A 112714-nucleotide genomic window follows, 5' to 3' on the forward strand; every position below is an offset into this window, starting at 1 on the left:
CGGGCCGAACGGGTTGGCGGCACCGAGGAACAGGCCGTAGGGCGAGGAGACGATGGTGCGCATGCCGATGTTGTAGGGGTTGCCCATGCCATCGTTGGTCACCGGCACCCAGTTCTCGCCGTCATGGCTGCGGTACAGGTCGAAGCCCGACTGGCGATTGAAGATGAATTCCTCGCCGACGCTGTTGACGATATTGAGGAACGGCGCCGGCCAGCTGTCGCGCCGCGCGTAGCCGAGCAGGCCACTCCAGTCGAAGGTCGACAGGTACAGCCAGCCCTCGTGCTCGGCCATGCGCCAGAAGTAACCGTTGAAGAAGTTGTCGAAGCCGGGCATGTAGCCGGACAGCGGTTCCTTCCAGCCGTCGCTGGTCATCCGCGCGTCGCCGACCAGCAGGTCCCAGCTGTTGTCCGGGTGGATGCGGATCAGCTCCGGGGCGGCCGGGCCGACGCCGTTCTGCCGGTCGATGCCGCCGCCCTGGATGGCGCTACCGACATACAGCGCGCCCTTGAACGCGTACATGCTCAGCACCGACTGGTTCAGCGGGCCGCGGTCGGCGCCGTCGGCTATCACTCGTTCCCAGTGGTAGGGCTTGCTCTCGCAGGTGCTGCGCCAGACCTGGAAGCCCTTGAGGTTGAAGGTTCCGACGTACAGGTGATCATTGAACGCGCACATCTCGAAGATGGTCTTGTTGCCATCGTCGCCGAAGCCGAAGTCGCTCACCGCCTGCCACTGGCCATCCTCCGGCGCCTCGCTCTCGTAGACGATGGAGTGCGAGGAGACGTTGGGGTTGCCGCCGCGCGAGCCGGCCGGCGTGGTGTACATACGGCCCTTGAAGACCACCATGGTACGGATGGTGGTCACCGGCAGGCCCATCAGGCCGGGCTCGCAGGTCGGCGTGAAGTTCAGCCCGTCTTCCGTGCGCAGCAGCAGCGGGCCGGGGCCCTTGGCCGGCGACCAGGTGCTGACGAACAGGCCAGGCGGCCGGCCCTTGCTGCCCGGATACACGCACATGCCGCGAAAGCCCAGCTCGCGGGGAATCTTCGAGCCGTCGCTGCCGATGATGGTCGGCGCCTTGAACACCCGTCGCCACTCGTCCTTGCGCGGGTCGTAGCGCCAGATCTCGGCATGCAGGTCGAGGTCGAAGGGGTTGGCCGGGCACTCCACCGGCCAGGGGTCCATGCTGATCGGCAGACGCGCCTTCATCAGCGGGAAGTTGCCGCGGGTGGTGCCGATATACAGGTAGTCGTTGAACCAAGCCATGGCATGGGCGTAGGCGTTCACCCCGTCGCCGAAGCCGTTGCGGGCGATCAGCTGAAAATCGTCCTGGCTCAGGCCGGCCGGTACACGAACTTTGCTGGTACTGCTGAACATGCTGGGTTACCGGGCCCGCGCTTTACGCGCGACCATCTGCGAGATGAAGGAGTCGAGATGGGCCAGGGCTTCCTCGAACTGGGCGAAGGGCCCCTCCTGCGTGCCCTCGCGGGTGGTGAAGAACCACTGGTCATCCTGGCTGTAGAGGCGGTCGCTGCGAAAGAACGGCTGCTGCAGTTCATCGCACGAGCGCTGCCGGCGTGCATTCGCCTGGCTGGCATTGCGTAGGAAGAACTCGAAGGAGCGGATCAGCTTCTGCGGCCGCGAAGCCGGGAAGAAATGCCCGGCGCCGCGCACCAGGCGAAAGTCCGCTGCCGGCCACACGCTGAGCAGCAGCTCGCCGGTGGTCACCGCCTGCGAACGCTCGCCGTAGATGGCCAGCACCGGGAAATTCAGCTGACGCAGACGCTCTACCGCCAGGCCGTCGTCGCCCATCAACTCATGCTGGGCGGTGGTGCTTTCCAGCAGTTTCACCCACTGGTCGGCGGTGCGTTTGCCGGAGCTGCCCATCAACGGGTTGATCAGCTCGCGCAGGGCTTCGGGCAATTCCTGCCGGTTCAGTTGCAGGGCTGCCGCCTCCTTGAGCAGGCGGTAGCCGAAATAGGGCTCACGGGTATTCAGATCGATGCCGTGATCGTCGAGGATGCGCTGGATATGCTCGGCATAGCGCCAGTCGCTGCCCACATTGCGGATCGCCGCGATGTGGGTATCGGCGATGGTCAGGCTGGCAATACGCTGCGGATGGGCACAGGCCAGGCTCAGCGCAATCACCCCGCCGAAGCTGTGGGCGATGAAGTGCGCCCGTTCGATGCCCAGATATTCCAGCAGCAGGCGCAGGTCCTCGGCCTGTTCGGCTGGGGTGTAGCCCGCTGCGCTCATGCTGGAACGACCGTGGCCGCGCAGGTCATACATGGTCACCCGATAGTTGCGGGCCAGCGCATGGCCGACCTGCATGTACCAGAATGCCAAATTGGCGGCGAGGCCGTGGATCAGCACCACATCCTCGACCTCGTCGCCTTCGCGCTCGCATGCCAGCTGCTGGTAGTGCAGCTTGATGCCATTGACCTCGGCCATCGCCATAGCGTTATTCCATGTACCCGAGCATCTGCAACTGGGCCATGATCTTTTCCTTCTCGTCGTCGGCCATGTCTTCGGCGTTTTCGTCCTTGTTCACCCCGCGGGTCGACTCGCCGATACGGATCGGGTTCTGGTTCAGCCAGGGCTTGATGAACATGTCGGCCGGCACCTTGCCCTCGAAGTCGCCGGGCACTTCCAGTCCCTGGCTGTAGAGCAGGGTCGCGCCGACGTCGCAGATGTGCCGACGGTCGATCTTCACGCCCTTGCGGATGCCTGGACCGCAGGCGATGAAGATGCCATCCGGGTGGTGAGTACCGGCCGGCTCTTCACGCGGCTCGACGATCGGCAGCTTGTTCTTGATCGAGACGAAGCCGAAGTCGCGCAGCACCAGCAGCAGGTCCGGCGCATCCATCATCGCCGGGCCGGCGAAGACTTCTTCGCGCAGATGGATTTCACTGACGATGCTCTCACCTGTGACCGGGTCCTTGAGCGCCTTGATATCGAGGATCAGCTGTTCACGGAACGCCTCGTAGTCTTCCGGCTTGATCCCGGTCTCGCCCGGATTGCGTGCCACGCGGATATTGATGCCGTTGCTCGACGGCGTGCGGCAGTAGGCAGTGGTCTTGCTCCAGTCGAGGTTGGCAAACATGCTGTCCTCGCGGCGCTTGGCAGCCTCGGAGTCCGGATCGAGCACTTCCTTCCAGTGCAGGTAGCCCTTCTCGAACAGCCAGGCGTTGATCCGCACCACTTCGGTGGTGGCGGTAAAGCCGTGGTCGGAGGCCATGAACACCTGCACATCCGGGCCGGCCATGGTCACCAGCTCTTCGATGAAACCATCGAGCTGGCGGAAGTAGTCCAGGCACAGGGCGCGCATGCGCTTGTGGTAATCGCTGACACCCTCGTGCTGCAGGGCCGGGTCGAGGAACAGCCAGGCCTGGTGCTGCAGCTTGTCGACGCCGTCGAACATCACGGCCATCAGCTCCGGGGCTTCTTCCTTGAGCAGGAACTTGGCGATCTCGAACCACTGCTTTTCGCGCGGCAGGTGGTAGCGCACCCAGTTCTCGCGGTCTTCGTCGGTCAGGTGGTCGACCGCCTGCTTCTCCTGCTCGAAGTCCCAGGCCAGCTCCTTGGGATTGAAGTCCGGCAGCTCTTCCTTGAGGCGATCATAGAAGTTGGCCGGCACGGTGTTGCGGCGCAGGTGCCGCCAAGGGATGAAGCCCGGCACCATGAAACCGTTGAGGTCCTTGGGTGGCGGCGCGGTGAACGGCAGGTTGAGCACGGCAACGCGGCGCTCCTGGCGGCTGGCGATCGACCAGATGGTCTCGGCGCGGTTGTCACGCGAGTCGTAGAGGGTGAAGAACACGTCTTCGCCGCGCTCCTCGGCGCGGATGAAATCCAGCAGGCCGTGGTTGCCCGGGCTGCGCCCGGTCATCAGCGAAACCCAGGCCGGCGGGGTCAGCGGATTGGGCGTGGAACGCAGCTCGCTGCGCGTGCCGCGGGCCATCAGGCCGCCGAGAAACGGCATGACCGCAGGACGACCGTCCTTCTCTACCGTGAGGTCGTCGAGGATGGTGAAGGTGCAACCATCCATCCCGATGAACAATGTACGTGTGGTCATGCCGGCACTCCTGTGAGTCTTGCGTGAACGAAGTCGATCACCTGGCCAATGGAGAGATCATCGACGTAACTGCCGTCGTTCATCAGCAGGTCCTGGAAGCCCATTTTCGGGCGGTTGTAGTGCTCTTCGATGGCCACCATCAGCTGAATGATGTCGACCGAGGCGAACTCCATGTCGGCGACCAGCAGGGTCTGGCTGCTGACGGCGTCATCCAGCTCGATGCCCCAGTCCTGGGTCAGGTCCTCGACGATGTGGATCAGGGTCTGCTCGATACTGCTTTTATCCAGCCCCACTGCGACAGCTTCAGCCATTGGTCACTCCATATTCCTGATAGTCCAACTCGGCCCCGGCCAGGGCGATCAGCAGATCGCCTTGCACTTCCAGGGCCACACTTATTTGAGCGGGCGCCTGCTCGGCAGACCCCGCGACATTCACCGTGGCGAACGTCCAGTCTTCGCCAAACAGCACCTCGAAACGCTCCGGCGCGCCCTGCAGGCCACAACCGAGGTACTTGGCGGCGGCTTCCTTGGCGCACCAGGTACGCAGGATCAGCTCGCCGCGCTGCTCGCCCGGCACGCCGTCCAGGGCCTGCTGCTCGTAGGCGCTGAAGGAGCCGGCCACCAGCTCCGGCCGTTGCAGGCGATCCAGCCGTTCGGCATCCACACCGACGCGCCCGCCCGGCACCAGCGCTGCCAGGCAGCCGTGGCGATCATGGGTCAGCGACACGCTCGGTGCGTCCAGCCACTGACCGTTCCACCAGCCGTCGACATAGGGCGCGCCGAGTTCGTCGTGCCACACCGAGATATCCGCCGGGCAGAGCAGCTCGCCGCTCTGCTGGTAGAGGTAGTAGCGCACCGCTTCCTTCAGGCACAGGCGGCCGTGCAGCCACTCGCGGGCCTTGCGTGTATGGCGCACGGTTTCCCACTCGGGACGCTCGTCCTCGGCGAGGATGGCGTGGGCGAGGATGCGCAGGAAGATCGCCGCCGACTGCTTGCAGAAGTCATCCGCCAGGTAGTTGAGCTGCCACAGCAGCACCTCTTCGGCACTGACCAGGGTTGCCGCGCCACTCGCCAGCGGCGCGCCGAGCCAGCCATTCATGGGCTCGCGGCGCAGCTGGTAGAAGGCGTTGGGCACCGGGAAGAAGATGTTGGAGAAACCGCTGGCCCGCAGCAGCAGACGACCTTCGTGCAGGCAGTCGAAATCCCACACCCGCGGCGCGCCCAGGCCCTGCTCGGCGCCGCCCTGCGGCTGCTGGCGGCCGCGCAACTGGGCACCGGCAATGTCCGCCGGCACCGCTGCATGCAGTTCGATGCGGGCGATGTGCGAGGGGAAGCTGTTGAAGTCGGTGCCAACCTGCTGCGCCAGCCAGAAGGCGGCCAGCTGGCCGAGGGCATCCAGCAGCACCGGGTTGAGCACCAGGTCGCAGGGCTCGCCGTCCTGGATGAAGCCTTCCAGGCTGCAGGAGGCCAGCGCCGCGTCGATACCTTCGGCCGACCAGCCCTGGATACCGGCGATGCTCTGGAACAGCGGGCCATGGAACATGCCGGTGGTGTACAGCTCGGCATCCGCCCAGCGGTAGGCCTCGGCCGCCGTCAGGGACGCCAGCGGCGTGCCGGTGAGCAGCGCGTCGATACGGAACTCGGCGCTCATCACCTTGCTGCCGGCATTGAACAGGCTGGCGCCGTACAGGCGCGCCTGGGCGTCCAGACACTCGGCCTCGACCTGCAAGCACAGCTCGCCGCAATCCAGGGCGACCCAGTCGAAGGCGCGGACATTCTCGATCAGGTTGATCGCCCGGCTGCCGGCCAGCACGGCGCAGGCCTCGGCCATGATCTCCAGGCTGGCCATCATCGCCACGCAGGCCAGGCCTTGCAGCTCGGGCTGATGGTAGGACGCCGGGCCGGACAATACATGGTCGGCGAGGAAACGATCGGTCGACCACAGCGGGCATTGCGCGCTGAGTTTGTGTGCGCCCAGCTGCTGGATCTCGCCGAGCAGCGGCGTGGCGATCGGTGCCCCCGCCATGGCTACCGGCGCCGCAGCGGGCTGAGCGGCTGCAGGTGCCATGATTTCGCGCAGCACCTGGGCGATCTCGGCATCCACATGGACGAAAGGCATGGTGTTCTTGATCAGCAGGCCACGCTTGGGCTCGATTAGCGGCTGCTCGAGGTCGAGCACCCGGCAGTTGCTGCCGCGGAACAGCTTGCCCAGATCAACCGTCTTGCCGTTGACGAACAGCGCGCCGAGCACGCTGAACAACTGCTCGATGCCGCTGCGCTTGCGCGCGTTGGAGGCCAGCGCGACGTACTCTTCGCCGCCGAGGATGTCGTTGACGAAGCCGGTGAGGTTGCCCGACGGGCCGACCTCGATGAAGTAACGCACGCCATCGCGGTGCATATTGGCGATGGTTTCGCGAAAACGCACGGTACTCGACCACTGTGCCGCCGCCAGCTCGCAGACCTGCTCGGCGGCGGCCGGGAACAGCTCGGCGCTGGCGCAGGAATACAGCGGGGTCTTCGGCGTCTGCAGGCCGACCGCCTGGTAGTACTGGAGGAAAGCCGTGCTGACCGGGGCGAACAGCGGTGTGTGGTAGGCGCGGTCGAATGGCAACAGGGCGCAGATACCGCCCTCCTCGCTCAGGGTCTTGAGCAGGCCGGCAATCGCCGCCTGGCTGCCGAACAGCACCAGCTGGTTCTGGCAATTGTCCATCGCCACCACCACCGCCTCGCCGCTGGCGGCGATGTGCTGCTCGACCTGATCGCGGCTCATGGCACCGACGGTGAGCAGCGCGCCGGTAGCGATATCGCCGGCATCCAGCACGCCACGGTAGACCTTATTCAGCTCGCGGATAAAGTCGGCCAGCTGCTGGCGGTCACTGAAGGCCATGGTGCCGGAGGCGGCCAGCGCCGAGGACTCGCCGGTGCTGTGGCCGAGCATCACGTCCGGTTCCACGGCCAGGGCGCGCAGCAGGCTGAACATGGCCTGGCTGGCGACGAAGATGGCTTCCGAACCAACGTCCATATCGAACAGCCGTGCCTCCAGCTGGCCGCGCTGCGCATCGTTCAGCTCGCTCTGCGGCGGGAACAGGATGTCGCTGCGTCCCGAGCCGGCCGGCTCGTCGTAGAGGCCCTGCCAGAAGTCGAACCACTCGCGCACTTCGCCGAACTGCTGGGCCAGGTCGCTAAACATGTTCAGGTACTGCGAGCCCTCGCCGGGGAAGATGAAGGCCAGCTTGCCGTCCAGCGGCTGGCTGCAGAAGGACAGGCCGGTACGGGTCATCCAGCGTGGCGACTTGCCTTCGGCGACTTTCTTCGCCGCCTGCTGCAGCTTCTTGTCCAGCTCGGCCAGGTCGGCGACCAGCACGGCCAGGCGCACCGACTTGCCAGTGCAGTCGCGGGCGGCCAGGGTGGCGGCCAGGTCAGCCAGGCGCAGGCTCGGGTTGGCGGCGATATAACCCAGCACCAGCTGGATATCCTGCAGCAGCGCCGCCGTGGAATCGGCGGCGAACACGCACAGTTCGCAGTCGCGCTGACCCAGGCTCGGCGGGCGCAGGGCGCCGCTCGGCGCCTCTTCGAGAATGGCGTGGGTATTGATTCCACCGAAGCCGAAGGAGTTGATGCCGGCGCGCCGCGGCGCATCCGGTTTGGCGATCCAGGGCTTGCTGGCGGTGTTGACGTAGAGCGGGGTCTGCTCGATCTGCAGCTCGGGGTTGACCGTACCACACAGGGTCGGCGGCAGGATCTTGTGGTGCAGGGCCAGGCTGGTCTTGATCAGCCCGGCGATGCCGGCGGCCGGGATGCAGTGGCTGATCATCGACTTGACCGAACCGATCGCCACGCTGCCGAGCAGACCCTGGCGCGCGCCGAGCACGCTGCGCAGGGCGGCGATCTCGGTCTTGTCGCCCAGCGGAATGCCAGTGCCGTGGGCTTCGATCAGCGAGATGCTGGCCGGCTCCACACCACTGCCCTCGTAGGCGCGGCGGATCGACAGGGCTTCGCCCTCTTCGCTCGGCGCCAGCAGGCCGGTGCCGCGGCCATCGCTGGCCTGGCCGATGCCACGGATCACCGAGTAGATGCGGTCGCCATCGGCCAGGGCGTCGTCGAGGCGCTTCATCACCACCATGCCCAGGCCTTCGCCGAGCAGGGTGCCATCGCTGCCCTGCTCGAACGGGCGGACTTTCTTGCGCCCGCTGAGGGCGCCGAGCTGGGTGAAGATCACCGAGACTTCGGCCGGCAGCGAGGCATTCACCCCACCGGCGATCATCAGCTTGCTGCGGCCGTTGCGCAGTTCGTCCATAGCCGCGTTGACCGCCAGCAGCGAGGAGGAACAGGCGGCGTCGACGATGTAGTTCGGCCCCTTGAGGTTGAGGCGGTTGGCGATGCGCCCGGTCATCACGTTGGGCACCAGGCCCGGGGCGATATCGGTGTTGGACGGCGGCAGCTTCTTCTGCAGCGCCGCACGCAGGCACGCCAAGTCGTCTTCGCTGAGACTCGGCTGGGCCGCCTTGAGCAGTTCCAGGGTCTGGTCGAGGACGATGTGATTCTGGATATGGCTGACCTGACCACGGTGCAGGTAGGTGCTGTGGCCGAGGATGATGCCGGTGTCGCGGTGATCGTGCTCGTCGCTCAGGTAGCCGGCATCGAGCAACGCGTCGCGGGCCACCTTGAGGGCGAGGAACTGGTCCGGCTCACCGCCGTCCACCGAGTTGGGCATGATGCCGAACTCGCGCGGATCGAAACGGTAGAGGTCATTGAGGAAGCCGCCGAACTGGGTTTCGATGCGCCCGGAGTCCAGGTAGCGCGAGGCCTCCCACTCGGCCAGCGGCTCGCCCACGGCATCGGTGGCGGCGAGAATATTGCGCCAGAAGCTGGCGATATCCGGGGCCTGCGGGAAGATGCAGGCCATGCCGATGATGGCGATCGGCTGGTTGGCTGGCTGGCTCATGCGGCTCACTCGGTTTCCTTGCGCAGGTGGGTGCCGCCAAGGCGATTGAGGCGAGCATCGACGATGCACTCCAGCTCCTCGATCAACAGCAGCAACTTGCCGTCGTCATCGGTGAAGAACACGTTGGCGCGCACCTGCTGGGCCTCGCCGGGCAGGCACTGAAAGTCCATGTGGAAGCGTTCCGGCAACTGCTCGACGTAACGGATCACCCGGCCGAACTGCGCCGGCAGCGCCGAGCCATCGTGGAAGGTGCGCGCCCACAGCAGGGCCATCTGCGGCGCCGCATCGAGCACCGCCGGGTCGACGATCCACTGCTGCTGCACCGGCGCGCCGCTCAGCCACTGCTGCGGCGAGCTGGGACACATCAGCGCCGCTGCGCCCTGGCTGGACAGACCGTTGATCGCACGGATCACCTGGAAGCGCGGGCCGTGGAACAGCCACTCCTGGTAGGCCTTGACCACCGGCAGCTGACGCTCGCGGTATTCGCCGGGACGATGCAGTGGCGCTTCCGGCAGTTGCGGGGCCATCTTCACCGCGGCGCGGTAGTGGATGCGCTGGGTCTTGCCGCTGCCCGAGCGGATGGTCAGGCTGGCGTCGAAGCCTTCGCTGCTGGCGTAGGTCGGCGGGTTGATCACCACGGCCAGGGTCTGGGTCGGCTCGTTCAGTTGCACTCCCTTGAGCAGGCGGAACTCGGCCACCTCGGCGACCACCCAGCCCGGCCACATGACACTGGCGGCCTCGGCGACAATCTCCAGGGCCACGGCCGCCGGCAGCACCGGGATGCCGTCGATGCAGTGTTCCTGCAGGTAGCCGTGGGCGGTATCGATGGTGAAGGTCAGCACCTCGGTGCCCTTGTCGCCATGTTCGATACGGCCGTGGGTCAGCAGCGGCTGGTTGATGCCACCCTGCGCCGCGCCAGCTTCGGCCTCGAACAGGCGGCCGATGTCGGCTTCGTGCTGCTCCCAGGGACCGCCGCCGGCAATCACTTCCACCGCATGTGCGCCGCGCAGGCGCAGGGCCTCGCTGAACAGCTGGCGGCCCTGGGCGGCAGTGACCAGGGCCACGCCCTTGTCGGCAAATTTCTTCTCGGTGTCGGCGGTGACCATGCCGGCACCGAACTTGGTCGCGCCCCAGGGGCCCCAGTTCAGCGACACCACGTTGACCTGTTCGCCCCACTGGCGCTGCAGCTGGCAGCACAGGCGGTTCATCAGTTCGTTGGCGGTGGCGTAGTCCAGCTGGCCGCTGTTGCCATAACGGCCGGCCACCGAGCTGAACACGGCGAAGAATTCCAGCTCGGCCACGTCCACATACTTCTGCAGCAGCAGCATGCCGTTGACCTTGGTGCCGACCACGCGCATCCAGCTTTCCGCGCTCTTGTCTTCCAGCAGCTTGTCTTCGATCACCCCGGCGCCATGCACCACCCCGCTGACCTTGCCATAGCGCTCGCGCAGGCCGATCAACAGGGCCTGCACGGCCGGCTCATGGGTGACGTCGACGGCGATGTACTCGACCGTGGCGCCGGCCTGGCGCAGGTCGGCGATATTGCTGTGCATCTCGCGCAGGGCGACGATGGCCGCCACCTTGCGCTGCACCTCCGCCGGGCTGAGCTGCAGGCGCCCGGCGCGCACCTCGCCGATGAAGTACTGGCGCAGGGCGTTGGGGCTGTCGAGGCCGGCGGTGGCCGGATCTTCCTCGTGCAGCTCGCTGCGGCCGGTAAGGATCAGCACATTGCCCGGCCGGGCCAGGTCGCGCAGCACCTCGGCGGTGATACCGCGGGCGCCGCCGGTGGCCAGGACCACGGCGTTGCTCAGTGGCGGCAGCAGGTCGCTGGTGGCTATTGTATGGGCCTGGGTGCGGAACAGCGTGCGCTGCCCGCCCGGATAACCGACTTCCTGGCGACCGCCGACCAGCTGCAGCTCGGCGCTGATGATGGCCAGCTGCTCGGCAGCCGCCAGCGCCGGATCGAGGTCGATGGCGCGGGTACGCAGAGTCGGGCGTTCTTCACGCACGGACTTGATCAGGCCGCTGCTGCCCCCCTGCAAGCTGAGGCTGGCCTCTGCCGGCCCATCACCGCGGCCGAACAGGCCTCCCAGACCACTGACCGCCATCACATGGGCATCACTGCGCAGCTGCGCGGCCAGGGCATGCAGGATGAGGAACAGCGACTTCTCGTTGACCAGTAGCTCACGCTGCCAGCTGCCCAGCTGCGCATCGCGCGGCAAGGCATGGGCGCCCAGCGCCGCCAGGTGGATTACCCCGGCGACCACCTTGTCCGGATTGGCGGCGGTCTCGCGGCACCAGGTCAGCAGCGCCGCTTCATCGGCCAGCAGGCTCGGCGCCAGCAACGACACGGTGCAGCCGCGCTGCTCCAGCCACTCCTGCAGGCGCAGGGCCAGGCCGTGGTTGTCCGCGGTAATCACGAAGTAACCGGGCTCGAACTGGCGCAGCGCGTTGGCCGGGATTTCTTCTGCTTCGGCAATCACGACATGCCGGGGCGAATGGCTGACCACAGGGGTGGCAGCTATCGGGTTCGCCCCGGCCAAATCAAAAGGGACTGCCGCCTCGCCGACCTCCAGGCCTTGCAGCAGCTTGAGCATATCGGCCAGCGTCGCTCGCGTGTTCAGCTCGCTACGCGCCTCGCCCAGGGCACTGCCGTAGGCCGGCGGCAGGGTCTGCAGCAGGGCACCGACGATTTCCACGCGCTTGATCGAGTCGATGCCGAGGTCGGCTTCGAGGTTCTGCTCCAGGCCGACCATATCGCTCGGGTAGCCGGTGCGTTCCTCGACGATGGACAACAGGATGTCCTTCATCTTGGTGCCCGCCACCTGCACCGGCGCGGCGGCTGGCGCCGCTGCAACGGGAGCCGGAGTCGGTGCAACCACAGCCGGTGCTACGGCTACCGGGGCAGGCGCAGCAGCCACGGGAGCAGCAACCGGCATCGCCACCGGAGCCGGGGCAGCCGCGACACGCGCTGGTGCCGCAGCAGGTGCCGGGCGACGCGCCGGAGCCGCCGCTGCCGGCATGGCACGCGGCTGGCTGGCCGCAGCGCCACCGGCCATGAAGGTGTTGAGCACCCGCTCCTGGGTTTCCAGGAACTGGCGCATGGTGGCGAAATACTCCGCCATCACCGATGACATTTCGTCACCGTTGGGAGCCGTTGTTTCAGACATGACCAGCCTCTCCTTGACTCGGGGTGCAGCCTGCGCTGCGCGTTGGGGGACGGGAATTGAAAGGGGTTGGGCGACCGGCGCGACCAGGGTGCGCGACTCGCTAGGTGCTGCAGGCATTACTTCGCCCTGGCGTACGCCGATCTGCCGCTGCGCGGCGCTGGCGCGACGGGCGCCGCTGCCGTTGAGCAGCCAGGCCTGCTTGGGTAGGCTGGCGTCCTGCCACAGGCCGTCGAGCCGGCCATTGCTGCTGCGCAGGCAATCGCGACGGGCGAACAACGCCGTCGGTTTGAAGCTGACACCCAGGCAGAACAGCCGCGCCAGGGCGGTCAACAGGCTGGTGATGCCCGCGCCACGCTCATCCAGGGCGATGGCCTGGTGCGCGCGGCCGTCGAGAATGCGCCCGACCAGCCGGCTGAGCACGGCCTTGGGCCCGACCTCGATGAATACACGAGCGCCGGCGGCATACATGGCTTCGACCTGGGCGACGAACTCGACCGGCTTGACCAGGTGTTCGGCCATGCTCGCCTTGAGCTGCTCCGTCTCGCGGCTATGCAGCGCCGCCGTGGTGTTGGAATACACCGGCATGCTGCCCGGTTGCCAGTTGGCCGCCTCGATGGCCGCGGCCAGCAACGACTGCGCCGGGGCGACGAAAGGCGAATGGAAGGCCGCTGCCACCGGAATGGCGCTGGCATTCAGCCCGGCCGCCTGGAAGGCCTGCAGGGCGCTGGCAATACCGGCCTGGGAGCCGGAAATGATGCTCTGCTCCGGCGCGTTGTGGTTGGCCACCAGCACGTCCGGCAGATGGCCGATGCTGGCCTCGACCAGCGCCCGCGGCGCCTGCACCATGGCCATGCTGCCCAGCTCGCTGCCAGCACTGGCGGCGGCCTCGACGATAAAGCGACCGCGCGCCTCGGACAGGCTGATCAGGGTGGAGAAATCGATGTGCCCGGCGGCGAACAGCGCGACGAACTCGCCATAACTGTGCCCGGCGGTCATGTCGGCGCTGACGCCCAGTTCCTGCAGCAGGCGCCACAGACCGGCTTCGACCACGCCGAGGGCCGGCTGGGCGATATCGGTGCTGGTCAGCGCGGCACTGGCGGCCTGGCGCGCAGCCTCGTCATAGCAGCCGCGCGGGTAGATGAACTGGCTCAGCGGCTTGTCGGCAAAGCGCTCAGTGGAGTCCTGCAATTGCTGGTCGGCGGCGGCCAGGGTCTCGGCCACGGCCGGGAACAGCACGGCGATTTCGCGCAGCATGTGGATGTTCTGCGAACCCTGCCCGGGGAACAGCACGGCGACCTGACCGGCCTCGACCAGGCTGTCGCCCAGCTGAATGCTCGGATCGATCAACGCCTCACCGGCCAGGCGCCGCTGCGCCTTGTCCAGTTTGTCGGCCAACTGTTCCAGGCTACCGACCACCAGGGCCAGGCTGTGCGTACCATTGCCAAGGTTGGCCGCCAGGTGGCAGGCGATATCGGCCAACACCACCTTGCCCGGCGCCGCCAGTTGCTGCTGCAGCGCGCTGACCTGTGTCTGCAACTGTTCGCGGCTGGCGGCGCGCCACAGCAGCAGCTCGGCCGCCCAGGCATCGCTGACGCTGGGCTGCAGCCAGGGGCGGTATTCGCCCGCGTACTCTTCCAGCACCGCGTGGAAGTTGGTGCCGCCGAAACCGAAGGCGCTGACCGCGGCGCGGCGCGGCTGCTCGCCGTTGACCAGCCAGGGCTGCGCCTCGTCCAGCACGCAGAGCGGGCTGTCGGCCGCCTTCAATACCGCGTTCGGCGATTGCACGCCAAGGTGCGGCGGCAGGGTCTTGTGATGCAGGGCCAGGGCCGCCTTGATCATCCCGGCCACGCCGGCGGTGGCCTTGGTGTGACCGATCATGGTCTTCACCGAGCCGACCACGGCTTGCGCCGGACGACTGCCGGCTTCACGCAACAGCGCGGTGGTGCTGTCCAGTTCGGCGGTGTCGCCGGCCACGGTGCCGGTGCCGTGGGCCTCGAACAGGCCAACGCTTTCCGGGCCGAAACCGGCCTGCTGATAGGCACGGCGCATGGCGCGCAACTGCCCGGCGGGCAACGGTGCGGTGAGGCCCTTGGCCTTGCCGTCACTGCTGCCGGCCATGCCCTTGATCACCGCATAGACGCGGTCGCCGTCGCGCTCGGCATCGCTCAGGCGCTTGAGCGCGAGCATGGCGATGCCTTCCGAGATCACGATGCCGTCGGCCGATTCGTCGAAGGTGCGGCAACGGCCGCGCGGCGACAGGGCCTGGGTCTTGCTGAAGCACAGGTAGCCGAACGGGCCCTGCACGGTGTCCACGCCGCCGGCGATGACCAGATCGCTACGGCCGGAGAGCAGTTCGTTGATGCCCTGATAGATCGCTGCCAGGGACGAGGCGCAGGCGGCGTCGGTGGCGAAGTTGACCCCGCCGAAGTCCAGGCGGTTGGCGATGCGCCCGGCCATCACGTTGATCAGGATGCCGGCGAAGGTGTCTTCGGTCCATTCCGGCAGGCGCTCGGCGATCGCGCTCGGCAGCTCGCCGGAAAAACGCGGCAGCTCGGAGCGCAGGCCGTACTGCATGCCGACATCACCGGCACCGCCACTGGCGCCGATGATCACCGAGGCCTTCTCGCGGTTGAAGCCACGCTGTTCATAGCCGGCGTCGCTAAGGGTCTGGCGCGCGATGTCCAGGGCCATCAGCTGCATCGGGTCGACCGACTCGATGGACTTGGGCGGCATGCCGTAACGGGTCGGATCGAAGACCATGTCGTCGAGGAAGCCGCCCCAGCGCGAGTAGATCTTGTCCGGAGTGCTGCGGTTCTCGTCGAAGTACAGGCGCCAGTCCCAGCGATGGGCCGGGATTTCGGTGATCGCGTCGACCTTGTTGAGGATGTTCTGCCAGTACTCGCGCGGGGTCTTCGAGCCCGGCAGCACCGAGCCCATGCCGATGATGGCGATATCCGCCGGATCGCCACTGAGCGGCGCCAGCTCGTCCTGGGCCTGCACATGCGCTTCGAGCAGGGCCATTGCCTCGTCAGTGACGCTGTGGTGCAGGCTGGCGATATCGGTGACGGCGGCGCGCAGGGTGGCGACCTGGCCGATCATGTACATGCCGTCCGCGACCTGCTCGTCCTCGCTGAAGACCTTGAGCTTGGCCTCTTCGCCAATGCGCATGCTGCCCTTGGAAGCCAGGCGCAGGCGACCGAGGATCAGGTCGTCGAGTTGCTCGCGCGCCTCATCGGCAGGCACGGCCTGCTGCTTGAGCTCGTTGCGGCGGGCGAAGAACGCGGCGGCGAACGGGGTGTAGGCGCAGCGGCTGGCATGCCCGGTGCCGGACTCCAGGTTGACCGTGCGCGCACAATCGATGGCCTGCTGCTGGAAGGTCTCGACTATGGCGCCGGAACCGACGATTTCACGGGTGAACAGGTAGGCGCTGCCCATCAGCATGCCGACCTTGACGCCCAGCGCCAGCAAGGGCGCTGCCATGGCCTGAACCATGGCCGAGGAACGCGCATCGTGGATGCCGCCGGCGAACAGCACCTGGATCTCGGCCGCCGGTACGCCGCCTTTGATCTCGTCGAGCAAGCGGTCGATCATGCTGCTCCACAGCACGAAACTGCTCAGCGGGCCGACATGCCCGCCGCATTCGCGGCCCTCGAAGATGAAGCGCCGCGCGCCTTCCTTGAGGAACATCGGGATCAGGTTGGCCGAAGGCACATGCAGGAAGGATGGGATGCCCGACTGCTCCAGGCGCACCGCCTGGTCCGGGCGACCGCCGGCGATGATGGCGTAGCTCGGCTGGTAGGGCTTGGCGGCGGCAATCTGCTCGTCGAGCAGGCTTTGCGGGGCGAAGCCGAGCAGGCCGATGCCCCAGGGCCGGCCGGCGAGCAGCTGGTGGGTCTTGTTCAGCAACTCATCCAGCGGCTTGCCCTTGAGCAGGGCCAGGGCCAGCATCGGCAGCGCCCCGCCACTGGCGACGGCTTCGGCGAATTCGGCCTTGTCCGAGACCCGGCTCATCGGCCCCTGCACCAGCGGCAACGGCAGGCCCAGGGCTTGGGCGAGTGGCGCATCGGCCTGGATCGCCCGCGCTTTCAGGGCTGCCTGCGGGTTGTTCTGCACCGCGTTGTCGATGGCCTGGAGCAGTTGCGCCAAGCTGCCGTACTGCTTCTGCCAGACAGCTGCGAACGCCACATCCTGGCCCAGCGGCAGCAGCCCGGCGGCTGGATTGCGCCAGTTGATCTCGGCCAGCAGCCGCGCGCGCAACTCGGCGGGCGTGAGGCTTTCCGCCCCGGCGACAAAGGCCTTGGCTGTGGCGAAACCGGGACGCAGCAGCACCCGGCAGTAACAGCCGAACTCGCCGTTGCCGGCGGCGACCGTTTCGCTGCCGGACAGACTGCGCAGATGGGGGAACAGCTCACTGGCGAGCGGCGACTCCTGCAGCAGCAGGACCTGACTGTCCAGCACCACGCCGGCACAGCCGGCGACGGCGGCAGCAGCAGCGGTATGCGGGGTGATACCGCCACGCAGGTAGAGCGGCAGGTCGCTGTGTTGACGCCAGTGCTGGGCGAGGATGAAGCAGCTGCTTTCGCCAACGAAACCGGCGGCTTCGTGGCCCTTGAGGATCAGGCCGTCGATGGCGGCGAGCAGGCTTGGCTCGAGCGACTCGCTGCTCGACAGCTCCAGCAGCACCCGCACACCTGCAGCTCGCAAGACCTGCAGGCTGCAAGCCCAAGGGGTGAAGTATTCGCCCGCCAGCACCACCAGGCTCAGGCCATGACTGACCTGTGCCGCCAAGGCTGCCCCCAAGACCGCATCGCAATCGCCCAGGCGCACCGCAAAGCCACTACGCCCCGCCTGCCGGGCCAGCAAGTCCAGCTGCTCGATACCCCGCAGAGGACTAGCCTCGAACTCCAAGTCCAGCACCCCCAGCCCGCCGGCGCGCGAAGCGGCAATGGCCAGGGCCGGGTGTGCCAGCCCGCTGGGCGAAAACACGAGTGTCTGGAAGCCTGCCGCGTTACGAGAGCCTTGCATGGTTTTACAGCCTCATTCCTTGGGCCAAAAAACCCCGTGCGGCGGTTATCCGCGCTCACTCGGGGGCCGATACCTAGCAGCGGCTATCTGATGAGCAGCAAATGCAAGAAGTGGGCGCAAAACCTGGAGCAGAACAAAACTCGCGCATCCCTGGCAGCCATCAAGTACCGCAATATCCTTTCCATCCCTCGCGCCAGAGCCGATTCAATAAACCGGCACACATAGAATCAAGCAGCAAGTGATGACAAAAACATGGCGCAAGCCATGCGTTACAGATTTATTTTCCTGGCAAAAATCATGAAACTGAACCGTAACAGTGCGAAACGCACCACGCTGATGCAGTATTTTTGTGGTGGCTTTTTACCAGCAACCACTCAATAATGTCAAAATTACAGCGAAAAACAAAAATAACTGACGCAAAAGTCAAAATTACAGCACTCAGTAAAATGATCAGGTAGAGCCTCTAGCACCGAAGGCAGCAGCCCGTCCGGATGGTCACAGGCACTTCGACGAGAGGAACGGGCAGCATCCACGCCGGCGCCCCGCAAGAAGGCGGCATGCTTGATGCAAACCTTCGCCTCAGCGGTGCCAGGTACTTTCACTGAATGTGCACATTTGCCTGCCAGCATGCCCAAAGCAGCAAACAGGCGATCAGGGAGCAGCAGAACGGCCATGGACAGAGCTTCGATGCCACGCATCACCCGCCGACAGCAGCACCAGCCAGAGCCGTGCGCCAGCACTGCCCGGGAGCCTTGCGCGCCCCCTTCCCCAGCATTCAACCGCGCAACCCTGCCGTACGGCGCGGCGGCGTGACGCAACGCCCATTCCTGCCCCCAGCCAGCCCAGAGAGGACACCCCCATGAGCGCACCCATCAACCACATCGTGTTCATCATCATGGACAGCTGCCGCTACGACTCCTGCGTGGCGGCCAGGACGCCGAACATCGAGCGGGTGGGCCAGGTCGAGAAGCGCTACAGCTATGCCTCCTGGACGGCGCCGTCGCACTACGCCTTCACCATGGGCATGCTGCCGCACAACACCCCGCGCGAGGTCTATGCCTCGGAGGTATACAAGGAAGAGTTCGTGCAGTGGGTGACCCGCACCGGGATCACCGATGTGTCGTTCCGCAACTTCATCCCGGAACTGTCGCTGCCCAAGGTGCTCGGCCAGCTCGGCTACCGCACGGTGGCACGCGTATCGATGCCGGTGCTCAACCAGCAGACCGCGATCAATCAGCACTTCGATGACTACAAGTTGATGAGCAACCACAACGACTTCGCCGGCATGGTCGAGGAGATGACCTTCCCCGAGGACGAACCGCACTACTACTTCCTCAACCTGGGCGAGACCCATTACCCGTACATGCTCAAGGATGAGAACCTGCCGCGCATTTCCGGGGTGCACGGGGTGTTCAAGACCCTCGGCGGCGAGGCCCAGCACAACGCGGCGGACAGCGAAGCGTTCTTCGATCAGGAGCAGATGGAGATGCTCCGCCAGCAGCAGATCCGCTGCGTGGAATACGTCGACGGGCTGATCGGCAAGCTGATGGAGAAGGCACCGGAGAACACCTGGTTCATCATCACCGCCGACCATGGCGAACTGTTCGGCGAGGACGGCTACTTCGGCCACGGCCCGATCATGCACGAGAAGTGCTTCGAAGTGCCGTTCGTCGAAGGCTTCGCGGGCAAGGCCTGATGACCCAGCCGCTGTTCATCCTGGCCTTGCCGCGATCCTATACCTCGCTGATCGCCGGCATGCTGGGCCAGCACCCGCAGACATTCGGCTTCCCGGAGCTGAACCTGTTCACCGTCGATCGCCTGATGGAAATGTGGCAGGACGGCAAGCACGACGCCGGCTTCAACAAGTTCCAGCGCCACGGCATCCTGCGGGCGGTGGCCGAAATCTATGCCGGCGAACAGAGCAGCAATACGGTGGAGATGGCCAACCACTGGCTGGCCGCACGGCAGAACCGCAGCGGCTTCGAGGTTTTCCGCGAACTCAGCGAAGCCCTCGACCCGCTGATGGCGATCGACAAGAGCCCGGCCCACGTGATCAGTTCGGTCTACCTGGAGCGCATCTACTCGGCCTATCCCGATGCGTTCTACCTGCACCTGACCCGGCATCCGACCAACCAGGGCAACTCGGTGATGAAGGTGCAGGACGGCGGCTATGCCCTGTCGGTGAACTCCATCGACTACACCGACAACGAGGCGATCATCGATCCGCAGATCGCCTGGCATGACATCAACCTGAACATCATGGAGCTGCTGCAGAAGGTTCCGCCGCGGCAGAAGATGCATGTGCGCGGCGAGGATGTGATGGCCGATCCGCTTGGCAGCCTGGGCCGCATCTGTCGCTGGCTGGGTCTGCGTGACGACATCGAGGCCCTGGAAGACATGCTGCATCCCGAGCAGTCGCCCTTTGCCTGCGTCGGGCCGATCAACGCCCTGTTCGGCAATGACCCCAACTTTCTGCGCGATCCTGTATTTCAGCCGCACCTACCCAAGCAGCCGCCCCTGCGCGCACCCCTGCCCTGGCGCATGGATGGCGCCTGCCTGAAGGCTGAAGTGCAGAAGATGGCGCTGGAATTCGGCTACCACCACTGACGAGAAGCACAGCATGCCCACACGCCCGCGCATCGGCGACATCGCCAGCCCCAGCTCGCTCGACGAGTTGCCGCCACTGCCGCCGCACCTGCAGGTGCTGCGCGACGACCTGCAGCAGCGTGTGCAGGCGCGCCGCGTACGCAGCCACCTGGAGCGGGAGCTGTCGCACCTCAACGGCAGCCGCGAGATCGCCGGCAGCGTGCGCCTGCTGTTCGATGGCCAGGGCCGCCCTTCGGAGAACCTCAACCTCAAGGAAATCGTCAAATACCGGCAGAAGATCGAGACCGACATCCAATGGCTGGAGGCCATCCTCATCGAACTGCGCGGCGATCTCACCGTCGTCCGCGAACTGGAGGACGCGGCCCTGGATGTGGCCAGCGTGCAACAGGCCGAAGAAGACTACTGAACGGACACTTGCGAGGAACCGAGCATGCGCATCACGTCACTCAAGCCCCTGCTGTCGAGCCTGCTGCTCGTGCTGCTGGCCCCGCAGGTGGTGCAGGCCGCCAAGCCGGAAGGCCAGCTGTTCGAGATCGCCGTGGCCGGCAGCACCCGTAGCTACAAGCTGTTCGTTCCCGCCAGCGCCGGGCAGGGCGAACTGCCGCTGATGATCGTCATGCATGGTGGCCTCGGCAACGCCGACGAGACCGAGCGCACCACCGGCATGAACCGGGTCGCCGCCAGCAACCAGTTCATGGTCGCCTATCCCAACGGCACCGGCTCCCGCCTGCTGAAGAATCGGCGCACCTGGAATGCCGGCAAGTGCTGCGGCCCGGCCGTCGAGCAGAATGTCGACGACGTGCAATTCATCCACGGCATGCTCGCGGACATCGCCCGCCAGCACCCGCTCGACCGCTCGCGGGTCTATGCCACCGGCATTTCCAATGGCGCAATGATGGCTTACCGCCTGGCCTGCGAAGCCCCCCAGGACATTGCCGCGATCATCCCGGTATCCGGCACCCTGGCCCTGAACAGCTGCGCCGGGGCGAAAGGCGTGCCGATCCTGCATATCCATGGTTCCAAAGACAGCAACGTGCCCTATGCGGGCGGCATGGGCGAGAACGCGATCGCCGGGGTGGCCCATCGCTCGGTGCCGGAAACCCTGCAAATCATGGCCAAGGCCCATGGTTGCGGCGGCTCCAGCGAACAGGCACTGCCCGACGGTTCGCAGCTGACCAGCTGGAGCTGCCCGAGCCAGGCGCCCGTAGAGCTGCGCCTGATCCCCAACGGCGAACATGTCTGGCCGGGAGGTGACAGCCGCCGCAACCGCAAGCTGTACGCCGGCAACTTCTCCGCCAGCCAGGCCGCCTGGGACTTCGCCAAGCAGTTCCGCAAGGGCCGCTGAAGACCGCCAGGCGCACCCGACCGATCAATCCGAGCAGTCCCCAGCCATGCACGCAGAGAGCGCCGCCATGTCGCAACTGACCCATCTCGAACGTCTGGAAGCGGAGAGCATCGACATCTTCCGCGAAGCGGTTTCCGAAGCGGAAAACCCGGTGATGCTCTACTCCATCGGCAAGGACAGCGCGGTCATGCTGCACCTGGCGCGCAAGGCCTTCTACCCCTCGCCGCCACCCTTCCCGCTGCTGCATGTGGATACCACCTGGAAGTTCCAGGCCATGTACGCGATGCGCGAGCGCATGGCCAGGGAGTCGGGCATGCAGCTGCTGGTCCACCACAACCCGGAGGCCCACGAACAGGGGATCAACCCGTTCAGCCACGGCTCGGCGCTGCATACCGACATGTGGAAGACCGAAGGCCTGAAACAGGCCCTGAACGCGCACAAGTTCGACCTGGCCTTCGGCGGCGCCCGGCGTGACGAAGAGAAATCACGCGCCAAGGAGCGCGTATTTTCCTTCCGCTCCGCCCAGCACCGCTGGGACCCCAAGGCCCAGCGCCCGGAACTGTGGCGCCTGTACAACGCCCGCAAGCAGCCGGGTGAAAGCATCCGCGCCTTCCCCCTCTCCAACTGGACCGAGCTGGACATCTGGCAGTACATCTACCTGGAAGGCATCCCGATCGTGCCGCTGTATTTCGCCGCCAAACGCCCGGTGGTCGAGCGCGACGGCGTGCTGATCATGGTCGACGACGAGCGCATGCCGCTGCGCGCAGGCGAAATACCGCAACTGAAGAGCGTGCGCTTCCGCACCCTGGGCTGCTACCCGCTGACTGGTGCGGTAGAGTCGCAGGCGGATACCCTGCCTGCCATCATCCAGGAAATGCTGCTGGCCACCACCAGCGAGCGCCAGGGACGGATCATCGACCACGACAGCAGCGGTTCGATGGAGAAGAAGAAAGTCGAGGGCTACTTCTGATGAACGCACAGACCCACCTCATCGAAGAGGACATCGAGCAGTATCTCAAGGCGCACCAGCACAAGAGCCTGCTGCGCTTCATCACCTGCGGCAGCGTCGACGACGGCAAGAGCACGCTGATCGGCCGCCTGCTGTATGACGCCAAGGCGCTGCTGGACGATCAGATGAGCGCCCTGGAAAGCGACTCGAAGCGAGTCGGCACCCAGGGTGGCGAACTGGACTTCGCCCTGCTGGTCGATGGCCTGTCCGCCGAGCGCGAACAGGGCATCACCATCGATGTGGCCTACCGCTTCTTCGCCACCGACAAGCGCAAGTTCATCGTCGCCGACACCCCCGGCCACGAGCAGTACACCCGCAACATGGTCACCGGCGCCTCGACCGCCGACCTCGCGGTAATCCTGATCGATGCGCGCAAAGGTGTGCTGACCCAGACCCTCCGCCACAGCTACCTGGTCTCCCTGCTGGGGATCAAGCGCGTGGTGCTGGCGATCAACAAGCTGGACATGGTCGGCTACTCGCAGGAAGTCTTCGAGCAGATCGACGCCGATTACCGTGCCTTCGCCAGCAAGCTCGGCCTCGAGCATATCCAGAGCATTCCGCTGTCGGCCCTGCGCGGCGACAACATGACCGGCCCCAGCGGCAACACGCCCTGGTACAGCGGTCCGAGCCTGATGCAGCATCTGGAGAACGTGCCCATCGATGGCACCCAGGACGATGCACCGCTGCGCATGCCGGTGCAGTGGGTGAACCGGCCCAACCTGGATTTCCGCGGTTTCTCAGGGCGCATCCTCGGCGGCAGCGTGCGCCCCGGCGATGCCATCCGTGTGCTGCCCTCGGGCAAGCTCAGCACGGTGGCGCGCATCGTCAGCCTGGGCGGCGACCTGGTGCAAGCCAGTAGCGGCCAGTCGGTGACCCTGACCTTGTGCGATGAAATCGACATCAGCCGTGGCGACGTGATCGCCAGCGCCGACGCGCCGCCGGCCGTGGCCGATCAGTTCGAGGCCACCGTGGTGTGGATGTCCGAGCAGCCGCTGCTGCCGGGGCGCACCTATCTGGTGAAGCTGGGCGCCAGCACCCTGGGCGCCACCCTGAGCCCGCCCAAGTACCAGATCGAGGTCAACAGCCTCGACCATCTGCCGGCCAAGAGCCTGGCGCTGAACGAGATCGGCGTCTGCACCCTGAGCCTGGACCGCGCCACGGCCTTCGACCCCTACGCGGAAAATCGCGACATGGGCAGCTTCATCGTCATCGACCGCTACAGCAACCAGACGGTCGGTGCCGGCATGCTGCACTTCGCCCTGCGTCGCTCGCAGAACATCCACTGGCAGGCGCTGGAAGTCGACAAGCAGGCCCGTGGCCGCCTCAACGGTCACCAACCCTGCGTGCTCTGGCTGACCGGCCTGTCCGGGGCTGGCAAGTCGACCATCGCCAACCTGCTGGAACGACGCCTGCACGCGCTGGGCGCGCATACCTACCTGCTCGATGGCGACAATGTCCGTCACGGGCTGAACAAGGACCTGGGCTTCACCGCCGCGGACCGGGTCGAGAATATCCGCCGCATCGGCGAAGTCTCGAAGTTGATGGTGGATGCCGGCCTGATCGTGATCAGTGCCTTTATCTCGCCCTTTCGTTCCGAACGCGAACTGGCGCGCAACTTGGTAGAAGTAGGCGAGTTCATCGAGGTATTTGTCGATACGCCATTGGCCGAAGTGGAAAGACGCGACCCCAAGGGTTTGTACAAGAAAGCCCGGCGCGGCGAACTGAAGAACTTCACCGGAATCGACTCTCCCTATGAAGCGCCGCAAGCAGCGGAGATTCATATTGAAACCAGCCGCTACAGCGCCGAACAGGCCGCCGACTATATAGTTGAACAATTACGAGAACGTGGCCTGCTGCTCTGAGAAACGCCGCAGCCTTGGCGCAGGGGCGGTGCCGGTACCGCCCCTGCATGCGGCAGCGAATGGCTTGCGGGCATGTTTTATCTGCCGGGCCGGTCAGTTTTTATTGGAACCGATCGGGATTCCGGCGTTCCCAGATAAACACGTGACAAAATACCGCCCGGTAATATCTGGCAAATATGAAGTGGAAAGTTATAATCGGCTCGCGCATTGCAGCAACAATACTTTGCTGCAATGGCCTCGGCTCAAGCAGAGCCCTTCTCGCCGGTTAAAAACCCTTCTATTGGTGGCTGCATAAGCCCATAGACGGCGAGCCCAGCCAATTTGGCGATCAGCAACATTCTGGATAATCACGTGACGAAAGATGAACTGCGCGCGGAACTAGAGCGCCAGGCACAACGTTACAAGGATGTATACGGCGGAGAAGTCATTACCTACGCCGCTCAACCGGACCCCGAGCGCAAACCCTGGCGCAAGAAACCCAGCCTGCTCGACCAGGCATTCCAGCAAGAACTGCACAAGATCGAACAGGCCCGCGAAAGCGAGTGAGCCTCGTCACCGAGCCGAATGCCCGGCATCCGCGCCCCGTGCACCCGGCAGAATAAAGGCGCCACCAGGCGCCTTTATTCTCGGGCGAAGCCACTCAGCGCCGTTTGCCGCCCAGCAGCGAGCCCATCAGGCCACGCACCAGTTGCCGACCGATCTGATTGGCGGCCTGGCGCACCGCGGTTTTCATCACCTGGCTGGCGAGGCTGCCGAGCAGTTCGCCGGCCATGCCGCCCAGACCGGCGGTGTCGCCCGACTTGTCGGCGGCCCTGGGCTGCTCGCCAGGAGCCTCGACCGACTGCTGCTGGGCTCGCGCCATGAGCATTTCATAGGCCGACTCGCGATCCACCGCCTTGTCATAGCGCCCGGCCTGCGGCGAGGCGCGCAACAGTGCGGCCCGCTCGCCTTCGCTCAGCGGGCCGATGCGCGATTGCGGCGGGGCAATCGCCACCCGCTGCACCATGGCCGGCGTGCCTTTTTCTTCGAGGGTGCCAACCAGGGCCTCGCCGATGCCCAGTTCGGTGAGCACGGTGAGGCAGTCGAACTCGGGATTGGGGCGGAAGCCGTCGGCCACCGCACGCAGGGACTTCTGCTCCTTGGTGGTGAAGGCGCGCAAGCCGTGCTGGATACGCAGGCCCAGCTGGGCCAGCACGTCATCGGGCAGGTCGCCGGGGGACTGGGTGACGAAGTAGACCCCGACGCCCTTGGAGCGGATCAGCCGCACCACCTGTTCCAGGCGCTCCTGCAGGGCCTTGGGGGTATCGGCGAACAGCAGGTGCGCCTCGTCGAAGAACAGCGCCAGCACCGGTTTCTCCGCATCGCCACGCTCGGGCAGCTGTTCGAACAGTTCGGCCAGCAGCCAGAGCAGAAAAGTCGCATAGACCTTGGGCGCCTCGTGCACCAGCTGGCTGGCATCGAGCAGGTGGATACGGCCGCGGCCATCGCTGTCCGGGCGCAGGATGTCCTCGAGCTGCAGCGCCGGCTCGCCGAACAGCGCCTCGGCGCCCTGCTGTTCGAGCGTGGCCAGACGGCGCAGCAGGGCCTGGGCCGAGGCGCCGGCAAACAGGGCACGATCCTCGCCGAGCAGCTCGGGATGGTCCTTGAGGTGGTTGAGCAGCGCCTTGAGGTCTTTCAGATCGAGCAGCAGCAGACCTTCGCGATCGGCCACCTGGAAGGCGGCATAGAGTGCGGCCTGCTGGCTGTCGGTCAGCTCCAGCAGGTTGGCCAGCAGCAGCGGCCCCATTTCGCTGAGCGTGGTGCGCAGCGGATGCCCACTGCGCCCGGCCACATCCCACAGCGTCACGGGATAGGCCCGCGGCTGATGATTCAGCCAGGGCATCCCGGCGATCCGCTCGGCCACCTTGCCTTGCGGGTTGCCCGCGGCCCCGAGGCCACAGAGATCGCCCTTGATGTCGGCGGCAAATACCGCCACGCCGGCATCGCTGAACAGTTCGGCAAGCCGTTGCAGGGTCACCGTCTTGCCGGTGCCGGTGGCGCCGGCCACCAGGCCGTGGCGATTGGTCAGGCGCAGCGCCTGGCTTACGGGCCGTCCCTGCGGATCGGCACCCAGTACAAATGCATCGGAAGCAGGCATCTTGCCATCCCTCGGGCTAAAGCTTTACTGCATAGAGGTCGTTATAAGCGGTGTAGAGCACAGTCCAGGTGAAAACCACCTGCCGCTAATAACTAAAGACTGCTGCCAGAACTCACCGGACGCAAGCAACCATGACCCAGAACCTGAAGTTCAGCCACAAGATCCTGATCGCCGCCTCATTGGTGGTGATTGCGGCTTTTTCCCTATTCACCCTCTACAACGACTACCTGCAGCGCAATGTGATCAAGGCCGATCTGGAAAGTGAACTGCAAAGCCTGGGGACGGTCACCGCCAGCAACATCCAGAACTGGCTGTCCGGACGCATCCTGCTGGTGGAGAACGTCGCCCAGTCGATCGACAGCGCCACCACCGCGGACAGCCTGGCGAGCACCCTGGAACGCCGCAGCCTGGCGTCGACCTTCGCCTTCACTTATCTGGGCGCGGCCGACGGCAGCTTCACCATGCGCCCGGATGACGAAATGCCGGCCGACTACGACCCGCGCACCCGGCCCTGGTACAAGGACGCCATGGCGGCCGGCGGCTCGACCCTGACCGAGCCCTATGTCGACGCCGCCACCAGCGAACTGATCATCACCATTGCCACCCCGGCCGGCAGCGCCGGTGTGGTCGGCGGCGATCTCAGCCTGAACACCCTGGTCGAGATCATCAACTCGCTGGACTTCAACGGCATGGGCTATGCCTTCCTGGTCAGCGCCGACGGCAAGATCCTGGTGCACCCGAACAAGGACCTGGTGATGAAATCGCTCACCGAGGTCTACCCGAAGAACACCCCGCAGGTCAGCCGCGGCTTCAGCGAAGTCGAGCTGGATGGCACCCCGCGTCTGCTCACTTTCACCCCGGTCAAGGGCCTGCCCTCGGTCAGCTGGTACGTCGGCCTGTCCATCGACAAGGACAAGGCCTATGCCCCCCTCAACGAGTTCCGCGCCTCGGCGATCATCGCCACGGTGATTGCGGTGGTCCTCATCATGCTCCTGCTGAGCATGCTGATCCGCGTGCTGATGCAGCCGCTGCACGTGATGGGCCGCGCCATGCAGGACATCGCCCAGGGCGAGGGCGACCTGACCAAGCGCCTGGCCATCCATTCGCAGGACGAGTTCGGCCGGTTGGCCAGCTCATTCAACCAGTTTGTCGAGCGTATCCACGCCTCGATCCGCGAAGTGTCCTCGGCCACCCAGCAGGTCAACGAAGTGGCCAAGCTGGTGGTCAACGCCTCCAACTCGTCGATGGTCAACTCGGACGAACAGGCCAACCGCACCAATAGCGTGGCCGCGGCGATCAACGAACTGGGCGCCGCCGCCCAGGAAATCGCGCGCAATGCCGCGCAAGCCTCGCATCAGGCCTCCGACGCGCGCCGCCTGGCCGAGGATGGCAGCCAGGTGCTGGAGAAGACCATTGCCGCCATGAACGAGCTGTCGAACAAGATCAGCGACTCCAGCGGCAACATCGAGAAGCTCAACGGCAAGACGGTCGACATCGGCCAGATCCTCGAGGTGATCAAGAGCATCTCCGAGCAGACCAACCTGCTGGCCCTCAACGCGGCGATCGAGGCGGCGCGCGCCGGCGAGGCCGGCCGCGGCTTCGCGGTGGTGGCCGACGAGGTACGCAACCTGGCCCACCGGACCCAGGAATCGGCCCAGGAAATCCAGAAGATGATCGAGGAGCTGCAGGTCGATGCCCGCGACTCGGTCAGTACCATGACCGAGAGCCAGCGCTACAGCGCGGACAGCGTCGCCATCGCCAACCAGGCCGGTGAGCGCCTGGGCAGCGTGACCCAGCGCATCGGCGAAATCGACGGCATGAACCAGTCGGTCGCCACCGCCACCGAGGAGCAGACCGCGGTCGTGGACTCGCTGAACATGGACATCACCGAAATCAACACCCTCAACCAGGAAGGCGTGGAAAACCTGCAGGCCACCCTGCGCGCCTGCGGCGATCTGGAGCAACAGGCAACGCGCCTGAAGCACCTGGTGGACAGCTTCCGCATCTGAAACCGTCTACTTCTTGGGCGCAAATCGCTCCTGCGCCCGAGCGGACCCACTCGGCGGCGTGCCCTCCTGCAGCTGCGACCACAGCTCGGCGGCACCGGGAAACTCGGTGCCGTCCTCCTCGCTCAAGGCATCCGGATCATAACGGCTGGTACAGCCCTCCCCCAGCGTGGGGGGCGGATGGGCCGTGCCCGGCTTGCGTGGATGCGGCATGGTCTCTTAACCCTCGGTCTGCTGCCCCGACTCATGCTGGGCGAATTGCTTGACCGCGCGCAGCACATCCTGGCAACTGATCTGCCCGAGCAGCCGACCGTCGGCGACCACCGGCAAATGATGGTGACCACCATGCAGCAAGCGCTCGGCCACCTCGATCACGCTGAGGTCGGCCGCTACCGTTTCCACCCGCGTAGTCATGCAGGCGCTGACCGTACCGCCGGTTTCCTCGTAATAGGCACCGGAGAGGATGCCGCGCAGGCAATCGATCTCCGTCAGCAGGCCGATCAGAGCGCCCTGCTCGTCAACCACCGGAGCGCCCGAAATGCGGTGTTCGAGAAACAGATCGATAGCCGTATACAAATCCGTATCGGCATGGAAGGTGACCTGGTGCGTGGTCATATAGTCGCGCACCTTGATCGACTTGAGCATCACTAGACTCCTCGTCCGCGGCTGGCCGTGGCATCCACCGACAGAAGTCAGTCGAACACCACCGTCTTGTTGTCGTGTACCAGTACCCGATCTTCCAAGTGATAGCGTAGCCCACGGGCGAGGGTCATCTTTTCCACATCCCGACCGAGGCGGACCATGGTTTCGATGCTGTCGCGATGGCTGACGCGTACCACGTCCTGCTCGATGATGGGGCCGGCATCCAGCTCCTCGGTCACGTAGTGGCAGGTGGCGCCGATCAGCTTGACGCCACGCAGCGAAGCCTGGTGGTAGGGTTTGGCGCCGACGAAGGACGGCAGGAAGCTGTGATGGATGTTGATCACCCGCCCGGCGAAGTCCTTGCACAGCTGCGGCGGCAGGATTTGCATGTAGCGCGCCAGCACAACGGCGTCGGCATCGCACTGGCCGACCAGACGCGCCACTTCGGCGAACGCCGGGGCCTTGTCCTGGGGGTCGACCGGTACGTGATGGAAGGGAATGTCGTGCCATTCGACCATGCTGCGCAGATCGTCATGGTTGGAGATGACGCAGGGGATGTCGCAATCCAGCTCGTCGCTGTGCCAGCGGTGCAGCAGGTCGGCCAGGCAGTGCGACTCGCGACTGGCCATCAGCACCACGCGCTTCTTCTGGGCGGAATCGGTTACCCGCCATTCCATGGAGAACTCGCGGGCAATCGGGGCGAATGCCTGGCGAAAACCGTCGAGATCGAACGGCAACGAGTCGGCACGAATCTCATGGCGCATGAAGAACCAGCCACTCTGGTTATCCGAGTGGTGGCTGGCTTCGCTGATCCAGCCATTGTAGGTAGCCAGGAAATTACTGACTTTGGCAACGATGCCAACGCCGTCCGGGCAGGCGATGACCAGCCGAAAAGTGCGCATGATGGGAGACTCCAGAAACTTCGCGAGGGCGCCATTCTAGCCAGAGCAGGGGAAAACTTCAGTATCTGCCTGACCAGGCAAATCACCCGGGACCACCGGAGCAAACCACCACAGGCAAGCGCCGGACTTGTGCAGGCATATGGCAGACCCCACGGCCATTATCCAGCCGCCGAGCGTGCCGCGATCTCGGGGCAAACTTGCATCCTAACGAGCCGCAACATGCGGTGTAATCCGCCATCCGATAAGTGCTGGCGCGCAAGAACTTGCACAGTCGCCAACTTGCATGGCGCCGCAGTTAATCCGCCAGATATGCAACAGCGAGCGGCAGCAGGCCTGCCGTTATCCCCGGAAGGCCCCGGGCATATATTCCACGAAATAATTTCGGCAAAACTTTTCCAACGTGTTTACTTGTCTCCGAGTGCCTGTCTATTATTGTCTTCAGTCCATCTCATATCCGCCCCCTGTCAAGGTAGAGCACAATGTCCCTGATCAACGAATACCGCGCCACCGAAGAAGCCATCAAGGAACTTCAAGAGCGCCTGAAGAACCTCTCGCAAGATGACAAACTGAAGAAAGAACTGGAATTCGAAGGCAAACTGCGCACCCTGATGGGCGAATACCAGAAGTCCCTGCGCGACATCATTGCCCTGCTCGACCCGGAAGCCAAGCTGAACAAGGCTCCGCGTGCCGCCAAAGCCACCGGCACCAAGCGCGCCCGCAAGGTCAAGCAGTACAAGAACCCGAACACCGGTGAAGTGATCGAAACCAAAGGCGGCAACCACAAGACCCTGAAAGAGTGGAAAGCCAAATGGGGCGCCGCCGTTGTTGAAGGCTGGGCCACCCTGCTCGGCTAAGTCGACAGCACGTCATAGAATAAAAAATGCCGGCAACTTGCCGGCATTTTTTATTCCATCGCCCAAGTCCCTCACAGGCGATATTTCTCCCGCAGCGCGGCGACATGTTCGCGCCAGACCTGCAATACCTGCTGCTGCGCCGCATCGGCCTGCGGCCATTCATTGATCAATGCTGCCTCGAACTGTTCCAGGGTATTCGGCGCCCCCGCCTCGGCATGACTCAGGCGAGTACGGCAGAATGCCTGCCACGTTGCCGCCTCCTGCGCCGACAGGGATTCCGGGAAATTGCGGGCCCGGTAGCGAAACAGCAACTCGGGCAAACGGGCATCGAGAAAACCCCAATTATCGCGCGCCAATTGCAAGGCACTGGCCTGGCGTACCTGTTCGCATAAACGTCGATCGCGGTCACCGAGGAAACCGCCATACAGTTGTTGTTCCGGATCATCCAGCGCGGTGAACTCTTCCTCCGCATAGATATGCGCCAATTTCTCCTGCCATTGCGCCAGGCCGTCACGCAACAACTGCGCGCGCGTTTCGCACTCCGCCAAGTTCAACTGCAGGCGCAGATTATCTTCGGTGCGCAAAACCTTGAGCGACGCCACCACCGGGCAGCGATTGATATGCAGCAGTTTCAGCGGCACCGGCAACTCGCCTTCGGCCAACTGATCGCGCCGGGTATACAGGCGCTGGCGCAGGGTCTGGGCATCCAGTTCCAGCAGCGGCCGCACATCGGTCTGCAAGTCGCAGACGATCAAGGCATTGCGATTGCGCGGGTGCCAGGCCAACGGCAGCACCACGGCCAGGTAATTGCGGCTACCGGCAAAGCGCCCGGAAACATGCACCAACGGCTGCAGCAGGCGAATCTGTTCCATGACCTTGTGCTTGCTGCGCAACTGGAACAGGTAGTCGTACAGCTTGGGTTGCCGTTCGCGCAGCAAGCGTGCCAGGGCGATGGTCGCGCGCACATCCGACAGCGCATCGTGCGCCTGGCCATGCTCGATGCCGTTGGCCTCGGTCAGGCGTTCGAGCTTCAGCGATGCCCGCCCCTCGTCGTCACGCGGCCACACGATCCCTTCCGGGCGCAGGGCGTAGGCGGTGCGCAGCAGGTCGATCAGGTCCCAGCGGCTGTTGCCGTTCTGCCACTCGCGGGCATAGGGGTCGTAGAAGTTGCGGTACAGGCTGTAGCGCGTCATCTCGTCGTCGAAACGCAGGCTATTGTAGCCCGCGCCGCAGGTGCCGGGCAGCGCCAGCTCGGCATGCACGCGCGCCATGAACTCGGCCTCGCAGAGGCCCTGATCGCGCAGGATCTGCGGGGTAATCCCGGTGATCCGGCAGGCCGCCGGATGCGGCAGAATGTCGTCGCTCGGCTGGCAATAGATGTTCAATGGCTCGCCGATTTCGTTGAGCTGCTCGTCGGTACGGATACCCGCAACCTGCAACGGTCGATCGCAGCGCGGGTTGATCCCAGTGGTTTCGTAGTCGTACCAGAAGATGCTTGAGCTCACGGCGGTTTCCATCGAGAAGAGGCCCGCGCAGTCTAACAGGCGCATACGGTGCACAAAAAACGCGAAAAAGCATGATCGCGCTCACGGGCGCACAGGTGCAACTTGCTGCCGCCCCGCCACTGTCGCTAGGATGCGCGGTTCGTAATGGCGTCCCACTACAACAAGGAAGTACTCATGACCGACACAACCCTACAGAACCCCTATGCCATGCCGGGCAGCGCCCTGCAGGAAACCACCGCCCCCGGGCAGGCGCCCTCGCTCGAACAGGCCCTGAGCCGCGGCTACGACTTCTCCATCGGCAGCCTGCTCGGTGAGGCCTGGAGCAAGACCAAGGGCACCAAAGGCGTGATCTGGGGCAGCTATCTGGTGTTCTGCGGCGCCATGATGGTCGCCTCCTTTCTCCTCTCGATCATCCTCTCCGTATTCGGCGTACTCGGTGCCCTGGGCGCCTCCAGCCTGGGCGACAGTGCCGGCGGCGGCCTGCTGGCCGCAGGCGTGTTCGGCTTCTTCGTGATCGGCCTGGGCGCCGGCCTGGTCATGCTCGCCGTGGTCTACCCCTTCGTGGCCGGCATCAACATGGTCGGCATCCGCCAGGCTGCCGGCCAGCCGGTACGCTTCGGCGAAGTGTTCAGCCACTTCGGGCGCACCCTGCCGCTGCTGCTGGCGGCGATCCTGATGGGCATCCTGGTGAATGTCGGTTTCCTCCTGTTCGTCGTCCCGGGCATCTACCTGGCCGTCGCGTTCCTGCTGACCATCCCGCTGATCGTCGAGCGCAAGCTGTCGGCCTGGGACGCCATGGTGGTGTCGTGCAAGGCGATCAACCAGCACTGGTTCAAGGTGTTCTTCCTCTACCTGCTGCTCGGCGTGATCATGATGATCAGCATGATTCCGCTGGGCATCGGCCTGATCTGGACCGTGCCGATGTTCATCGTGGCCCAGGGCATTCTCTACCGCACCATCTTCGGTGTGCTGCCCGCACCGGCCAACTGATTGCCAGCCAGCACTCGGGCCGCCGCGGCGGCCCGATTGCCTTCCCTCCTGCTGCTGGCTAGCATCAGGCTTTCTTCGATGCAGTTGACGAATGCAGCCCACCCCGCCGAGCGTCGCCCATGAGCCATCCCGCACCCGCACCCGGCTGCTGGATACGCGCCACCATGTCGAAACCCCGGAAGGCATTGACCTGGTCCTGCGCCCGGCCGGCGCGCTGCCGCGCATCCTGGCCTTCGGCCTGGACCTGCTGATCCGCGGCGCCATCCTGTTGCTGATGTTCATCGTCATGGCCTTCCTCGGCCAGCTCGGCGTGGGCCTGGGCAGCATTCTGCTGTTCCTGGTCAACTGGTGGTACATGGTGCTGTTCGAGGTGTTCAACCAGGGCCGCTCGCCGGGCAAGCAGATCATGGGCCTGCGCGTGGTGCATGACGACGGCACCCCGGTCGGCTGGGGCGCTTCGCTGACCCGCAACCTGCTGCGCTTCGTCGACATGCTGCCGGTCGGCTACTGCCTGGGGCTGGTCAGCTGCCTGAGCCATCCGGCCTTCAAGCGCCTGGGCGACTTGGCCGCCGGCACCCTGGTGGTATACCGCGACGAGAACGGCAAGCGCCCGGAGATTCCGGCCGGCGACAGCGAGCGCCCGCCGTTCTGCCTCAGCCTCGCCGAACAGCGCGCCCTGCAAGGCTTTGCCGAACGCCAGGGCGGCCTGTCCGCGGCCCGCCGCCAGGAGCTGGCCAGCATCCTCGCCGAGCCCCTGCAAGTGCCGCCAGAGCAAGCCGAGGCCCGCCTCAACAACATCGCCCGCGGCCTGCTGGGGGCGACATGAAGCAGCACCTGTTCGAGCACAAGCACGCCGCCGACTGGCAGCGCTTCACCCAGCTGCTCGGCCAGCTGGAGCGTGGCAAGGCCGACAGCAAGGCCTGCGAAAGCTTTGCCGCCGATTACCGCCATCTGTGCCAGCACCTGGCCCTGGCCGAGGAGCGTGGCTACAGCAGCCACCTGATCGACCAGCTGCAACAGCTGGCGATGCGCGGCCACCAGCAGTTCTACCGCCACCGCAGCCACCTGCTGGCACAGATGATCCGCTTCCTGATCAGCGGCTTCCCGCAACTGATCCGCAGCGAATGGCGCTGCGTGCTGGCCGGCTGCCTGCTGTTCTTCGGCAGCCTAATCGGCATGGGCCTGCTCACCTGGCAGTTCCCCGAGCTGATCTACGGCCTGCTCGACCCGGCCCAGGTCAGCGACATGGAGCGCATGTACGACCCCGACGCCCGGCGCATCGGCCGCTTCAGCGAGCGCGACTCGGGCGATGACTGGATGATGTTCGGCTTCTACATCATGAACAACATCGGCATCGCCTTTCAGACCTTTGCCAGCGGCCTGCTGTTCGGCCTCGGCAGCCTGTTCTTCCTGCTATTCAACGGCCTGATGATCGGCGCCGTCGCCGGCCACCTGACCCGCATCGGCTACAGCGAAACCTTCTGGTCCTTCGTCATCGGCCATGGTGCCTTCGAGCTGACCGCCATCGCCTTCGCCGGCGCCGCCGGGCTCAAGCTCGGCTGGGCCCTGCTCGCCCCGGGCCGCCTGCGCCGCGGCGAGGCCCTGCGCCAGGCTTCCGGGCGCAGCATCCAGCTGGTCGCCGGGGTGATCCTGTTCCTCGTCATCGCCGCCTTTGTCGAGGCGTTCTGGTCGTCGATGACCTACACCACGCCGACCATCAAGTACCTGGTCGGCACGGCCCTGTGGCTGCTGGTGATCGCCTATTTCGTTTTCGCCGGACGCCACCGCCATGCGCCTGACTGACGCCAGCGTCGCCATCCGTCCGCGCAGCGCCTGGGAAGCCGTCGACCTCGGCGTGCTCCTGGCGCAGCGCCATGCCGGCCTGCTGATGGGCAGCTGGGCCATCGTCACCCTGCCGGTGTTCGCCCTGCTCAGCCTGCTGCTGTGGCAATACCCGACGCTGTCCGTGCTGCTGTTCTGGTGGCTCAAGCCGGCCTGGGAGCGCCTGCCGCTGTATATCCTGTCGCACGCCCTGTTCGGCGACACACCTTCGCTCAGGCAGGCACTCAAGGCCCTGCCCGGCCTGCTCAAGCCGCAGCTGCTGGCCAGCCTGACCTGGCGCCGGCTCAGCCCGACCCGCAGCTTCGACCTGCCGGTGCTGCAGCTCGAAGGCCTCGCTGGCGAGGCCCGCAGCAAGCGCCTGGTGGTGCTGGGCCTGGGCAACAGCGGCGGGCCGACCTGGCTGACCGTGCTCGGCGTGCACCTGGAAGGGGTGTTCTGCTTCGGCCTGATCGGCCTGCTCTACCTGCTGCTGCCGCAGCAGATGGAGATCGACTGGGACTGGCAGAGCATGCTCAGCGGCGGCCAGGCCGAGTGGCTGTGGCTGGAACACCTGTCCAACCTGCTCTACGCCCTGGTGCTGGTGTTCTGGGAACCGATCTACGTGGCCTGCGGCTTCACCCTCTACCTCAACCGGCGCACCGCGCTGGAGGCCTGGGACATCGAGCTGGTCTTGCGCCGCCTGCGCCAGCGCCTGACCGGCAGCGCCTACGCCCTGCTCCTGGTTGGCGCCCTGTTCGCCCTGGTCCCCAGCCCGCCGGCCTGGGCCAGCGAACCCGCCAGCAGCTGCCCGATCCCCGTCGAAGACCCGAACGGCCCGGACGCCCCGCGCCTGCTCAAGCAGCCGCTGACCAGCCAGGCCGCCCACGACAGCATCACCCGGCTGCTCGACCAGCCGCCGTTCGAACACCGCGAGACGGTGACCCGCTGGCGCTTCGGCGATGAGCAGAAACAGGCCGAGGACAAGGAGCAGGACGAGAGCCAAGACCTGCTCGAAGCCCTGCAGAACCTCGGCGCGCTGGGCGACTACCTGAAGAAGCTGGAAATCGTCGCCCTGATCTTCGAGGTGCTGCTGTGGACCGCGCTGATCGGCCTGATCCTGCTGCTGGTGTGGCGCTATCGCGAATGGCTGAGCACCTTCGCCGGCCGCCTCGGCCTGCCGCAACGCCGCAGCCGCGAGATGCCGAGCCAGCTGTTCGGCCTGGACGTGGCCCCGGAAAGCCTGCCCGACGACATTGCCAGCACGGTCGAGCGGCTCTGGGCCGAGCAACCGCGCGAGGCCCTCGGCCTGCTCTACCGCGCCCTGCTCAGCCGCCTGCTGCACGACTTCCGCCTGCCACTGAAGGGCTCGCACACCGAAGGCGAGGTGCTGCAACTGGTGCAGCGCCTCGACCAGGCCGAACTGAGCCGCTTCAGCACGGTCCTGACCCGCCACTGGCAGAACCTCGCCTATGGCCATCGCCTGCCGCCGGCAGCGCTCAAGCAGGGCCTGTGCGATGCCTGGCGCCGCCTGTTCCAGACGGGAGCGACGGCATGAGCCGGACCGCCAGATTCGCCCTCGGCGGCCTTCTCGTCCTGGCGCTCGGCCTGCTGGCCATCTATGTCCTGGGCCAGCTGCAACCCTACGAGAAGACCCTCAAGCTCGGCCCGGCACCGGAGGTCGACGCCGATCCCTACCTGGCCGCCGAACACTTTCTGCGCGAGCGCAAGATCGCGGTCAGCCGCGCCGACGGCCTGGCCGTGCTGCGCCAGCTGCCGGCGCCCGGGCAGACCCTGATGCTGCTCAGCAGCCGCGAAGACATGACCCCGCGCCAGGCCCGCCAGGTACTGGAATGGACGGCCAAGGGCGGCCATCTGCTGTTCGTCGCGGAAAGCCTGTGGGACGAGGAACAAGGCAAGAGCGACGACTTGCTGCTCGACAGCCTGGACATCCAGCAGCACCTCACCGAAGACCTCGACGAGGCGGCAGACGACGAGGACAGCGGCGCCAGCGAAGCCGACGAACAGGCCGACGCGGACGCCGGCAGCGCCGAGGACAGCGACGCGGCGGAACTCGATGAAGAGCCCGGCGAAAACCAGGAAAACCTCGGCGAGGCGGTCGCCGCCCAGGTCGAGGCCGAGGATGACGACCGCTATCCGGAGCTGACCAAGCTCTACCTGGAGAACGAGGAAGCTCCGGCCTACGTCGACTTCGACACCGACTTCCACCTCTACGACGCCAAGAACCGGGCCCATGCCTGGGCCAACAGCGGCGCAGCCACGCACATGCTGCAGCTGTACCACGGCGACGGTCTGGTCACCGTGCTCACCGACGCCTGGCTCTGGCAGAACGACAGCATCGACGCCTACGACAACGCCTGGCTGCTCTGGTACCTGAGCCAGGACAGCAGCGTCACCCTGCTCTACAGCAAGGTGCGCGACAGCCTGCTCAGCCAGCTGTTCGAGCACTACCCCGCCGCGCTCACTGCCCTGGCCCTGCTGATCGCTCTGCTGCTGTGGCATGTCGGCCTGCGCCACGGCCCGCTGCAGAGCCCGCCCAGCCATGCCCGCCGGCAACTGGAAGAGCACCTGCGCGGCAGCGCCGACTTCCTGTTGCGCCGCACCAGCCAGCAGCACCTGCTGCACAGCCTGCAACGCGATATCCAGCGCCGCGCCCGCCACCGCCACCCGGGCTTCGAGCGCCTGGCCGTGGCCGATCAGTGGCAAGTGCTCGGCCGCCTCACACGCATCCCCACCAGCGCCATCAGCCAAGCCATGCGCCCCGTGCCTGCGCACAAGCTGTCCGCTGCCGACTTCACCCGTCAGGTCGCCAACCTGCAAACCCTCAGGAATGCCCTATGAGCGAACACACGCCGGACCAACCCACCGCCAGCCCAGCACCGGCCGCCCCGGACGCCACCCCGGCGCCCGCCGCCGCGGCGAGCAACCCGGCCAGCCAGCGCCAGCGCGCCACCCAGATGCTCCAGGCCCTGCGCCTGGAGCTGCAGAAGGCCGTGGTCGGCCAGCACGCGGTGATCGACGACGTGCTGACCGCCCTGATCGCCGGCGGCCACGTGCTGGTCGAAGGCGTGCCCGGCCTGGGCAAGACCCTGCTGGTGCGGGCCCTGGCCAAGTGCTTCGGCGGCGAGTTCGCGCGCATCCAGTTCACCCCCGACCTGATGCCCAGCGACGTCACCGGCCATGCCGTGTACGACCTGCAGAGCGAGCAGTTCAAGCTGCGCAAGGGCCCGGCCTTCACCAACCTGCTGCTGGCCGACGAGATCAACCGCGCCCCGGCCAAGACCCAGGCCGCCCTGCTGGAAGTCATGCAGGAGCGCCAGATCACCCTCGAGGGCCGTGCCCTGGCGGTGCCGCAACCCTTCCTGGTGATGGCCACGCAGAACCCCATCGAGCAGGAAGGCACCTACCCGCTGCCGGAAGCCGAGCTGGATCGCTTCATGCTCAAGCTGCGCATGGACTACCCCCAGGCCGATGAAGAAATGAGCCTGGTGCGCCAGGTGACCCGCTCAGCCAAGGCCGACATGCTCGAAGTGGCGCCGCTGCGCACCCTGCTGCAGGCCAAGGACGTGCTGGCCCTGCAGAAGATCGCCAGCGAACTGGCCATCGACGAGCAGGTGCTCGACTACGCCGTGCGCCTGGCCCGCGCCACCCGCACCTGGCCCGGCTTGGCCATGGGCGCCGGGCCGCGCGCCTCGATCGCCCTGGTGCGCGGCAGCCGCGCCCGCGCCCTGCTGCGCGGCGGCGACTTCGTCCTGCCGGATGACGTGAAGGGCTGCGCCCTGGCCGTGCTGCGCCACCGCGTGCGCCTGGCGCCGGAGCTGGATATCGAGGGCCTGTCGGTCGACCAGGTGCTGCAGCAGCTGCTCGACCAAGTCCCGGCGCCGCGCCTGTGATGCGGCGCCAACCGCTGCTGCGAGGCCCGCGCCCGGCATGAAACCTTCGCGCCTCCTGCTCGGCCTGCTCGGCGTGCTGCTGACCCTGGCCATCGTCCTGGGCAGCCTGCCGCTGCTCAAGGTCCAGCTGCCGCCAACCCTGCAACCGCTGTGGTGGAGCCTGCTGCTGTGCCTGCTGCTGGTCGCCGCGGTCGACGCCCTGTGGCTGCGCCGCCTGCCCTCGCCGCGCCTGCAGCGCCAGCTGCCGGGCAACCTGCCGCTGGGGCGCTGGAGCGAAGTGCGCCTGACCCTGCAGCACAGCTACCCCCAGGCGCTGAGCATCGAGCTGTTCGACCATGTGCCCGAACACATGGCGTTCGAATACCTGCCGCAGCGGGTCGAGCTGCGCCCCGGCGAGCAGACCCAGTGCGGCTACCGGGTGCGCCCGCTGCAGCGCGGACACTTCCGCTTCACCCGCTGCGAACTCAACCTGCCCAGCCCGCTGCGGCTGTGGCAGGGCCGGCGCTACCTGGAGCTGGCGGGGGAAACCCGCGTCTACCCGGACTTCGCCCGCCTGTATGGTGCCCAGCTGATGGCGGTGGACGACTGGCTCAGCCAGCTCGGCGTGCGCCAGCGCCAGCGCCGCGGCCTGGGCCTGGAGTTCCACCAGCTGCGCGAGTTCCGCGAGGGCGACACGCTGCGCCAGATCGACTGGAAGGCCACCGCGCGCAAGCGCACGCCGATCGCCCGCGAATACCAGGACGAACGCGACCAGCAGATCGTCTTCCTGCTCGACTGCGGACGGCGCATGCGCAGCCATGACGGCGACCTGTCGCACTTCGACCACGCCCTCAATGCCAGCCTGCTGCTCAGCTACGTGGCCCTGCGCCAGGGCGATGCCGTGGGCCTGGCGACCTTCGCCGGCGACCAGGACCGGTTCGTCCCGCCGGTCAAGGGCCAGGCGCACATCAGCAGCCTGCTCAACGCCGTGTACGCCCTGGACAGCACCCGCCGCCCGGCCGACTACGCCGCGGCGATCAACCAGCTGCTGGTGCGCCAGCGCCGCCGCGCCCTGGTGGTGCTGGTGACCAACCTGCGCGACGAAGACGACGAGGAGCTGCTCGGCGCGGTCAAGCGCCTCGGCCGCCAGCACCGCGTGCTGATCGCCAGCCTGCGCGAGGAAGTGCTCGACCAGCTGCGCCACACCCCGGTCGACAGCTACGAGCAGGCGCTCGGCTACTGCGGTACGGTGAACTACCTGAATGCCCGCGCCGGCCTGCACGAACGCCTGCTGGCCAACGGCATTCCGGTGCTCGACGCCCGCCCCGGCGAGCTGGGGCCGCAGCTGGTCAGTCGCTACCTGGAATGGAAAAAGGCCGGGGTGCTCTGAGCACACCCGGCCTTCCTGGAGCGTGCGCGGCTCGCGCGCTTTCCGCCTATACGCTAACGGGGAAGCGCCTCAGCCGAGCAGGATCACCGCCCAGACCACGGCGATCAGGCTGAGGGAGACGAACTGCGCCGCGCTGCCCATGTCCTTGGCGTTCTTCGACAGCGGGTGGCGGTCCAGCGAGATGCGGTCGATCGCCGCCTCCACCGCCGAGTTGAACAGCTCGACGATCAGCGACAGCAGGCCCACGGCGATCATCAGCGCGCGTTCCACCGGGCTCACCTCGAGCCAGAAGGCCAGCGGCACCAGCACCACGTTGAGCAGCACCAGCTGGCGGAACGCGGCCTCGCCGGTGAAGGCGGCCCGCAGGCCGTCCAGCGAATAGCCGGCCGCATTGAGGATACGTTTCAGGCCGGTCTGGCCCTTGAATGGCGACATTGCTTGGTTACCTGAAGCTGGGGATGCCGGAGCTTAGGCCCGGCACGGTCAAAAAATCGTGAACAGGCCCGGCGCAGGTGGGGGCGGCAACGCCTGCGCCGTCACTGCCCGGGGATCGACTCCATCTGCTGCAGCAACAGCGCCGCCTGGGTGCGGGTGCGTACGCCGAGCTTGCGGAAGATCGCCGTGACATGGGCCTTGATGGTTGCTTCCGAGACGCTCAGCTCATAGGCGATCTGCTTGTTCAACAGGCCCTCGCAGACCATGGTCAGCACGCGGAACTGCTGCGGCGTGAGGCTGGCCAGCCCTTCGCTGGCGGCCTTGGCCTCGGCCGAGACACTGGCCGCCTCGGCGGACAACGGCGGCCACCAGACATCGCCGTCGAGCACCTGGCGCACGGCCTGCTGGATGGTCTCCAGCGAACTGGACTTGGGAATGAAGCCGCTGGCGCCGAACTCGCGCGAGCGCACCACCACGGCCGCCTCTTCCTGGGCCGAGACCATCACCACCGGCACCTGCGGGTATTGCCCGCGCAGCAGCACCAGGCCGGAAAAACCGTAGGCACCGGGCATGTTGAGGTCCAGCAGGACCAGGTCCCAGTCGCTTTTCTCGGCCAGGCGGGCTTCCAGCTCGGCGATGCTGGCCGCTTCCACCAGGCGCACATCCGGGCCCAGACCCAGGCTCAGCGCCTGTTGCAGGGCACTGCGGAACAGCGGGTGATCGTCAGCGATCAGAATTTCGTAAGCGGCCATTGGTATTCCCTGTTCTTGTTGTGGGCCGAAGCAATCCGGGCAGCACGGCGTTGCGAGCGGCGCCAAGCATGCCCAGCTGTGACGGGGTGGTCAAGTTGCACGCTTTGCGGCAAAGTCGCCCCTTTTTATTGCCGAGATTTCGCATGCCTAGCCAAGCCCTGCGCGCCGACCTGCTGATGTTACTCACCGCGATGATCTGGGGCTCCGCCTTCGTTGCGCAACGCCTGGGCATGGATGCCATCGGCCCCTTCCTCTACACCGGCCTGCGCTTCGCCCTGGCCACCCTCGCCGTGCTGCCGCTGGTGATCCTGCTCGGCCGCCGCGGCGCCACCAAGGCGCCGGAGCCGGTCAACCGCGGCCTGCTGTTCGGCGGCCTGGTCATGGGCCTGGCGCTGTCGCTGGGGATCAACCTGCAACAGGTCGGCCTGCTGTTCACCAGCGTGACCAACTCAGGCTTCATCACCGGCCTGTACGTGATCGTGGTGCCGCTGCTCGGCCTGTTCCTCGGCCACAAGACCGGCCTGGGCACCTGGCTGGGTGCCGGCCTGGCCGTGGCCGGGATGTTCCTGCTCAGCGTCGGCGAGGGCTTCCATGTCGCTTCCGGCGACTGGCTGCAACTGGCCGGCGCCTGCGTCTGGGGTGTGCACGTGCTGCTGGTGAGCTTTTTCGCCAGCCGCCACGACCCGCTGCGCCTGGCCCTGCTGCAGTTCGCCACCTGCGCGGTGATCAGTCTGATGCTGGCCCTGATCCTCGAGGAGATCAAGCTCGATGCCATCCTCGCCGCCGGCCCGGCCATCCTCTACGGCGGCCTGTTCGGCGTGGCGGTCGGTTTCACCCTGCAGGTGGTGGCGCAGAAGCATGCCATCGCCTCGCACGCGGCGATCATCCTGTCCCTGGAAGCGGTATTCGCCGCGATCGCCGGCGCCCTGTTCCTCGGCGAGGCGCTGGCGCTGAAGGGCTACTTCGGCTGCGCCCTGATGTTCGTCGGCATGCTGATTGCCCAGCTGTGGCCGAAGAAGGCCCTGGCCAACTAGTCCTGGAGGAAGGCCTTGACGGCCAGGTGGGCGGGGCTCTGTTCGTCCACCGGCCAGCGGTGCTTGGCGCCCAGGTAGCGCTCGCTGAACAGGTCCAGCCAGGCATCCAGGGCCCGGGCCGCGCGCGGCTCGCCGCCCAGTTCCAGGCACAGCGCCGCCACCTCCGCGGTGCACAGGTGCTCCTCGCGCTTGGAGCGCCGCAGGCGGTAGCGCGACAGCTGCTCCGGCTGCAGGCTGAGCACCGGGAAGCGATCCAGGTAGGGGCTCTTGCGAAACATCTTGCGCGCCTCGGTCCAGGTCGCATCGAGCAGAATGAACAGCGGGCGCTTGCCCGGCGCCGCCGGCAACTCGCCGATCACCCGCGGCGGCGCCGCATATTCGCCGGGGAACACCACGCAGGGCTGCCACTGCGGGTCGTCGAGCAACGCCAGCAGGCCGGGATCGACCGCCGTACGCTGCCAGGTGAAGGCAAAGGTATCGGCCACCAGATCGGCGATCAGCCAACCGGTGTTGCTCGGCTTCAGCGCCTCGACATCGTGCATCAGCAGGCACACGCCGGCGCGCACCTCGACCTGCGGCTTCCAGGCGCACAGGCAGTAGTTGCCCAGCACCCGGCACTGCGGGCAGCGCGGCGCACGCGAGCCGCGCGCGACAAAGGGCTTGAGGCTGCGCGCCAGGCGTTCGGCACGGAGCCGGGCAACGGCATGGGTCATCGGGAAACCTGCGGACAAAGGCATGGGGCGCGCAAGTCTAGAGTAAGATGGCACGCGACTGAACCGGCCCGGCCAAGGCCGGTCGAAGGATTCAGCCTTATTTGTGGAGATTGTTCATGCTGCGCCTCGCTTCCCTGCTCGCCCTCAGCCTTGCCCTGCCTGTCGCTCACGCGGCCTCCCTGAAGGATTACGAGCTGACCCGCATGCTCGGCCAGGTCGCCAAGGACAGCAGCGTCGGCACCCCGCGGGCGATCAACGAGGACATTCTCGACCAGGGCTACACCGTGCAAGGCAACGAGCTGGTCAACCACCTCAGCGTGCGCAGCGCCCACGCGGCGCAGATGCGCGGCAACCCGGACGCCGTGCGCCAGCAACTGGCCAACAGCGTCTGCAGCAACACCGGCTACCGCCAGTTGCTGGCGCGCGGCGCGGTGCTGCGCTACGAATTCAGTGAATACCAGAGCAACCGCCCGGTGACCACCGAGCGCTTCAGCAAGGCCGATTGCGGCCTGCAGTAAGCCGCCGGCTCACGCCTGTTCGGTGCGCGGCGGCTCCTCGTTCGCGCGCAGTTCGGCCAGCAGCGCCTCCATGTAACGGGAGCGCCGCGCGCCTCCCTCCAGGCGCCGCCGACATTCGTCGGCCAGGCTCAAGCCATTGCTGCCGGCGGCTTGCACCAGCAGGCGATACAGATCGAGATCCAGCTCCAGTACCAACTTGGGCATACCTGCCCCTCCCATCCCTGAGTCAATCCACACCGACTCGCGCCGGCTAGCGGCCCTGCCCTCGGCTCAGCGCAGGCAGGCCGGGTCACCCTCGCCCTGCACCGCCGCACGTTCCTGCGCGCTCAGCAGCTCGTCCAAGCCTATCCCCAGCAACTCGCTGGCGGCCAGCAGCACATGGGCCCAGCTGCAGCGGTTGGCGAACAGCATGCCCGCCTCGTCCAGCGTGCCGCCGCGGTTGCAGTAGCCCAGCACGCGCTGCCGAGCGGCATCGCCGAGGATCGGCCAGAGATGGCCGCGTGCCACTTCCGGGCGCATGTGGCTCAGCAGTATGCGCCGGCCATGGCGCTGCGGGAACAGCCGCTCCAGCGTCGCCCCATCCGCCACCGCGGCGGCCTCCCAGACATCGCGCGGGGCGCGGAAACGTCCCGGCTCCTGCAGGTAGATCAGCTGCCAGGCGTGCCCGGCCGCCGTCAGGCGCAGCGCCGCGCGGCGCATCTCGGCCAGCTGGTAGCTGCCACAGGCGATCAGCAGCAGCGGATCGGCACCCGGCGCCTGCTCCAGCAGGATCGCGCCGTCGCGCGCCAGGTCTTCGGCCTGCTGGCGATCGAACTGGACGGGGCGCTCGCGCTTGGGCACCACCAGGCAGGCCAGCTGGCCGCGCGCCTGGTAGATCGCCGGCAGCAGGGCCAGCAGCGCATTGTGGTCGGCGGGAAACAGCACCCGCACCATGTCGCTCATTTCGCCGAGCAGGGCCTCGCAGAACGTGGTGTCCTGGTGCGACTGCTGGTTCTTGCCATTCTCCCAGGTGTGCGAGGTGGCGACCAGCGGCCAGCCGAGCCAGCCGGCCGGACGCCCGACCTCCTTCTGCTGGCGGGCGAAGATCAGGCTCTGGCGCACCGCGCCGAGCATTTTCACGCAGAAGGCCTCGTAGCTGGCGACCAGGTTCAGGCCACCCTGGTTGGCCAGGCAGGCGGAGACCACCGCCTCCTCGTTGAGCGCGGTGATGATCGCGCCCTGCACATCTTCCAGCTCGCACTCCGGGTTGCTGACCCTGTGCTTGAGCGCCTTTAGCACGCCGCCCAGGCGGTTGCTGGCCAGCTCGTCCGGATTGCCGACCCGCGGCCGCAGCCCCGGGTTGGCCTGCACCAGGTCGACGAAGAAGCGGTCCAGGGCGGCCATCGGCGAACAGCTCTGCGCCTGGTAATGCAGCGCGGGCAGCTGCGGCAGTGGTGGCTGGCGCACGGCCAGGGCGTGCTCGCGCTCGGCCGGGCGCGCACTGCGCGAGGTGATGAACAGCGCGCAGGCCTGCGCCAGCTCGTTCGGCGCCACCCACAGCTGCGCCGCATGCTGGTTGAACAGCGCCCGGGCCGCGGCATCCCCGTGCGGGTTGGCCGGCAGCGGCAGGTTGTGCGCGGCATTGCTGCCGGCGCCGTAGAAACCGAAGCCCTTCTGCGTTTCGGCGATGCCGTAGGGCATCGGCAGCGGGTAATGGAGAATCTGGTTGTGCAGTTCCTGCACGCGATGGCCGAGGCGCTGTTCCATCTCCCACAGCGCGCAGGCAAATGCCGCCGGGTCGCGGCCGTCGAAGCTCAACGGGTCGAAGCCGCAGCGCTGCAGGTGCTGGCGGAAACCGTCCAGCCCCTCATGGGTGCCCAGTTCGGTGCGCTGTTCGATGCGCCGGCCATTGGCGATCATCACCGGCAGCGCCACCCCGCAATCCTCGGCACGCCACCAGCGCGGCATCCAGTCGCTGCCGCGCTGTTCTTCGGCCGCGCCATCGGAGAGGAACGCCACCAGCTTCTCGCCGGGCAGCGGCATATGGGTGTACTGCAACTCGGCGAAGCCGAGGTAGCCGCCCTCGGCAATGCCGCCGCCGGTGTGCGGGTTGACGTGACTGCCCAGCGGTACGCCCGGGCCGCCGTCCGGGGCCTGTGCATAGCTGTAGAAATCGGCCACCAGGCGGCTCATCCCGGCCTCGTCGCGGCTGTAGCGCTGGGCCTGCTGCGGATGCTGGTTGGCGGTGAGCAGGTTGAGCGCCTCGATGGCCGCCACGCAGTGGCCCTGGCCCATCAGCCAGCCGCGGGTCTCGCCGCTCAGGGCATTCAGGGCCAGATAGCCGGCGTAGGCCGGCACCATGTTCAGCGCGCCGCCGGTGTGCCCCTCGGGCTGCGCCTTGAAGTCCTCGGCCGACAGGGCCGTACCATCCACGCGCACGCGCCGGGCGTAGGTCATGTGCACCACCAGCCACAGCCCGGCGGCATTCAGTCGATCCAGCGCCCGCATGAAGCGGTAGACGCTGGCCAGGTCGGGCTGCCGGCCGGCCTGCACCAGCTGATGAGCCAGGCGGTAGACGGCCGCCTGGGTCGCTGGGCTATGCTGAACAGGGCCGTAACCTTGCTGCCATTCGGCAAAGGCAGGCTCGTGCAGAGCATGCTCGGTCAGCTCGGCGATACTGGGAATGATCTGGGACATGGCCTGGCTCCTGACATTTCTAGCAGTCTATAACAGGCAATGGTGCCCCGGCTGACCTGCATCAAGACCGGGCCGCGGCCGGCACGCCAGACTCTGTCCATTCACTCTGCAAGGATACTTCCATGGCTCTGCTCAGCTTCCTCGGCGCCATTCAACAAGTCACCGGCTCCTGCTACCTGATCGAAAGCCGTGACGGTGCCCGCGTCTTGCTCGACTGCGGCCTGCGCCAAGGTCGTCGTGAGGAAGAGCAAGGCAACTATGAGCCCTTCGCCTTCGACCCGCTGAGCCTGGACGCCGTGGTGATCTCCCACGCCCACCTCGACCATACCGGCCTGCTGCCCAAGCTGGCCGCCAGCGGTTACCGCGGGCCGATCTTCGCCACCGACGCCACCTGCGAGCTGATGGAGTTGATGCTGCTGGACGCCGCGCACATCCAGGAAAATGACGCCGAGTGGGAAAACAAGTGGCGCGCGCGCCAGGGCAAGGCGCCGATCAAACCGCTGTACACCACCCGGGATGCCGAGCAGGCACTCAAGCTGCGCCGCCCCCTCGTCTATGGCCAGACCCACGAGGTGGCCAAGGGCGTGCAGGTCACCTTCCACGATGCCGGGCATATCCTCGGCTCGGCCATCGTCGAGATCGAAGTCCAGGACCACCACCTGAAACGCCACTTGGTGTTCTCCGGCGATCTGGGCAACGACTGCTCGCCGCTGATGCGCGACCCGAGCTTTCTCAGCAAGGCCGACGTGGTGCTGCTGGAGTCCACCTATGGCGATCGTGACCACCGTTGCAGCAGCGACACGATCGAAGAACTCGCCGAGATCCTGCAGAAGGCCCACCGCGAAGGCGGCAACGTGCTGATCCCGTCCTTCGCGGTCGGCCGCACCCAGGACCTGATCTACTACCTCGGCCGCTTCTACCAGGAAGGCCGCCTGCCGCAGCAGGCCGTGTTCCTCGACAGCCCCATGGCGATCCGCGCCAACGCCATCTACTCGCGCTTCCATGAGCAATTCGCGCCCGAGGACCGCGCGATCCTGGCCGCCAAGGGCGTCAAACGGGTCGAAGACTGGCTGCCGATCCTGCGCTGCACGCCCACCCCGGAAGACTCCATGGCGATCAACCGGATCAAGAGCGGCGCCATCATCATCGCCGGCAGCGGCATGTGCACCGGCGGGCGCATCGTCCACCACTTCAAGCACAACCTCTGGCGCAGCGAGTGCCACCTGGTGTTCCCCGGCTTCCAGGCCGCCGGCACCCTGGGCCGCAGCATCGTCGACGGCGCCACCTCGGTGAAGGTGCTGCACCAGCGCATCGCGGTCAAGGCGCAGATCCACACCCTGGGCGGCTTCTCCGCCCATGCCGGGCAATCGCAGCTGCTCGACTGGGTCGGCCACTTCGACCATCACCCGGAGCTGTACCTGGTGCACGGCGAACTGGAGAAGATGCAGGCGCTGCAGCAGGCCCTGCGCGAGAAGCTCAACTGGATCGCCAACATCCCCGAGCCCGGCGAACAGATCGCCCTCTGACCCCGCCCCACGCCGCTAGCCCGCTGCCGCGGGCTCCAGCCGATCAATCCGGTTACAAAAGCCAGGTAGCGTCATGCAACCTGCGGCACCGTTCGTCCGTCAAACCGTCACGAGCCCAGCCATACTCAGCATAGGGTCGGGCGTTTCAAGGATGTGAAATGACCCGGACCGCATCAAGCAAGGAGAAATAACATGCCTTATGAATCGGACGACTATCTATCCAGGCACTTCCAAACCGGCGGGATCGACCTGGCCGACAAGATCGAGGAACTCGCCAGCCTGGTGGTACCACCTGCCAGCCCCAACCTACCGCTGTACCAGGAAATGCTCACCACCGTGGTGCGCATGGCCCAGGCCGACCGCAACCGCTGGGACGCCAAGATCATGCTGCAGACCCTGCGCGAAATGGAGCACGCCTTCAGCGCCCTGGAACAGTTCAAGCGCCGGCGCAAGGTCACGGTGTTCGGCTCCGCCAGAACCCCCAGCGACCATCCCGCCTACCAGCTGGCCCGCGAACTGGGGCAGACCCTGGCCCACCTCGACCTGATGGTGGTCACCGGCGCCGGTGGCGGCATCATGGCGGCGGCCCATGAAGGCGCCGGCCTGGAGAACAGCCTCGGTTTCAACATCACCCTACCCTTCGAACAGGGCGCCAACGCCACCGTGCATGGCAGCGACAACCTGCTGTCGTTCCACTTCTTCTTCCTGCGCAAGCTGTTCTTCGTCAAGGAGGCCGACGCCCTGGTGCTCTGCCCCGGCGGTTTCGGCACTCTGGACGAGGCCCTGGAGGTCCTGACCCTGATCCAGACCGGCAAGAGCCCGCTGGTGCCCATCGTTCTGCTCGACGAACCGGGCAGCAACTATTGGGAAGAAGCCCTGCGCTACATCCGCGAGCAGCTGCTGGAGCGGCGCTACATCCTGCCCAGCGACATGCAGCTGATGCGCCTGGTGCACAGCGCCCAGGAAGCCGGCCAGGAAATCGCCCGCTTCTACCGCAATTACCACTCGACCCGCTGGCTCAAGGGCAGCTTCGTGATCCGCATGAACCACCCGCTCAACGATGCGGCGCTGCGGGTACTGAACAAGGAGTTTGCCGACCTGTGCCTGAGTGGCGGCTATCTGCAGCAGGGCTATTGCGAGGCGGAAAGCGACGAGCCGGAGTTCTGCGAGCTGACGCGCCTAGCTTTCCGCTTCAATGCCCGCGACCACGGCCGCCTGCGCGAGCTGGTCGACTTCATCAACCTGCCGCAGAACTGGGCGCAGAACAGCTGAGGCGCAGATCTGCCGCCAACCGAGGATCGTCTAAAAAAGAAAGCCCGGGGTCGGGGAGCGCCGGGCTTAAAGGGGATTCAGTCCAGATCGGCGCCGCGCAACAGGCGGCCGATCTGTTCCTGGGAAAAACCGCGATAGGCGAGAAACCGCCCCTGCTTGGCTCGCTCGCGGGCATCGACGGGCAACTGGCCGGCAAACTTGCGCTGCCAGAGTTCGCGCAACTGCGCCGACCAGTCGACATCGGCGCCAGCCAGGGCCTGTTCGATCGCCGCACGCGGCAGGCCGCGCTGCACCAGCTCCTCACGGATGCGCAAGGGGCCGAAGCCGGAGCGGGCCTTGCTGCCGACGAAACTGTCGAGGTAACGCGTCTCCGACAGCAAGCCTTCCTCGGCCAGGCGATCGAGGGCGCTGTCGATCAGCTCCTGCGGTGCGCCGCGCTGGCGTAGCTTGCGCGTCAGCTCGACACGCCCATGCTCGCGCCGCGCCAGCAGGTCCATCGCCGTGCGGCGTACCGCCACCAGGGTATCGAGCATCGCCGCCATATCGAAACGCTACCGGCTGCAGAGGATCAGGCGTCGATATCGGCCAGGTCGTCGGCATCGGCGGTGCTTTCGGCACGGGCCGGGCCGGAGGCCACCAGCAGCTTCTCGCGGATGATCTTCTCGATGGCGCTGCCGACTTCCGGGTTGTCTTCCAGGTACTTGGCCGAGTTGGCTTTGCCCTGGCCGATCTTGTTGCCCTGGTAGCTGTACCAAGCGCCCGACTTCTCGATCAGGCCGAGCTGCACGCCGAGGTCGATGACTTCGCCGGTGCGGTAGATGCCCTTGCCATAGAGAATCTGGAATTCGGCCTGGCGGAACGGCGGCGCCACCTTGTTCTTCACCACCTTGACGCGGGTTTCGCTGCCGACCACTTCGTCGCCTTCCTTCACCGCGCCGGTACGGCGGATGTCCAGGCGCACCGAGGCGTAGAACTTGAGGGCGTTGCCACCGGTGGTGGTTTCCGGGCTGCCGAACATCACGCCGATCTTCATGCGGATCTGGTTGATGAAGATCACCAGGCAATTGGCGTTCTTGATGTTGCCGGTGATCTTGCGCAGCGCCTGGCTCATCAGGCGGGCCTGCAGGCCGACGTGCATGTCGCCCATCTCGCCTTCGATTTCGGCCTTCGGTACCAGAGCGGCCACGGAGTCGACGATGATCACGTCGACGGCGTTGGAGCGCACCAGCATGTCGGTGATTTCCAGGGCCTGTTCGCCGGTATCCGGCTGCGACACCAGCAGGTCATCGACATTAACGCCGAGCTTGCCGGCGTAGTCCGGGTCGAGGGCGTGTTCGGCGTCGACGAAGGCGCAGGTGGCGCCGAGCTTCTGTGCTTCGGCGATCACCGACAGGGTCAGGGTAGTCTTACCCGAGGATTCCGGGCCATAGATCTCGACGATCCGGCCTTTCGGCAGGCCGCCGATGCCGAGGGCGATGTCGAGGCCCAGGGAACCGGTGGAAATGGCCGGAATCGCTTGGCGCTCATGGTCGCCCATGCGCATCACGGCGCCCTTGCCGAACTGCTTCTCGATCTGGCCCAGGGCTGCCGCCAGCGCGCGCTTCTTGTTGTCGTCCATTTCCATCCTCACGTGATCAAGGGGAGCCGACCGCTCACCAACAACTGTATAAGTAGACAGTAGTATTCCATAAGGCAAGTCGCTCGCCTACCCCTGTCAGGGTTTTTCTCCTGCCGTCAGTCGGAGCACGCCCTGCAGCGCGCGCTCGACCGTCTGCCGGCGTACTGCGCTGCGGTCGCCGGCAAACTGACAGCGCCGGCTGTACAGCTGTTCGGCATCGCTCCAGGCCAGCCAAACGGTGCCCACCGGTTTGTCCGGCGAGCCGCCATCGGGGCCGGCCACGCCGCTGACCGCCACGGCGAAACGCGCCCCGCTGTGCTGCCGGGCGCCGCGCACCATGGCCTCGACCACCTCCTGGCTGACCGCGCCGACACGCTCGAACAATTCGGCCGGCACCCCCAGCTGGACGGTTTTCTGGCGATTGGAATAGGTGACATAGCCGGCCTCGAACCAGGCCGAGCTGCCGGCAATGCGGGTGATCGCCTCGGCAATCCCGCCACCGGTACAGGACTCGGCGGTGCTGACCTGGGCGTGTGCGGCTTGCAGCGCCTGCCCCAGGCGGGCGGCCAATGCAGTTAGGGAATCCATATACGCTCCGGGGTTAAGCGGGTTCGGCGGATACCGTACACTACGCGACTTTGTGAATTAAGCCGGAAAGCCAGAACCATGAGCGATCTCTCCGCCCACACGCCGATGATGCAACAGTACTGGCGACTGAAAAATCAGCACCCCGACCAGCTGATGTTCTACCGCATGGGCGACTTCTACGAGATCTTCTACGAGGACGCGAAGAAAGCCGCGGCGCTGCTCGATATCACCCTGACCGCACGCGGCTCGTCAGCCGGCCAGGCAATCCCGATGTGCGGCATTCCCCACCACTCGGCCGAGGGCTACCTGGCCAAGCTGGTCAAGCTCGGCGAGTCGGTGGTGATCTGCGAGCAGATCGGCGACCCGGCCACCAGCAAGGGCCCGGTCGAGCGCCAGGTGGTGCGCATCATCACCCCCGGCACCATCAGCGACGAGGCGCTGCTCGACGAGCGCCGCGACAACCTGCTGGCCGCCGTACTGGGTGACGAGCGCCTGTTCGGCCTGGCCACCCTGGACATCACCAGCGGCCGCTTCACCGTGCAGGAACTCAAGGGCTGGGAAAACCTGCTGGCCGAAGTGGAACGCCTGAGCCCGGCCGAACTGCTGATCCCCGACGACTGGCCGCAGGGCCTGCCACTGGACAAACGCCGCGGCACCCGCCGCCGCGCGCCCTGGGACTTCGACCGCGACAGCGCGCGCAAGAGCCTGTGCCAACAGTTCGCCACCCAGGACCTGAAAGGTTTCGGCTGCGAACAGCTGACCCTGGCCATCGGCGCCGCCGGCTGCCTGCTCGGCTACGCCAAGGAAACCCAGCGCACCGCCCTGCCGCATCTGCGCAGCCTGCGCCACGAGCGCCTGGACGACACGGTGATCCTCGACGGTGCCAGCCGGCGCAACCTGGAGCTGGACACCAACCTCGCAGGCGGGCGCGACAACACCCTGCAATCGGTGGTCGACCGCTGCCAAACCGCCATGGGTTCGCGCCTGCTGACCCGCTGGCTGAACCGCCCGCTGCGCGATCCTGCCGTGCTGGAAGGCCGCCAGGACTCCATCGCCTGCCTGCTCGACCGCTACCAGTTCGAGCTGATCCAGCCGCAGCTCAAGGACATCGGCGACATCGAGCGCATCCTCGCCCGTATCGGCCTGCGCAACGCCCGCCCGCGCGACCTGGCGCGCCTGCGCGATGCCCTCGCCGCCCTGCCGCAACTGCAGGACGGCATGGCCAAGCTGGACGTGCCGCACCTGGCCGAGCTGGCGGTGAACATCCGCACCTACCCGGAACTGGCCGACCTGCTGGCCCGCGCCATCATCGACAACCCGCCGGCGGTGATCCGCGACGGCGGCGTGCTGAAGACCGGCTACGATGCCGAGCTGGACGAGCTGCAGTCGCTGAGCGAGAACGCCGGCCAGTACCTGATGGACCTGGAAGTACGCGAGAAGGCCCGCACCGGTCTGGCCAACCTCAAGGTCGGCTACAACCGCGTGCACGGCTACTTCATCGAACTGCCGAGCAAGCAGGCCGAATCGGCGCCGGCCGACTACATCCGCCGCCAGACCCTGAAAGGCGCCGAGCGTTTCATCACCCCGGAGCTGAAGGAATTCGAGGACAAGGCGCTGTCGGCCAAGAGCCGCGCTCTGGCCCGCGAGAAACTGCTGTACGACGAACTGCTGGAACGCCTGATCGGCCACCTGGCGCCGCTGCAAGACACCGCTGCGGCCCTGGCCGAGCTGGATGTGCTGAGCAACCTGGCCGAGCGCGCGCTGAACCTCGACCTCAATCGCCCGCGCTTCGTCGAAGAGCCGTGCATGCGCATCAGCCAGGGTCGCCACCCGGTGGTCGAGCAGGTGCTGGATACGCCGTTCGTGGCCAACGATCTGGGCCTGGACGACAACACGCGCATGCTGATCATCACCGGCCCGAACATGGGCGGTAAGTCGACCTACATGCGCCAGACCGCGCTGATCGTGCTGCTCGCCCATATCGGCAGCTTCGTCCCGGCGGCCAGCTGCGAGCTGTCGCTGGTCGACCGCATCTTCACCCGCATCGGCTCCAGTGACGACCTGGCCGGCGGCCGCTCGACCTTCATGGTGGAAATGAGCGAAACCGCCAACATCCTGCACAACGCCAGCGAACGCAGCCTGGTACTGATGGACGAAGTCGGCCGCGGCACCAGCACCTTCGACGGCCTGTCACTGGCCTGGTCGGCCGCGGAACAGTTGGCCAGCCTGCGCGCCTGGACCCTGTTCGCCACCCACTACTTCGAGCTGACCGTGTTGCCCGAAAGCCAGCCGGTGGTGGCCAACGTCCACCTCAACGCCACCGAGCACAACGAGCGCATCGTCTTCCTGCATCACGTGCTGCCCGGCCCGGCCAGCCAGAGCTACGGCCTGGCGGTGGCGCAGCTGGCCGGCGTGCCGGCACCGGTGATCGCCCGCGCCCGCGAGCACCTGGCGCGTCTGGAAACCACCAGCCTGCCCCACGAAACACCGCGCCGTGCACCTGGCCAACCAGCCGCGCCGCTGCAGAACGACCTGTTTGCCAGCCTGCCGCACCCGGTGTTGGAGGAATTGGCCAAGATCAATCCCGATGATCTGACACCGCGCCGGGCCCTGGAGCTGTTATATACATGGAAGACGCGCATCTAACGCCAAGCGGCGCAAGCTGATAGAATCGCGCGCAATTTTACGACTGCCCGGTTTACAGCCTGAGCCGCGGCCAATTACAGAGCACCTGCAAGCCCTGCGCAGAAAGGGATCAGGCCGCCGCCCGAGGAGAGAATCGAACCATGACCTTCGTCGTTACCGACAATTGCATCAAGTGCAAATACACCGACTGCGTGGAAGTCTGCCCGGTTGACTGCTTCTATGAAGGCCCGAACTTCCTGGTGATCCACCCGGACGAGTGCATCGACTGCGCCCTGTGCGAGCCGGAATGCCCGGCTCAGGCGATCTTCTCCGAAGACGAGGTGCCGGAAGACCAGCAGGAGTTCATCGAACTGAACGCCGACCTGGCCGAAGTCTGGCCGAACATCACCGAGAAGAAAGAAGCCCTGCCAGACGCCGAAGAGTGGGATGGCGTGAAGGACAAGCTGCAGCATCTGGAGCGCTAAGCGCTTTCGCTACAATGCAAAAGGCCCGCACGATGCGGGCCTTTTGCTGTGTGCAGCTTTTCTGCGGGCAAAAAAAGGGGCGGTGATTAACCGCCCGCTCTTTTTTCCCTACTCCCTCTGTTTCCTGCTCATCATGCTGATGAACCGCATCCTGCGGTGGTTCCCGACCCTCGTCCCTGACGGCCTGTGCATTTCCCTTTGCACGGGGTTCATAGTAGCGCCTCGCACCGCGCGAACAAGACCCTTCAGCCAGCCTGGACAGGTGTGAACACAGCGTCTCACTAAAAAATAAATCAATAAATATCAGTAGCTTATAAATAATCAGCGACTAGAAGCGGCGCGTTTCCTGCGCCACACGCCTGCGATCTCCTACAGCTCGCGTAAGCAATGGCTTACATGAGCGCGCACAAAAAACCCGGCCGAGGCCGGGTTCTTGTTGGCGCGCAGGCATCACTGGAACAGCGCATCGCTCGACAGGCCGTTCTTCTCGAGGATCTCGCGCAGGCGCTTGAGCGCCTCGACCTGGATCTGCCGCACCCGCTCGCGGGTCAGGCCGATTTCCTGGCCGACTTCCTCCAGGGTGCAGCTCTCATGGCCACGCAGGCCGAAGCGGCGGATCACCACCTCACGCTGCTTGTCGGTGAGTTCCGACAGCCATTGGTCGATGCTCTGCGAGAGGTCGTCGTCCTGCAGCAGTTCGCAGGGATCGGTCGGCTTCTCGTCGGTCAGGGTATCGAGCAGGGTCTTGTCCGAATCCGGGCCCAGGGAAACATCCACCGAAGTCACCCGTTCGTTGAGGCCGAGCATGCGCTTGACCTCGTTCACCGGCTTTTCCAGCAGGTTGGCGATCTCCTCCGCCGAGGGTTCGTGATCAAGCTTCTGCGTCAGCTCGCGGGCCGCACGCAGGTAGACGTTGAGTTCCTTGACCACATGGATCGGCAGGCGAATCGTACGGGTCTGGTTCATGATCGCCCGTTCGATGGTCTGGCGAATCCACCAGGTCGCATAGGTCGAGAAGCGGAAGCCGCGCTCGGGGTCGAACTTCTCCACCGCGCGGATCAGCCCGAGATTGCCCTCCTCGATCAGATCCAGCAGCGACAGCCCCCGATTGACATAGCGTCGGGCGATCTTCACCACCAGGCGCAGGTTGCTTTCGATCATGCGCTTGCGCCCCGCGGGGTCGCCCTTCTGCGCCAGACGCGCGAAGTGCACTTCTTCCTGAGGGGTCAGTAGCGGGGAAAAGCCGATTTCGTTGAGATAGAGCTGAGTGGCGTCGAGCGCCCGGGTGTAATCGATGTACTTGTGCTGCTTGAGACTAGTGGTCGAGTTTCTGGATTTGGCGCTGGAGATGGGTAGCTCGGAATCCTCGCTTAACGCATCGTCCAGGACGAGACCGGGCTCCATGAGCAGCACGTCATCGTCGACGTCAAACTCCGGCGCTTCTTTATTGAGTGCCATTGTTGTTGTCCTTTGCTGAGTTCGACAACAAGCCCCGGCGGCGCCCAGTCCGTTTCGCATCAGGGAGATCGGCCCCCCACGCCTGTCGCAAGACAGACCTGTCGCCGCTCACTGCATACCTGATGGAAAAACGATCAAATCCCTGGCAACACCCGAGCCCGTTCCTCCCACGTCAATGGAACAGGCTTGCTCGCAAGGTCAGCGACGAGGCAGATATTGCAGGGGGTCTACGGGCTTACCCTGACGGCGAATCTCGAAATGGAGTTTCACCCGGTCGGCTCCCGTGGAGCCCATCTCGGCGATAGTCTGTCCGACTTTGACCTGCTGCCCCTCCCGCACCAGTAGCCTACGGTTATGTCCGTAAGCACTTACGTAGGTATCGCTGTGCTTGATGATCACCAGTTCGCCGTAGCCCCGTAAACCACTTCCGGCGTACACAACGGAACCATCAGACGCAGCCAAAACAGGCTGGCCCAATTCCCCTGCGATATCAATTCCTTTATTCAAACTGCCGTTTGAGGAGAATTTGCCGATCAGCACGCCGTTGGTCGGCCAGGCCCAGCCCTTGGCCGAGCGGGCAACCGGCTCGATTTTGCCAGGCGCCGGGGTGGCCGCCAGCGGGGGTTTGCCGGCCGTCACCGGCTGGGATGGCGTGGTGGCCGTCGCCGGTTGTGGCGGGCGGCTGGCCGCCTGCGTGGCCGGTACGACCACGGCCGGCCGGCTCGCCTGAGCCACGCTCGGCGCGCCGGCGCCAGGCTGATCGAAGCGGATGATCTGCCCCGGTCGGATCACGAACGGCGCAGCGATGTTGTTGCGCGCCGCCAGCGCCTTCCAGTCCCAGCCGAAACGGAAGGCGATGGAATAGAGGGTATCGCCGCGCTGCACGATGTATTGCCCGCCGCGGGCCTGGGGACGCTGCTGCGCCTGGCCGCCCGCGCCATGATTGCGATCGACCACCTGCACCTGCGTGGAAGAGGTGCTGCTGCAACCCGCCAGCGCGACAGCGAAAACCATTGCGCCCAGACCGAACAACCCGGGAAGGCGAGTTCGCTGTAGTTTGGCTATGAGTCTCACCCCGTGCTCCTATTGCCGGTGCTTCTTCGATTGGCGGCCATTGTGCCGCAATTATTCGCTGGAACCAGCCGTTCGCTGCTTGCGCCCGGCCAGCCATTCCAGCCCCAGCACCAAGACCACACCACCGATGGCAAGAAGGATGGCCAGCCAGAGCTGGGCATCCTGGCCATTGAGCTGAGCGAACTGGACAGGCAGCAGGTTGTCCTGCAGCAGTGGCGTCTGCTGTCCATGACTGTCGGTACGCCAAGTCAGCGTCTGCTTCCACGGCCAGACCTTGTTCAGCGAACCAAGCATCAGGCCGACCAGGAACGCCAGGGTCAGATCGCGCCAGCGTGCCAGCAGCCAGCTGAGCAGACGGGAAAAACTCAGGATGCCAACCAGGCAGCCGGCAGCGAAAACTGCCAGCACGCCGATATCCAGGGTCTTTACCGCGCCCAGCACCACGGCATACAGGCCCATCAGCACAAGCAGAAAACTGCCGGAGATACCCGGCAAAATCATCGCGCAGATGGCAATGGCCCCGGCCATGAACAGGCTCAGGGGATCACTACCCCACTGCACCGGCGAGGCCACGGTGATCCACCAGGCGAAGGCAACGCCCAGCACGAAGCTGACCAGGCGCGTCCAGTTCCAGCGCGTGATCTCGCGTGCCACCAGGTGACTGGACACCAGGATCAGACCGAAGAAGAACGACCAGACCGGTATGGGATGCTCGGCCAGCAGCCAGGTGATCAGCCGCGCCAGGCTGAAGACGCTGGTCAGGATGCCGCTCAGCAGCGCCAGCAGGAAGGTCGCGTTGGCCATCTGCCAGGCTTTGACGATGCGCCCGCGCAGCAACTGCAACAAGGCTTCCGGAACGCTGGCAATCGAACGAAGCAGCTCATCGTAGATGCCGCTGATAAAAGCCACGGTACCGCCGGAAACGCCCGGCACCACATCGGCGGCCCCCATCGCGATACCCTTGGCGAAGAGCAGCAGGTAATTTTTCATACAGCTTTCCTTGGCAGATCGGTCAGGCCACCGGGCCGTTGAGCAGCGGCACGAAACGCACCGCATCCAGCACATGCCGGGAGTAACCGTCTTCTTCGCGGACGATCAGCAGCAGTTCCTGCACATCGCCGGCGCCGACCGGAATCACCAGACGCCCGCCCAGGGCCAGCTGTTCGAGCAACGCCTGCGGCACTTCGGCGGCGGCCGCGGTGACGATGATGCCGTGGTACGGGCCCAGGGCGTTCCAGCCCTCCCAGCCATCGCCCCAGCGGAACACCACGTTGCGCAGATTGAGTTCGGCCAGACGCTCCTTGGCCCGCTCCTGCAGACTCTGGATGCGCTCGACCGAGAACACCCGCTCGACCAGTTGCGCCAACACGGCGGTCTGGTAGCCGGAGCCGGTGCCGATCTCCAGCACCTTGTCCAGCGGCCCGGCCGCCAGCAGCAGCTCGGTCATCCGGCCGACCATGTACGGCTGGGAGATGGTCTGGTTGTGGCCGATGGGCAGCGCGGTGTCCTCATAAGCGCGGTGCGCCAGCGCCTCGTCGACGAACAGGTGACGCGGGGTGCGGCGAATGACCTCCAGCACGCTCGGATTGGACAGGCCTTCCTCGTACAGGCGCTCGATCAGCCGCTCGCGGGTACGCTGCGAGGTCATGCCGATGCCGTGGCGCTGCAGATGATCCTGGCCGCGCATCAGAGCAGGCCCTCCAGCCAGCCTTCGAGGCTGGCGAAGGCATCGTTGAAGGTACGATCGAGCTGCAGCGGAGTGATCGACACGTAGCCCTGCATCACTGCATGGAAGTCGGTACCCGGGCCGCCATCCTCGGCGTCGCCGGAAATCGAGATCCAGTAGCCTTCCTTGCCACGCGGGTTGACCACCTTGACCGGTGCTGCCGCACGAGCACGATGGCCCAGGCGGGTCAGCTGGATGCCGCGGATACGCTCCAGCGGCAGGTTGGGCACGTTGACGTTGAGCACGCTGCGCGGCGGCAGATCGAGCTGCTCATGGGCCTCGACCAGCTTGCGGGCGAAATAGGCGGCGGTCGGCAGGTTGTCCGGCTGGCGCGACAGCAGGGAAAAGGCGAATGCCGGACGACCGAGGAAGCGCCCTTCCAGGGCCGCGGCGACGGTGCCGGAATACAGCACGTCGTCGCCCAGGTTGGCGCCCAGGTTGATCCCCGACACCACCATCTCCGGCACCTGCTCGAACAGGCCGTTGAGGCCCAGGTGCACGCAGTCGGTCGGCGTGCCATTGAGGGCGATATAGCCGTTGGGCAGGCGCGTCGGATGCAACGGGCGGTCGAGGGTCAGCGAGCTGCTGGCGCCGCTCTTGTCCTCGGCCGGGGCAACGATCACACACTCGGCATAGTCATCCAGCGCGCCATGCAGCGCGGCGATGCCGGGTGCCATCACCCCGTCGTCGTTGGAAATCAGAATTCGCATGGATTATCCGTCTGCCCTGCCGGCAGTAGATCGACCAGTTCGCGCACCACCATGGTGGCGAAGCATCCGGCCGGCAGGACGAAGTGCAGTTGCAGAATGTCAGGCTCCGGATAATGCCACGACAAGCCGCCGATGGGGAGGCGCAGGATACGCCGTTCGTGCGCCATGCCCGCTTCGACCAGCCAGTCCGCCAGGGCCTGCTCACTCGCCGCCACGCCCTGTTCCAGCGCGTGCGCCGCGCCGGCCGCGGGCGACGGCCCGCTGCCCCACAGCGGGCCGGTGGGGTGCAGGTCGAGAATGGCCAGGCGCGGGTCCGTGCACTCGGCCTCGCCGGCCATGAAGAAGCTGCGGCTGTCGGTGAAGGCCAGCAGATCGCCGACCGCGACCCGGTTCCAGTTGCCCGCCGCCACCCGCTCGGCCAGCACCCGGTTGAATAGGTAGCTGCGCGCCGCCGAAAGCAGGCGCGAGCGTAGGTTGCGCTGCTCCGGCAGCTCGTGGCGCTCGGCGAACTGGCGCGCCTCAAAGACATTGCCGCCCTGGAAGCCGAAACGCTGCAGGCCGTAGTAGTTGGGCACGCCCTGGACCTGGATCTGCTGCAGGCGCTGTTCCAGCGCCTCCTTGTCGCCGTCGAACTGGGTCAGGCGTAGGGTGAAGCCGTTGGCCGAATGGGCGCCGCGCTGCAGTTTGCGCGAGTGCCGCGTGGTCTTGAGGATGCTCAGGCTATGGCCTTCGGCAGCGCTCAGGTCGGGATCGGCCTTGCCCGGCAGGTGCAGGCTGAACCACTGGCGGGTCAGCGCCTGGCGATCCTTCAGTCCGGCGTAGCTGATGTTGCGTTGCGACACGCCGGCCGCGCGGGCCAGGCGGCGCGCCGCCTCCTCGGTATTCAGCCCGCGCTTCTCCACCCACAGCCACAGGTGTTCGCCCTGGCCGGACAGCGGGATGTCGAGCACTTCGTCGACCTGGAAGTCTTCCGCGGTGGCCTTGAGCACGGCGCGCCCGCAGGCCTCGCCATGGGCGCGCGGGCCGAGCAGCTGCAATTCGTTCATGCCTTCACCAACAGCGCCACGGCATGTACCGCGATGCCTTCCTCGCGCCCGGTGAAGCCGAGCTTCTCGGTGGTGGTGGCCTTGACGTTGACCTGATCCGGCTCGACCTGCAGGTCGGCGGCGATCAGAGCGCGCATGGTCTCGATATGCGGCGCCATCTTCGGCGCCTGGGCCACTATGGTGGCGTCGACGTTGCCGACCAAATAACCCTTGGCGTGGATCAGGCCGAGCACATGGCGCAGCAGCGCACGGCTGTCGGCGCCCTTGAAGGTCGGGTCGGTATCGGGGAAGTGCTTGCCGATATCGCCCAGCGCCGCGGCGCCGAGCAGCGCGTCGCTGAGTGCGTGCAGCAGTACGTCGCCATCGGAATGAGCAACAAGACCGAATTTGTGCGGGATGCGCACGCCGCCGAGGGTGATGAAATCGCCCGCGCCGAAGCGGTGCACGTCGTAGCCGTGGCCGATACGCATAGAAAGAAAACGCCCTGAATGAGTCAGGGCGTGATTCTAACCGGATCAGTCTCTTAACGCCGCCGCATGATGACGCAGATGATCATCGATGAAGCTGGCGATAAAGTAGTAGCTGTGGTCGTAGCCCGGCTGCAGACGCAGGGTCAGCGGATGGCCCGCGGCCTTGGCCGCCACTTGCAGCGCCTCGGGCTTGAGCTGGCTGGCGAGGAAGTCGTCGCGGTCGCCCTGATCGACCAGGATCGGCAACTTCTCTGCGGCGCCTGCCAGCAGCGCACAGGCATCCCACTCGCGCCAGCGCGAACGATCATCGCCCAGGTAGTTGGAAAACGCCTTCTCGCCCCAGGGGCACTCGCTCGGGTTGCTGATCGGTGCGAAGGCCGACAGCGAGCGGTAGCGCCCGGGATTGCGCAAGGCGCAGACCAGCGCGCCGTGGCCGCCCATGGAGTGACCGCTGATGCCGCGCCGGTCCGACACCGGGAAGTTGGCCTCGATCAGCGCCGGCAGCTCGTGCACCACGTAGTCGTGCATGCGGTAATGCCGCGCCCAGGGCTCCTGGCTGGCGTTGAGGTAGAAGCCGGCGCCGAGGCCGAAGTCCCAGGCGCCCTGCGGATCGCCCGGCACCTCGGCGCCGCGCGGGCTGGTGTCCGGGGCGACTATGACCAGGCCCAGCTCGGCGGCCAGACGCTGGGTCCCTGCCTTTTGCATGAAGTTCTCGTCAGTACAGGTCAGGCCGCTCAGCCAGTACAGCACCGGCAGCCGGGCGCCCTGCTCGGCCTGCGGCGGCAGGTACACGGCGAAGACCATATCGCAATTCAGTGTGCTGGAACGATGCCGGTAGCGCTTGTGCCAGCCACCACAACTCTTGTTGCTGGAGACGATGTCCAGGCTCATGGGCAATCCTCGAATGCACCAGCGCCCGGGCGACAACCCGGGCGCCGTTTGCGCTTAGAAGTGGATGACGGTGCGGATGCTCTTGCCTTCGTGCATCAGGTCGAAGGCCTGGTTGATCTCGTCGAGCGGCAAGTTATGGGTGATGAAGGTGTCCAGCGGAATCTCGCCCTTCTGCGCCTTCTCCACATAGCTCGGCAGCTCGGTGCGGCCACGCACGCCGCCGAAGGCCGAACCGCGCCAGACGCGCCCGGTCACCAACTGGAACGGCCGGGTGCTGATTTCCTCGCCGGCACCGGCCACGCCGATGATCACCGACTCGCCCCAGCCCTTGTGCGCGCACTCCAGCGCGGCGCGCATCAGCTTGACGTTGCCGACGCACTCGAAGCTGTAGTCGACGCCGCCATCGGTCATCTCGATGATCACGTCCTGGATCGGCTTGTCATGATCCTTGGGATTGACGAAGTCGGTGGCGCCCAGCTCGCGAGCCACCTCGAACTTGGCCGGGTTGATGTCGATGGCGATGATGCGACTGGCCTTGGCCATCTTGGCGCCGATGATCGCCGCCAGGCCGATGCCGCCCAGGCCGAAGATCGCCACGGTGGCGCCCTCCTCCACCTTGGCGGTATTGAGCACCGCGCCGATGCCGGTGGTGACGCCGCAGCCGAGCAGGCAGACCTTTTCCAGCGGCGCCTCCTTGGGGATTTTGGCCAGGGAGATTTCCGGCAGCACGGTGTACTCGGAGAAAGTCGAGCAGCCCATGTAGTGGTAGATCGGCTGGCCCTGGTAGCTGAAGCGGCTGGTGCCATCCGGCATCAGGCCCTTGCCCTGGGTGGCGCGCACTTTCTGGCACAGGTTGGTCTTGCCGGACTTGCAGAATTTGCACTCGCGGCACTCGGCCGTGTACAGCGGGATCACGTGGTCGCCCACCGCCAGCGAGGTCACACCCTCGCCCACCGCCTCGACTATGCCGCCGCCTTCGTGGCCGAGGATGGTCGGGAACACGCCCTCGGAATCGGCGCCGGACAGGGTGTAGGCATCGGTATGGCAGACGCCGCTGGCGACGATGCGCACCAGCACTTCGCCGGCCTTGGGCGGCGCCACATCCACTTCGACGATTTGCAGCGGCTGGTTCGGGGCGAAAGCCACGGCGGCGCGGGACTTGATCATGGAGGTTCTCCGACTGGCTGATGGAAAGTGGCGCTGAGTGTAGATCAGTGCGTTTTGCTGGATAATCAGCCGCCAAGCAAAACATTATTGCCAACCAGGGATAATCCACTCATATGAACCGCTGGGAAGGCCTGGATGAATTCGTCGCAGTCGCCGAGTGCGGCCAGTTCAGCGCCGCCGCCGAGCGCCTGGGGCTGTCGTCTTCGCAGGTCAGCCGCCAGGTCGCCAAGCTGGAAGAGCGCCTGCAGACCCGCCTGTTCTACCGCAGTACGCGCAAGGTCGCGCTAACCGAGGCCGGACAGACCTTTTTGCAGCATTGCCAGCGCCTGCAGGACGCCCGCGAGGAAGCCCTGCGCGCGGTCGGCGACCTGGCCGGCGAGCCCAAGGGCCTGCTGCGCATGACCTGCGCGGTGGCCTATGGCGAGCGCTTCATCGTGCCGCTGGTCAACGACTTCATGCAGCGCCATCCGCAGTTGCGGGTGGAGATCGAACTGAGCAACCAGACCCTCGACCTGCTGCATGGCGGCCTCGACCTGGCCATCCGCCTCGGTCGCCTGCAGGACTCGCGCATGCTCGCCACGCGCCTGGCGCCACGGGTCATGCACCTGTGCGCGGCGCCGGCCTATCTGGAGCGCTACGGGCGACCGCATTCGCTGTCGGAACTGGCACGGCACAACTGCCTGATCGGCAGCAGCGACAGCTGGAGCTTCCAGCAGGACGGTCGTGAACTGGCGCTACGGGTGCAGGGCAACTGGCGCTGCAACAGCGGCGAGGCGGTGCTGGATGCGGCGCTGCGCGGCTTCGGCCTGTGCCAGTTGCCCGACTACTACGTGCAGGCGCACCTGCGCAGCGGCGCGCTGGTCGACCTGCTGGCCCAGCACCGGCCGCCGCATACCGCGGTGTGGGCGCTGTATCCGCAACAACGGCATCTGTCGCCCAAGGTGCGCCAGCTGGTCGATCTGCTCAAGGAAGGCCTGGCGCAAAGGTCGGAATATCAAGAGCTGTCGTAGGGTAGATCAAGCCGGCGTCAGGCACTCCGGCGCATCGAACTTGGGGTCGTTGACCAGGTTGGCCAGCACCCGCTCGCGCAGCGGTGGGGTCGGGATCAGCAGCAGCGCCTGCAACTCGGCGGCCGGCGTGTCGGCGGCCAGCCAGGCGCGCTGCTGCGTCTCGTCGAGAATCAGCGGGCGACGCAGATGGGCCGCCGCCTGGGTGACCATGGCCACGCTGAGGTACACCTGCCCGCCAATTGGGTAGGCCTCCCACACCGCGGCGAAGTGCATCAGGCTGCCCTCGGCGGTCAGCCAGAACGGGCGCTTGCGCAACTCGCCGCGCCACTCGTAGAAGCCGTTGGCCGGCAGCAGGCAACGGCGCTTCTGGAAGGCTTCGCGAAACATCGGCTGCTCGGCGAGGGTTTCCGCACGGGCATGGGACGGCGCCGTGTTCAGGTCCTTCAACCAGGCCGGCGTCAGCCCCCAGCGCCCGCTGGCGGCCTGCAGCTCGCCATCGACCTGGCGCAGAAACAGCACCTGGGCGCCGGGCGCCAGGTTCCAGTGCGGCGCCTGGCCGGCGGGGAAACCGGGCAACCCGGACAAACTGGGCGACCAACGGAACAGGGCGTAACGACCACTCATGTAGCGGGGCTCATCGACTAAGGGAACGGGGGCCGGCCGGCGCGGCTAGCACAGCAGGGTGCCGGGATGCTGCTCCGGCTCATCGCCGGGCAGGGGCGCGGCGGCATTGTACGCATCGATCAGCCGGCGTGCGTGCTCGGCATCGCGGTCCTCCACCAGCAGGCCGAGCAGGCCCAGCGCCGGCAGCTCGCCGATCGCCCCGAGCAGGTGACGCCCGGCGAGGTGGGCATCCACACCTTCGCTGGCGAGCATGCCCAGGAGCATTTCACCTTCCAGCAGGTCGAGCGGTTCATAGATGCGCTGCATCAGTCGTTCTCCGTCCGCACGTGCAGGGTCCAGTCCCGGCCATCGGTGCGCAGGTCGAAGACGATCGGCCGGCAGCACACCGGACAGTCCTCGACATATTCCTGGTCGCCGGCGGACAGGTCGAGCACGGCCTCCACCTCTTCGCCGCAATACGGACATTGATAGCTCTGTGCCTCCAGCATCACGACCTCCACTGTGACTTGCGGTTACAATCACCGGTCTACTGCACGGCCTTTGCCGGGCCAGAACGCCATTCCCGCTCCTGAACAACGAGAACATGATGGGCGAATTCGATTCCATCCGACCCTACGCCGACCACGAAGTCCCCGCCGTACTGGCCCGCCTGCTGGCCGACCCGACCTTCCTCGGCATGCTCACGCGCTTTCGTTTCCCGCGCCTGGCCGGGCCGCTGGGCTGGCTGCTTAAACCTCTTATAGCCCATCGCCTGCACCAGCAGCTGGCCGATGTGCATTCGGTGGAAGCGCTGCAGGTGAAAATCGAGTCCTACGTCGATCGCACCATCGAGCATGCCACCGACGGCGTGACCTACTCCGGGATCGAACAGCTCAAGCCGGGCAGCGCCTACCTGTTCCTCGCCAACCACCGCGACATCGTCATGGACCCGGCCTTTGTCAACTACGCCGCCTTCCATGCCGGCCTGCCGACGCCGCGCATCGCCATCGGCGACAACCTGCTGCAGCGCCCCTTCGTCAGCGACCTGATGCGCCTGAACAAGAGCTTCATCGTGCACCGTTCGCTGACCGGCCGCCGCGAGAAGCTGGCCGCCTTCCAGCTGCTGTCGGCCTACATCAACCACTCGATCCGCGTCGACGGCCAGTCGGTGTGGATCGCCCAGGCCGAGGGCCGCGCCAAGGACGGTGACGACCGCACCGACTCGGCGATCCTCAAGATGTTCCACATGAGCCGCAAGGACGAGCCGTTTGCCGAGGTGCTGGCCTCGCTCAACCTGATCCCGGTATCGATCAGCTACGAGTACGACCCCTGCGACCAGGCCAAGGCCCGCGAACTGTCGATCCGCGCCACTACGGGCAGCTACGAGAAGGCGCCGGGCGAGGACGACGCCAGCATCGCCCTGGGCATCACCGGCTACAAAGGCCGCGTGCATATCCACTTCGGCGCCCCGGTGACCAGCGGCTTCGAGGATGCCAAGCAGCTCGCCAGCCTGATGGACCAGCACATCCTCGGCGGCTACCGCCTGTTCCCGGTGCACTACCTGGCCTACGCCCAGTGGAGCGAGCGCGACCCGGCCCTGGCCGTGCCCGCCGCCGAACAGCTGTTCGCCGCCGCCGAACTGGCCAAGGCCAGCAGCGAGTGGCAACGCCGCCTGGACGCCTGCCCCGCCGAGCAGCGCCCGTGGCTGATCCAGCAGTACGCCACCCCGGTGCGCAACCAGTACCGCATCAAGGCCGGTCTGCCGCTGTAATCCGGCGCGCGAAAAAAACGGCAGCCCGCGGGCTGCCGTTTTCATTTAGAACCTGTTTACGATCTCGCGAGCTAGAGCCAGACAAGGCAAAACTGGCCGAGGGAGCGGAGTTTACAAGCTGTAAATGAGCATCCCGAGGCCAGTTTTAACGCCGTATGGCCGACGCGCAGCAGATCGTAAACAGGTTCTTAGGGAGCATCAAAGCCCGGTGCTGTACCAGGAAAGCAGCAGTGCCAGCAGCAGGGTGCCGATCGCGAAGCGATAGAAGAAGCGATTGAGGCGCAGGCCCGGCTCATCCAGCAGGGAGGCCGTATCCAGCTCCAGCGGGCTCTGCGAGGCCAGCCGCGCCAGCGAGCGCTGCTCGCGCACTCGGGTGGCCAGCAGCAGCCAGCTACCGGCACCGGCGAAGAACAGGGCCAGCGCGTTGAGCGCTTGGGCCGGGTGATTGAGGAACAGCGACCAGAGAGCCTGCAGCGACATCATCAACCTCTGCTTCAGGTGGCCGGCGCGGCGAGCCACGCAGCCGGAGCACGAACGGGAGCGCCGGCATGCAGCCGTCGCTCTGAATACGGTCGCGGAGTCTACCGGAGCGACCTGGGCGGCGCCGTTGATTCCGACGAATGTGCGCGCCCTTCATCGCCCGGTCATATCGGTCTGTCAGGCTTTTGCGCCTGCACTCAGAGGAACCCGTCATGTTGCACGCCGATGTCCAGGATCACCTTTACCGGATCACCCATACTGAAGAGCAGCAGGCGCTGATCGATGCCTTCTCCGTCAACGTGCAGGACCGCCAATGGCTGGTGTACTGCGCCCTGGGCGGGCATGGCCACCCGGAGTTGCCGGAACGCGACCCGGATACCGGCATCAGCCTGCCGCAGCTCTACCAGCAAGCCGCCTGAACAGTCGAACCGGCCTTGCTGCACCCACAAAAAAAAACCGGCCTTGGCCGGTTTTTTTGCGTAGCGCGGAGGCCTTACTGGGCCAGCATCTGAGCGATGGTCGGATCCTTGAAGGCACGGGTCAAGGCATCGCTGAGCACGTCGCTGACCAGCTTGGTGTTGGTTTCCTGGTTCGGCGCCATGCCGAAGCGCTGGTTCAACGAGGCGCCGTAGCGGCCGCTGTAGCGACGGCCACCGCTTTGCACGTCGACACGGAAGGTCGCGCGGATATCGGCCTCGGTGACATACATGCCTTCCTTCGGCGACTGGTACTGCAGGTCGGCCAGGGTCAGGGTCAGCTGGGGGGCGTTGTAGGCATTCGGGCTGGGGGTGAAGCCGAGCAGGCGTACTGCCGCCTCGGCCTCGGCCTGCAGGCGCGGCAGGATGTCCTGGCCCTGCACGCTGATCGCGCTGGTTTCCGGATACAGGCCGCCACGGGTGCCCAGCTTGGGCGACGGACGCCCATCGGCGACCCGCACGACGACCGGCTGGCCCTGGCCGACGGCCACCAGGGCGGCATTGAGTCTCGGCTGCGGCTTGAGCTGCTGCGGGCTGTGCGCACAGCCGACCAGGGACAGGCTGAGCAGGGCGATCAGGCCGAGCAGGGCACGGTTCATCATGCTTGATCTCTCCAGAAAAGGGGTGGCGGAAACGGCCGGCAGTATAACCAGCGGCCTGGCGGGCTGACAGCTGGTTTTTCTGACCGCGGCGGGGCTGCCGCAGTTCCTGTCACGGCGTTGTCACCCGGCCGTGCGATAAGGTTTTGGCACACCAAGAGGACAGCCGAATGATGAGTCTGTGGAGCCTGCTCGCCCCGCGCCGCGCAATGCGCCGCTATGCCCTGCTGGATGCCGCCGGAATCTGCCGCGCCTTGCGCGAGGCGCACAGCGCACCGACCCAGCCGGGCTGGGTCGAAGTCGAGGAAATCTGCCCGAGCTGGCTGGGCCGGACGCTACCGAGCCGCGCCATCGTCCAGTCCCGCCAGCCCGAAAGCCGTCCACGCGCCCTGGCGGCGTAACTCCGCGGCTGCCGCGAACACCCGCGCATAAAAAAACCGCCCCGTGGGGCGGTTTTTTCATGACGCGTCAGCCGGCTCAGGCATTCAGTTGCAGACGGTCGGCCGATTGCGCGCTGACTTCGCGGTACAGCTCGGCATTCTCCTCCAGCACGGACTCGCGGGCCGGGAAGATTTCCTGCAGCTTGCGCGCCCAGGCCTCGCTCTTGGCCTGCTCGGCGAAGCAGCGCTCGATCAGGTTGAGCATGATCGACACGGTCACCGACGCACCCGGCGAGGCGCCCAGCAGGGCAGCGATGGAACCATCCTCGGCCGATACCAGCTCGGTACCGAACTGCAGAACGCCGCCCTTCTTCGCATCCTTCTTGATGATCTGCACGCGCTGACCGGCCACTTCCAGGCTCCAGTCTTCGGCCTTCACTTGCGGATAGAACTTGCGCAGGGCATCCAGGCGCTGTTCCTGGGACTGCAGCACTTCCTTGATCAGGTAGCGGGTCAGGTCCATGTTGTCGCGGGCCACGGCCAGCATCGGGCCGATGTTGCTCGGCCGCACCGACAGCGGCAGGTCGAGGAACGAGCCGTGCTTGAGGAACTTGGTGGTGAAGCCGGCATAGGGGCCGAACAGCAGCGAGGTCTTGCCATCGACCACGCGGGTGTCGAGGTGCGGCACCGACATCGGCGGCGCGCCGACTTCCGCCTGGCTGTAGACCTTGGCCTGGTGCAGTTTGACCACTTCCGGGTTGTCGCAACGCAGCCACTGGCCGCTCACCGGGAAGCCGCCGAAGCCCTTGCCTTCCGGGATGCCGGACAGCTGCAGCAGCGGCAGCGCGCCGCCACCGGCGCCGAGGAAGACGAACTTGGCCGCCACTTCGCGGCAGGCGCCGCTCTGGGTGTTCTTGATCTCGACGTTCCAGCCATCGGCCGTGCGCTTGAGGCCGGTGACCTTCTGGTTATAGCTGACATTGACGCCGCCCTGGCTGGCCAGGTACTGCAGCAGCTGATTGGTCAGCGCACCGAAGTTGACGTCGGTACCGTTCTGCGCGCGGGTGGCGGCGATGCGCTCACCGGCGGCACGCCCCTGCATCATCAGCGGCATCCACTCGGCCATGGTGGCCGCGTCTTCGCTGTACTGCATGTTGGCGAAGGCGTGATGCTTGCTCAGTTGCGCATGGCGGGTCTTGAGGAAACTGACGTCCTTCTCGCCGCGCACGAAGCTCAGGTGCGGCACCTGATTGATGAAGGTCTTCGGCGAACCGAAGGCGCTCTTGCCGCACAGGTAGGACCAGAACTGCTTGGAGACTTCGAACTGGGTGTTGATTTGCACGGCTTTCTTGATGTCCACCGAACCGTCGGCCGCTTGCGGCGTGTAGTTCAGTTCGCACAAACCGGCGTGGCCGGTACCGGCGTTGTTCCACGGGTTGGAGCTTTCGATCGCCCCCGACTCGCGCAGCTCGGCGATTTCCAGCTTGAGGCCGGGATCGAGCTCCTTCAGCAACACCGCCAGGGTGGCGCTCATGATGCCGGCGCCGACCAGCAGCACATCCACAGTTTCGTGATTGTCTTGCGTCATTAACGCTTCTCCAAGATCTGCAGTACCAAATTGATGACATCGGCCTTTTGAGCCGCGCATCAACCACTAATCACTGACAGCCAGACAGGTGCCTGGAATATCGGAGGGGCGATCTCCGGGGGCCGGTTAGCCAGCCTGACCCGATTTCTCGCAACCTCATTGTTGCTACGCGCCACCTGTGGGCGGCCCGTACGCTGAAACCTTGCCCTTGCCCCACCGCCGAGCTTGCAAGCGCTCTAGGCTGGTGGTTCACGCCCCCGCATAGCAGGCGCAAAGCGACCGTTGCCGGCCTGGTTTTTCCGGCGCGCACAATACCATTAATGACGCATTTTCAGACGCAAAAATTGCGTCGATGGCATCCGTCGATCCTGTTTTTTGGCCGAATCAGCCGCGAGCTGCCTTGATCGCCTCGACATAGGGCTCGGCCAGGCGCTGATCCTGAATCAGCGCAACGAAGTCGCGCCCCTGGGCATCCGTGGCATTCAGGTCGTAACCGGCGGCCTTGAAGAAGCCTAGGAAACGCTCAAAATCGTCGATGCGCAGGCCACGGTAGGCCTTGACCAGCTTGTGCAGGGATGGCGGCGTGGCGTCTGCCGGCTCGACCGCGAGGAACAGCTTGATCGAGTCATCGCTGATTTCTTCGCCAATCACCTGTTTCTTGTCTTTACGCATCACGCACTCCACATAGGGTCTGTTTACGTTTTGTCGCGAACCGCGTTGCCGCGGCAAATGGCGCCAGGCTAGGCGCGGGACGCAGGTAATGGTGATCCCTTGGCAAGTCCTGCAACAACGCATGGCGCCATTTGCCGCGCAACCCGCAGGGACGGGCCGTGACAAAACGTCAACAGACCCTAGCGGGCATTACGGGGCCGGCAGTTTACCCTCGCCCGTCAGCGCGCTCAACGCGACTAAAAGATCCGTTGCCAAATTAAGCCGGCAACGCCACCTGCTTTTATACTGCTGCCAAGCGATGCGGAGCCTGCGATGCCCTTACCCCAACTGTTTGCCGCCTGGCGCCAGGTCTGGCGTCGCGGATACTCCTTGCAGGCCCTGCGCGGCGATATCGGCGCCGGGATCACCGTGGGCATCATCGCCATCCCCCTGGCCATGGCCCTGGCCATCGCGGTCGGCGTGCCGCCGCAGCACGGCCTCTACACCGTGCTGGTCGCCGCCCCGCTGATCGCCCTGACCGGCGGCTCGCGCTTCAATGTCTCCGGGCCGACCGCCGCCTTCGTGGTGATCCTGCTGCCGATCACCCAGCAATACGGCCTCGGCGGTCTGCTGCTGTGCACCCTGCTGGCCGGGCTGATCCTGATCGCCCTGGGCCTGGGGCGCGCCGGCAAGCTGATCGAGTTCGTGCCCTACCCGGTGACGCTGGGCTTCACCGCCGGCATAGGCATCGTCATCGCCATGCTGCAGGTCAAGGACCTGCTCGGCCTGCGCCTGGCCGGCACCCCGCAGCACTTCCTCGACCAGCTGGCCCTGCTCGGCCAGGCCCTGCCGGACTTCCGCCCCGGCGACAGCCTGGTCGCCGCGGCCAGCCTGGCGACCCTGCTGCTGTGGCCGAAACTGCTGCCCAAGGTGCCCGGCCACCTGGTGGCCCTGGCCGCCGGCGCCCTGCTCGCCCTCGCCCTGGAGTCGCTCGGCTTGCCGGTGGCGACCCTCGGCGAGCGTTTCAGCTACAAGGTGGACGGCATCAGTCATCCGGGCATCCCGCCCTTCCTGCCGGACTTCGCCTGGCCCTGGCAATTGCCGGGGGCCCACGGCCAGCCGCTGCAGCTGTCCTTCGAGCTGTTCCGCCAGTTGCTCGGCCCGGCCTTCGCCATCGCCATGCTCGGCGCCATCGAGTCGCTGCTGTGCGCCGTGGTCGCCGACGGCATGACCGGCAGCAAGCACGACCCCAATGCCGAGCTGATCGGCCAGGGCCTGGGCAACCTGGTCGCCCCGCTGTTTGGCGGCATCACCGCCACCGCCGCCATCGCCCGCAGCGCCACCAACGTGCGTGCCGGCGCCGTCTCGCCGCTGGCGGCGATCATCCATGCCGGCGTGGTGCTGCTGGCCATGCTGCTGCTCGCGCCGCTGTTCAGCTACCTGCCGATGGCGGCGCTGGCCGCTCTGCTGCTGGTGGTGGCGTGGAACATGAGCGAGCCCGGCCACGTGCTGCACACCCTGCGCGTGGCGCCACGCAGCGACGTGCTGGTGCTGCTGACCTGCCTGGTGCTCACCGTATTGTTCGACATGGTGCTGGCCGTGGGCGTGGGCCTGCTGCTGGCCACCGGCATCTTCATCAAGCGCATGAGCGAGCTGACCGACACCGCCGTGCTGCCGCGCAACCAGCTGCAGAGCCTCGGCGAACTGCCGGAACAGGTGCTGGCCTACAGCATTCGCGGGCCGCTGTTCTTCGGCGCGGCGGAAAAGGCGCTGAGCGTGCTGCGCCGCTTCAATCCGGAGGTGCGGGTGGTGATAGTCGAGATGAGCGCGGTGCCGCTGCTGGACATGACAGCCCTGGCCGCCCTGGAGAACGTGTTGCACGACTACCAGCAGCATGACATCGGCCTGGTGCTGGCCGGCGTATCGCCACGCCTGCGCCTGAAGCTGCGCCGCGCCGGGGTGCAGCGCGAGAACGGCCGCCTGGCCTATGCCCGCGACCTGTCACAGGCGCGGGCCAAGGCCCTGAGCTGGCTGGCAGCTGAATAGCGCCGCAGCGGCCCGGGCCGGCGCCTGTTCTTACAGGCCTTTTACCGCGTAGATGCCCGCGGCATTGCGCCAGTAGCCCTTGTAGTCCATGCCGTAGCCGAAGATGTAGCGGTCGATGCATGGCAGGCCCACGTAGTCGGCCTTGAGGTCGGGGCGCGCCTTGCGCTCGTGCTCCTTGTTGATCAGCACCGCGGTGTGCACCTTGCTGGCGCCGGCGTGCTTGCAGAAGTCGATGATCGCCGCCAGGGTGTGCCCCTCGTCGAGGATGTCGTCGATGATCAGCACTTCGCGGTCGATGAACGACACTTCCGGCTTGGCCTTCCAGAACAGCTCGCCGCCGCTGGTTTCGTTGCGGTAGCGGGTGGCGTGCAGGTAGGACAGCTCCAGCGGGAAGTCCAGCTTGGAAACCAGCTTGCCGGCGAAGATCAGGCCGCCGTTCATCACGCAGAACACCACCGGATTGCTCTCGGCCAGCTCGCCGTTGATGGCGGCGGCCACCCGGTCGATGGCGTCTTCGATCTGGGCATTGCTGTACAGGCAGTCGGCTTCGGCCATGACTTGGCGGATATGGGCGAGATCGGCGGACATGGTCTTCTCCGGAAGCGAGGAAATAGGTTGGTTAAACAATGGCCGGGGGCACTTGTTAACGTCGCGTAGGGACGGCCCGAAGGGGGCCGCCAGGGATGGTAGGCCATAAAAAATGGTCGGCAAAGGTACTCAGAGTCATGCGCCAGGGCAAGCCTGGACGCAGATTTTCTGACCACTTGTTCAGCTAGCCGGTAAACTTGGCGCCTTCTTGCTGGCATGACCAGTGCTTTACTCTAGCCAATACCCGCCGCCCTTCCCGGAGACCCTGCATGCCCATCCGCGAGATCCGCCACCCACTGATCCGCCACAAGCTCGGCCTGATGCGCCGCGCCGACATCAGCACGAAGAACTTCCGCGAACTGGCCCAGGAAGTGGGCGCCCTGCTCACCTACGAAGCCACCAACGACCTGCCCCTGGAAAACTGCGAGATCCAGGGCTGGGCCGGCACCGTGCAGGTGGAGAAGATCGCCGGCAAGAAGATCACCGTGGTGCCGATCCTGCGCGCCGGCATCGGCATGCTCGACGGCGTGCTCAGCCTGATCCCCGGGGCCAAGGTCAGCGCCGTCGGGGTGGCGCGCAACGAGGAAACCCTGGAAGCGCACACCTACCTGGAGAAGCTCGCCCCGGAAATCGACGAGCGCCTGGCGCTGATCATCGACCCGATGCTGGCCACCGGCGGCTCCCTAGTCGCCACCATCGACCTGCTGAAGAAGGCCGGCTGCAAGGAAATCCGCGCCATGGTCCTGGTCGCCGCCCCGGAAGGGATCAAGGTGGTCAACGACGCCCACCCGGACGTGATGATCTTCACCGCCTCCATCGACCAGTGCCTCAACGAACACGGCTACATCATCCCCGGCCTCGGCGATGCCGGCGACAAGATCTTCGGCACCAAGCAGAAGGACGCCTGAGCATGCGCGATGAATTCAACGATCCGCTCTGGCGCCAGGTGATCTCCGGCGCGCAGATGCTCTTCGTCGCCTTCGGCGCCCTGGTGCTGATGCCGCTGATCACCGGCATGGACCCCAACGTCGCGCTGTTCACCGCCGGCATCGGCACCCTGCTGTTCCAGTTGGTCACCGGGCGCCAGGTGCCGGTGTTCCTCGCCTCCAGCTTCGCCTTCATCGCGCCGATTCTCGCCGCCAAGGGCGAGTTCGGCCTGCCCGCGGTGCTCGGTGGCGTGGTCGCCTCCGGCCTGGTCTACATCCTGTTGAGCCTGGCGGTACGCATCAAGGGCGCCGGCTTCATTGACCGCCTGCTGCCGCCCGTGGTGATCGCCCCGGTGATCATCTCCATCGGTCTGGCCCTGTCGCCGGTGGCGGTGAACATGGCCATGGGCAAGGCCGGCGACGGCAGCGCGCAGCTGGTGCCCTACCAGACCGCCATGCTGATTTCCATGCCGGCGCTGATCACCACCCTGCTGGTGGCCGTGCTCGGCCGTGGTCTGCTGCGCCTGGTGCCGATCATCGCCGGCATCGTCGTCGGCTGCGTGCTGGCCGCCTTCTTCGGCGTGATCGACAGCAGTGGCGTGGCCGCCGCGCCCTGGCTGGCCATCCCCGCCTTCGTCGCGCCGGAACTGCACTGGGGCGCCATCCTCTATATGGTGCCGGTCGCCCTGGCACCCGCCATCGAACACATCGGCGGGGTCGTGGCCATTGGCAGCGTGACCGGCAAGAACTTCATCAAGCAGCCCGGCCTGCACCGCACCCTGCTCGGCGACGGCCTGGCCACCTCGGCGGCGGGCCTGTTCGGCGGCCCGCCCAACACCACCTACGCCGAAGTCACCGGCGCGGTGATGCTGACCAAGAGCTTCAACCCGAAGATCATGACCTGGGCGGCCGTGTTCGCCATCGCCCTGGCCTTCATCGGCAAGTTCGGCGCGGCCCTGCAGAGCATTCCGGTGCCGGTGATGGGCGGCATCCTCTGCCTGCTGTTCGGCTCCATCGCCGTGGTCGGCCTGAACACCCTGATCCGCCACCAGGTCGACCTGGCCGAGGCGCGCAACCTGATCATCGTCTCGGTGACCCTGGTGTTCGGCATCGGCGGCATGGTCATCGGCAACGGCGACTTCGCCCTGTCCGGCATTTCCCTGTGCGCCATCAGCGCCTTGCTGCTGAACCTGGTGCTGCCGGGCGGCAGCGCCTGGCACAAGCACCCGCCGCTGGACCCGGAAATCTGAGCGCCAGCTGAAACAATCAGCCCCGCAGATGCGGGGCTTTTTTCATGCGGCTCGCCTAGGGCTGGCGCCACAGGCCAGGCTGTCAGAACGGCTCGGCGATATATTTAAAGGGGTAGTTGGCCGCCTTGTAGGCGCCGATCTTGCGCTTGGGCAGCTTGACCTTGGACTGCGGGATCGCCTCGTAGGGAATCTGCTGCAGCAGGTGACTGATCAGGTTCAGGCGCACGCGCTTCTTGTCCTCGGAACGGGCGACGAACCAGGGTGCCCAGGGCGTATCGGTGGCCTCGAACATCTCGTCGCGGGCCTGGGTATAGGCATCCCAGCGGTTGTAGGACTTGATGTCCATCGCGGTCAGCTTCCAGGTCTTGCGCCCATCCTCGATGCGCGAGCGCAGGCGCCGCTCCTGCTCCTCCGGGCTGACCTCCAGCCAGTACTTGAGCAGGATGATCCCCGAGTCGACCATGTTGCGCTCGAACAGCGGCGCGCCATCGAGGAATTTCTTCAGCTGCATCTCGTTGCAGAAGCCCATCACCCGCTCGACGCCGGCGCGGTTGTACCAGCTGCGGTCGAAGATCACGATCTCGCCGGCAGCCGGCAGGTGCTGGACGTAGCGCTGCACATACATCTGGCTCTTTTCCCGCTCGGTCGGTGCCGGCAGCGCCACCACGCGGAAGATGCGCGGGCTGACCCGCTCGGTCAGCGCCTTGATGGTGCCGCCCTTGCCCGCTCCATCGCGGCCCTCGAACACCACCACCACCTTGGCGCCGGTGGCCACCACCCATTGCTGCAATTTCACCAGTTCGACATGCAGATCATGCAACTGCTGCTCGTACTCCTTGCGCGACAGCTTGGCGCCGGCCGCCTCGGTGCTGGCTTCGGCCTTTCCCTGTTTGCTCTTGTGCTTGCTCATGTCGAATCCTGTCGTTGGTAATAACCCAGTATCAGCTTAGATCGTCCAGCGCCAGCCTTCCATGCCCTGGATCAACCCCGGAGCCGGCACGCCACAACGCTGGCGCGACGCGGGACTGGCGCGGTATGGTCTGGCCCCGTTCCGCTACGCCCTGGCCATTCCCATGCTCACCACCCTTTCCCGCGTCTTCGGCTTCACCCAGCTGCGCCCCGGCCAGCAGCGGGTGGTCGAGGCGGTGCTGGCCGGCAGTTCCGCGGCGGCAATCTTCCCCACCGGCTCGGGCAAGTCGCTGTGCTACCAGCTGCCGGCGCTGCATCTGCCGCACCTGACCCTGGTGGTATCGCCCTTGCTGGCGCTGATGCAGGACCAGCTGGCCTTCCTCCATGCCCGCGGCATCAGCGCCGCCAGCATCGACTCGGCGCAGAGCCGCGAGCAGACCGCCGCGACCATGGCCCGCGCCAAATCCGGCGAGCTGAAGATCCTGATGATTTCGGTGGAGCGCCTGAAGAACGAGCGCTTTCGTAACTTCATCGGCCAGGTGCCGATCTCCCTGCTGGTGGTCGACGAGGCGCACTGCATCTCCGAGTGGGGCCACAACTTCCGCCCCGACTACCTCAAGCTGCCCGACTACCAGCGCCAGTTCGGCATTGCCCAGGTGCTGCTGCTCACCGCCACGGCCACCCCGCCGGTGATCGCCGACATGCAGAAGAAGTTCGCCATCGCCGCGGACGACGTGGTCACCACCGGCTTCTACCGGGCCAACCTCAATTTGCTGGTGGAGCCGGTGGCCGGGCGCGACAAGCAGCGCCGGCTGGTCGAGTGGCTGGGCGCCAAGGCCGGTGAGCCGAGCATCGTCTACGTCACCCAGCAGAAGACCGCCGAACAGGTGGCCGAGCAGCTCAGCCAGCGCGGCATCGCCGCCAGCGCTTACCACGCCGGCATGCCCCATGAGGCGCGCGAGGCGATCCAGCGCCAGTTCATGGACGGGCGGATCAACTGCATCGTCGCCACCATCGCCTTCGGCATGGGCATCGACAAGGCCGACATCCGCAACGTGGTGCACTTCGACCTGCCCAAATCCATCGAGAACTACAGCCAGGAGATCGGCCGCGCCGGGCGCGACGGCCAGCCCTCCGACTGCCTGGTACTGGCCAACCGCGACAGCCTCAACGTGCTGGAGAACTTCGTCTACGGCGACACGCCGGAGCTGGCCGGCATCCGCTGCGTGCTGGACGAGCTGCTTAGCGCAGGCCAGAGCGGCGAGTGGGAGCTGATGCTCAACCAGCTCTCCGAGCAGAGCAATATCCGCCAGCTGCCACTGAAGACCCTGCTGGTGCAGCTTGAACTCAAGGGCATCATCGCCCCGCGTTACGCCTACTTCGCCGAGTACCGCTTCAAGTACCTGGTCGAGCCCGAGGTGCTGCTGGGCAAGTTCGACGGCGAGCGCCGCCAGTTCGTCGAGGCGATCATCGCCACCTCGGCGCGGGCGCGGACCTGGTGCACGGTGGATTTCGACAGCCTGTACAGCCAGCACCGCGCCGAGCGCGCCCGGGCGGTCAAGGCCCTGGACTTCTTCCAGGAAAAGGGCTGGATCGAGCTGGAAAGCAAACAGATGACCGAGGTCTACGCCCTGCTCGACCCGCACTTCGACCCGCAGCGCCTGAGCGAGGAGCTGCACGCCTACTTCCGCCAGCAGGAAGCCAGCGAGATCGCCCGCATCCAGGCCATGCTCGAGCTGTTCGCCAGCGAGCAGTGCCTGAGCCAGCGCCTGGCCGCCTACTTCGGCGACGCCGATGCGCCGCAGCGCTGCGGCCACTGCTCGGTGTGCCACGGCCGGGTCGCCCGCCTGCCGCCGCCACCGGCACTGCGCCCGCTGGCCGGGCAGGACTGCCAGGCCCTGTGCGGCGCCTTCGACCAGCGCCATCGGGAAGCCAAGGGCCAGCCGCCCAGCGCCGAGTGCCTGACCCGCTTCCTCTGCGGCATCAGCGTACCGCTCTTCACCAAGCTCAAGGCCCGGCAGATTCCCGGCTTTGCCGCGCTGGAGGACTACCCCTACGCCGAGGTGCGTGACTGGCTCGAACGGCAGGCCTAGGCCTCAGAACCTGTTCACGATCTTTTGGACTAGAGCCAGACAAGGCAAAAACAGGCGAGGAAGCGGAGTTTACGAGCGGTAAATGAGCATTCCGAGGCTGTTTTTAACGCGGTATGGCCGACGGACAGGAGATCGCGAACAGATTCTCAGCCACCACTGGTCAGGCCGAACAGCAGATCGGCCACGCCCTTGGTGCGCTGCGAGGTATCGGCGGTGGAGCCGCTGGACTGCTCTAGGACACCGAGCAGGGTGGTCAGCGCGCCGACGTCGGCGGACTGGGTCTCGATGTGCTCGGCGACGTGGCGAATCTCCCCGGCCAGGTGATCGATGTCGGCGCCGATCTCCTCGGCGTTCTGCCGGGTCTTCTCCGCCAGCTTGCGCACCTCGTCGGCCACCACGGCAAAGCCGCGGCCCATCTCCCCCGCCCGCGCCGCCTCGATCGCCGCGTTCAGCGCCAGCAGGTTGGTCTGCCCGGCGATCTGCTGGATCAGCTGCACCACGGACTGGATGCGCAGGCTCGACTGGGCCAGGTCGCGGGCGCTGCCGACCACCCGGTCGGCCTGCCCCACCAGCTGCTTGACCGAGCTGCCGGCCTGGTCGATCACCTGCGCCTGCTTGCCGATGTTCAGGCTCAGGTCGTCCATCGAGGCGTGCAGATCGCGGGCGCAATGGCGCAGCTCGCTGTCGATGCTGGCCTGCTGCGCGCGGGCCTGGAGCAGCACCTGGCCGAGGTCGGCCAGGCCGCGGAAGATCGGTTGCAGGTTGGCGTCCAGCCCGCCGATATCCAGGACGCTGGTGAAGTCCTGGCGCTTGAACTGCTCGACCTGCTGCACCACCACCTGGCTCAGCCCCGTGAGCTTCTGGATCTGCCGACGCAGGAAGAAGGCGCTGCAGGCGCTGTGGTAGGCCACGAAGTTGTCGGTGTACTCGTCGCTGAAACGGCTGTCGTCCGTGACCCGGAAGAAGAACACCGCGGTCAGGGTCTGATTGAGATTGAGGCCGAGGATTTCGCCGAAGGTGGAAAAGCCGGCGACCGGCACGCCCTGGAACACCCCGTCCATGCCGGCCAGGTCGCGCGGGTTGTTGAGCCGGCGCAGGATGCAGTCGTTGAGCAGGCCCGCCAGCGGCGTGCCGGCCTTGCCCTGCATGAAGCGCGCGAAGTCGCGGCGGGTCGCCTCGATCATCGGCGTGCGCCTGACCATCACCAGTTCCTCGCCGGCGGCCACATCGCAGAACAGGTGCACGCGCTCGCTCTGCAGGTCGATGCGGGCGATCGAGCGGACGAACAACTCGTCGCCCACGCGGATGGCGAACGAGTAGTCGGCCAGGCGCTGCTCCAGCTCCGCCGGGGCGCAGTCGAAACGCTCGCAGAGCGCGGCCACCATGCTGCGGATGGCGCCGCGCGAGTCGATCACCTGGCTGATGTAGCGCTCCTCCAGCGACGCGCTGAGCACGCTCAGGCTGTAGGGCGTCGGCTCGAAATTCTGGCTCTTGAACACGCCGAAGCGGGTCTGCGGCGCGCACTTGAGAAACACGATCAGCGCATGGTTCTCGTAGCTGCGCTGGCCGTCATGCAGGCGCGTGGTGCAAAAATCCAGCGTGCCGCCGGCCGAGCCGCCGACGAACAGGCAGGGGAAGCGCCCGGACTCGTAGAGCGCCTCCATGAAGAAGGATTCCGAGGCGCAGAGGCCATCGAACAGCACATAGGCCAGGGTGTCGCGGTAATCGATGGGCAGGTTCACCCGCAGGCGCTTGAGCGCCGCGGTGAGCCTGGCGATGCGCTCGGCCAGCGGCTGGCGCGGGCCGCCGGCGCGGATGTCGCGGCTCTCCAGCGGCAGCGCAACGATCTCGGCGGCGGCGATCACGCCGGGGCCGAACAGCTGCAGCACGACGCGCTCCCACTGCCCGTCCGTGGCGCAGTAGAGCTGCGGATTGGCGCTGCTCAGCTCGCCGGCGGTGGTGCACAGGCTGACCACCGCCTGTGGAAAACGCCGGCTCACCTGGCGCGCCACGGCGTCGATATCCACATGCGGCGAGACGAAGCCGGCGACATAGGTGGGGCTGAAGCGCACCGCGGCCAGCTGCTCGGGCAACTGCTGCAAGGTACTGAGCAGGCTGAGAACGCCATCGCCGTGGCTGGCGGCGCGGAAGAAACTGAACATGGTCGCGGCACTCCCGATACGGGCGCCGCCGGCCCAGCGGCGGCGCATGACGCCCGGCGGCGCGCGATGCTCGCCAGGCAGCCGGCCTGGCCGCTCGGGCGCCAGCCTGGGCACGCGCCGACTGTAGCCGGATGCCAGGCCGCTGGCGCTCCTGCAAAGGTACTGGTTGCCTCGTCTTTGCGGCGCAGTGCCGGGTGCCGTCAGCCCCGGCCCAGCACCACGATCTGCTCGATCAGCCACTGCAACGCCGCATCGCGCTGGCGCAGGCCGAGGCTGACGATATCCAGGTGGAAGGGGCCGAGCTCGAACGGCAGCGCGTGCAACTGCAGCGGTAGCAGGCCGGCGAAGTAGTGCGCCAGGCGGCTGGGCAGCACGGCTACCAGCTCGCTGCTGGCGACTATGTGCGCGGCCTGCAGGTAGTTGGGCGTGGTGTAGACGATCTCGCGGCTCAGCCCGCGTTCGCCCAGCCACTGCTCGACCATGCCGCGGGTCTGCCCGCCATGCACCCACAAATGGCGCAGTTTGAGGAAACCATCGAGATCGAGGCCATCCGCCAACTGCGCATGCTCGCGATGGGCCACCAGCTGCAGGGTTTCACTGACCCACTGCTGGCGCTGAAAGCGTGCCGGCACCTGCTCGAAGCGGCCCAGCACCAGATCCAGCTCGCCCTTCTCCAGCGCCTCGCCCGGCAGGCTGGGCGACAGGTGCTGGATATCGATACGCAACCCCGGCGCGCGCTCGGCCAACAGCTTGAGCAGGCGCGGCATGAGGATCAGCTCGACATAGTCGGTGACCGCGATGCGAAAGCGCTGGCGGCTGCTGGCCGGGTCGAAGGGCGCGCCCTCGCCGAGGCTCTGCTCGATGCGCTGCAGAGCATCGCGGATCGGTGCTTCCAGGGCCAGGGCGCGCGGCGTCGGCTGCATGGCCCGGCCAACACGCACCAGCAGCGGGTCGTCGAGCAGGTCACGCAGGCGATTGAGCGCATTGCTCACCGCCGGCTGACTGAGCGACAGGCGCTCGGCGGCGCGCGACACATTGCGCTCGCGCAGCAGGGCATCAAGCACGCGCAGCAGGTTGAGATCGAAGGTCAATATATTCACTTGCTGAATTCAACTTATCACAAGACAAAATTTCCCAAATAGTAGCCCGGTACTTAAGGTGCGTCAGTTCCGTTTTGTGTGACTGACTTCTTCTGTGGGAGCCTTCGATGAGCAACAACTACACCCTCCAGCAGGCCGCCGTGATCGGCGCCGGCACCATGGGCCGCGGTATCGTCATCAGCCTGGCCAACGCCGGCATCCCGGTGCTGTGGCTGGACAACAACCCGCAGATGGTCGAGGCCGGCCTGCAGATGGCCGAGGATACCTGGGCCCAGCACGTCGCCAAGGGCCGCATCAGCACCGGCGAGGCCAGCCTGCGCCGCGCGCGCATCCAGCAGATCGGCAACTACTCGGACCTGGCCCAGGTCGACCTGGTGATCGAGGCGGTGTACGAGAACCTCGAACTCAAGCAGCAGATCTTCCGCACCCTCGACAGCACCGTTAAACCGGGCGCGATCCTCGCCAGCAACACCTCGGCGCTGGACATCGATGCCATCGCCGCCGTCACCCAGCGCCCGCAGGACGTGCTCGGCCTGCACTTCTTCAGCCCGGCGCACATCATGAAACTGCTGGAAATCGTCCGCGGCGCCCACACCGCGCCTGCCGTACTCGACGCCGCCCTGGCCCTCGGCCAGCGCATCGGCAAGGTCAGCGTGGTGGCCGGCAACTGCGACGGCTTCATCGGCAACCGCATGCTGCATACCTACGTGTTCGAGGCGCGCAGCCTGCTGCTCGAAGGCGCCTACCCGCACCAGGTGGACAGCGCCCTGCAGGGCTTCGGCTTCGCCATGGGCCCGTTCCGCATGTACGACGTGGTCGGCATCGACCTGGAATGGCGCGCCCGCGAACTGGCCGGCAAGGGCCAGGACGTGGCCCAGGTGCAGGTCGACAACCGCCTGTGCGAACTCGGCCGCTTCGGCCAGAAGGCCGGCAAGGGCTACTACCTCTATGCGCCGGGCAGCCGCCAGGCCGAGCACGACCCGCAAGTGGACGCCCTGGTGCAGCGCGAGGCCGAGCGCCTGGGTTACCAGCGCCGCAGCATCGGCGCGGAGGAAATCCTCGAACGCTGCCTGCTGGCCCTGGTCAACGAAGGCGCGAAGATCCTCGAAGAAAACATCGCCGAGAGCAGCCACGACATCGACCTGGTGTATCTGAACGGCTACGGCTTCCCCGCCGAAAAAAACGGCCCGATGGCCTGGGCCGATGCCCAGGGCCTGGCCGCCATCCGCGAGCGCCTGCTGCAGCTGGCCGAGCGCTTCGGCGCCCACTGGCAGCCGGCCAAACTGATCGAAAAACTGGCCGCCAGCGGCAAGCACTTCGCCGACGTCAAGGAGGGCAACGTATGACCTATCAGGCACCGCTGCGCGATATGCGCTTCGTCCTCCATGAACTGTTCGATGTCGCCGGCCACTGCGCACGCCTGGGCAACGGCCTGGACCGCGAGCTGATCGACGGCGTGCTGGAAGAAGCCGCCGCCTTCACCGGCAACGAGATCGCCCCGCTCAACCGCAACAGCGACGAGGAAGGCTGCCAGCTGGTCGACGGCAAGGTCACCACACCCAAGGGCTTCCGCGCCGCCTACCAGCAATTCGTCGACAACGGCTGGGCCAGCATGACCGGGCCGACCGACTTCGGCGGCCAGGGCTTCCCGCAGTTGGTGGCCTTCGCCTTCCACGAGATGCTGATGTCTGCCTCGCTGTCGTTCCGCGTCTACTCCGGCCTCACCGAAGGCGCCGTGCTGGCCCTGCACAAGCACGGCAGCGACGACCTCAAACGCGACTACCTGGCCAAGATGGTCAGCGGCCAGTGGACCGGCACCATGTGCCTGACCGAACCCCAGGCCGGCACCGACCTGGCCCTGCTCAGAACCCGCGCCGAACCACAGGCCGATGGCAGCTACAAGGTCAGCGGCAGCAAGATCTTCATCAGCGGCGGCGAGCAGGACTTCTCCGAGAACATCGTCCATCTGGTGCTGGCGCGCCTTCCGGACGCCCCCGCCGGGGTGAAGGGCATCAGCCTGTTGCTGGTACCCAAATTTATCGCCACCGCCGAGGGTGGTCTGGGGGCGAAGAACGCCCTGAGCTGCGGCGCCATCGAGCACAAGATGGGCATCAAGGGCGCCTCCACCTGCGTGATGAACTTCGACGGCGCCACCGGCTGGCTGGTCGGCGAGGCCAACCAGGGCCTGGCCTGCATGTTCACCATGATGAACGACGCGCGCTTCCAGGTCGGCCTGCAGGGCCTGGGTATCGGCGAGGCGGCCTTCCAGGGCGCCCTGCGCTATGCCCGCGAGCGCCTGCAGTCGCGCGGCCTGAACGGTGCCGTGGCACCGGAGAAAGCCGCCGACCCGATTATCAATCACCCGGACGTACGGCGCATGCTGCTGACCCAGAAGAGCCTGGTCGAAGGCTGCCGCATGCTCGCCGCCTACACCGCGCGCCAGCTCGACCTGGAGCACGGCGCCGAGGATGCCGCCGCGCGCAAGGCCGCCGGCAAGCGCGCGGCGCTGCTGATCCCGATCGTCAAGGCCTTCTTCACCGACATGGGCCAGGAAGTCGCCAGCCATGCGGTACAGGTCTACGGCGGCCACGGCTTCATCCGCGAATGGGGCATGGAACAGCTGATGCGCGACAGCCGCATCACCCAGCTCTATGAAGGCACCAATGGCATCCAGGCCCTCGACCTGATCCGCCGCAAGCTGCTGGGCGATGGCGGTGCCGAACTCGGCGCGCTGATTGGCGAGTTCAGCGAACTGTGTGACGACCAGGCCGGGCGCCCGGCACTGAGCACGATGGCCCGCACGGTGCAGGCGCGCCTAGGCGAATGGCGCGAGCTGACCGCCGAGGTGATCGCCCTCAGCCAGCTCGACGTGCAGGAAATCGGCGCGGTCTCGGTGGACTTCCTGCAGTACTCGGCCTATGTGCTATTGGCCGGCTTCTGGCTGCAGGCCGCCGCCACCGCGCAGGATGCCCTGGAGGCCGACAGCGGCGAGGCGGCGTTCTACCAGGCCAAGCTGCACAGCGCGACCTTCTACCTGCACCGCCTGCTGCCGCGCGCCAGCAGCCACCGCGAGGCCCTGCTGGGCGGCGCCGAGTGCCTGATGGCGATGCCGGCCGACAGCTTTGCCTTCTGAGGAGCACTGCCCCATGCAAGCCTTCAGTTTCGCCACCACCGCACAGATCCTCTGCGAAAGCGGCTCGGCCCGGCGCCTGGCCGAGCTGTGCCGCGAGCGCGGCGCCAGCCGGGTACTGATCGTCAGCGACCCCGGCATCACCCGCTTCGGCCTGCTCGACGGCGTGTTGCCCGGCTTCGCCAGTGCCGGGGTGAAGGTGGAAGTGTTCGACCAGGTGATCGCCGACCCGCCCGAGGCCATCGTGCTGAATGCCGTGGAGCGCGCCCGCGCCCTGGAGGCCCAGCTGGTGGTCGGCTTCGGCGGCGGCAGTTCGATGGACGTGGCCAAGCTGGTCGCCCTGCTGGCCCACCCGCAATGCCCGCAATCGCTGGCGGACATCTACGGTGTGGGCAACGCGCGTGGCCAGCGCCTGCCGCTGATCCAGGTACCGACCACCGCCGGCACCGGCTCGGAGGTGACCCCCATCGCCATCGTCACCACCGGCGCAACCAGCAAGCTGGGGGTGGTCTCGCCGCTGCTGCTGCCAGACCTGGCGCTGCTCGACGCCGAGCTGACCCTCGGCCTGCCGTCGACGGTGACCGCCGCCACCGGCATCGACGCCATGGTGCACGCCATCGAGGCCTACACCAGCAAGCTGAAGAAGAACCCGCTGTCCGACCTGCTGGCCCGCGAGGCCCTGCGCCTACTCGCCGCCAACCTGCACGAGGCGGTGCACAACGGCAGCAACCGCGAGGCGCGCCAGGCCATGCTGCTGGGCGCCTGCCTGGCCGGCCAGGCCTTTGCCAACGCCCCGGTGGCGGCGGTGCATGCGCTGGCCTACCCGCTGGGCGGGCACTTCCATATTCCCCATGGCCTGAGCAACGCCCTGGTGCTGCCCCATGTGCTGCGCTTCAACGCGGCAATAGCCGCGCCGCTGTATGCCGAGCTGGCGCCGCTGCTGCTCGGCGCACGGTGCAAGCCGGGAACGCCCGAGCAGCTGGCCGGCGAGTTCATCACCGAACTGGCCGCGCTGAATGGGCGCTGCGGCCTGCCCAGCCGCCTGCGCGACGCCGGCGTACCGCAGGACATGCTGCCCAGACTGGCCAGCGACGCCATGCAGCAGCAGCGCCTGCTGGTCAACAATCCGCGCGAAGTGAGCGAGGCCGATGCCCTGTCCATCTACCAGGCGGCGTACTGAGTAGGGTGGATCGATAGGGGCCGATACAGCCCGCGAATCAAACTATCCCGTGCCCCGCCCAGCCCTTAGGCTGGTACGCAAGCAAGACGAGAACCGAGCATGAGCCAACCCGAACACCGACGCACCGACTACGTCCACTTCCAGCCGATCACCACCCGCTGGCACGACAACGACCTCTACGGCCACGTCAACAACGTGGTCTATTACGGCTTCTTCGACAGCGCGGTGAACACCTACCTGATCGAAGTCGGCGGCCTGGATATCCACGACGGCGCCGTGGTCGGCTTCGTGGTCAGTTCCTCGTGCGACTACTTCGCTTCCATCGCCTTCCCCGAGCGCATTGAGGTCGGCCTGCGCGTCGGCAAGCTGGGCAACAGCTCGGTGCAGTACGAGCTGGCCATCTTCAAGGCCGGCGAAGACCAGGCCTGCGCCGCCGGGCGCTTCGTCCACGTGTTCGTCGACCGCACCAGCAACCGCCCGGTGCCGATTCCCGAAACCCTGCGCGCGGCTCTCGCGCGCCTGCTACGCGACTGAAACCAGAGGAGCATTCCCGCATGCAAGACGCCGTCATCGTCTCCACCGCCCGCACGCCGATCGCCAAGGCCTTCCGCGGCGCCTTCAACGACCTCAAGTCGCCGAGCATGGCCGCCGTGGCCATCCGTGCCGCGGTCGAGCGTTCCGGCATCGAACCGGGCGAGATCGAAGACCTGGTGATGGGCACCGCCATGCAGGGCGGCACCGCCTCGACCAACCTGGCGCGCCTGTCGCTGCTGGCCGCCGGCCTGCCGCTGTCGGTCAGCGGGCAGACCATCGACCGCCAGTGCGCCTCGGGCCTGATGGCCATCTCCATCGCCGCCAAGCAGATCATGGTCGACGGCATGGCCGTGACCGTCGGTGCCGGCCAGGAGCAGATCAGCCTGGTGCAGAACACCCACATGAAGTGGACCGCCGCCGAGGCCGACCCGGCCGTGATCAAGATGGCCGAGCATGCCTACATGCCGATGCTGCACACCGCCGAACTGGTGGCCAAGCGCTACGGTATCAGCCGCGAAGCCCAGGACGCCTACTCCCTGCAGTCCCAGCAGCGCACCGCCGCGGCCCAGGCCGCCGGCCTGTTCGCCAACGAGATCGTTCCGGTCACTGCACGCAAGAAGCTGGTCGACAAGGAAACCGGCGCGGTCAGCTACGAGGAAGTCACCCTCAGCCTGGACGAAGGCAACCGCCCGCAGACCGTGCTGGGCGACCTGACCAAGCTCAACCCGGTGATCGAAGGCGGCTGCATCACCGCCGGCAACGCCAGCCAGCTGTCCGATGGCGCCAGCGCCTGCGTGCTGATGAACGGCGCCTTGGCCGCCCAGCGCAGCATCGCCCCGCTCGGTCTGTACCGCGGCATCGCCGTAGCCGGCCTGGCCCCGGAAGAGATGGGTATCGGCCCGGTGTTCGCCGTGCCCAAGCTGCTCAAGCAGCACGGCCTGACCGTCGACGACATCGGCCTGTGGGAGCTCAACGAAGCCTTCGCCTGCCAGGTGCTGTACAGCGCGCAGACGCTCGGCATTGACCCGGCCAAGCTCAACGTCAACGGCGGCGCCATCTCCATCGGCCACCCCTACGGCATGAGCGGCGCGCGCATGGTCGGCCACGCCCTGCTGGAAGGTAAGCGGCGTGGCGTGAAGTACGTGGTCATCACCATGTGCGTCGGCGGCGGCATGGGCGCGGCAGGGCTGTTCGAGGTGCTGTAAGCGCTACTGCACGACTATTGCAGAAACGGAGGCTTCGGCCTCCGTTTTTGTTTGACCGCCGCCACGCTCCGCGTGGCAATGCACGCCTCGGCGCGCCTGCGCCCACCCCATCAGAATGTTCAGAGCAGGGTGTTGCTCAGGGGCGCAGCCAGAAACGACTGTCTGCCGCCGGCAAACCGGCTGGCAAATCACTCTGCAGAATGAGCAGGCGCCGTTGCGTCAACTGGCTGCGCCGCACCTGTTCGCCGAAATGGCGCTGGAACAGTTCGCGGAAACTGCCATCGGCCTGGATCAGCGTCAGGCCCTCCTCGAAGCGCTGGCGCAGTTCCGGCTCGGCGCGATTGAAAGCGAAGTACACCGGTAGCGGATAAACCAGCGCCAGGCCGGGCTCGACCATCAGCTCGGGATGGCGCTCGGGATGATCGCCCACCTCTTCCCAAGCCTCGCTCAAGGCGCGGTGGTAATAGTCGAAACGCCCCTCGGCGAGCATCGCCAGCAGGTTTTCCGGGTGTGACGAACCCACCACCGGCAGGCGATTGAGGGCAAACAGCGGGAAGTCGCCCCACTGGCTGCCAAAGCCGCCGCGCAGAGGGCGCAGGTCATCCAGGGTCTTGACCCGGGCGAAGCGCGGCGCATCCTCGCGCCGGATCAGCAGCAGGCGATAACCGAGCATGCCGGCATGCAGATCGAAGGGGATCATGCTCAGGTCGCGCAGGCGCTCGGCGCTGGGCGGCACATAGGCCAAATCGACCATGCCGGAACGCAGCTGGGCCAGGCAGCGCTCCTGGGGCGGGTCGACGCCCTCGGCCGGGGCCACATGCAATTCGCCATGGCTGGCGGCCGTGCGTTCGAGAACCAGCCGGACCAGTTCGAGGCGATAAGCGTAACGGCCAGCATCGTGCTGGCAGACCCGCAGCTCGGCCGCCTGCAACCCACCGCACAACAGCAGGCCGATCAGCCACCAGCGGACCTGGCTCATGTCAGAGCGCCAACGGCGCCCGCTCGCACAGCGTCTGCAACGCACTCGCCCACTGCGGATGCTCGTTCAGGCACGGCACCAGCACCAGCTCCTCGCCGCCGGCCGCCCGGAACTGCTCGTGGCCGCGGTCGCCGATCTCCTCCAGGGTCTCGATGCAGTCGGCGACGAAGGCCGGGCACATCACCAGCAGCCTCTTCACCCCGGCCTTGGCCAGCTCGTCGAGGCGCGTCTCGGTGTAGGGCTCGATCCACTTGGCGCGGCCCAGGCGCGACTGGAACGACACCGACCACTGCCCCGGCTTGAGCCCGGCGCGCTCGGCGAACAGCTCGGCGCTGCGCAGGCACTGGGCGCGGTAGCAGGTGGCGAGCACCTGCGGCGAGGCGGTCTTGCAACAGTCGGCGCCCTTCAGGCAATGGTTGCTCGGGTCGAGCTTGTGCAGGTGGCGCTCGGGCAGGCCGTGGAAGCTCAGCAGCAGGTGATCGAAGCCTTGATCCAGGTGCGGCTGGGCACTGGCGACCAGGGCATCGAGGTACTCCGGCTGGTCATAGAACGGCGCCAGGGTGGCAAATTGCAGCGCCAGCTTGTGCTCGCGCACCACCCGTTTGGCCTCCTCGATCACCGTGGTGGTGGTGCTGTCGGCGAACTGCGGATACAGCGGCGCCAAGGTCACCCGCTTGATGCCCTGCCCGGCCAGGCGCAGCAGGGCCTTTTCGATCGACAGCTCGCCGTAGCGCATGGCCAGTTCCACCGGGCCGTGCTGCCACAACGGGGTGATGGCCTGCTGCAGGCGCTGGCTGAGCACCACCAGCGGCGAACCTTCCGGCCACCAGATCGAGGCATAGGCATGGGCCGACTGCTCCGGGCGCTTGATCAGGATCAGCGACACCAGCAGGCGCCGGATCGGCCAAGGCAGGTCGATGACGTAGGGGTCCATGAGGAACTGATTGAGGTAGCGACGCACGTCGGCCACCGAGGTGGAGGCCGGCGAACCGAGGTTGACCAGAAGCAGCGCGTGATCAGTCATGCAACGTCCTTGAACAGATCGGCCAGGGCCGAGTCGATAGCGGTAAAACGAAATTCGTAGCCGGCCTGTTGTGCCCGGATTGGCAGGGCCTTCTGCCCGCCGAGCAGCAGCCCGGACAGCTCGCCCAGGGCGATCTTCAGCAGCAGCCCTGGCAGCGGCAACAGCGCCGGGCGATGCAGGGCACGCCCCAGAGCCTGGGCGAAGGCCTTGTTCCGCACCGGCTGCGGCGCGCAGGCATTATAGGGACCGCGGGCGTCAGGGTGCTGCAAGAGAAAATCGATCAGGCCGACCTGATCCTGCAGATGGATCCACGGCATCCACTGCCGGCCATTGCCGATCGGCCCGCCCAGGCCCAGCCGGAACGGCGGCAGCAGACGTTTGAGGAAGCCGTCGGCGGCCGCCAGTACCAGGCCGGTACGCAGCAGGATCACGCGGATACCCAACTCCTCGGCACGCAAGGCGGTCTCTTCCCAGGCACCACACAGCTGCGCGGCGAAATCCTCCACCACCGGTGCGCTGTCCTCGTGCAGCTCGCGCTCGCCGCCATCGCCGTACCAGCCCACCGCCGAGCCGGACAGCAGCACCTGCGGGCGCTGCGCGCGGCCCTCCAGCCAGGCCAGCAGCTGCTCGGTGAGGGTGATGCGACTGGCCCACAGCAGCGCCTTGCGCTTGTGCGTCCAGGGCCGGTCGGCGATCGGCGCGCCGGCCAGGTTGATCACGGCATCCAGCGGGCCGTCGCCGTAGTCCTCAAGCCGGCCGATGCCGCGCACCGCTGCGCCGCACAGGCCGGCGACCTTGCCCGGCGTGCGGCTCCAGACCGTCAGCTGGTGGCCCTGGGCCAGCCACTGACGACACAGCGCGCGGCCGATCAAACCTGTACCGCCGGTCAGCAAGATATGCATGGCATCCTCCTCGCATGGCGTTAACCACCAGTCTCGCCCTAGTCTGAAGTATGACGCAGCTGCGTGCCTTGTCCGCCGCTCGCCAGCGTCGGAGTTGTAACGGGAACGCGATTGGAACCGATAGCAGTTGTACAGGCAATAGTATTTGTACAGATTTTGTCTAGAGCGTAGCCTGAAAGAAAGGACACGAGGTAGACCATGAACACACCCATCGCCATCATCGGTACCGGCCTTGCCGGACTCTCCGCGGCCCAGGCGCTGCACGCCGCCGGGCAGACGGTACAACTGTTCGACAAGAGCCGCGGCAGCGGCGGGCGCCTGGCCAGCAAGCGCAGCGACGCCGGCTCGCTGGATCTGGGCGCGCAGTATTTCACCGCCCGCGACCGCCGCTTCGTCGAAGTGGTGCAGCAGTGGCAGGCCCGCGGCTGGGTCGCCGAGTGGGACCCGCAGCTCTACCACTACAACGAGAACGGCCTCAGCCCCTCGCCCGACGAACAGGTGCGCTGGGTCGGCCTGCCGCGCATGAGCGCCATCACCCGCGCCCTGCTCGGCGCCCTGCCGGTGCACTTCTCCTGCCGCATCACCGAGGTGTTCCGCGGCGAGCAGCACTGGACCCTGCTCGACGCCGAAGGCCAGAGCCACGGCCCGTTCAGCAGCGTGATAGTGGCCACCCCGGCGCCCCAGGCCTCCGGCCTGCTGAGTGCCGCGCCGAAGCTGGCCAGCGCCGCCGCCAGCGTGATCATGGAGCCGGTATGGGCCGTCGCCCTGGGCTTCGACACGCCCCTGGCCACCCCGCTGGAAGGCTGCTTCGTGCGCGGCGGGGCGCTCGACTGGGTGGCGCGCAACCGCAGCAAGCCGGGGCGCGACAGCCACCTCGACAGCTGGGTGCTGCACGCCAGCAGCAGCTGGAGCCGCCAGCACCTGGACCTGGACAAGGAGGCGGTGATCGAGCGCCTGCACGGCGCCTTCGCCGAGATGATCGGCTGCCCGCTGCCGCCGCCGAGCTTCAGCCTGGCCCACCGCTGGCTCTACGCCCGACCGGCCAGCGCCCACGAGTGGGGCGCCCTGGCCGATGCCGACCTGGGCCTGTATGCCTGCGGCGACTGGTGCCTGTCCGGACGGGTCGAAGGCGCCTGGCTGAGCGGCCTGGAAGCCGCCCGCCGCCTGCTGGAGCATCGCCAGTGAGCGGCAGGCTGCGCCTCAATCCGCGCAAGCTGCTGCTGTCGAAATGGACGGCGCGCCAGCCGCGCAACCGCGAGAAGCACTTCCTGGTCAGCGAGCTGATCTGTGACGAGGACGGCACGGTATTGCAGGTCGAACTGCAGGCCGTGCTCACCCGGCGCAGCGAGCGCCTCGACTGGCAGGCGCTGCAGGATGGCGAGCGCTGGCAGATGGGCTGGAAGTAGCGGCCTGTGGGACAATGCCGCCCCAGCCTGCCGAATTGCCCGTCATGTCCGAGAACACTACGCCAGCCGTCCCACCCAGCAGCCCGGCGCTGCTGCACCCGCGCAACCGCCACCAGGGCCGCTACGACTTTCCCAAGCTGATCGAGGCCAGCCCGGAGCTGGCCGAGTTCGTCATCCGCAACCCCCATGGCAAACAGAGCATCGACTTCGCCAACCCCGAGGCGGTGCGGGTGTTCAACCGCGCCCTGCTGCGCCAGCTGTACGGCATCGCCCACTGGGACATTCCGCCGGGCTACCTGTGCCCGCCGATCCCCGGCCGCGCCGACTACGTGCACGGCCTGGCCGACCTGCTGGCCGGCGACAACAGTGGCGAGATTCCGCGCGGCGCGGCGATCCGCGCACTGGACATCGGCACCGGCGCCAGCTGCATCTACCCGCTGCTCGGCCATGGCGACTACGGCTGGCACTTCCTCGGTTCGGACATCGACGACACGGCCCTGGCCTCGGCCCGCGCCATCATCCAGGCCAATGGCCTGGACGGCGCCATCGCCCTGCGCCAGCAACTGCAGCGCGGGCAGATCTTCAAGAGCCTGCTGCAGGCCGACGAGCGCTTCGCCCTGACCCTGTGCAACCCGCCCTTCCACGCCAACGCCGAGGAAGCCGCCAGCGGCAGCCGGCGCAAGTGGAAGAACCTCGGCAAGCTCGACCCCAAACGCAAGCTGCCGGAACTCAACTTCGGCGGGCAGAGCGCCGAGCTGTGGTGCACCGGCGGCGAGGCCAGCTTCCTCAAGCGCATGATCGCCGAGAGCGCCTCGTTCGCCGGCCAGGTGCTGTGGTTCAGCAGCCTGGTGTCCAAGGCCAGCAACGTGCCCTACGCCGAGAACCTGCTGAAGAAGGCCGGGGCCGTGGAGGTGCGCTGTATCGACATGGCCCAGGGCAACAAGCAGAGCCGCTTCGTCGCCTGGACCTTCCACAGCCCCGAGCAGCGCGCGGCCTGGCTGCGCGCGGCGGGCTGAGCCATGCCGTTCAGCCTGCTGGGCGCCTGCGAGTACCGCGAGGAGATTCGCAAGAGCCGCTTCCTCGCCCTGGCCGCGCCCATCGCCAGCACCGACGAGGCGCTGGCCTTTATCCAGCAGCACAGCGACCTCAGTGCCTCGCACAACTGTTGGGCCTGGAGGTGCGGCCAGCAGTACCGTTTCAGCGACGACGGCGAACCCGGCGGCACGGCGGGCCGGCCGATCCTCGCGGCCATCGACAACCAGGACTGCGACCAGGTGGTGGTGCTGGTGATCCGCTGGTACGGCGGCATCCAGCTCGGCACCGGCGGCCTGGCGCGGGCCTACGGCGGCAGTGCGGCAAAGTGCCTGCAGGGCGGCGAGCGCATTGCCTTGCTGGCCCGCATCCAGGCCCACTGCCACGTGCCGTTCGCCGAACTGGCGCGGGTCAAGGCGCGCCTGGGCGAGTGGCTGATGGTCATTGAGCAGGAAGCCTTCGATGCCGATGGCGCCTGGCTGAACCTGGCGCTGCCGGCCGAGCGCTTCGACGAAGCGAAACGCCAGTTGGCAGACCTGGGGCGCGGACGGATCGCTCTGGAGCTCGCTGAATAGGTACACCGATGATCGTTCCCACGCTCTGCGTGGGAATGCAGCTTTCGATGCTCCAGCGTCCACCCGCAACCTTGGGTCGCCCCACACCACTGTGACGCGGAGCGTCACGGGATAGGCTCCCACGCGGAGCGTGGGAGCCATCGGGGAGATTGTGTGAAGCTCGCTTGTTTGCCGCGATGTTCAGCTGATTTCTGAGTGCTCTGCCGCCTCTGGTTTCGCCCTGCTGGGCGACTCACTTTTTCCAGACGCGGAAAAAGTAAGCAAAAACGCTTGCCCCTGCATACGGCCCCGCCTGCGGCGGGGTTCGTTCGCTCCATCGCCGTTCCAGGGGCCCGCCGCGAAGGGCCATCCCTGGCCCATCGCGGCTCTCGCGGCATCCCTGCCGCTCAACCCCTTACACGACGATTCCACTCACCCTCCTGAAGGGGCGTTTGGCGCTGCCTGATAGTTCTTTCGTCTATTACAGCGAAACCTTCAAGCAACTCGGTGCCCGATCCCCGGCAGGAGGCCGAAACGTAGCGAAGCGGAGTAACAGCCGCAGGCTGGCCCGAAGGGCGAGCGAAGCGAGTAGTGGAGGTGGTGCGCAGGGGGACGAGCCGCAGGGATGCGGCGAGAGGCTTAAAGGGCCAGGGATGGCCCTTGTAAGCCAGCCCCCGGAGCAGCACCGGAGAGGGAGGGAAACGGAGCGTAGCGGAGTAACAGCCGAAGGCTGGCCCGAAGGGTGAGCGAAGCGAGTCAGTTTCGCGCAGCGAAACCCGGATGTCGGGGCGCACTTCTCTTTGGTTACTTTCTCTTGTGCGAGCAAGAGAAAGTGACTCGCCCGGGTGGGCGAAATCCGAACGCTCAGATAACTCGGCAATTGGCTTATCGCCCGGCTATCGGCCACGTCAGGCAAATCTAACCGGATTGCCTATCCAGCCTACCGCCCTACATCGCCCACTCCTGCACCACCATATGGGTCTTCACCCGCTGCATACCGGGGTAGTTCTCAATCTCACCGCGGATCTCGGCCAGGCGCGCCATGCTCGGCGCCTCGACCAGCACCAGCATGTCGGTCTCGCCGCTGATGCCGCAGCACTGGCGGATTTCCGGGTAGGCGCGCATGCGCTCGACATAGTCCTGGCAGCGGCTGTCCTTGTAGAACAGTTCGAGAAAGGCGCGCACCGCCGCCCCCTGCGGGCTGGCCACCCGGGCGTGATAGCCCTGGATCACCCCGCCCTGCTCCAGCTGGCGAATGCGCTCGCCCACCGCCGAACGCGACAGGTTGACCTCCCGGGCGATCTGGCTGACGGAGGTGCGCGCATCCTCGCGCAACAGGGCGAGGATCTGATGGTCGAACTTGTCCACGATGGTTCTCGGCAGTCAGTTTGACGGACAATTCCGTCACTTTGCCGGCCAACGGCGACGGGCTGGCAGCGGCGTCGCAGAGGCCTGGCGCTTAACATGGCGCAATTGCACACCATTGCCACGAGCTTACCCCATGAGTCGTTTGAACAAGGAACTGGGCCTGCTGCAGGGCGTCGGGCTGCTCAGCACCTCGCTGCTCGGCACCGGCATCTTCGTGGTGCCGGCGCTGGCCGCCACCGCCGCCGGGCCGGCCTCGCTGTGGGCCTGGCTGATCCTCATCGCCCTGGTGCTGCCGGTGGCCTTCACCTTCGCCCAGCTGGGCAAGCGCTTCCCCCATGCCGGCGGTGCGCCGCACCTGATCGGCCGGGCCTTCGGCGCGCGCATGGAGCGGCTGATCGCCTTCCTGTTTCTTGCCGTGCTGCCGGTGGGTCTGCCGGCGGCGCTGAATATCGCCACCGGTTTCTGGCAGGCGCTGCTGCCGCTCGGCCGGGGCGAAGCGCTGCTGATCCAACTCGCCACCCTCGGCGCCATGCTCCTGCTCGGCCAGCGCCCGGCCAGGGCCTCGGGCGTGCTGCAGGGGCTGATCGCCGTCGCCATCATCGGCACGGTGGCGCTGGTCTGGTGGGTCGGCGAACTGCCATTGGCCAGCCAGCCGCTGCTGCCGGACATCACCGGCTCCTGGCAGCTGATCCCGACCGCGCTGGGGGTGATGTTCTGGTGCTTCGTCGGCATCGAGGCCTTCACCCACCTAGGCGAGGAATTCAGGCACCCGCAGCGCGACTTTCCCCTGGCCCTGCTGCTCGGCGTGCTGCTGGCCGGCCTGGTGTACTGGGCGTTCTCGGTGGCGGTGCTGAGCTTCCATGTGTACGGCGACGTGCACAGCGACGCCGCCTCGCTGCCGCACCTGATGGACCAGCTGCTGGGCGACAAGGCCCGCGTACTGGTGGCGCTGGTCGGCTACCTGGCCTGCTTCGCCTCGATGAACGTCTATGTGCAGGGCTTCGCCCGGCTGATCTGGAGCCTGGCCGACGAAGGCAAGCTGCCGCAGCCGCTGGCCCGCCTCAACCGCCACGGCGTGCCCGGCCCGGCCTTGCTGCTGGTGGTGCTGAGTTGCGCCCTGTGCGCCGCCCTGGCCGGTGTGCTGCAACTGTCGGTGGACGACCTGATCCGCTACGCCAACGGCAACTTCATCCTGGTCTACCTGCTCAGCATGGCCGCCGGCTGGGTGCTGCTGCGTGGACTGTGGCGCTGGCTGGCGGGCTTCAGCACGCTGCTCTGCGCCCTGGTCCTGCTGGCCCTAGGCTTGGATGCGCTGTACGCCCTCGGCCTGCTGGCCGGGCTGGCGCTGTTCGGTTACTGGCGCGAGAAGCGCGGGGCCTTGCCTCTGCGCAGTTGAACAGCTGAACAACTGAACAGCGGCCCAGCAGCACACGCCAAGGGGTGAGCGCGGCGCGCATCCCGGCTATCCTCAGCCGAGGTAATGACAAGGACCGACCATGCGCCGCATTCTCCGCGACCTGAAAATCATGCTGTTGGCCAACCTGTGGATAGTGCCGGTACTGGCCGCCCTGGTCGGCGCGCTGTTCTACTTCGTCGCCCCGCCGCCGCCCATGCATGCGCGGCTGGCCACTGGTGCAGTCGGCGGCGGTTACCACGCCTTCGCCGAGCGCCTGCGCGCCGAGCTGGAACAGCAAGGCTTCACCCTGGAACTGGTGGAAAGCCAGGGCTCGGCGGACAACCTGACCAAGCTCGGCCAAGGTGAAGTGGAACTGGCCCTGGTACAGAGCGGCCAGGAACTGAGCCTGCCCGACGAGGCGCGGGCCAAGCTGACCGGCCTCGGCGTGATGTACCGCGAGCCGCTGTGGCTGTTCACCGGGCGCAAGGTGCAGTTCCAGCGCCTGGCAGATCTGACCAAGTTACGCCTAGCCATCGGTTCCGCCGACAGCGGCACCCAGGCGGTAACCGCCGCGCTGCTCAAAGCCAACCGCATCGAGCCGGCGCAGTACCCCAAGCGCTGGCAGCAACTGGGCGGCAGCCGCGCCGCCGATGCGCTGATCGAAGGCCAGCTGGACGCCGCCTTCTTCGTCGGCCCGGCGGAGAACCCGCTGATCCAGCGCCTGGCCGCCGAGCCCGGGCTGCGCCTGGTCAGCCTGCGGCGTACCGAAGCCTACCTGGCGCGCCTGCCCTACCTGAGCCGCCTGGAAGTCGGCGAAGGCATGCTCGACATGGCGCAGAACACCCCGGACCGCGACATCGTCACCCTCGGCCCGGTGGCCACCCTGGTGGCCGGCGAGGCATTCCATCCCTCGCTGACCCCGCTGATCCTCGAAGCGGCCAAGAGCGTGCTGAAGAACGGCAGCCTGCTCGACCCGGCCGGCAGCTACCCGGCCAAGCCGCCGCTGTCGCTGCACACCCTGGCCGAGGCCGATTACTACTACGACAAGGGCCTGCCGATCCTGCAGCGCTACCTGCCGTTTCGCATCGCCTCCCTGGCCGACCGCTACATCATCCTCGCCATCCCGTTGCTGGTGCTGCTGTTCCCGCTGTTCAAGGCCATCGGCCCGATCTACCAGTGGCGCATCCGCGCGCGCATCTACCGCTGGTACAAGCACCTGCGCGAGATCGACCAGCTGCTGTACAAGGGCGACCTGCCCAGCGATATCGCCGTGGAGATCAGCCGCCTGGAAAAACTGGAAGACGAACTGGCGCGGGTCGAGGTGCCGCTGTCCTACTCCAGTGAGCTGTACGAGCTGCACATGCACCTGCGCTACATGATCGAGCGCCTGCAGGCCGTCCAGCGACGCACGACTGCGCAGGCGCTGGTCGGGTAACATGCGCGCTTTCCGTTCCAGCACCACGAGGCCGCCATGCCGATCCGCCACTGCATCGTCCACCTGATCGACAAGAAGCCCGACGGCACCCCCGCCGTGCTGCACGCCCGCGACAGCGAGCTGAGCAGCTCGCAGGCCATGGAGAACCTGCTGGCCGATCTCAACGAGAGCTACAACGCCAAGCAGGGCAAGGCCTGGGGCCTGTTCCACGAGGAATCCGGCGCCTATCCGTTCAGCGGCTGGCTGAAGCAGTACCTGGATGGCGAGAAGGACTTCACCGCCTTCAGCCGCCAGGCCGTGGAGCAGCTGCAGAAGCTGATGGAAGAATCCAACCTGGCCACCGGCGGCCATGTGCTGCTGGCCCACTACCAGCAGGGTATGACCGACTACCTGGCGATCGCCCTGCTGCATCACAGCGAAGGCGTGACCGTGACCGAGGCGCTGGACGTGGCCCCGGCCAAGCACCTCGACCTCGGCCAGCTGCACCTGGCGGCGCGCATCAACATCAGCGAGTGGCAGAACAACAAGCAGTCCAAGCAGTACATCTCGTTTATCCGCGGCAAGAACGGCAAGAAGGTCTCAGACTACTTCCGCGACTTCATCGGCTGCCAGGAGGGCGTCGATGCGCCGAGCGAGACGCGCACCCTGCTCAAGGCCTTCAGCGACTTCGTCGAGAGCGAGGACCTGCCGGAAGAACAGGCGCGGGCCAAGACCGACACCCTGGTCGACTACGCCAGCAGCCAGGCCAAGATCGGCGAGCCGATGACCCTGGAAGACCTCTCCGGGCTGATCGACGAGGACCGCCCGCGCGCCTTCTACGAACACATCCGCAACAAGGACTACGGCCTGGCCCCGGAATTTCCGGCGGACAAGCGCACCCTCAACCAGTTCCGCCGCTTCACCGGGCGCGCCGAGGGCCTGTCGATCAGCTTCGAGTCGCACCTGCTGGGCTCGGCCATCGAATACGACGAGGCCCGCGACATGCTGATCATCCGCCAGCTGCCGACCCAGCTGAAGGACCAGCTCAAGCGCCGCAAGGACTGAGCCCCACCATGCGCCTGGCGGATGCCATCCTCGACGCCTGCCTGTGCGATCCACAGGCGCCGCTGGCGCAGGACCCGGACCGCGACTTCGGCCTGGGCAAGGACGCCGCCCAGCTGGCCATGGCCGGCCTCAAGCCCTGGCTCAACGAACGGCAGCGCATGCTCTGGGCCAACCGCCGCGAGGCCCTGCTGCTGGTGCTGCAAGGCACCGACTGTTCGGGCAAGGACGGGGTGATCCGCAAGGTGGTCAGCGCCATCGACCCGCAGGGCATCAGCCTGCACAGTTTTCATCAGCCGGATGAGCAGGAGCGGCGCCAGCACTTCCTCCTGCGCTATCGGCAGAGTCTGCCGCAGCCGGGGCTGCTCGGCGTGTTCAACCGCAGCCACTATGAAGCGCTGATCGGCGACCCGCTGGATGGCCTGTGTGGCGAGGATGAGCTACCGCAGCGCCTGCAGGATCTGCTGGCGTTCGAGCGGCAATGGCCGGCGCAGCGCCTGCACCCGCTGAAGTGCTACCTGCAGATTTCCCGCGAGGAACAGAAACTGCGCCTGCTCAGCCGCCTGCAACGTCCGGAGAAGCGCTGGAAGCTGAAGGCCAGCGATCTGCAGGCCTACCGCGAATTCGACCTGCGCCAGCAGCGCTGGAGCGAGCTGCTGGCGGCCAGCCATACGCCGGAGGCGCCCTGGTACGTGATCCCGTCCGATCTGCGCTGGCTGCGCGACTGGCTGGTGGCCAGCCTGCTGGCCCGCGAGCTGGAACGCCTGCAGCTGGCCTGGCCGGACAGCCCGCCACCGTTCAGCGCCAGCGACCTGGCACCGTAGGGTGCGCCGCGCGCACCAAGAACCCGGTGCGGGCCGGCGGTGCGCACGGCGCACCCTACGGGATTTGCATGGCGCTTAAAGCGCTTCGATACGAAAGCCCAGGCGCGGGAAGTGCACATGCACCACCCCGGCACGCTCGTCCTCGCGGCGCAGGATCAGCTCCTCGACGCCGGCGAACAGCAGCTCGCCCTCGACCGGATCGACCCCGTAATCGGTGGCGGCGATTTTCACCCGCTGCCCGGCCTGCAGGCCATTGGGCTCGACGAAGGGCTCGTCCGGCAGGGCCGCCGGCGTCGCCGCACGGGCAATCTCAATCGCTTCCTCGCCGCTCAGGGCACTGGACGCACCGTGGCCGAAGCCCAGCACGCGGCCGAGCCAGGCGCTGACATTCGGGTAGGCGTCGACCAGCGGCGCCGTCACCGGAGTGGCCTTGAGGAACCACAGGCAGTGGGCCAGGGAAAAGTCGGCAAGCGACGGCTCGCCGAACAGGAAGTCGCCCTCCTCGCGCGCCAGCTGCTGCTCGACACGAGCCATGAGGCCCGGCCAGTTGTGCTTGGCGACTTCCGCCGGCAGACGGGTGGCCGTGCCACCGCTGAACAGCCCGGCACGGTCGGCGATAAAGGCCTTGACCGCTTCCGGCGGCAGCTTGGCGAAGCGCAGAGCAATGGATTCCGGCTGGAACACCAGGCTCACCGCGTGCTGAAAAATAACCGAATCGACCCACTGGGCGAAGCTGGCGACCACGAATTCCTGGCCTTCCGGGAACAGCGCCGGGGTGGCCTTCTCGGCTTCCAGGCGGCGGGCGATCAGCGCGGTGTCGCAGTAGATATCGGCGCCGACCTGCAGCACCGGGGTCTTGCGGTAGCCGCCGGTCAAGGCCAGCAGGTCGGGTTTGGGCATCACCGCGGGAATCATTACCGAGCGCCACGACAGCTGCTTGAAGCCCAGCAACAGGCGGCTCTTTTCGGCGAATGGCGAGGTGGGGTAATGGTGCAGGATCAACTCGTGCATGACGGGCTCCGTGTCGGTGGCAGTGAAGCAGCAGCTTAACCCCGGGGCGGCCGGCAGCCTACCCGCCGGGACTGATAGTCAGCTATCAGTTTTTTCCATAGTAGCCGTCAGCACCAGGCGCTCCTTGGCGACCTTGGCCAGGCTCTTGATCGCCCGTTCGCGGCGCAGGGCCGCGCCCTTGTTCGTACAGGCTTCCACGTAGACCAGCGCCTGCGCCGGGCTGGAGTGGAAGAAACGTGCGCCCTTGCCGCTGCAGTGCTGGGCGAAGCGCCGCTGCGGGTCGTCGCTGATGCCGCAGTACAGCGCGCCGTTCTGTGCGCGCACCAGGTAAATCGACCAGGTCTTGCCGGGCTCGGTCGGGATCTCACTCATTAATACCGTCTCGTTGGGGCCTCGTAGGGTGCGCCGCGCGCACCACAAGCCACCTACAGGCCGTTGGTGCGCACGGCGCACCCTACGCAGAGCAACTTCCGGCGGGCAGCTTACTCGACTCAGAACCTGTTCACGATCTTTTGGACTAGAGCCAGACAAGGCGCTACGCCAGTAACAGCCTCCGGCTGGTCAAAACGGCGAGGAAGCGGAGTTTACGAGCTGTAAATGAGCATTCCGAGCCTGTTTTTAACGCAGTATGGCCGACGGACAAGAGATCGTGAACAGGTTCTCAGCGGGACGCCTGCCAGGCGCGCAACCCGGCCATCGCCTGCTTGCGGATCGCGCCCTGCACCAGCGGAGTCCAGCCCAGCAGCAAGCCCTGGGTGCCGAGCGCCTGACGGGCCCAGCGCCACAGGTCGAAGTGGTCGCGGTGCTCGACGATCTTGCCGTCTGCGAAACGGAAGTTGGCCTGAATAGGGTTGACCACGGTATTGCCGGTCTTGCTGAACAGGTAGGTCGCCACCCAGCGCGCACTGCCCTGCTGGTCATCGGCCTGCACGCTGTCGAAGGTCAGGGAGAAGTTCTGCGCCCGCGCCGCCAGCATGCGCCACATATCGCCGGCATCCTTGCCTTGCAGATCGGTAAAGACCGGGTCTCTGAACTGCACGTCCTCGGCATAGCAGGCGACCATGGCCTCGGCGTCCAGCTGCTGGAAGGCCTGGTAGAAACGGCTGATCAGTTCGGCATTGGGGTGGGCCATGGGTGCTGCTCCGTGATTTCGACTGCACAGAGTATTGCCGCTGATCCGCCAAACGGCGATTGGCGACAACGCCAACTTTGTGTCAATAATCGCCAAACTTCTCAATCGACAGCGATCCATGATTCGCATCGCCTTGTACGTCTGCCCACAGACCGTACTGTCCAGCCTGGGCATGGCCGACGACGCCTTCCGCCTGACCAACCAGCTGGCCGGGGAGCGCCTGTTCGAAGTGATCCGGCTCAGCGCGGACGGCCTGCCGGTCGATATCGGCTGCGCCCAGCTGCGCGTGGCGGGCGATCTGCGCCTGGCCGATGGCGTCGACCTGCTGCTGATCCCCGCCACCGGCAGCGCCATCGAGCGCACCCTGAACGGCAACCCCGAGCTGCTCGCCTGGCTGGCCACGCGCCCGGCCAGCCAGCAGCTGGCCAGCCTGTGCAGCAGTGCCTGTCTGCTGGCAGCATCCGGCGTGCTCGACGGCCGCCGCGCCACCACCCACTGGTCCCTGGCCGGCGCCTTTCGCCAGCGCTTCCCGCGGGTCAACCTGCAGGTCGACGAGCTGTTCACCGAGGATGGCAACCGCTTCTGCTCCGGCGGCGCCCAGGCCGGGATGGACCTGTGCCTGCACCTGATCGCCTGGCACGGCGGCGACTGGCTGGCCGAGCGGGTGGCCGGCGCGCTGGTGTTCGAGCGTGGCCGCGGGCGGCAGTCGCGCTTTGCCCCGCTGCTGCCGGAGCCACTGCTGGAGGACGGGCTGATCGCCCCGCTGCTGCGCTGGCTGCAGCAGCACCACGCCCAGGCCATCGACCTGCAGCGCCTGGCGCAACAGGCCAACTGTTCGACCCGCACCCTGCTGCGCCGCTTCAAGGCCGCCACCGGGCTGACGCCCAACGACTACCTGCAGCGCCTGCGCATCAGCGCCGCGCAGAGTGCCCTGCGCAACCCGGCGCGCTCGCTGGAGCAGGTCGCCGCCCAGGTCGGTTACGCCGACCGTGCCACCTTCGCCAAGCTGTTCAAGCAGCTCTGCGGCGAGACGCCCGGGGCCTTTCGCAAGCGCTTCAACCATCGCCTGGGCAGCGCCCCGTGATGCCCTGCCGGCAGTTCGGATTGACCGCGGATGTAGGTTGGCGTTGAGCGCAGCGAAGCCCAACAGCAACCACGCCGAGGCCTTTTCCTCGCCGCCGGCCTCGCCTGTTGGGCTTCGTCGCTACGCTTCTCAACCCAACCTACGGCCATCAGCGCCAAACAAAAAAGGGAGCCCGCAGGCTCCCTGTTCGTCTTGCCGTGCAACTCAGTGCAGGATCTGGCTGAGGAACAGCTTGGTCCGTTCGTTCTGCGGGTTGCTGAAGAAGCTGTTCGGCTCGCCCTGTTCGACGATTTCGCCCTTGTCCATGAAGATCACCCGGTTCGCCACGGTGCGGGCGAAGCCCATCTCGTGGGTCACGCAGAGCATGGTCATGCCGTCCTCGGCCAGGCTGACCATGGTATCCAGCACTTCCTTGACCATTTCCGGGTCGAGGGCCGAAGTCGGTTCGTCGAACAGCATGATCTTCGGCTTCATGCACAGCGCCCGGGCGATCGCCACGCGCTGCTGCTGGCCGCCGGAGAGCTGGCCGGGAAACTTGTGCGCCTGCTCGGGGATGCGCACGCGCTCGAGAAAGTGCATGGCGATCTCCTCGGCCTGGCGCCTGGGCATCTTGCGTACCCACATCGGCGCCAGGGTGCAGTTCTGCAGCACGGTCAGGTGCGGGAACAGGTTGAAGTGCTGGAACACCATGCCCACTTCGCGGCGCACCGCCTCGATCTGCTTGAGGTCGTGGGTCAGCTCGGTGCCGTCGACCACGATGCGCCCCTGCTGGTGTTCTTCCAGGCGGTTGATGCAGCGGATGGTGGTCGACTTGCCGGAGCCGGACGGGCCGCAGAGGACGATGCGCTCGCCCGGCTGCACGCTGAGGTTGATGTCCTTGAGCACGTGGAACTGGCCGTACCACTTGTTCACGCCCTGCAGCAGGATCATCGGCTCGGCGCTGGGCTGTTTGTTGGCTTCACTCATGATTCACTCCTAACGCTTGTGGCCGGTGTCCAGCTTGCGCTCCAGATGCATGGAGTAGCGGGACATGCCGAAACAGAAAATCCAGAACACCAGGGCGGCGAAGACATAGCCTTCGGTGGCCATACCCAGCCAGACCGGGTCGGTGGTGGCTTGCTTGATGCTGTTGAGCAGGTCGAACAGGCCGATGATGATCACCAGGCTGGTGTCCTTGAACAGCGCGATGAAGGTGTTGACGATGCCGGGGATCACCAGCTTCAGCGCCTGCGGCAGGATCACCAGGCCCATCATCCGCCAGTAGCCCAGGCCCATGGCCGCCGCCGCTTCGTACTGGCCCTTGGGAATGGCCTGCAGGCCGCCGCGCACCACCTCGGCGATATAGGCCGACTGGAACAGGATCACGCCGATCAGCGCGCGCATCAGCTTGTCGAAGTGCATGCCTTCGGGGAGGAACAGCGGCAGCATCACCGAGGACATGAACAGCACGGTGATCAGCGGCACGCCGCGCCAGAACTCGATGAAGGTCACGCAGATCACGCGGATCGCCGGCATGTCCGAGCGCCGCCCGAGGGCCAGCAGGATGCCCAGCGGCAGCGCGCCGCTGATGCCGACGGCAGCGATCACCAGGGTCAGCAGCAGGCCGCCCCACTGGCTGGTCTCCACCGCACCGAGGCCGAGGAAGCCGCCGTGCAGCAGCCAGAAGGCCAGCAGCGGGTAGACCAGCAGGAACAGCGGGCCGTAGATGACCTTGCGCGGCATCATCGGCACGAACAGCGGCGCCGCGCCGATCACCGCCAGCCACAGGGTCAGGTCGACGCGCCAGCGCAGTTCTTCCGGGTAGAAGCCGTACATGAACTGGCTGAAGCGTTCCTTGATGAACACCCAGCAGGCGCCCTCGCTGGTGCAGTCGGTGCGGCTGGTGCCGCTCCAGTCGGCCTCGATGAAGGCCCACTGCAGCAGCGGCGGGATGATCAACCAGACCAGATAGGCGGCCAGCAGGGTCAGCAGGGTGTTGAACCAGTTGGAGAACAGGTTGCTGCGCAACCAGCCGAGCACGCCCACGCTCATCGCGGGCGGCGGCAGGTCGGGCTTGAAGGTATGGGTCTGCATGGCTGCTCCTTACCGCTCGATCAGCGCGATGCGCTTGTTGTACCAGTTCATCAGCATGGAGATGCTGAGACTGATGGCCAGGTACACGCTCATGGTGATGGCAATCGCCTCGATGGCCTGGCCGGTCTGGTTGAGCACCGTGCCGGCGAACAGCGAGACCATGTCCGGATAGCCGATACCGGCGGCCAGCGAGGAGTTCTTCGCCAGGTTGAGGTACTGGCTGGTCAGCGGCGGAATGATCACCCGCAGCGCCTGGGGAATGATCACCTTGCGCAGGGTCACGGTCGGCTGCAGGCCCAGCGAACGCGCCGCCTCGGTCTGCCCGTGGCTGACCGCCTGAATGCCGGAACGCACGTTCTCGGCGATGAAGGCCGCGGTGTAGATGGTCAGCGCCAGGGTCAGCGCCATCAGCTCGGGAATCACCACCCAGCCGCCACGGAAGTTGAAGCCGGTGAGTTGCGGCACCGTCCAGTGGAACGGGTCACCGAACACCAGGATGCTCAGGCCCGGCACCAGCAGCAGGATGGCCAGCGACACGTACACCGTGTGGAACGGCTGCCCGGTCGCCTCGAAGCGCTGACGCGCCCAGCGCGCCAGGACCACCACGGCGAGCACCGCCAACACCAGCGCGACGACAAACGGCCAGTAGCCTTCCGCCATCGACGGTGACGGCATGTTCAGCCCGCGGTTGCTGAGGTAGAAGGTGTCGCCGATGCTCAGGCTCTGCTTCGGCCCCGGCAGCGGCAGCAGCACGGCGAAGTACCAGAAGAAGATCTGCAGCAGCGGCGGGATGTTGCGGAAGGTCTCGATGTAGATGGTCGCCAGCTTGCTGATCAGCCAGTTCGGCGACAGCCGCGCCACGCCGAGGATGAACCCCAGCAGGGTGGCGAAGAAGATGCCGACCACCGAGACCAGCAGGGTGTTGAGCAGGCCGATGACGAATACGCGTCCGTAGGTATCGCTTTCGCTGTAGTCGATCAGGTGCTGGGAGATACCGAAACCGGCACTCTGCTCGAGAAAGCCGAAGCCGGAAATGATCCCGCGTTGCTGCAGGTTGCTCTGGGTGTTGTCGAACAGGTACCAGCCGATCGCCACGACGGCGATGACGGCAAGAATCTGGAAAGCCCAAGCGCGCACCTTCGGATCGGTCCAGGCCGAACCGCGCGGGCGCGAAAGATTGGCAGGATTTTGCATGATGGCCCTCATTGAAACTCCGCCCCTAGACCGCGGGCGGAGATCACGAAATCAGGAGTACCAGCGCCCCCAACCGGGGCGCCGGCACTGTGGGTCAGCGCACCGGCGGTGCGTACTGCATGCCACCCTTGTTCCACAGGGCATTGAGACCGCGCTCGATCTTCAGCTCGCTGCCGGCACCGACGTTGCGCTCGAAGACTTCCGCGTAGTTGCCCACTTGCTTGACGATCTGTACGGCCCAGTCCTTCGGCAGCTTCAGGTCCTTGCCGAAGTCACCCTCGGCACCCAGCAGGCGGGCAACGTCCGGGTTCTTGGTGGTCTTGGCGGTTTCCATGACGTTGGCCGAAGTCACGCCCAGTTCCTCGGCGTTGAGCTGGGCGAACAGGGTCCAGCGCACGATGTCGAACCATTCCTCGTCACCCTGGCGCACGGCCGGGCCGAGCGGCTCCTTGGAGATCACTTCCGGCAGCACCACGTATTCGTCCGGCGCGGCCAGCTTGATGCGCTGGGCATACAGCTGGGACTGGTCGGAGGTGAGTACGTCGCAACGGCCGGACTCCAGCGACTTGGCGCTTTCGTCGGAGGTGTCGTAGGTGATCGGGGTGTACTTCAGGCCATTGGCGCGGAAGTAGTCGGCGAGGTTCAGCTCGGTGGTGGTACCGGCCTGGATGCACACGGTGGCGCCGTCCAGTTCCTTGGCGCTGGAAACGCCGAGCTTCTTGTTCACCAGGAAGCCCTGGCCGTCGTAGTAGGTCACGCCGGTGAAGTTCAGGCCCATGGCCGCATCACGCGAGCTGGTCCAGGTGCTGTTGCGCGAGAGAATGTCCACTTCGCCGGACTGCAGCGCGGTGAAGCGCTCCTTGGCGGTCAGCGGGCTGAATTTCACTTTGGAGGCATCGCCGAATACGGCGGCCGCTACGGCACGGCAGACGTCCACGTCGATACCCAGGTAGTTACCCTTGGCATCGGCATAGGAGAAACCCGGCAAGCCATCGCTGATACCGCACTGCACGAAGCCTTTCTTCTTCACCGCATCCAGGGTGGCGCCGGCCTGCGCGAAACCGCTCACGCCGAGTACCGCAGCCGTGGTCAAAATTGCCAGGGTGGATTTCACCATCTTCATTCAAACCTCCAAGTGTTCTTATTGGATCGGAGTCTCGGTCCTGCCGCCGTACCCTTGTGAGGCACGTTCGATCCCGCCACCATGACGGGGTCGACCGGGGTGCGAACCTGTAGTGAGTCTAGTTGCCGATAACCATCCCGGCGAACTGCCCACTCAGTGCCGTAGGTCATACGGACTTGAGACGCGGTATTTAAGCTGGCGAAGCGGCCAACCGCCGCCCCCCAGACCCGATAGCTACAGCAAGGCGCGTACCACTTTCAGCCCCCAGGCGTGATAAAACCCGGTCAATAGGCAAAGTTTTCACCGTGCGACATCTTCTTAACTAATCCACCTGCTGCGCCCAGATACCGCGCACCCGAATGAAGCAAGCGCACCGCGCCGGAGCCCGCCATGAGCGAACCCCTGATCCTCGAACCTACCCAAACCGCCGATGCCTGCGTCATCTGGTTACACGGCCTGGGCGCCGACCGTTACGATTTCCTGCCGGTGGCCGAGGCCCTGCAGGAGCACCTGCACAGCACCCGCTTCGTCCTGCCGCAGGCGCCGACCCGCGCGGTGACCATCAACGGCGGCTACCTCATGCCCAGCTGGTACGACATCCTGGCCATGAACCCGGCCCGGGCGATCAACCAGGAACAGCTGGAGGCCTCGGCGCAGCACGTGATCGAGCTGATCGAGAAACAGCGCGACAGCGGCATCGACCCGGCGCGGATCTTCCTGGCCGGCTTCTCCCAGGGTGGCGCCGTGGTCTATCACACCGCCTACCTGCGCTGGCAGGGCCCGCTGGGCGGCGTGCTGGCGCTGTCGACCTATGCCCCGACCTTCGCCCATGACTTGCAGCTGGCGGATACAAAACTACAACTGCCGGCGCTGTGTTTGCATGGCAGTTTGGACGACGTGGTCCCAGCGGCTCTGGGCCGGGCCGCCTTCGAGCAACTGCACGCCCGGGGCGTGCCGAGCCAATGGCTGAGCTATGCGATGGGCCACGAGGTACGCCCCGAAGAAATCCGCGATATCGCGATCTGGCTGCGCGAGCAGCTCAGCCACTGAGCCCACTGCACAGGAAATGACCATGAGCGCTGCCCCCATCATCCGTAGCCTGGCCGACATCGAACTGATCGAGCAGACCCCGCTGAGCGAGCGTGACCTGCCAGCCAGCACCTATGAACTGATCCGCCGCAGCGCCATCGCCCATCCCCAGGCCCCGGCCCTGAGCTTCATCCTCCAGGGCCGCGCTGACGAGCAGCCCTACCGCCTCACCTACAGCGAGCTGCTGGGCAAGATCACCCAGACCGCCAACGCCTTTCACCGCCTCGGCCTCGGCGCGGGCAAGGCGGTGTCCTTCCTGCTGCCCAACCTGCCGCAGACCCACTTCACCATCTGGGGCGGCGAGACGGCCGGCATCGTCAATGCGATCAACCCGCTGCTCGAACCCGAGCACATCGCCGAGCTGATCCACGCCGCCGACTCGGAAATCCTGGTGACCCTGGCGCCCTTCCCCGGCACCGACCTGTGGGCCAAGGTCGAGGCCCTGCGCGGCCACCTGCCGGAACTCAAGGCAGTGCTCTGCGTGGACATGGCCAACCTGCTGCCCGAACCGCAGCGCAGTGCCGTCAAGGCCCAGCGCGGGCCGCTGCCGGCCGGCGTGCTGGACTTCGACGAACTGATCGCCAGCTGCCCGGCCGACCACCTGGAAAGCCCCCGGCAGATCCAGCCCGACGACATCGCCAGCTACTTCCACACCGGCGGCACCACCGGCACGCCGAAACTGGCGCCGCACAGCCACCGCAACGAGGTGGCGATGGCCTACAGCATGGCCTTCGTCACCCGCTTCGGCCCCGGCGACGTGGCGCTGTGCGGGCTGCCGCTGTTCCATGTCAACGGCGTCATCGTCACCGGCCTGACCGCCTTCATCAGCGGCGCCGAAGTGCTGCTGGCCACCCCGCAGGGCTATCGCAACCCAGCCCTGATGCAGGACTTCTGGAGCATCATCGAACGCCACAAGGTCAGCTTCTTCAGCGGCGTGCCGACCATCTATGCCGGCCTGCTGCAGGTACCCAGCGCGGGCCGCGACCTGTCCAGCCTGCGCTACGCCCTGTGCGGCGCAGCGCCGATGCCGGTGGAACTGATTCGCCAGTTCGAGGCCAAGACCGGCCTGACCCTGCTCGAAGGCTACGGCCTCACCGAAGGCACCTGCGGCAGCTGCGCCAACCCCATCGGAGGCGAACGCCGGCCCGGTTCCATCGGCCTGCGCATGCCCTACTGCGAGGTGGCGATCAAGGTGCTCGACGAGCAGGGCAACTACCTGCGCGACGCCGCGCAGAACGAGATCGGCAACCTGTGCATCCGCGGCGCCACCGTGTTCAAGGGCTACCTGCAGGCCAGCAAGAACGCCGGCATCTGGGTCGACGGCGACTGGTTCAACACCGGCGACCTCGGCCGCCTGGACGCCGACGGCTACGTCTGGCTGACCGGGCGCAGCAAGGACCTGATCATCCGCGGCGGGCACAACATCGACCCGCAGATGATCGAGGAAGCCCTGCACAAGCACCCGGCCGTGGCCCTGGCCGCGGCGGTCGGCAAGCCGGATGCCAAGGCCGGCGAGCTGCCGGTGGTGTACATCCAGCTCAAACCGGGGCAGACGGTGAGCGAGACCGAACTGCTCGAGCATGCCGCCGCCAATATCCCGGAGCGCGCGGCGGTGCCCAAGGACGTATGGATCATCGATACCATTCCACTCACCCCGGTCGGCAAGACCTTCAAGCCGGCCCTGCGCTTCGATGCCATTCGTCGGGTCTACCAGGCCGCCCTCGCCGACCTGGACGGCAGCCTGCGGGTCGAAGTGCTCAGCGATGAGCGCCTCGGCCAACTCGCCCATATCCACGGCGCCGGGCTCGATGCCGCGCGGCAAGCGGCCATCGCCGGGCGCCTGTCTGGCTTTGCCGTGCGCTACCAGTTGCACGACGAGGCCTGATCGGGCCGCAAGCCGCGGGCCTGACGCCCGCACCCATGCTGTACAACCGCTGGTCGCCAACTCGGCCCGGCGGGATTGTGTCTGGCGCGGCGCAGTCATATGTTCGACGCTGGTGTTCGTATTAACGATAGGAAGCGTTGGCGATGCCCAGACCGATTTCCGCAGTGCTTGGACGTTAGCAGGCCGGTTATGAAGACCGCGCGCTGGCAGCCCGACCTGCTGCAACTCCGACATGTGCGACTGTTCCAGAACGTCGCCGCCAGCGGCCTCGAACAGCTGCTGCGGGATTTCCGCGCCTGCGAGCTGGAGGCCGGCGAGATCCTGCTGTCGCCATTCAACCGCAACCAGTACCTGTACCTGCTGCTCGAAGGCGAGCTGAAGGTCTACCTCGGCTCCCTCGACAACCAGGCGGTAAGCACCCTGAGCGCCGGGGAATGCGCCGGCGAAATCAGCTTCATCGACAACGACCACCCCTCCGCCTATGTGGTGGCCACGGTGCCGTCCCTGGCCCTGCGCCTGCACCGCGAGGCGCTGGTCGGCCTGTTCCAGCACTCGCCGCAACTGATGCAGAACCTGCTGGAGCTGCTCTGCGAACGGGTGCGCCAGGGCAACCGGATCATCCTCGACAGCGAGCAGAACGCCAACATCGACACCCTCACCGGCTGCTTCAACCGGCGCTGGTTGGAGCATGTCTACGAGCGCGAGAGCACCCGCTGCGCCTTCAACGGCCAGCCCATGTGCATGCTCATGCTCGATGTCGACCACTTCAAGGCCTACAACGACCAGCACGGCCACCTGGCCGGCGACTATGCGCTGTGCCTGGTGGCCCACACCCTGCGCAACCAGCTGCGGCCGAAGGACAGCATGGTCCGCTACGGCGGCGAGGAATTCGTCATCCTGCTGCCGGAAATCGACATGGAAGAGGCCCGCAGCATCGGCGAGCGCCTGCGTCAGAGCCTGCAACAGATCGACTCCTTCTATTCACCGGTCGGCATCCTGCCCGGCGTCACCGCATCCATCGGCCTGGCCTCGATGCGGCCGAAGGACAGCCTGGAAAGCCTGATCGCGCGAGCCGACAGCGCGCTGTACCAGGCCAAGCTGCAGGGCCGCAACTGCCTCTGCGGCTGAAAAGTGCGCTGGCAACGGCTGCGCCAGGCCGATGCGGCGGCGCGTGGTGCTCGCCTCCCCATGATCCAATGTTCACTGCGGCGTCTGCGCTCCAGGCTTCCCGCCTCGACCAGGCTCGCTCGCCGCCATTCGCAGCGTTAACCCGCTCGAAGTCCTCACACGCTCTGTTAGAGTTCGCCGCATAACAATAACGCCCGGATGGCCCCTCCATGCGCAAGCTCCCCCTCGCCCTGCTCGCCCTCGCCGCAATCGCTGGCGGCGTATTCTTCAGCCTGCCCAGCCTGCTCGACCGCCAGATGAACAGCGTGGCCACGCCCGCGCCCTACCCGGCCAGCGAACCGGCCACCCGGCTGCACCAGACCCTGTTCGTCGCCGACCTGCACGACGACGCCCTGCTCTGGCAGCGCGATATCCTGGAACGCCACAGCTATGGCCATTCCGACCTGCCGCGCCTGCTCGAAGGGCACGTCGGCCTGCAGGTATTCGCCACCGTGACCAAGACCCCGCGCGGCCTCAACTACCAGAGCAACGGCAGCGACAGCGACAACATCACCCTGCTGGCCATGGCCCAGCGCTGGCCGCGGGCGACCTGGGGCAGCCTGCTCGAACGCGCCCTCTACCAGGGCCAGAAGCTGCAGCAGGCGGCCGCCGACAGCCAGGGCCGGCTGCTGCTGATCCGCAGCCGCGGCGACCTGCAGGCCTTCCTCGAAACCTGGAAGCAAGACCCGCAGCACCTGGCCGCCCTGCTCGCCACCGAAGGCCTGCACCCGTTGGAAGGCAAGCTGGAGAACGTCGACCGCCTGTATGACGCCGGCTTTCGCATCGCCGGCCTGACCCACTTCTTCGACAACGAGGTCGGCGGCTCGGCCCATGGCCTGGAGAAAGGCGGCCTGACCCCGCTCGGTCGCCAGGTGATCGCCCGCCTGGAGCGCAAAGGCATGCTGGTCGACCTGGCCCACGCCTCCAAGCCGCTGATCGACGACGTGCTGGCCATCGCCCAGCGCCCGGTACTGGTCTCCCACACCGGGGTTGCCGGCACCTGCAAGGGCCCGCGCAACCTGAGCGACGAGCACCTGCAGCGCATCGCCGCCAACGGCGGGCTGATCGGCATCGGCTACTGGGATGCCGCCGTCTGCGAAACCTCGGTCGGCGCCATCGTCCGCGCCATCCGCTATACCGCCGACAAGGTCGGGGTCGAGCACGTGGCCCTGGGCTCGGACTTCGACGGCACGGTGCATACCCCGTTCGATACCACCGGCCTGGCGCAGATCACCGAAGGCCTGCTGCGTGCCGGCTTCAGCCAGGCCGACATCGCCAAGATCATGGGCGGCAACGTGCAGCGCCTGCTGCTGGCGACCCTGCCGGAATAACCCGCCCTCCCCGCCTGGAAGCCCCCGCGGCACT

General features: G+C 66.4%; 99 protein-coding genes and 3 pseudogenes (1 of these 102 running past the window's edge). 50 read left to right on the plus strand and 52 right to left on the minus strand.

Going from position 1 to position 112714, the window contains the following annotated elements; all coding sequences use genetic code 11:
• The 6 genes in view from F3I16_RS14090 to F3I16_RS14115 are tightly spaced (at most 6 nt apart) and all read right to left on the minus strand, a layout consistent with a single transcriptional unit that may run on beyond the window.
• A protein-coding gene (locus F3I16_RS14090) for a hypothetical protein (RefSeq protein ID WP_160494208.1) crosses the window boundary here: on the minus strand, positions 1–1371 show its 5' portion. The gene continues 144 nt to the left of window position 1, outside the view; the window shows 1371 of its 1515 coding nt (coding positions 1–1371); it begins with the start codon at positions 1369–1371; its stop codon lies off the left edge, out of view.
• Between the two features lie 6 nt (positions 1372–1377).
• Positions 1378–2451 carry an alpha/beta fold hydrolase gene (locus F3I16_RS14095; protein ID WP_160494209.1) on the minus strand — a complete coding sequence of 358 codons (1074 nt, stop codon included), beginning with the start codon at positions 2449–2451 and terminating at the stop codon, positions 1378–1380.
• Between the two features lie 4 nt (positions 2452–2455).
• Positions 2456–4066, minus strand: coding sequence for an alkaline phosphatase family protein (locus F3I16_RS14100; protein ID WP_160494210.1), 1611 nt, complete (start codon positions 4064–4066; stop codon positions 2456–2458).
• Positions 4063–4377, minus strand: a complete 315-nt coding sequence (locus tag F3I16_RS14105) for an acyl carrier protein (RefSeq protein ID WP_160494211.1) — start codon at positions 4375–4377, stop codon at positions 4063–4065. The genes F3I16_RS14100 and F3I16_RS14105 overlap by 4 nt, the downstream gene beginning before the upstream one ends.
• Positions 4370–9010, minus strand: coding sequence for a type I polyketide synthase (locus F3I16_RS14110; RefSeq protein ID WP_160494212.1), 4641 nt, complete (start codon positions 9008–9010; stop codon positions 4370–4372). The genes F3I16_RS14105 and F3I16_RS14110 overlap by 8 nt, the downstream gene beginning before the upstream one ends.
• A 5-nt stretch (positions 9011–9015) precedes the next feature.
• Complete coding sequence (locus F3I16_RS14115) at positions 9016–17205, minus strand: type I polyketide synthase (RefSeq protein WP_160494213.1); 8190 nt, start codon at positions 17203–17205, stop codon at positions 9016–9018.
• A gap of 252 nt (positions 17206–17457) precedes the next feature.
• Here F3I16_RS14115 and F3I16_RS21225 point away from each other — a divergent pair, with 252 nt between their 5' ends.
• Positions 17458–17586: a hypothetical protein gene (locus F3I16_RS21225; protein ID WP_256670180.1), complete on the plus strand. Its 129-nt coding sequence runs from the start codon at positions 17458–17460 to the stop codon at positions 17584–17586.
• Between the two features lie 8 nt (positions 17587–17594).
• On the opposite strand, the gene F3I16_RS14120 is transcribed toward F3I16_RS21225, so the two are convergent.
• The gene (locus F3I16_RS14120) at positions 17595–17879 is read right to left on the minus strand and encodes a hypothetical protein (protein ID WP_160494214.1); all 285 of its coding nucleotides are present in this window, start codon (positions 17877–17879) and stop codon (positions 17595–17597) included.
• Between the two features lie 185 nt (positions 17880–18064).
• Here F3I16_RS14120 and F3I16_RS14125 point away from each other — a divergent pair, with 185 nt between their 5' ends.
• From F3I16_RS14125 to F3I16_RS14155, 7 genes are all read left to right on the plus strand, one after another.
• Positions 18065–18901, plus strand: a complete 837-nt coding sequence (locus F3I16_RS14125) for a sulfatase-like hydrolase/transferase (RefSeq protein ID WP_160494215.1) — start codon at positions 18065–18067, stop codon at positions 18899–18901.
• Positions 18901–19812: a sulfotransferase gene (locus F3I16_RS14130; RefSeq protein ID WP_160494216.1), complete on the plus strand. Its 912-nt coding sequence runs from the start codon at positions 18901–18903 to the stop codon at positions 19810–19812. Before F3I16_RS14125 ends, F3I16_RS14130 begins: the two co-directional genes overlap by 1 nt.
• Positions 19813–19825: 13 nt before the next feature.
• Positions 19826–20218, plus strand: a complete 393-nt coding sequence (locus F3I16_RS14135; RefSeq protein ID WP_160488568.1) for a hypothetical protein — start codon at positions 19826–19828, stop codon at positions 20216–20218.
• A gap of 24 nt (positions 20219–20242) precedes the next feature.
• Positions 20243–21157 (plus strand): PHB depolymerase family esterase, encoded by a 915-nt coding sequence (locus tag F3I16_RS14140; protein WP_160494217.1) that lies wholly within the window; start codon positions 20243–20245, stop codon positions 21155–21157.
• Between the two features lie 67 nt (positions 21158–21224).
• Positions 21225–22127, plus strand: coding sequence for a sulfate adenylyltransferase subunit CysD (gene cysD / locus F3I16_RS14145; protein WP_372239635.1), 903 nt, complete (start codon positions 21225–21227; stop codon positions 22125–22127).
• On the plus strand, positions 22127–24028 hold the full coding sequence (cysN, locus tag F3I16_RS14150; RefSeq protein WP_160494219.1) for a sulfate adenylyltransferase subunit CysN: 1902 nt from the start codon (positions 22127–22129) through the stop codon (positions 24026–24028). Before cysD ends, cysN begins: the two co-directional genes overlap by 1 nt.
• A 351-nt stretch (positions 24029–24379) precedes the next feature.
• Positions 24380–24574 carry a hypothetical protein gene (locus tag F3I16_RS14155; protein ID WP_160078937.1) on the plus strand — a complete coding sequence of 65 codons (195 nt, stop codon included), beginning with the start codon at positions 24380–24382 and terminating at the stop codon, positions 24572–24574.
• A gap of 94 nt (positions 24575–24668) precedes the next feature.
• On the opposite strand, the gene F3I16_RS14160 is transcribed toward F3I16_RS14155, so the two are convergent.
• Complete coding sequence (locus F3I16_RS14160; RefSeq protein WP_160494220.1) at positions 24669–26165, minus strand: helicase HerA-like domain-containing protein; 1497 nt, start codon at positions 26163–26165, stop codon at positions 24669–24671.
• A gap of 131 nt (positions 26166–26296) precedes the next feature.
• Between F3I16_RS14160 and F3I16_RS21395 the strand changes: the two are divergent.
• Both F3I16_RS21395 and F3I16_RS21400 read left to right on the plus strand, forming a co-directional pair.
• Positions 26297–27319 (plus strand): annotated as a pseudogene (locus F3I16_RS21395) (cache domain-containing protein); the annotation flags it as partial.
• Positions 27320–27409: 90 nt separating this feature from the next.
• A complete protein-coding gene (locus tag F3I16_RS21400) occupies positions 27410–28174 on the plus strand; it encodes a methyl-accepting chemotaxis protein (protein ID WP_372238578.1) in 765 nt (254 codons plus the stop codon).
• 6 nt (positions 28175–28180) lie between these two features.
• Here the strand turns inward: F3I16_RS21400 and F3I16_RS21230 are convergent, their stop codons facing one another.
• The 3 genes from F3I16_RS21230 to purU are packed head-to-tail and all read right to left on the minus strand — an operon-like array spanning position 28181 to position 29715.
• Entirely contained in the window at positions 28181–28384 is a 204-nt protein-coding gene (locus F3I16_RS21230) for a hypothetical protein (protein ID WP_256670181.1), read from the minus strand.
• Positions 28385–28390: 6 nt separating this feature from the next.
• Positions 28391–28816 carry a CBS domain-containing protein gene (locus F3I16_RS14170; RefSeq protein ID WP_160494222.1) on the minus strand — a complete coding sequence of 142 codons (426 nt, stop codon included), beginning with the start codon at positions 28814–28816 and terminating at the stop codon, positions 28391–28393.
• Between the two features lie 47 nt (positions 28817–28863).
• Positions 28864–29715 (minus strand): formyltetrahydrofolate deformylase, encoded by an 852-nt coding sequence (purU, locus tag F3I16_RS14175; RefSeq protein WP_160494223.1) that lies wholly within the window; start codon positions 29713–29715, stop codon positions 28864–28866.
• A gap of 479 nt (positions 29716–30194) precedes the next feature.
• Here purU and mvaT point away from each other — a divergent pair, with 479 nt between their 5' ends.
• Positions 30195–30569: a histone-like nucleoid-structuring protein MvaT gene (gene mvaT / locus F3I16_RS14180; RefSeq protein ID WP_160078931.1), complete on the plus strand. Its 375-nt coding sequence runs from the start codon at positions 30195–30197 to the stop codon at positions 30567–30569.
• A 71-nt stretch (positions 30570–30640) separates the two neighbouring features.
• Here mvaT and sbcB read toward each other — a convergent pair whose 3' ends face one another.
• The gene (gene sbcB / locus F3I16_RS14185; RefSeq protein ID WP_160494224.1) at positions 30641–32074 is read right to left on the minus strand and encodes an exodeoxyribonuclease I; all 1434 of its coding nucleotides are present in this window, start codon (positions 32072–32074) and stop codon (positions 30641–30643) included.
• A gap of 174 nt (positions 32075–32248) precedes the next feature.
• Between sbcB and F3I16_RS14190 the strand changes: the two genes are divergently transcribed.
• From F3I16_RS14190 to F3I16_RS14220, 7 genes are all read left to right on the plus strand, one after another.
• On the plus strand, positions 32249–33064 hold the full coding sequence (locus F3I16_RS14190) for a hypothetical protein (protein ID WP_160494225.1): 816 nt from the start codon (positions 32249–32251) through the stop codon (positions 33062–33064).
• A 91-nt stretch (positions 33065–33155) separates the two neighbouring features.
• A complete protein-coding gene (locus tag F3I16_RS14195; RefSeq protein ID WP_160494226.1) occupies positions 33156–33890 on the plus strand; it encodes an RDD family protein in 735 nt (244 codons plus the stop codon).
• Positions 33887–34867 (plus strand): stage II sporulation protein M, encoded by a 981-nt coding sequence (locus tag F3I16_RS14200; RefSeq protein ID WP_160488581.1) that lies wholly within the window; start codon positions 33887–33889, stop codon positions 34865–34867. Before F3I16_RS14195 ends, F3I16_RS14200 begins: the two co-directional genes overlap by 4 nt.
• Positions 34854–36440, plus strand: coding sequence for a DUF4129 domain-containing protein (locus F3I16_RS14205; protein WP_160494227.1), 1587 nt, complete (start codon positions 34854–34856; stop codon positions 36438–36440). Before F3I16_RS14200 ends, F3I16_RS14205 begins: the two co-directional genes overlap by 14 nt.
• Complete coding sequence (locus tag F3I16_RS14210; protein ID WP_160494228.1) at positions 36437–37744, plus strand: DUF4350 domain-containing protein; 1308 nt, start codon at positions 36437–36439, stop codon at positions 37742–37744. The genes F3I16_RS14205 and F3I16_RS14210 overlap by 4 nt, the downstream gene beginning before the upstream one ends.
• Positions 37741–38796, plus strand: coding sequence for a MoxR family ATPase (locus tag F3I16_RS14215; protein WP_160494229.1), 1056 nt, complete (start codon positions 37741–37743; stop codon positions 38794–38796). Before F3I16_RS14210 ends, F3I16_RS14215 begins: the two co-directional genes overlap by 4 nt.
• Before the next feature lie 37 nt (positions 38797–38833).
• A complete protein-coding gene (locus F3I16_RS14220; protein WP_160494230.1) occupies positions 38834–40165 on the plus strand; it encodes a DUF58 domain-containing protein in 1332 nt (443 codons plus the stop codon).
• Between the two features lie 69 nt (positions 40166–40234).
• Here F3I16_RS14220 and F3I16_RS14225 read toward each other — a convergent pair whose 3' ends face one another.
• Together F3I16_RS14225 and erdR are read right to left on the minus strand one after the other, a co-directional pair.
• The gene (locus F3I16_RS14225; protein WP_160494231.1) at positions 40235–40600 is read right to left on the minus strand and encodes a diacylglycerol kinase; all 366 of its coding nucleotides are present in this window, start codon (positions 40598–40600) and stop codon (positions 40235–40237) included.
• 101 nt (positions 40601–40701) lie between these two features.
• Entirely contained in the window at positions 40702–41352 is a 651-nt protein-coding gene (gene erdR, locus F3I16_RS14230; RefSeq protein ID WP_160488587.1) for a response regulator transcription factor ErdR, read from the minus strand.
• A 143-nt stretch (positions 41353–41495) separates the two neighbouring features.
• Here erdR and F3I16_RS14235 point away from each other — a divergent pair, with 143 nt between their 5' ends.
• A complete protein-coding gene (locus F3I16_RS14235) occupies positions 41496–42386 on the plus strand; it encodes a DMT family transporter (protein ID WP_160494232.1) in 891 nt (296 codons plus the stop codon).
• On the opposite strand, the gene F3I16_RS14240 is transcribed toward F3I16_RS14235, so the two are convergent.
• Entirely contained in the window at positions 42383–43099 is a 717-nt protein-coding gene (locus F3I16_RS14240) for a tRNA-uridine aminocarboxypropyltransferase (protein ID WP_160494233.1), read from the minus strand. The two genes, F3I16_RS14235 and F3I16_RS14240, sit on opposite strands and share 4 nt — an antisense overlap.
• A gap of 116 nt (positions 43100–43215) precedes the next feature.
• Here F3I16_RS14240 and F3I16_RS14245 point away from each other — a divergent pair, with 116 nt between their 5' ends.
• Positions 43216–43617 carry a quorum-sensing-regulated virulence factor family protein gene (locus F3I16_RS14245; protein ID WP_160494234.1) on the plus strand — a complete coding sequence of 134 codons (402 nt, stop codon included), beginning with the start codon at positions 43216–43218 and terminating at the stop codon, positions 43615–43617.
• Positions 43618–43626: 9 nt separating this feature from the next.
• Here F3I16_RS14245 and F3I16_RS14250 read toward each other — a convergent pair whose 3' ends face one another.
• Positions 43627–43821, minus strand: a complete 195-nt coding sequence (locus F3I16_RS14250) for a hypothetical protein (protein WP_160494235.1) — start codon at positions 43819–43821, stop codon at positions 43627–43629.
• Positions 43822–43887: 66 nt separating this feature from the next.
• Complete coding sequence (locus F3I16_RS14255) at positions 43888–46293, minus strand: xylulose 5-phosphate 3-epimerase (RefSeq protein ID WP_160494236.1); 2406 nt, start codon at positions 46291–46293, stop codon at positions 43888–43890.
• Between the two features lie 122 nt (positions 46294–46415).
• Here F3I16_RS14255 and F3I16_RS14260 point away from each other — a divergent pair, with 122 nt between their 5' ends.
• Together F3I16_RS14260 and F3I16_RS14265 are read left to right on the plus strand one after the other, a co-directional pair.
• A complete protein-coding gene (locus F3I16_RS14260; protein WP_160494237.1) occupies positions 46416–47819 on the plus strand; it encodes an MBL fold metallo-hydrolase RNA specificity domain-containing protein in 1404 nt (467 codons plus the stop codon).
• Positions 47820–48011: 192 nt separating this feature from the next.
• Entirely contained in the window at positions 48012–49091 is a 1080-nt protein-coding gene (locus F3I16_RS14265; protein WP_160494238.1) for an LOG family protein, read from the plus strand.
• Between the two features lie 77 nt (positions 49092–49168).
• Here F3I16_RS14265 and recX read toward each other — a convergent pair whose 3' ends face one another.
• The 3 genes from recX to F3I16_RS14280 form a co-directional block, all read right to left on the minus strand.
• Positions 49169–49633 (minus strand): recombination regulator RecX, encoded by a 465-nt coding sequence (recX, locus tag F3I16_RS14270; protein ID WP_160494239.1) that lies wholly within the window; start codon positions 49631–49633, stop codon positions 49169–49171.
• A 26-nt stretch (positions 49634–49659) separates the two neighbouring features.
• A complete protein-coding gene (gene recA, locus F3I16_RS14275; RefSeq protein WP_160488596.1) occupies positions 49660–50709 on the minus strand; it encodes a recombinase RecA in 1050 nt (349 codons plus the stop codon).
• A 96-nt stretch (positions 50710–50805) separates the two neighbouring features.
• Positions 50806–51297 carry a CinA family protein gene (locus F3I16_RS14280; protein WP_160494240.1) on the minus strand — a complete coding sequence of 164 codons (492 nt, stop codon included), beginning with the start codon at positions 51295–51297 and terminating at the stop codon, positions 50806–50808.
• Between the two features lie 78 nt (positions 51298–51375).
• Between F3I16_RS14280 and mutS the strand changes: the two genes are divergently transcribed.
• Positions 51376–53943: a DNA mismatch repair protein MutS gene (mutS, locus tag F3I16_RS14285; RefSeq protein ID WP_160494241.1), complete on the plus strand. Its 2568-nt coding sequence runs from the start codon at positions 51376–51378 to the stop codon at positions 53941–53943.
• Positions 53944–54083: 140 nt separating this feature from the next.
• A complete protein-coding gene (gene fdxA, locus F3I16_RS14290; RefSeq protein WP_017678218.1) occupies positions 54084–54407 on the plus strand; it encodes a ferredoxin FdxA in 324 nt (107 codons plus the stop codon).
• Positions 54408–54857: 450 nt separating this feature from the next.
• Here fdxA and rpoS read toward each other — a convergent pair whose 3' ends face one another.
• From rpoS to F3I16_RS14335, 9 genes are all read right to left on the minus strand, one after another.
• Positions 54858–55865 (minus strand): RNA polymerase sigma factor RpoS, encoded by a 1008-nt coding sequence (rpoS, locus tag F3I16_RS14295; RefSeq protein WP_160494242.1) that lies wholly within the window; start codon positions 55863–55865, stop codon positions 54858–54860.
• A 198-nt stretch (positions 55866–56063) separates the two neighbouring features.
• Positions 56064–56879, minus strand: a complete 816-nt coding sequence (locus F3I16_RS14300) for a peptidoglycan DD-metalloendopeptidase family protein (protein WP_160494335.1) — start codon at positions 56877–56879, stop codon at positions 56064–56066.
• 111 nt (positions 56880–56990) lie between these two features.
• Positions 56991–57929: a DUF368 domain-containing protein gene (locus F3I16_RS14305; protein WP_160494243.1), complete on the minus strand. Its 939-nt coding sequence runs from the start codon at positions 57927–57929 to the stop codon at positions 56991–56993.
• A gap of 22 nt (positions 57930–57951) precedes the next feature.
• Positions 57952–58587: a protein-L-isoaspartate(D-aspartate) O-methyltransferase gene (locus F3I16_RS14310; RefSeq protein WP_160494336.1), complete on the minus strand. Its 636-nt coding sequence runs from the start codon at positions 58585–58587 to the stop codon at positions 57952–57954.
• A gap of 38 nt (positions 58588–58625) precedes the next feature.
• Positions 58626–59375, minus strand: coding sequence for a 5'/3'-nucleotidase SurE (surE, locus tag F3I16_RS14315; RefSeq protein WP_160494244.1), 750 nt, complete (start codon positions 59373–59375; stop codon positions 58626–58628).
• On the minus strand, positions 59363–60421 hold the full coding sequence (gene truD, locus F3I16_RS14320; protein ID WP_160494245.1) for a tRNA pseudouridine(13) synthase TruD: 1059 nt from the start codon (positions 60419–60421) through the stop codon (positions 59363–59365). Before truD ends, surE begins: the two co-directional genes overlap by 13 nt.
• Positions 60418–60891, minus strand: a complete 474-nt coding sequence (ispF, locus tag F3I16_RS14325; protein WP_160494246.1) for a 2-C-methyl-D-erythritol 2,4-cyclodiphosphate synthase — start codon at positions 60889–60891, stop codon at positions 60418–60420. The genes truD and ispF overlap by 4 nt, the downstream gene beginning before the upstream one ends.
• A 45-nt stretch (positions 60892–60936) precedes the next feature.
• Positions 60937–61782: an S-formylglutathione hydrolase gene (fghA, locus tag F3I16_RS14330; protein WP_160494247.1), complete on the minus strand. Its 846-nt coding sequence runs from the start codon at positions 61780–61782 to the stop codon at positions 60937–60939.
• 54 nt (positions 61783–61836) lie between these two features.
• On the minus strand, positions 61837–62949 hold the full coding sequence (locus tag F3I16_RS14335) for an S-(hydroxymethyl)glutathione dehydrogenase/class III alcohol dehydrogenase (protein WP_160494248.1): 1113 nt from the start codon (positions 62947–62949) through the stop codon (positions 61837–61839).
• Positions 62950–63062: 113 nt separating this feature from the next.
• Between F3I16_RS14335 and F3I16_RS14340 the strand changes: the two genes are divergently transcribed.
• Entirely contained in the window at positions 63063–63959 is an 897-nt protein-coding gene (locus tag F3I16_RS14340; protein WP_160494249.1) for a LysR family transcriptional regulator, read from the plus strand.
• A 6-nt stretch (positions 63960–63965) separates the two neighbouring features.
• On the opposite strand, the gene F3I16_RS14345 is transcribed toward F3I16_RS14340, so the two are convergent.
• From F3I16_RS14345 to F3I16_RS14355, 3 genes are read right to left on the minus strand one after another with little or no spacing between them, the layout of a single operon-like run.
• Positions 63966–64583, minus strand: a complete 618-nt coding sequence (locus F3I16_RS14345; protein WP_160494250.1) for an SOS response-associated peptidase — start codon at positions 64581–64583, stop codon at positions 63966–63968.
• Between the two features lie 45 nt (positions 64584–64628).
• Positions 64629–64889 carry a putative signal transducing protein gene (locus F3I16_RS14350; protein ID WP_160494251.1) on the minus strand — a complete coding sequence of 87 codons (261 nt, stop codon included), beginning with the start codon at positions 64887–64889 and terminating at the stop codon, positions 64629–64631.
• The gene (locus F3I16_RS14355) at positions 64889–65071 is read right to left on the minus strand and encodes a CPXCG motif-containing cysteine-rich protein (RefSeq protein ID WP_160494252.1); all 183 of its coding nucleotides are present in this window, start codon (positions 65069–65071) and stop codon (positions 64889–64891) included. Before F3I16_RS14355 ends, F3I16_RS14350 begins: the two co-directional genes overlap by 1 nt.
• Before the next feature lie 95 nt (positions 65072–65166).
• On the opposite strand from F3I16_RS14355, the gene F3I16_RS14360 reads away from it, so the two are divergent.
• On the plus strand, positions 65167–66333 hold the full coding sequence (locus F3I16_RS14360) for a 1-acyl-sn-glycerol-3-phosphate acyltransferase (protein WP_160494253.1): 1167 nt from the start codon (positions 65167–65169) through the stop codon (positions 66331–66333).
• A gap of 198 nt (positions 66334–66531) precedes the next feature.
• On the opposite strand, the gene F3I16_RS14365 is transcribed toward F3I16_RS14360, so the two are convergent.
• Positions 66532–66813: a hypothetical protein gene (locus tag F3I16_RS14365; RefSeq protein WP_160494337.1), complete on the minus strand. Its 282-nt coding sequence runs from the start codon at positions 66811–66813 to the stop codon at positions 66532–66534.
• Positions 66814–67025: 212 nt separating this feature from the next.
• Here F3I16_RS14365 and F3I16_RS14370 point away from each other — a divergent pair, with 212 nt between their 5' ends.
• Positions 67026–67232 (plus strand): hypothetical protein, encoded by a 207-nt coding sequence (locus F3I16_RS14370; RefSeq protein ID WP_160494254.1) that lies wholly within the window; start codon positions 67026–67028, stop codon positions 67230–67232.
• Positions 67233–67306: 74 nt separating this feature from the next.
• Here the strand turns inward: F3I16_RS14370 and F3I16_RS14375 are convergent, their stop codons facing one another.
• Positions 67307–67891: a YajG family lipoprotein gene (locus F3I16_RS14375; protein ID WP_160078894.1), complete on the minus strand. Its 585-nt coding sequence runs from the start codon at positions 67889–67891 to the stop codon at positions 67307–67309.
• Between the two features lie 167 nt (positions 67892–68058).
• Between F3I16_RS14375 and F3I16_RS14380 the strand changes: the two genes are divergently transcribed.
• Positions 68059–68289 (plus strand): hypothetical protein, encoded by a 231-nt coding sequence (locus F3I16_RS14380; RefSeq protein ID WP_256670182.1) that lies wholly within the window; start codon positions 68059–68061, stop codon positions 68287–68289.
• A 76-nt stretch (positions 68290–68365) separates the two neighbouring features.
• On the opposite strand, the gene mqo is transcribed toward F3I16_RS14380, so the two are convergent.
• Together mqo and F3I16_RS14390 are read right to left on the minus strand one after the other, a co-directional pair.
• A complete protein-coding gene (gene mqo / locus F3I16_RS14385) occupies positions 68366–69856 on the minus strand; it encodes a malate dehydrogenase (quinone) (RefSeq protein ID WP_160494255.1) in 1491 nt (496 codons plus the stop codon).
• A gap of 384 nt (positions 69857–70240) precedes the next feature.
• Positions 70241–70528, minus strand: a complete 288-nt coding sequence (locus tag F3I16_RS14390) for a PA4642 family protein (protein WP_160078892.1) — start codon at positions 70526–70528, stop codon at positions 70241–70243.
• Positions 70529–70840: 312 nt separating this feature from the next.
• Here F3I16_RS14390 and dauA point away from each other — a divergent pair, with 312 nt between their 5' ends.
• Positions 70841–72553 (plus strand): C4-dicarboxylic acid transporter DauA, encoded by a 1713-nt coding sequence (gene dauA / locus F3I16_RS14395; RefSeq protein ID WP_160494256.1) that lies wholly within the window; start codon positions 70841–70843, stop codon positions 72551–72553.
• Positions 72554–72583: 30 nt separating this feature from the next.
• On the opposite strand, the gene F3I16_RS14400 is transcribed toward dauA, so the two are convergent.
• Positions 72584–73141, minus strand: coding sequence for a hypoxanthine-guanine phosphoribosyltransferase (locus F3I16_RS14400; RefSeq protein WP_160494257.1), 558 nt, complete (start codon positions 73139–73141; stop codon positions 72584–72586).
• A gap of 269 nt (positions 73142–73410) precedes the next feature.
• On the opposite strand from F3I16_RS14400, the gene upp reads away from it, so the two are divergent.
• Both upp and F3I16_RS14410 read left to right on the plus strand, forming a co-directional pair.
• A complete protein-coding gene (gene upp, locus F3I16_RS14405) occupies positions 73411–74049 on the plus strand; it encodes a uracil phosphoribosyltransferase (protein ID WP_160488619.1) in 639 nt (212 codons plus the stop codon).
• Positions 74050–74051: 2 nt separating this feature from the next.
• Positions 74052–75317, plus strand: a complete 1266-nt coding sequence (locus F3I16_RS14410; protein ID WP_160494258.1) for a uracil-xanthine permease family protein — start codon at positions 74052–74054, stop codon at positions 75315–75317.
• Positions 75318–75399: 82 nt separating this feature from the next.
• Here the strand turns inward: F3I16_RS14410 and ppk2 are convergent, their stop codons facing one another.
• Positions 75400–76227, minus strand: a complete 828-nt coding sequence (gene ppk2 / locus F3I16_RS14415; protein ID WP_160494259.1) for a polyphosphate kinase 2 — start codon at positions 76225–76227, stop codon at positions 75400–75402.
• 163 nt (positions 76228–76390) lie between these two features.
• On the opposite strand from ppk2, the gene F3I16_RS14420 reads away from it, so the two are divergent.
• Positions 76391–78319 carry an ATP-dependent DNA helicase RecQ gene (locus F3I16_RS14420; RefSeq protein ID WP_160494339.1) on the plus strand — a complete coding sequence of 643 codons (1929 nt, stop codon included), beginning with the start codon at positions 76391–76393 and terminating at the stop codon, positions 78317–78319.
• Between the two features lie 146 nt (positions 78320–78465).
• Here the strand turns inward: F3I16_RS14420 and F3I16_RS21405 are convergent.
• The 3 genes and pseudogenes from F3I16_RS21405 to F3I16_RS14430 form a co-directional block, all read right to left on the minus strand.
• A pseudogene (locus F3I16_RS21405) lies at positions 78466–78828 on the minus strand (methyl-accepting chemotaxis protein); the annotation flags it as partial.
• A gap of 507 nt (positions 78829–79335) precedes the next feature.
• Positions 79336–80529: pseudogene (locus tag F3I16_RS21410) on the minus strand (FIST signal transduction protein); the annotation flags it as partial.
• 152 nt (positions 80530–80681) lie between these two features.
• Positions 80682–81581 (minus strand): LysR family transcriptional regulator, encoded by a 900-nt coding sequence (locus F3I16_RS14430; protein WP_160494261.1) that lies wholly within the window; start codon positions 81579–81581, stop codon positions 80682–80684.
• A gap of 107 nt (positions 81582–81688) precedes the next feature.
• Between F3I16_RS14430 and F3I16_RS14435 the strand changes: the two genes are divergently transcribed.
• The 5 genes from F3I16_RS14435 (at position 81689) to F3I16_RS14455 (ending at position 87630) form a co-directional block, all read left to right on the plus strand.
• Positions 81689–82927, plus strand: a complete 1239-nt coding sequence (locus F3I16_RS14435) for a 3-hydroxyacyl-CoA dehydrogenase (RefSeq protein WP_160494262.1) — start codon at positions 81689–81691, stop codon at positions 82925–82927.
• Complete coding sequence (locus tag F3I16_RS14440; RefSeq protein ID WP_160494263.1) at positions 82924–84714, plus strand: acyl-CoA dehydrogenase C-terminal domain-containing protein; 1791 nt, start codon at positions 82924–82926, stop codon at positions 84712–84714. The genes F3I16_RS14435 and F3I16_RS14440 overlap by 4 nt, the downstream gene beginning before the upstream one ends.
• A gap of 13 nt (positions 84715–84727) precedes the next feature.
• Positions 84728–85891, plus strand: coding sequence for an iron-containing alcohol dehydrogenase (locus tag F3I16_RS14445; RefSeq protein ID WP_160494264.1), 1164 nt, complete (start codon positions 84728–84730; stop codon positions 85889–85891).
• A 99-nt stretch (positions 85892–85990) separates the two neighbouring features.
• Positions 85991–86425, plus strand: a complete 435-nt coding sequence (locus F3I16_RS14450; protein ID WP_160494265.1) for a thioesterase family protein — start codon at positions 85991–85993, stop codon at positions 86423–86425.
• 20 nt (positions 86426–86445) lie between these two features.
• Entirely contained in the window at positions 86446–87630 is a 1185-nt protein-coding gene (locus F3I16_RS14455; RefSeq protein ID WP_160494266.1) for an acetyl-CoA C-acyltransferase, read from the plus strand.
• 136 nt (positions 87631–87766) lie between these two features.
• Here F3I16_RS14455 and F3I16_RS14460 read toward each other — a convergent pair whose 3' ends face one another.
• The 3 genes from F3I16_RS14460 to F3I16_RS14470 are packed head-to-tail and all read right to left on the minus strand — an operon-like array spanning position 87767 to position 90535.
• On the minus strand, positions 87767–88609 hold the full coding sequence (locus F3I16_RS14460) for an ABC transporter substrate-binding protein (protein ID WP_160494267.1): 843 nt from the start codon (positions 88607–88609) through the stop codon (positions 87767–87769).
• A gap of 1 nt (position 88610) precedes the next feature.
• Positions 88611–89633 carry a ferrochelatase gene (locus tag F3I16_RS14465; protein ID WP_160494268.1) on the minus strand — a complete coding sequence of 341 codons (1023 nt, stop codon included), beginning with the start codon at positions 89631–89633 and terminating at the stop codon, positions 88611–88613.
• Positions 89630–90535, minus strand: coding sequence for a TIGR01777 family oxidoreductase (locus tag F3I16_RS14470; RefSeq protein WP_160494269.1), 906 nt, complete (start codon positions 90533–90535; stop codon positions 89630–89632). Before F3I16_RS14470 ends, F3I16_RS14465 begins: the two co-directional genes overlap by 4 nt.
• Positions 90536–90733: 198 nt before the next feature.
• On the opposite strand from F3I16_RS14470, the gene F3I16_RS14475 reads away from it, so the two are divergent.
• From F3I16_RS14475 to F3I16_RS14490, 4 genes are read left to right on the plus strand one after another with little or no spacing between them, the layout of a single operon-like run.
• Positions 90734–91720 (plus strand): NAD(P)/FAD-dependent oxidoreductase, encoded by a 987-nt coding sequence (locus F3I16_RS14475; RefSeq protein WP_160494270.1) that lies wholly within the window; start codon positions 90734–90736, stop codon positions 91718–91720.
• Positions 91717–91941 carry a TIGR02450 family Trp-rich protein gene (locus tag F3I16_RS14480; protein WP_160494271.1) on the plus strand — a complete coding sequence of 75 codons (225 nt, stop codon included), beginning with the start codon at positions 91717–91719 and terminating at the stop codon, positions 91939–91941. Before F3I16_RS14475 ends, F3I16_RS14480 begins: the two co-directional genes overlap by 4 nt.
• 44 nt (positions 91942–91985) lie before the next feature.
• Entirely contained in the window at positions 91986–92957 is a 972-nt protein-coding gene (rlmF, locus tag F3I16_RS14485) for a 23S rRNA (adenine(1618)-N(6))-methyltransferase RlmF (protein ID WP_160494272.1), read from the plus strand.
• Positions 92958–92960: 3 nt separating this feature from the next.
• Positions 92961–93548, plus strand: a complete 588-nt coding sequence (locus tag F3I16_RS14490) for a YigZ family protein (protein WP_160494273.1) — start codon at positions 92961–92963, stop codon at positions 93546–93548.
• A 927-nt stretch (positions 93549–94475) separates the two neighbouring features.
• On the opposite strand, the gene F3I16_RS14495 is transcribed toward F3I16_RS14490, so the two are convergent.
• Positions 94476–94895, minus strand: coding sequence for an Lrp/AsnC family transcriptional regulator (locus F3I16_RS14495; RefSeq protein ID WP_160488634.1), 420 nt, complete (start codon positions 94893–94895; stop codon positions 94476–94478).
• Between the two features lie 133 nt (positions 94896–95028).
• On the opposite strand from F3I16_RS14495, the gene yjeH reads away from it, so the two are divergent.
• From yjeH to F3I16_RS14515, 4 genes are all read left to right on the plus strand, one after another.
• Positions 95029–96291 carry an L-methionine/branched-chain amino acid transporter gene (gene yjeH, locus F3I16_RS14500; protein WP_160494274.1) on the plus strand — a complete coding sequence of 421 codons (1263 nt, stop codon included), beginning with the start codon at positions 95029–95031 and terminating at the stop codon, positions 96289–96291.
• 100 nt (positions 96292–96391) lie between these two features.
• A complete protein-coding gene (locus tag F3I16_RS14505) occupies positions 96392–97726 on the plus strand; it encodes a TAXI family TRAP transporter solute-binding subunit (RefSeq protein ID WP_160494275.1) in 1335 nt (444 codons plus the stop codon).
• A gap of 36 nt (positions 97727–97762) precedes the next feature.
• Positions 97763–98770: a nucleoid-associated protein YejK gene (gene yejK / locus F3I16_RS14510; protein WP_160488637.1), complete on the plus strand. Its 1008-nt coding sequence runs from the start codon at positions 97763–97765 to the stop codon at positions 98768–98770.
• An 8-nt stretch (positions 98771–98778) separates the two neighbouring features.
• Positions 98779–99591 (plus strand): polyphosphate kinase 2 family protein, encoded by an 813-nt coding sequence (locus F3I16_RS14515; protein ID WP_160494276.1) that lies wholly within the window; start codon positions 98779–98781, stop codon positions 99589–99591.
• A 75-nt stretch (positions 99592–99666) separates the two neighbouring features.
• On the opposite strand, the gene F3I16_RS14520 is transcribed toward F3I16_RS14515, so the two are convergent.
• The 3 genes from F3I16_RS14520 to F3I16_RS14530 all read right to left on the minus strand — a co-directional run bounded on the left by F3I16_RS14520 (position 99667) and on the right by F3I16_RS14530 (position 101734).
• A complete protein-coding gene (locus F3I16_RS14520) occupies positions 99667–100602 on the minus strand; it encodes a glutathione S-transferase family protein (RefSeq protein ID WP_160494277.1) in 936 nt (311 codons plus the stop codon).
• A 78-nt stretch (positions 100603–100680) separates the two neighbouring features.
• Positions 100681–100974, minus strand: a complete 294-nt coding sequence (locus F3I16_RS14525) for a GIY-YIG nuclease family protein (protein ID WP_160494278.1) — start codon at positions 100972–100974, stop codon at positions 100681–100683.
• Positions 100975–101263: 289 nt separating this feature from the next.
• Positions 101264–101734, minus strand: coding sequence for a nuclear transport factor 2 family protein (locus F3I16_RS14530; protein ID WP_160494279.1), 471 nt, complete (start codon positions 101732–101734; stop codon positions 101264–101266).
• Between the two features lie 118 nt (positions 101735–101852).
• On the opposite strand from F3I16_RS14530, the gene F3I16_RS14535 reads away from it, so the two are divergent.
• Entirely contained in the window at positions 101853–102818 is a 966-nt protein-coding gene (locus F3I16_RS14535) for a GlxA family transcriptional regulator (protein WP_160494280.1), read from the plus strand.
• 204 nt (positions 102819–103022) lie between these two features.
• On the opposite strand, the gene F3I16_RS14540 is transcribed toward F3I16_RS14535, so the two are convergent.
• From F3I16_RS14540 to F3I16_RS14555, 4 genes are all read right to left on the minus strand, one after another.
• A complete protein-coding gene (locus tag F3I16_RS14540) occupies positions 103023–103784 on the minus strand; it encodes an amino acid ABC transporter ATP-binding protein (RefSeq protein ID WP_160494281.1) in 762 nt (253 codons plus the stop codon).
• A gap of 9 nt (positions 103785–103793) precedes the next feature.
• The gene (locus F3I16_RS14545; protein WP_160494282.1) at positions 103794–104891 is read right to left on the minus strand and encodes an amino acid ABC transporter permease; all 1098 of its coding nucleotides are present in this window, start codon (positions 104889–104891) and stop codon (positions 103794–103796) included.
• A gap of 9 nt (positions 104892–104900) precedes the next feature.
• Positions 104901–106085, minus strand: coding sequence for an amino acid ABC transporter permease (locus tag F3I16_RS14550; RefSeq protein ID WP_160494283.1), 1185 nt, complete (start codon positions 106083–106085; stop codon positions 104901–104903).
• A gap of 94 nt (positions 106086–106179) precedes the next feature.
• Positions 106180–107208 carry an amino acid ABC transporter substrate-binding protein gene (locus F3I16_RS14555; RefSeq protein ID WP_160494284.1) on the minus strand — a complete coding sequence of 343 codons (1029 nt, stop codon included), beginning with the start codon at positions 107206–107208 and terminating at the stop codon, positions 106180–106182.
• A 390-nt stretch (positions 107209–107598) separates the two neighbouring features.
• Here F3I16_RS14555 and F3I16_RS14560 point away from each other — a divergent pair, with 390 nt between their 5' ends.
• The 4 genes from F3I16_RS14560 to F3I16_RS14575 all read left to right on the plus strand — a co-directional run bounded on the left by F3I16_RS14560 (position 107599) and on the right by F3I16_RS14575 (position 112680).
• Positions 107599–108258, plus strand: coding sequence for an alpha/beta hydrolase (locus F3I16_RS14560; protein WP_160494285.1), 660 nt, complete (start codon positions 107599–107601; stop codon positions 108256–108258).
• 22 nt (positions 108259–108280) lie between these two features.
• Positions 108281–110182, plus strand: coding sequence for an acyl-CoA synthetase (locus F3I16_RS14565; RefSeq protein WP_160494286.1), 1902 nt, complete (start codon positions 108281–108283; stop codon positions 110180–110182).
• A 189-nt stretch (positions 110183–110371) separates the two neighbouring features.
• Positions 110372–111310, plus strand: coding sequence for a GGDEF domain-containing protein (locus tag F3I16_RS14570; RefSeq protein ID WP_160494287.1), 939 nt, complete (start codon positions 110372–110374; stop codon positions 111308–111310).
• A gap of 209 nt (positions 111311–111519) precedes the next feature.
• Complete coding sequence (locus tag F3I16_RS14575; protein ID WP_160494288.1) at positions 111520–112680, plus strand: dipeptidase; 1161 nt, start codon at positions 111520–111522, stop codon at positions 112678–112680.
• Positions 112681–112714: the final 34 nt, after the last annotated feature.

The organism is Pseudomonas sp. L-22-4S-12 (assembly GCF_009799935.1).
In the GTDB taxonomy this organism is placed as follows: domain Bacteria; phylum Pseudomonadota; class Gammaproteobacteria; order Pseudomonadales; family Pseudomonadaceae; genus Aquipseudomonas.

What these genes read in the sequence shown, in the direction of transcription:
- F3I16_RS14095 (WP_160494209.1), bottom strand. Translation starts at nt 2,451, where the DNA reads ATGGCGATGGCCGAGGTCAATGGCATCAAGCTGCACTACCAGCAGCTG.
- F3I16_RS14100 (WP_160494210.1), bottom strand. Translation starts at nt 4,066, where the DNA reads ATGACCACACGTACATTGTTCATCGGGATGGATGGTTGCACCTTCACC.
- F3I16_RS14105 (WP_160494211.1), bottom strand. Translation starts at nt 4,377, where the DNA reads ATGGCTGAAGCTGTCGCAGTGGGGCTGGATAAAAGCAGTATCGAGCAG.
- F3I16_RS14110 (WP_160494212.1), bottom strand. Translation starts at nt 9,010, where the DNA reads ATGAGCCAGCCAGCCAACCAGCCGATCGCCATCATCGGCATGGCCTGC.
- F3I16_RS14115 (WP_160494213.1), bottom strand. Translation starts at nt 17,205, where the DNA reads ATGCAAGGCTCTCGTAACGCGGCAGGCTTCCAGACACTCGTGTTTTCG.
- F3I16_RS21225 (WP_256670180.1), top strand. Translation starts at nt 17,458, where the DNA reads ATGGCGCAAGCCATGCGTTACAGATTTATTTTCCTGGCAAAAATCATG.
- F3I16_RS14120 (WP_160494214.1), bottom strand. Translation starts at nt 17,879, where the DNA reads ATGGCCGTTCTGCTGCTCCCTGATCGCCTGTTTGCTGCTTTGGGCATG.
- F3I16_RS14125 (WP_160494215.1), top strand. Translation starts at nt 18,065, where the DNA reads ATGAGCGCACCCATCAACCACATCGTGTTCATCATCATGGACAGCTGC.
- F3I16_RS14130 (WP_160494216.1), top strand. Translation starts at nt 18,901, where the DNA reads ATGACCCAGCCGCTGTTCATCCTGGCCTTGCCGCGATCCTATACCTCG.
- F3I16_RS14135 (WP_160488568.1), top strand. Translation starts at nt 19,826, where the DNA reads ATGCCCACACGCCCGCGCATCGGCGACATCGCCAGCCCCAGCTCGCTC.
- F3I16_RS14140 (WP_160494217.1), top strand. Translation starts at nt 20,243, where the DNA reads ATGCGCATCACGTCACTCAAGCCCCTGCTGTCGAGCCTGCTGCTCGTG.
- cysD (WP_372239635.1), top strand. Translation starts at nt 21,225, where the DNA reads ATGTCGCAACTGACCCATCTCGAACGTCTGGAAGCGGAGAGCATCGAC.
- cysN (WP_160494219.1), top strand. Translation starts at nt 22,127, where the DNA reads ATGAACGCACAGACCCACCTCATCGAAGAGGACATCGAGCAGTATCTC.
- F3I16_RS14160 (WP_160494220.1), bottom strand. Translation starts at nt 26,165, where the DNA reads ATGCCTGCTTCCGATGCATTTGTACTGGGTGCCGATCCGCAGGGACGG.
- F3I16_RS21400 (WP_372238578.1), top strand. Translation starts at nt 27,410, where the DNA reads ATGGTCAACTCGGACGAACAGGCCAACCGCACCAATAGCGTGGCCGCG.
- F3I16_RS21230 (WP_256670181.1), bottom strand. Translation starts at nt 28,384, where the DNA reads ATGCCGCATCCACGCAAGCCGGGCACGGCCCATCCGCCCCCCACGCTG.
- F3I16_RS14170 (WP_160494222.1), bottom strand. Translation starts at nt 28,816, where the DNA reads ATGCTCAAGTCGATCAAGGTGCGCGACTATATGACCACGCACCAGGTC.
- purU (WP_160494223.1), bottom strand. Translation starts at nt 29,715, where the DNA reads ATGCGCACTTTTCGGCTGGTCATCGCCTGCCCGGACGGCGTTGGCATC.
- mvaT (WP_160078931.1), top strand. Translation starts at nt 30,195, where the DNA reads ATGTCCCTGATCAACGAATACCGCGCCACCGAAGAAGCCATCAAGGAA.
- F3I16_RS14190 (WP_160494225.1), top strand. Translation starts at nt 32,249, where the DNA reads ATGACCGACACAACCCTACAGAACCCCTATGCCATGCCGGGCAGCGCC.
- F3I16_RS14195 (WP_160494226.1), top strand. Translation starts at nt 33,156, where the DNA reads ATGCAGCCCACCCCGCCGAGCGTCGCCCATGAGCCATCCCGCACCCGC.
- F3I16_RS14200 (WP_160488581.1), top strand. Translation starts at nt 33,887, where the DNA reads ATGAAGCAGCACCTGTTCGAGCACAAGCACGCCGCCGACTGGCAGCGC.
- F3I16_RS14205 (WP_160494227.1), top strand. Translation starts at nt 34,854, where the DNA reads ATGCGCCTGACTGACGCCAGCGTCGCCATCCGTCCGCGCAGCGCCTGG.
- F3I16_RS14210 (WP_160494228.1), top strand. Translation starts at nt 36,437, where the DNA reads ATGAGCCGGACCGCCAGATTCGCCCTCGGCGGCCTTCTCGTCCTGGCG.
- F3I16_RS14215 (WP_160494229.1), top strand. Translation starts at nt 37,741, where the DNA reads ATGAGCGAACACACGCCGGACCAACCCACCGCCAGCCCAGCACCGGCC.
- F3I16_RS14220 (WP_160494230.1), top strand. Translation starts at nt 38,834, where the DNA reads ATGAAACCTTCGCGCCTCCTGCTCGGCCTGCTCGGCGTGCTGCTGACC.
- F3I16_RS14225 (WP_160494231.1), bottom strand. Translation starts at nt 40,600, where the DNA reads ATGTCGCCATTCAAGGGCCAGACCGGCCTGAAACGTATCCTCAATGCG.
- erdR (WP_160488587.1), bottom strand. Translation starts at nt 41,352, where the DNA reads ATGGCCGCTTACGAAATTCTGATCGCTGACGATCACCCGCTGTTCCGC.
- F3I16_RS14235 (WP_160494232.1), top strand. Translation starts at nt 41,496, where the DNA reads ATGCCTAGCCAAGCCCTGCGCGCCGACCTGCTGATGTTACTCACCGCG.
- F3I16_RS14240 (WP_160494233.1), bottom strand. Translation starts at nt 43,099, where the DNA reads ATGACCCATGCCGTTGCCCGGCTCCGTGCCGAACGCCTGGCGCGCAGC.
- F3I16_RS14245 (WP_160494234.1), top strand. Translation starts at nt 43,216, where the DNA reads ATGCTGCGCCTCGCTTCCCTGCTCGCCCTCAGCCTTGCCCTGCCTGTC.
- F3I16_RS14250 (WP_160494235.1), bottom strand. Translation starts at nt 43,821, where the DNA reads ATGCCCAAGTTGGTACTGGAGCTGGATCTCGATCTGTATCGCCTGCTG.
- F3I16_RS14255 (WP_160494236.1), bottom strand. Translation starts at nt 46,293, where the DNA reads ATGTCCCAGATCATTCCCAGTATCGCCGAGCTGACCGAGCATGCTCTG.
- F3I16_RS14260 (WP_160494237.1), top strand. Translation starts at nt 46,416, where the DNA reads ATGGCTCTGCTCAGCTTCCTCGGCGCCATTCAACAAGTCACCGGCTCC.
- F3I16_RS14265 (WP_160494238.1), top strand. Translation starts at nt 48,012, where the DNA reads ATGCCTTATGAATCGGACGACTATCTATCCAGGCACTTCCAAACCGGC.
- recX (WP_160494239.1), bottom strand. Translation starts at nt 49,633, where the DNA reads ATGGCGGCGATGCTCGATACCCTGGTGGCGGTACGCCGCACGGCGATG.
- recA (WP_160488596.1), bottom strand. Translation starts at nt 50,709, where the DNA reads ATGGACGACAACAAGAAGCGCGCGCTGGCGGCAGCCCTGGGCCAGATC.
- F3I16_RS14280 (WP_160494240.1), bottom strand. Translation starts at nt 51,297, where the DNA reads ATGGATTCCCTAACTGCATTGGCCGCCCGCCTGGGGCAGGCGCTGCAA.
- mutS (WP_160494241.1), top strand. Translation starts at nt 51,376, where the DNA reads ATGAGCGATCTCTCCGCCCACACGCCGATGATGCAACAGTACTGGCGA.
- fdxA (WP_017678218.1), top strand. Translation starts at nt 54,084, where the DNA reads ATGACCTTCGTCGTTACCGACAATTGCATCAAGTGCAAATACACCGAC.
- rpoS (WP_160494242.1), bottom strand. Translation starts at nt 55,865, where the DNA reads ATGGCACTCAATAAAGAAGCGCCGGAGTTTGACGTCGACGATGACGTG.
- F3I16_RS14300 (WP_160494335.1), bottom strand. Translation starts at nt 56,879, where the DNA reads ATGGTTTTCGCTGTCGCGCTGGCGGGTTGCAGCAGCACCTCTTCCACG.
- F3I16_RS14305 (WP_160494243.1), bottom strand. Translation starts at nt 57,929, where the DNA reads ATGAAAAATTACCTGCTGCTCTTCGCCAAGGGTATCGCGATGGGGGCC.
- F3I16_RS14310 (WP_160494336.1), bottom strand. Translation starts at nt 58,587, where the DNA reads ATGACCTCGCAGCGTACCCGCGAGCGGCTGATCGAGCGCCTGTACGAG.
- surE (WP_160494244.1), bottom strand. Translation starts at nt 59,375, where the DNA reads ATGCGAATTCTGATTTCCAACGACGACGGGGTGATGGCACCCGGCATC.
- truD (WP_160494245.1), bottom strand. Translation starts at nt 60,421, where the DNA reads ATGAACGAATTGCAGCTGCTCGGCCCGCGCGCCCATGGCGAGGCCTGC.
- ispF (WP_160494246.1), bottom strand. Translation starts at nt 60,891, where the DNA reads ATGCGTATCGGCCACGGCTACGACGTGCACCGCTTCGGCGCGGGCGAT.
- fghA (WP_160494247.1), bottom strand. Translation starts at nt 61,782, where the DNA reads ATGAGCCTGGACATCGTCTCCAGCAACAAGAGTTGTGGTGGCTGGCAC.
- F3I16_RS14335 (WP_160494248.1), bottom strand. Translation starts at nt 62,949, where the DNA reads ATGATCAAGTCCCGCGCCGCCGTGGCTTTCGCCCCGAACCAGCCGCTG.
- F3I16_RS14340 (WP_160494249.1), top strand. Translation starts at nt 63,063, where the DNA reads ATGAACCGCTGGGAAGGCCTGGATGAATTCGTCGCAGTCGCCGAGTGC.
- F3I16_RS14345 (WP_160494250.1), bottom strand. Translation starts at nt 64,583, where the DNA reads ATGAGTGGTCGTTACGCCCTGTTCCGTTGGTCGCCCAGTTTGTCCGGG.
- F3I16_RS14350 (WP_160494251.1), bottom strand. Translation starts at nt 64,889, where the DNA reads ATGCAGCGCATCTATGAACCGCTCGACCTGCTGGAAGGTGAAATGCTC.
- F3I16_RS14355 (WP_160494252.1), bottom strand. Translation starts at nt 65,071, where the DNA reads ATGCTGGAGGCACAGAGCTATCAATGTCCGTATTGCGGCGAAGAGGTG.
- F3I16_RS14360 (WP_160494253.1), top strand. Translation starts at nt 65,167, where the DNA reads ATGATGGGCGAATTCGATTCCATCCGACCCTACGCCGACCACGAAGTC.
- F3I16_RS14365 (WP_160494337.1), bottom strand. Translation starts at nt 66,813, where the DNA reads ATGTCGCTGCAGGCTCTCTGGTCGCTGTTCCTCAATCACCCGGCCCAA.
- F3I16_RS14370 (WP_160494254.1), top strand. Translation starts at nt 67,026, where the DNA reads ATGTTGCACGCCGATGTCCAGGATCACCTTTACCGGATCACCCATACT.
- F3I16_RS14375 (WP_160078894.1), bottom strand. Translation starts at nt 67,891, where the DNA reads ATGATGAACCGTGCCCTGCTCGGCCTGATCGCCCTGCTCAGCCTGTCC.
- F3I16_RS14380 (WP_256670182.1), top strand. Translation starts at nt 68,059, where the DNA reads ATGATGAGTCTGTGGAGCCTGCTCGCCCCGCGCCGCGCAATGCGCCGC.
- mqo (WP_160494255.1), bottom strand. Translation starts at nt 69,856, where the DNA reads ATGACGCAAGACAATCACGAAACTGTGGATGTGCTGCTGGTCGGCGCC.
- F3I16_RS14390 (WP_160078892.1), bottom strand. Translation starts at nt 70,528, where the DNA reads ATGCGTAAAGACAAGAAACAGGTGATTGGCGAAGAAATCAGCGATGAC.
- dauA (WP_160494256.1), top strand. Translation starts at nt 70,841, where the DNA reads ATGCCCTTACCCCAACTGTTTGCCGCCTGGCGCCAGGTCTGGCGTCGC.
- F3I16_RS14400 (WP_160494257.1), bottom strand. Translation starts at nt 73,141, where the DNA reads ATGTCCGCCGATCTCGCCCATATCCGCCAAGTCATGGCCGAAGCCGAC.
- upp (WP_160488619.1), top strand. Translation starts at nt 73,411, where the DNA reads ATGCCCATCCGCGAGATCCGCCACCCACTGATCCGCCACAAGCTCGGC.
- F3I16_RS14410 (WP_160494258.1), top strand. Translation starts at nt 74,052, where the DNA reads ATGCGCGATGAATTCAACGATCCGCTCTGGCGCCAGGTGATCTCCGGC.
- ppk2 (WP_160494259.1), bottom strand. Translation starts at nt 76,227, where the DNA reads ATGAGCAAGCACAAGAGCAAACAGGGAAAGGCCGAAGCCAGCACCGAG.
- F3I16_RS14420 (WP_160494339.1), top strand. Translation starts at nt 76,391, where the DNA reads ATGCTCACCACCCTTTCCCGCGTCTTCGGCTTCACCCAGCTGCGCCCC.
- F3I16_RS14435 (WP_160494262.1), top strand. Translation starts at nt 81,689, where the DNA reads ATGAGCAACAACTACACCCTCCAGCAGGCCGCCGTGATCGGCGCCGGC.
- F3I16_RS14440 (WP_160494263.1), top strand. Translation starts at nt 82,924, where the DNA reads ATGACCTATCAGGCACCGCTGCGCGATATGCGCTTCGTCCTCCATGAA.
- F3I16_RS14445 (WP_160494264.1), top strand. Translation starts at nt 84,728, where the DNA reads ATGCAAGCCTTCAGTTTCGCCACCACCGCACAGATCCTCTGCGAAAGC.
- F3I16_RS14450 (WP_160494265.1), top strand. Translation starts at nt 85,991, where the DNA reads ATGAGCCAACCCGAACACCGACGCACCGACTACGTCCACTTCCAGCCG.
- F3I16_RS14455 (WP_160494266.1), top strand. Translation starts at nt 86,446, where the DNA reads ATGCAAGACGCCGTCATCGTCTCCACCGCCCGCACGCCGATCGCCAAG.
- F3I16_RS14460 (WP_160494267.1), bottom strand. Translation starts at nt 88,609, where the DNA reads ATGAGCCAGGTCCGCTGGTGGCTGATCGGCCTGCTGTTGTGCGGTGGG.
- F3I16_RS14465 (WP_160494268.1), bottom strand. Translation starts at nt 89,633, where the DNA reads ATGACTGATCACGCGCTGCTTCTGGTCAACCTCGGTTCGCCGGCCTCC.
- F3I16_RS14470 (WP_160494269.1), bottom strand. Translation starts at nt 90,535, where the DNA reads ATGCATATCTTGCTGACCGGCGGTACAGGTTTGATCGGCCGCGCGCTG.
- F3I16_RS14475 (WP_160494270.1), top strand. Translation starts at nt 90,734, where the DNA reads ATGAACACACCCATCGCCATCATCGGTACCGGCCTTGCCGGACTCTCC.
- rlmF (WP_160494272.1), top strand. Translation starts at nt 91,986, where the DNA reads ATGTCCGAGAACACTACGCCAGCCGTCCCACCCAGCAGCCCGGCGCTG.
- F3I16_RS14490 (WP_160494273.1), top strand. Translation starts at nt 92,961, where the DNA reads ATGCCGTTCAGCCTGCTGGGCGCCTGCGAGTACCGCGAGGAGATTCGC.
- yjeH (WP_160494274.1), top strand. Translation starts at nt 95,029, where the DNA reads ATGAGTCGTTTGAACAAGGAACTGGGCCTGCTGCAGGGCGTCGGGCTG.
- F3I16_RS14505 (WP_160494275.1), top strand. Translation starts at nt 96,392, where the DNA reads ATGCGCCGCATTCTCCGCGACCTGAAAATCATGCTGTTGGCCAACCTG.
- yejK (WP_160488637.1), top strand. Translation starts at nt 97,763, where the DNA reads ATGCCGATCCGCCACTGCATCGTCCACCTGATCGACAAGAAGCCCGAC.
- F3I16_RS14515 (WP_160494276.1), top strand. Translation starts at nt 98,779, where the DNA reads ATGCGCCTGGCGGATGCCATCCTCGACGCCTGCCTGTGCGATCCACAG.
- F3I16_RS14520 (WP_160494277.1), bottom strand. Translation starts at nt 100,602, where the DNA reads ATGCACGAGTTGATCCTGCACCATTACCCCACCTCGCCATTCGCCGAA.
- F3I16_RS14525 (WP_160494278.1), bottom strand. Translation starts at nt 100,974, where the DNA reads ATGAGTGAGATCCCGACCGAGCCCGGCAAGACCTGGTCGATTTACCTG.
- F3I16_RS14530 (WP_160494279.1), bottom strand. Translation starts at nt 101,734, where the DNA reads ATGGCCCACCCCAATGCCGAACTGATCAGCCGTTTCTACCAGGCCTTC.
- F3I16_RS14535 (WP_160494280.1), top strand. Translation starts at nt 101,853, where the DNA reads ATGATTCGCATCGCCTTGTACGTCTGCCCACAGACCGTACTGTCCAGC.
- F3I16_RS14540 (WP_160494281.1), bottom strand. Translation starts at nt 103,784, where the DNA reads ATGAGTGAAGCCAACAAACAGCCCAGCGCCGAGCCGATGATCCTGCTG.
- F3I16_RS14545 (WP_160494282.1), bottom strand. Translation starts at nt 104,891, where the DNA reads ATGCAGACCCATACCTTCAAGCCCGACCTGCCGCCGCCCGCGATGAGC.
- F3I16_RS14550 (WP_160494283.1), bottom strand. Translation starts at nt 106,085, where the DNA reads ATGCAAAATCCTGCCAATCTTTCGCGCCCGCGCGGTTCGGCCTGGACC.
- F3I16_RS14555 (WP_160494284.1), bottom strand. Translation starts at nt 107,208, where the DNA reads ATGAAGATGGTGAAATCCACCCTGGCAATTTTGACCACGGCTGCGGTA.
- F3I16_RS14560 (WP_160494285.1), top strand. Translation starts at nt 107,599, where the DNA reads ATGAGCGAACCCCTGATCCTCGAACCTACCCAAACCGCCGATGCCTGC.
- F3I16_RS14565 (WP_160494286.1), top strand. Translation starts at nt 108,281, where the DNA reads ATGAGCGCTGCCCCCATCATCCGTAGCCTGGCCGACATCGAACTGATC.
- F3I16_RS14570 (WP_160494287.1), top strand. Translation starts at nt 110,372, where the DNA reads ATGAAGACCGCGCGCTGGCAGCCCGACCTGCTGCAACTCCGACATGTG.
- F3I16_RS14575 (WP_160494288.1), top strand. Translation starts at nt 111,520, where the DNA reads ATGCGCAAGCTCCCCCTCGCCCTGCTCGCCCTCGCCGCAATCGCTGGC.